This window comes from Plantibacter sp. H53, assembly GCF_001650455.1.
GTDB classification, from domain to species: domain Bacteria; phylum Actinomycetota; class Actinomycetes; order Actinomycetales; family Microbacteriaceae; genus Plantibacter; species Plantibacter flavus_A.
Genome location: NZ_LWCT01000048.1, coordinates 1 through 112,833 on the forward strand (window position 1 = coordinate 1; position 112,833 = coordinate 112,833).

106 protein-coding genes, 1 tRNA gene and 1 riboswitch (1 of these 108 only partly in view) are annotated in these 112,833 nt (G+C 69.2%); of the genes, 38 read left to right on the plus strand and 69 right to left on the minus strand.

The genetic code is table 11. From position 1 onward, the window contains the following. The 3 genes from A4X17_RS15625 to A4X17_RS15635 form a co-directional block, all read right to left on the minus strand. Positions 1-1,196: chaplin family protein (locus A4X17_RS15625; RefSeq protein ID WP_064296596.1), on the minus strand; the 1,196-nt coding region annotated here is incomplete at its 3' end. Positions 1,197-1,306: 110 nt separating this feature from the next. Further along, positions 1,307-2,173, minus strand: coding sequence for a hypothetical protein (locus tag A4X17_RS15630; RefSeq protein WP_064296597.1), 867 nt, complete (start codon positions 2,171-2,173; stop codon positions 1,307-1,309). A 162-nt stretch (positions 2,174-2,335) separates the two neighbouring features. Further along, positions 2,336-3,085 carry a phosphoglyceromutase gene (locus A4X17_RS15635; protein ID WP_064296735.1) on the minus strand — a complete coding sequence of 250 codons (750 nt, stop codon included), beginning with the start codon at positions 3,083-3,085 and terminating at the stop codon, positions 2,336-2,338. A gap of 72 nt (positions 3,086-3,157) precedes the next feature. Here A4X17_RS15635 and A4X17_RS15640 point away from each other — a divergent pair, with 72 nt between their 5' ends. Then, positions 3,158-3,982, plus strand: a complete 825-nt coding sequence (locus A4X17_RS15640) for a class I SAM-dependent methyltransferase (protein WP_064296598.1) — start codon at positions 3,158-3,160, stop codon at positions 3,980-3,982. A gap of 19 nt (positions 3,983-4,001) precedes the next feature. Here A4X17_RS15640 and A4X17_RS15645 read toward each other — a convergent pair whose 3' ends face one another. The 4 genes from A4X17_RS15645 to A4X17_RS15660 all read right to left on the minus strand — a co-directional run bounded on the left by A4X17_RS15645 (position 4,002) and on the right by A4X17_RS15660 (position 7,428). Continuing rightward, the gene (locus A4X17_RS15645) at positions 4,002-5,126 is read right to left on the minus strand and encodes an FUSC family protein (protein ID WP_064296599.1); all 1,125 of its coding nucleotides are present in this window, start codon (positions 5,124-5,126) and stop codon (positions 4,002-4,004) included. A gap of 5 nt (positions 5,127-5,131) precedes the next feature. Continuing rightward, on the minus strand, positions 5,132-6,298 hold the full coding sequence (locus A4X17_RS15650) for a folate-binding protein YgfZ (RefSeq protein WP_064296600.1): 1,167 nt from the start codon (positions 6,296-6,298) through the stop codon (positions 5,132-5,134). Position 6,299: 1 nt separating this feature from the next. Beyond that, a complete protein-coding gene (locus A4X17_RS15655; RefSeq protein ID WP_064296601.1) occupies positions 6,300-7,004 on the minus strand; it encodes an FABP family protein in 705 nt (234 codons plus the stop codon). 133 nt (positions 7,005-7,137) lie between these two features. Next, the gene (locus A4X17_RS15660; protein WP_064296602.1) at positions 7,138-7,428 is read right to left on the minus strand and encodes a hypothetical protein; all 291 of its coding nucleotides are present in this window, start codon (positions 7,426-7,428) and stop codon (positions 7,138-7,140) included. A 110-nt stretch (positions 7,429-7,538) separates the two neighbouring features. Between A4X17_RS15660 and A4X17_RS15665 the strand changes: the two genes are divergently transcribed. The 8 genes from A4X17_RS15665 (at position 7,539) to pstB (ending at position 16,651) form a co-directional block, all read left to right on the plus strand. Further along, positions 7,539-8,228, plus strand: a complete 690-nt coding sequence (locus A4X17_RS15665) for a response regulator transcription factor (protein WP_175116223.1) — start codon at positions 7,539-7,541, stop codon at positions 8,226-8,228. Beyond that, positions 8,200-9,105 (plus strand): mycothiol synthase, encoded by a 906-nt coding sequence (mshD, locus tag A4X17_RS15670; protein ID WP_064296604.1) that lies wholly within the window; start codon positions 8,200-8,202, stop codon positions 9,103-9,105. The genes A4X17_RS15665 and mshD overlap by 29 nt, the downstream gene beginning before the upstream one ends. A 90-nt stretch (positions 9,106-9,195) precedes the next feature. Next, the gene (locus A4X17_RS15675; protein ID WP_064296605.1) at positions 9,196-11,391 is read left to right on the plus strand and encodes an RNA degradosome polyphosphate kinase; all 2,196 of its coding nucleotides are present in this window, start codon (positions 9,196-9,198) and stop codon (positions 11,389-11,391) included. Positions 11,392-11,443: 52 nt separating this feature from the next. Continuing rightward, entirely contained in the window at positions 11,444-12,382 is a 939-nt protein-coding gene (locus A4X17_RS15680) for an NUDIX domain-containing protein (RefSeq protein WP_064296606.1), read from the plus strand. A 193-nt stretch (positions 12,383-12,575) separates the two neighbouring features. Beyond that, positions 12,576-13,667 carry a phosphate ABC transporter substrate-binding protein PstS gene (pstS, locus tag A4X17_RS15685; protein WP_082916232.1) on the plus strand — a complete coding sequence of 364 codons (1,092 nt, stop codon included), beginning with the start codon at positions 12,576-12,578 and terminating at the stop codon, positions 13,665-13,667. 139 nt (positions 13,668-13,806) lie between these two features. Then, entirely contained in the window at positions 13,807-14,751 is a 945-nt protein-coding gene (gene pstC, locus A4X17_RS15690) for a phosphate ABC transporter permease subunit PstC (RefSeq protein WP_064296608.1), read from the plus strand. Continuing rightward, positions 14,751-15,851: a phosphate ABC transporter permease PstA gene (pstA, locus tag A4X17_RS15695; protein ID WP_064296609.1), complete on the plus strand. Its 1,101-nt coding sequence runs from the start codon at positions 14,751-14,753 to the stop codon at positions 15,849-15,851. Before pstC ends, pstA begins: the two co-directional genes overlap by 1 nt. Before the next feature lie 20 nt (positions 15,852-15,871). After that, positions 15,872-16,651: a phosphate ABC transporter ATP-binding protein PstB gene (pstB, locus tag A4X17_RS15700; protein WP_056007815.1), complete on the plus strand. Its 780-nt coding sequence runs from the start codon at positions 15,872-15,874 to the stop codon at positions 16,649-16,651. A gap of 126 nt (positions 16,652-16,777) precedes the next feature. Here the strand turns inward: pstB and A4X17_RS15705 are convergent, their stop codons facing one another. From A4X17_RS15705 to A4X17_RS15715, 3 genes are all read right to left on the minus strand, one after another. Then, entirely contained in the window at positions 16,778-17,626 is an 849-nt protein-coding gene (locus A4X17_RS15705; RefSeq protein ID WP_064296610.1) for an anti-sigma factor domain-containing protein, read from the minus strand. Continuing rightward, positions 17,623-18,243 (minus strand): ECF RNA polymerase sigma factor SigK, encoded by a 621-nt coding sequence (gene sigK / locus A4X17_RS15710; RefSeq protein ID WP_082916233.1) that lies wholly within the window; start codon positions 18,241-18,243, stop codon positions 17,623-17,625. The genes A4X17_RS15705 and sigK overlap by 4 nt, the downstream gene beginning before the upstream one ends. 318 nt (positions 18,244-18,561) lie before the next feature. Beyond that, the gene (locus tag A4X17_RS15715) at positions 18,562-19,191 is read right to left on the minus strand and encodes a hypothetical protein (protein ID WP_064296611.1); all 630 of its coding nucleotides are present in this window, start codon (positions 19,189-19,191) and stop codon (positions 18,562-18,564) included. 129 nt (positions 19,192-19,320) lie between these two features. Between A4X17_RS15715 and A4X17_RS15720 the strand changes: the two genes are divergently transcribed. Continuing rightward, a tRNA-Lys gene (locus A4X17_RS15720) sits at positions 19,321-19,396 on the plus strand. A 68-nt stretch (positions 19,397-19,464) separates the two neighbouring features. Here A4X17_RS15720 and A4X17_RS15725 read toward each other — a convergent pair. The 3 genes from A4X17_RS15725 to A4X17_RS15735 form a co-directional block, all read right to left on the minus strand. After that, complete coding sequence (locus A4X17_RS15725; RefSeq protein WP_064296612.1) at positions 19,465-20,157, minus strand: ScbR family autoregulator-binding transcription factor; 693 nt, start codon at positions 20,155-20,157, stop codon at positions 19,465-19,467. Positions 20,158-20,457: 300 nt separating this feature from the next. Beyond that, complete coding sequence (locus A4X17_RS15730) at positions 20,458-21,261, minus strand: hypothetical protein (RefSeq protein WP_082916224.1); 804 nt, start codon at positions 21,259-21,261, stop codon at positions 20,458-20,460. A 4-nt stretch (positions 21,262-21,265) separates the two neighbouring features. Continuing rightward, on the minus strand, positions 21,266-21,877 hold the full coding sequence (locus A4X17_RS15735) for a TetR/AcrR family transcriptional regulator (RefSeq protein WP_064296613.1): 612 nt from the start codon (positions 21,875-21,877) through the stop codon (positions 21,266-21,268). 106 nt (positions 21,878-21,983) lie between these two features. On the opposite strand from A4X17_RS15735, the gene A4X17_RS15740 reads away from it, so the two are divergent. Next, positions 21,984-23,480: an MFS transporter gene (locus A4X17_RS15740; protein ID WP_064296614.1), complete on the plus strand. Its 1,497-nt coding sequence runs from the start codon at positions 21,984-21,986 to the stop codon at positions 23,478-23,480. A gap of 81 nt (positions 23,481-23,561) precedes the next feature. Here A4X17_RS15740 and A4X17_RS15745 read toward each other — a convergent pair whose 3' ends face one another. Beyond that, positions 23,562-23,918 carry a DUF2200 domain-containing protein gene (locus A4X17_RS15745; protein WP_064296615.1) on the minus strand — a complete coding sequence of 119 codons (357 nt, stop codon included), beginning with the start codon at positions 23,916-23,918 and terminating at the stop codon, positions 23,562-23,564. Between the two features lie 117 nt (positions 23,919-24,035). On the opposite strand from A4X17_RS15745, the gene A4X17_RS15750 reads away from it, so the two are divergent. After that, positions 24,036-25,139 (plus strand): CPBP family intramembrane glutamic endopeptidase, encoded by a 1,104-nt coding sequence (locus tag A4X17_RS15750; RefSeq protein ID WP_197479109.1) that lies wholly within the window; start codon positions 24,036-24,038, stop codon positions 25,137-25,139. On the opposite strand, the gene A4X17_RS15755 is transcribed toward A4X17_RS15750, so the two are convergent. Further along, positions 25,081-25,596: a YbaK/EbsC family protein gene (locus A4X17_RS15755; protein ID WP_064296617.1), complete on the minus strand. Its 516-nt coding sequence runs from the start codon at positions 25,594-25,596 to the stop codon at positions 25,081-25,083. The genes A4X17_RS15750 and A4X17_RS15755 overlap by 59 nt on opposite strands. Before the next feature lie 76 nt (positions 25,597-25,672). After that, the gene (locus A4X17_RS15760) at positions 25,673-26,485 is read right to left on the minus strand and encodes a DeoR/GlpR family DNA-binding transcription regulator (RefSeq protein WP_064296618.1); all 813 of its coding nucleotides are present in this window, start codon (positions 26,483-26,485) and stop codon (positions 25,673-25,675) included. An 83-nt stretch (positions 26,486-26,568) separates the two neighbouring features. Between A4X17_RS15760 and galT the strand changes: the two genes are divergently transcribed. The 3 genes from galT to A4X17_RS15775 all read left to right on the plus strand — a co-directional run bounded on the left by galT (position 26,569) and on the right by A4X17_RS15775 (position 29,933). Further along, positions 26,569-27,720, plus strand: a complete 1,152-nt coding sequence (gene galT / locus A4X17_RS15765) for a galactose-1-phosphate uridylyltransferase (RefSeq protein ID WP_064296619.1) — start codon at positions 26,569-26,571, stop codon at positions 27,718-27,720. Continuing rightward, positions 27,717-28,877, plus strand: coding sequence for a galactokinase (gene galK / locus A4X17_RS15770; RefSeq protein WP_064296620.1), 1,161 nt, complete (start codon positions 27,717-27,719; stop codon positions 28,875-28,877). The genes galT and galK overlap by 4 nt, the downstream gene beginning before the upstream one ends. A 138-nt stretch (positions 28,878-29,015) precedes the next feature. Next, positions 29,016-29,933: a hypothetical protein gene (locus A4X17_RS15775; RefSeq protein ID WP_064296621.1), complete on the plus strand. Its 918-nt coding sequence runs from the start codon at positions 29,016-29,018 to the stop codon at positions 29,931-29,933. Positions 29,934-29,959: 26 nt separating this feature from the next. Here the strand turns inward: A4X17_RS15775 and A4X17_RS15780 are convergent, their stop codons facing one another. Next, positions 29,960-30,832 (minus strand): bifunctional methylenetetrahydrofolate dehydrogenase/methenyltetrahydrofolate cyclohydrolase, encoded by an 873-nt coding sequence (locus A4X17_RS15780; RefSeq protein ID WP_064296622.1) that lies wholly within the window; start codon positions 30,830-30,832, stop codon positions 29,960-29,962. 10 nt (positions 30,833-30,842) lie between these two features. Beyond that, complete coding sequence (gene glyA / locus A4X17_RS15785; RefSeq protein ID WP_064296623.1) at positions 30,843-32,114, minus strand: serine hydroxymethyltransferase; 1,272 nt, start codon at positions 32,112-32,114, stop codon at positions 30,843-30,845. Positions 32,115-32,156: 42 nt separating this feature from the next. Beyond that, positions 32,157-32,275: riboswitch (ZMP/ZTP riboswitch) on the minus strand. A gap of 158 nt (positions 32,276-32,433) precedes the next feature. On the opposite strand from glyA, the gene A4X17_RS15790 reads away from it, so the two are divergent. Together A4X17_RS15790 and A4X17_RS15795 are read left to right on the plus strand one after the other, a co-directional pair. Continuing rightward, positions 32,434-33,936, plus strand: a complete 1,503-nt coding sequence (locus A4X17_RS15790; protein ID WP_064296624.1) for a beta-N-acetylhexosaminidase — start codon at positions 32,434-32,436, stop codon at positions 33,934-33,936. Positions 33,937-34,340: 404 nt separating this feature from the next. Next, positions 34,341-36,584, plus strand: coding sequence for a sigma-70 family RNA polymerase sigma factor (locus tag A4X17_RS15795; RefSeq protein WP_064296625.1), 2,244 nt, complete (start codon positions 34,341-34,343; stop codon positions 36,582-36,584). A gap of 39 nt (positions 36,585-36,623) precedes the next feature. Here A4X17_RS15795 and A4X17_RS15800 read toward each other — a convergent pair whose 3' ends face one another. After that, entirely contained in the window at positions 36,624-37,850 is a 1,227-nt protein-coding gene (locus tag A4X17_RS15800; RefSeq protein ID WP_064296626.1) for an MFS transporter, read from the minus strand. A 184-nt stretch (positions 37,851-38,034) separates the two neighbouring features. Here A4X17_RS15800 and A4X17_RS19555 point away from each other — a divergent pair, with 184 nt between their 5' ends. From A4X17_RS19555 to A4X17_RS15825, 5 genes are read left to right on the plus strand one after another with little or no spacing between them, the layout of a single operon-like run. Further along, positions 38,035-38,427 (plus strand): MerR family transcriptional regulator, encoded by a 393-nt coding sequence (locus A4X17_RS19555; protein WP_064296627.1) that lies wholly within the window; start codon positions 38,035-38,037, stop codon positions 38,425-38,427. Between the two features lie 27 nt (positions 38,428-38,454). After that, positions 38,455-39,351: a formyltetrahydrofolate deformylase gene (gene purU / locus A4X17_RS15810; protein ID WP_369808468.1), complete on the plus strand. Its 897-nt coding sequence runs from the start codon at positions 38,455-38,457 to the stop codon at positions 39,349-39,351. A 40-nt stretch (positions 39,352-39,391) separates the two neighbouring features. Next, entirely contained in the window at positions 39,392-39,748 is a 357-nt protein-coding gene (locus tag A4X17_RS15815; RefSeq protein ID WP_231884415.1) for a YrdB family protein, read from the plus strand. Continuing rightward, positions 39,745-40,899 (plus strand): N-acetylglucosamine-6-phosphate deacetylase, encoded by a 1,155-nt coding sequence (nagA, locus tag A4X17_RS15820; protein WP_064296629.1) that lies wholly within the window; start codon positions 39,745-39,747, stop codon positions 40,897-40,899. The genes A4X17_RS15815 and nagA overlap by 4 nt, the downstream gene beginning before the upstream one ends. Further along, positions 40,896-42,257: an FAD-binding oxidoreductase gene (locus tag A4X17_RS15825; RefSeq protein WP_064296630.1), complete on the plus strand. Its 1,362-nt coding sequence runs from the start codon at positions 40,896-40,898 to the stop codon at positions 42,255-42,257. Before nagA ends, A4X17_RS15825 begins: the two co-directional genes overlap by 4 nt. A 130-nt stretch (positions 42,258-42,387) precedes the next feature. Here A4X17_RS15825 and A4X17_RS15830 read toward each other — a convergent pair whose 3' ends face one another. From A4X17_RS15830 to A4X17_RS15855, 6 genes are all read right to left on the minus strand, one after another. Further along, positions 42,388-43,542: a mannitol-1-phosphate 5-dehydrogenase gene (locus A4X17_RS15830; RefSeq protein ID WP_064296631.1), complete on the minus strand. Its 1,155-nt coding sequence runs from the start codon at positions 43,540-43,542 to the stop codon at positions 42,388-42,390. Beyond that, complete coding sequence (locus tag A4X17_RS15835) at positions 43,542-43,976, minus strand: PTS sugar transporter subunit IIA (RefSeq protein ID WP_064296632.1); 435 nt, start codon at positions 43,974-43,976, stop codon at positions 43,542-43,544. Before A4X17_RS15835 ends, A4X17_RS15830 begins: the two co-directional genes overlap by 1 nt. Before the next feature lie 118 nt (positions 43,977-44,094). Next, entirely contained in the window at positions 44,095-45,681 is a 1,587-nt protein-coding gene (locus A4X17_RS15840; protein WP_064296633.1) for a PTS mannitol transporter subunit IICB, read from the minus strand. Next, positions 45,678-47,357 carry a phosphoenolpyruvate--protein phosphotransferase gene (gene ptsP, locus A4X17_RS15845; protein WP_082916226.1) on the minus strand — a complete coding sequence of 560 codons (1,680 nt, stop codon included), beginning with the start codon at positions 47,355-47,357 and terminating at the stop codon, positions 45,678-45,680. The genes A4X17_RS15840 and ptsP overlap by 4 nt, the downstream gene beginning before the upstream one ends. 4 nt (positions 47,358-47,361) lie before the next feature. Continuing rightward, positions 47,362-47,637 (minus strand): HPr family phosphocarrier protein, encoded by a 276-nt coding sequence (locus tag A4X17_RS15850; protein WP_064296634.1) that lies wholly within the window; start codon positions 47,635-47,637, stop codon positions 47,362-47,364. 5 nt (positions 47,638-47,642) lie between these two features. After that, on the minus strand, positions 47,643-47,966 hold the full coding sequence (locus A4X17_RS15855; RefSeq protein ID WP_064296635.1) for a PTS sugar transporter subunit IIB: 324 nt from the start codon (positions 47,964-47,966) through the stop codon (positions 47,643-47,645). A 124-nt stretch (positions 47,967-48,090) separates the two neighbouring features. Here A4X17_RS15855 and A4X17_RS15860 point away from each other — a divergent pair, with 124 nt between their 5' ends. Then, positions 48,091-50,076, plus strand: a complete 1,986-nt coding sequence (locus A4X17_RS15860; protein WP_369808469.1) for a transcription antiterminator — start codon at positions 48,091-48,093, stop codon at positions 50,074-50,076. A 76-nt stretch (positions 50,077-50,152) separates the two neighbouring features. On the opposite strand, the gene A4X17_RS15865 is transcribed toward A4X17_RS15860, so the two are convergent. Continuing rightward, on the minus strand, positions 50,153-50,725 hold the full coding sequence (locus A4X17_RS15865) for a helix-turn-helix domain-containing protein (RefSeq protein ID WP_064296636.1): 573 nt from the start codon (positions 50,723-50,725) through the stop codon (positions 50,153-50,155). A 30-nt stretch (positions 50,726-50,755) separates the two neighbouring features. Here A4X17_RS15865 and A4X17_RS15870 point away from each other — a divergent pair, with 30 nt between their 5' ends. Then, positions 50,756-51,481, plus strand: a complete 726-nt coding sequence (locus A4X17_RS15870; protein ID WP_175484345.1) for an AzlC family ABC transporter permease — start codon at positions 50,756-50,758, stop codon at positions 51,479-51,481. Further along, a complete protein-coding gene (locus tag A4X17_RS15875) occupies positions 51,478-51,801 on the plus strand; it encodes an AzlD domain-containing protein (RefSeq protein WP_231884416.1) in 324 nt (107 codons plus the stop codon). Before A4X17_RS15870 ends, A4X17_RS15875 begins: the two co-directional genes overlap by 4 nt. A gap of 4 nt (positions 51,802-51,805) precedes the next feature. Here A4X17_RS15875 and A4X17_RS15880 read toward each other — a convergent pair whose 3' ends face one another. Together A4X17_RS15880 and A4X17_RS15885 are read right to left on the minus strand one after the other, a co-directional pair. After that, positions 51,806-52,585 (minus strand): glucosamine-6-phosphate deaminase, encoded by a 780-nt coding sequence (locus A4X17_RS15880; RefSeq protein WP_064296637.1) that lies wholly within the window; start codon positions 52,583-52,585, stop codon positions 51,806-51,808. Continuing rightward, a complete protein-coding gene (locus tag A4X17_RS15885; protein WP_064296638.1) occupies positions 52,578-53,489 on the minus strand; it encodes an ROK family protein in 912 nt (303 codons plus the stop codon). The genes A4X17_RS15880 and A4X17_RS15885 overlap by 8 nt, the downstream gene beginning before the upstream one ends. 259 nt (positions 53,490-53,748) lie before the next feature. Between A4X17_RS15885 and A4X17_RS15890 the strand changes: the two genes are divergently transcribed. After that, positions 53,749-54,162, plus strand: coding sequence for a hypothetical protein (locus tag A4X17_RS15890; protein ID WP_064296639.1), 414 nt, complete (start codon positions 53,749-53,751; stop codon positions 54,160-54,162). A gap of 68 nt (positions 54,163-54,230) precedes the next feature. On the opposite strand, the gene A4X17_RS15895 is transcribed toward A4X17_RS15890, so the two are convergent. The 4 genes from A4X17_RS15895 to A4X17_RS15910 all read right to left on the minus strand — a co-directional run bounded on the left by A4X17_RS15895 (position 54,231) and on the right by A4X17_RS15910 (position 58,796). Beyond that, positions 54,231-55,148: a carbohydrate ABC transporter permease gene (locus A4X17_RS15895; protein WP_082916227.1), complete on the minus strand. Its 918-nt coding sequence runs from the start codon at positions 55,146-55,148 to the stop codon at positions 54,231-54,233. Next, the gene (locus tag A4X17_RS15900) at positions 55,145-55,999 is read right to left on the minus strand and encodes a carbohydrate ABC transporter permease (protein WP_082916236.1); all 855 of its coding nucleotides are present in this window, start codon (positions 55,997-55,999) and stop codon (positions 55,145-55,147) included. Before A4X17_RS15900 ends, A4X17_RS15895 begins: the two co-directional genes overlap by 4 nt. Positions 56,000-56,094: 95 nt before the next feature. Then, positions 56,095-57,432 (minus strand): ABC transporter substrate-binding protein, encoded by a 1,338-nt coding sequence (locus A4X17_RS15905; protein ID WP_064296641.1) that lies wholly within the window; start codon positions 57,430-57,432, stop codon positions 56,095-56,097. 149 nt (positions 57,433-57,581) lie between these two features. Further along, on the minus strand, positions 57,582-58,796 hold the full coding sequence (locus tag A4X17_RS15910) for an NADP-dependent isocitrate dehydrogenase (protein WP_064296642.1): 1,215 nt from the start codon (positions 58,794-58,796) through the stop codon (positions 57,582-57,584). A gap of 284 nt (positions 58,797-59,080) precedes the next feature. Between A4X17_RS15910 and A4X17_RS15915 the strand changes: the two genes are divergently transcribed. Continuing rightward, positions 59,081-59,533, plus strand: a complete 453-nt coding sequence (locus A4X17_RS15915; protein WP_064296643.1) for a GNAT family N-acetyltransferase — start codon at positions 59,081-59,083, stop codon at positions 59,531-59,533. A gap of 4 nt (positions 59,534-59,537) precedes the next feature. Continuing rightward, positions 59,538-59,858, plus strand: coding sequence for an MGMT family protein (locus A4X17_RS15920; RefSeq protein WP_064296644.1), 321 nt, complete (start codon positions 59,538-59,540; stop codon positions 59,856-59,858). Positions 59,859-59,874: 16 nt separating this feature from the next. Here the strand turns inward: A4X17_RS15920 and A4X17_RS15925 are convergent, their stop codons facing one another. The 12 genes from A4X17_RS15925 to sucC all read right to left on the minus strand — a co-directional run bounded on the left by A4X17_RS15925 (position 59,875) and on the right by sucC (position 73,968). Beyond that, positions 59,875-61,653 (minus strand): sensor histidine kinase, encoded by a 1,779-nt coding sequence (locus tag A4X17_RS15925; RefSeq protein ID WP_064296645.1) that lies wholly within the window; start codon positions 61,651-61,653, stop codon positions 59,875-59,877. Next, the gene (locus tag A4X17_RS15930) at positions 61,646-62,323 is read right to left on the minus strand and encodes a response regulator transcription factor (protein ID WP_064296646.1); all 678 of its coding nucleotides are present in this window, start codon (positions 62,321-62,323) and stop codon (positions 61,646-61,648) included. The genes A4X17_RS15925 and A4X17_RS15930 overlap by 8 nt, the downstream gene beginning before the upstream one ends. A 94-nt stretch (positions 62,324-62,417) precedes the next feature. Next, on the minus strand, positions 62,418-64,238 hold the full coding sequence (locus A4X17_RS15935; protein WP_064296647.1) for an ABC transporter ATP-binding protein: 1,821 nt from the start codon (positions 64,236-64,238) through the stop codon (positions 62,418-62,420). Next, entirely contained in the window at positions 64,235-66,004 is a 1,770-nt protein-coding gene (locus A4X17_RS15940) for an ABC transporter ATP-binding protein (protein WP_231884417.1), read from the minus strand. The genes A4X17_RS15935 and A4X17_RS15940 overlap by 4 nt, the downstream gene beginning before the upstream one ends. Positions 66,005-66,226: 222 nt before the next feature. Further along, positions 66,227-66,352: a hypothetical protein gene (locus A4X17_RS19785; RefSeq protein ID WP_255376697.1), complete on the minus strand. Its 126-nt coding sequence runs from the start codon at positions 66,350-66,352 to the stop codon at positions 66,227-66,229. A gap of 180 nt (positions 66,353-66,532) precedes the next feature. Next, complete coding sequence (locus A4X17_RS15945; RefSeq protein ID WP_064296744.1) at positions 66,533-66,847, minus strand: hypothetical protein; 315 nt, start codon at positions 66,845-66,847, stop codon at positions 66,533-66,535. Between the two features lie 88 nt (positions 66,848-66,935). After that, complete coding sequence (gene ddaH / locus A4X17_RS15950) at positions 66,936-68,147, minus strand: dimethylargininase (RefSeq protein WP_064296649.1); 1,212 nt, start codon at positions 68,145-68,147, stop codon at positions 66,936-66,938. A gap of 109 nt (positions 68,148-68,256) precedes the next feature. Continuing rightward, positions 68,257-69,864: a bifunctional phosphoribosylaminoimidazolecarboxamide formyltransferase/IMP cyclohydrolase gene (gene purH, locus A4X17_RS15955; protein ID WP_064296650.1), complete on the minus strand. Its 1,608-nt coding sequence runs from the start codon at positions 69,862-69,864 to the stop codon at positions 68,257-68,259. Continuing rightward, positions 69,861-70,487: a phosphoribosylglycinamide formyltransferase gene (gene purN, locus A4X17_RS15960; protein ID WP_064296651.1), complete on the minus strand. Its 627-nt coding sequence runs from the start codon at positions 70,485-70,487 to the stop codon at positions 69,861-69,863. Before purN ends, purH begins: the two co-directional genes overlap by 4 nt. Before the next feature lie 9 nt (positions 70,488-70,496). Next, positions 70,497-71,774: a DUF6350 family protein gene (locus A4X17_RS15965; protein WP_064296652.1), complete on the minus strand. Its 1,278-nt coding sequence runs from the start codon at positions 71,772-71,774 to the stop codon at positions 70,497-70,499. Positions 71,775-71,899: 125 nt separating this feature from the next. Then, positions 71,900-72,790 carry a succinate--CoA ligase subunit alpha gene (gene sucD / locus A4X17_RS15970; RefSeq protein ID WP_064296653.1) on the minus strand — a complete coding sequence of 297 codons (891 nt, stop codon included), beginning with the start codon at positions 72,788-72,790 and terminating at the stop codon, positions 71,900-71,902. Positions 72,791-72,804: 14 nt separating this feature from the next. Then, positions 72,805-73,968, minus strand: coding sequence for an ADP-forming succinate--CoA ligase subunit beta (gene sucC, locus A4X17_RS15975; protein WP_064296654.1), 1,164 nt, complete (start codon positions 73,966-73,968; stop codon positions 72,805-72,807). 160 nt (positions 73,969-74,128) lie between these two features. On the opposite strand from sucC, the gene A4X17_RS15980 reads away from it, so the two are divergent. Together A4X17_RS15980 and A4X17_RS15985 are read left to right on the plus strand one after the other, a co-directional pair. After that, positions 74,129-74,929: an oxygenase MpaB family protein gene (locus A4X17_RS15980; protein WP_064296655.1), complete on the plus strand. Its 801-nt coding sequence runs from the start codon at positions 74,129-74,131 to the stop codon at positions 74,927-74,929. 104 nt (positions 74,930-75,033) lie between these two features. Then, entirely contained in the window at positions 75,034-76,608 is a 1,575-nt protein-coding gene (locus tag A4X17_RS15985; RefSeq protein WP_064296656.1) for a thioester domain-containing protein, read from the plus strand. Here the strand turns inward: A4X17_RS15985 and A4X17_RS15990 are convergent. The 3 genes from A4X17_RS15990 to A4X17_RS16000 all read right to left on the minus strand — a co-directional run bounded on the left by A4X17_RS15990 (position 76,535) and on the right by A4X17_RS16000 (position 81,165). Next, positions 76,535-77,533, minus strand: a complete 999-nt coding sequence (locus A4X17_RS15990) for an SseB family protein (protein WP_064296657.1) — start codon at positions 77,531-77,533, stop codon at positions 76,535-76,537. The two genes, A4X17_RS15985 and A4X17_RS15990, sit on opposite strands and share 74 nt — an antisense overlap. 73 nt (positions 77,534-77,606) lie before the next feature. Beyond that, on the minus strand, positions 77,607-80,075 hold the full coding sequence (locus A4X17_RS15995) for an ATP-dependent helicase (protein ID WP_064296658.1): 2,469 nt from the start codon (positions 80,073-80,075) through the stop codon (positions 77,607-77,609). Positions 80,076-80,088: 13 nt separating this feature from the next. Further along, positions 80,089-81,165: a glycerophosphodiester phosphodiesterase family protein gene (locus A4X17_RS16000; protein ID WP_157583578.1), complete on the minus strand. Its 1,077-nt coding sequence runs from the start codon at positions 81,163-81,165 to the stop codon at positions 80,089-80,091. Between the two features lie 194 nt (positions 81,166-81,359). On the opposite strand from A4X17_RS16000, the gene A4X17_RS16005 reads away from it, so the two are divergent. Beyond that, complete coding sequence (locus tag A4X17_RS16005) at positions 81,360-82,217, plus strand: Bax inhibitor-1/YccA family protein (protein WP_064296659.1); 858 nt, start codon at positions 81,360-81,362, stop codon at positions 82,215-82,217. 228 nt (positions 82,218-82,445) lie between these two features. On the opposite strand, the gene guaA is transcribed toward A4X17_RS16005, so the two are convergent. The 7 genes from guaA to A4X17_RS16040 form a co-directional block, all read right to left on the minus strand. Continuing rightward, positions 82,446-84,050, minus strand: coding sequence for a glutamine-hydrolyzing GMP synthase (guaA, locus tag A4X17_RS16010; protein WP_064296660.1), 1,605 nt, complete (start codon positions 84,048-84,050; stop codon positions 82,446-82,448). Beyond that, positions 84,047-84,490: a DUF3817 domain-containing protein gene (locus A4X17_RS16015; RefSeq protein ID WP_056778703.1), complete on the minus strand. Its 444-nt coding sequence runs from the start codon at positions 84,488-84,490 to the stop codon at positions 84,047-84,049. Before A4X17_RS16015 ends, guaA begins: the two co-directional genes overlap by 4 nt. A gap of 37 nt (positions 84,491-84,527) precedes the next feature. After that, the gene (locus A4X17_RS16020) at positions 84,528-85,304 is read right to left on the minus strand and encodes an SURF1 family protein (protein WP_079001734.1); all 777 of its coding nucleotides are present in this window, start codon (positions 85,302-85,304) and stop codon (positions 84,528-84,530) included. Between the two features lie 64 nt (positions 85,305-85,368). Continuing rightward, positions 85,369-86,745 (minus strand): cation:proton antiporter, encoded by a 1,377-nt coding sequence (locus tag A4X17_RS16025; RefSeq protein WP_064296662.1) that lies wholly within the window; start codon positions 86,743-86,745, stop codon positions 85,369-85,371. A 2-nt stretch (positions 86,746-86,747) separates the two neighbouring features. Continuing rightward, a complete protein-coding gene (locus tag A4X17_RS16030; protein WP_056008027.1) occupies positions 86,748-87,275 on the minus strand; it encodes a cation:proton antiporter regulatory subunit in 528 nt (175 codons plus the stop codon). 109 nt (positions 87,276-87,384) lie between these two features. Beyond that, positions 87,385-89,118 (minus strand): glycerol-3-phosphate dehydrogenase/oxidase, encoded by a 1,734-nt coding sequence (locus tag A4X17_RS16035; protein ID WP_064296663.1) that lies wholly within the window; start codon positions 89,116-89,118, stop codon positions 87,385-87,387. A gap of 140 nt (positions 89,119-89,258) precedes the next feature. Then, positions 89,259-90,377 (minus strand): GuaB3 family IMP dehydrogenase-related protein, encoded by a 1,119-nt coding sequence (locus tag A4X17_RS16040; protein WP_064296664.1) that lies wholly within the window; start codon positions 90,375-90,377, stop codon positions 89,259-89,261. 139 nt (positions 90,378-90,516) lie between these two features. Here A4X17_RS16040 and A4X17_RS16045 point away from each other — a divergent pair, with 139 nt between their 5' ends. Continuing rightward, positions 90,517-91,062 carry a hypothetical protein gene (locus tag A4X17_RS16045; protein ID WP_157583570.1) on the plus strand — a complete coding sequence of 182 codons (546 nt, stop codon included), beginning with the start codon at positions 90,517-90,519 and terminating at the stop codon, positions 91,060-91,062. A 279-nt stretch (positions 91,063-91,341) separates the two neighbouring features. Here A4X17_RS16045 and guaB read toward each other — a convergent pair whose 3' ends face one another. Then, on the minus strand, positions 91,342-92,844 hold the full coding sequence (gene guaB / locus A4X17_RS16050; protein ID WP_064296666.1) for an IMP dehydrogenase: 1,503 nt from the start codon (positions 92,842-92,844) through the stop codon (positions 91,342-91,344). 315 nt (positions 92,845-93,159) lie between these two features. Here guaB and A4X17_RS16055 point away from each other — a divergent pair, with 315 nt between their 5' ends. The 5 genes from A4X17_RS16055 (at position 93,160) to A4X17_RS16075 (ending at position 98,524) form a co-directional block, all read left to right on the plus strand. Then, a complete protein-coding gene (locus A4X17_RS16055) occupies positions 93,160-94,377 on the plus strand; it encodes a branched-chain amino acid ABC transporter permease (RefSeq protein WP_064296746.1) in 1,218 nt (405 codons plus the stop codon). A 10-nt stretch (positions 94,378-94,387) separates the two neighbouring features. Then, positions 94,388-95,368, plus strand: a complete 981-nt coding sequence (locus A4X17_RS16060; protein WP_064296667.1) for a branched-chain amino acid ABC transporter permease — start codon at positions 94,388-94,390, stop codon at positions 95,366-95,368. After that, on the plus strand, positions 95,358-96,329 hold the full coding sequence (locus A4X17_RS16065) for an ABC transporter ATP-binding protein (RefSeq protein WP_064296668.1): 972 nt from the start codon (positions 95,358-95,360) through the stop codon (positions 96,327-96,329). Before A4X17_RS16060 ends, A4X17_RS16065 begins: the two co-directional genes overlap by 11 nt. Beyond that, the gene (locus A4X17_RS16070; RefSeq protein ID WP_064296669.1) at positions 96,326-97,102 is read left to right on the plus strand and encodes an ABC transporter ATP-binding protein; all 777 of its coding nucleotides are present in this window, start codon (positions 96,326-96,328) and stop codon (positions 97,100-97,102) included. The genes A4X17_RS16065 and A4X17_RS16070 overlap by 4 nt, the downstream gene beginning before the upstream one ends. Before the next feature lie 477 nt (positions 97,103-97,579). Further along, positions 97,580-98,524 (plus strand): hypothetical protein, encoded by a 945-nt coding sequence (locus A4X17_RS16075; RefSeq protein WP_064296670.1) that lies wholly within the window; start codon positions 97,580-97,582, stop codon positions 98,522-98,524. A gap of 270 nt (positions 98,525-98,794) precedes the next feature. On the opposite strand, the gene A4X17_RS16080 is transcribed toward A4X17_RS16075, so the two are convergent. The 3 genes from A4X17_RS16080 to groES form a co-directional block, all read right to left on the minus strand. Beyond that, positions 98,795-100,072: an ABC transporter substrate-binding protein gene (locus tag A4X17_RS16080; protein ID WP_064296671.1), complete on the minus strand. Its 1,278-nt coding sequence runs from the start codon at positions 100,070-100,072 to the stop codon at positions 98,795-98,797. A gap of 187 nt (positions 100,073-100,259) precedes the next feature. Then, positions 100,260-101,198: an EamA family transporter RarD gene (gene rarD / locus A4X17_RS16085; RefSeq protein ID WP_082916238.1), complete on the minus strand. Its 939-nt coding sequence runs from the start codon at positions 101,196-101,198 to the stop codon at positions 100,260-100,262. Positions 101,199-101,393: 195 nt separating this feature from the next. Next, positions 101,394-101,690, minus strand: a complete 297-nt coding sequence (groES, locus tag A4X17_RS16090; RefSeq protein WP_056008047.1) for a co-chaperone GroES — start codon at positions 101,688-101,690, stop codon at positions 101,394-101,396. 158 nt (positions 101,691-101,848) lie between these two features. On the opposite strand from groES, the gene A4X17_RS16095 reads away from it, so the two are divergent. Then, positions 101,849-103,054 (plus strand): class I SAM-dependent methyltransferase, encoded by a 1,206-nt coding sequence (locus A4X17_RS16095; RefSeq protein ID WP_064296672.1) that lies wholly within the window; start codon positions 101,849-101,851, stop codon positions 103,052-103,054. A 39-nt stretch (positions 103,055-103,093) separates the two neighbouring features. On the opposite strand, the gene A4X17_RS19350 is transcribed toward A4X17_RS16095, so the two are convergent. The 11 genes from A4X17_RS19350 to rpsI form a co-directional block, all read right to left on the minus strand. After that, a complete protein-coding gene (locus A4X17_RS19350) occupies positions 103,094-103,780 on the minus strand; it encodes a DUF4190 domain-containing protein (RefSeq protein ID WP_157583572.1) in 687 nt (228 codons plus the stop codon). A 94-nt stretch (positions 103,781-103,874) separates the two neighbouring features. Continuing rightward, on the minus strand, positions 103,875-104,933 hold the full coding sequence (gene tsaD, locus A4X17_RS16110; RefSeq protein ID WP_064296675.1) for a tRNA (adenosine(37)-N6)-threonylcarbamoyltransferase complex transferase subunit TsaD: 1,059 nt from the start codon (positions 104,931-104,933) through the stop codon (positions 103,875-103,877). Then, positions 104,930-105,466, minus strand: coding sequence for a ribosomal protein S18-alanine N-acetyltransferase (gene rimI / locus A4X17_RS16115; RefSeq protein ID WP_064296676.1), 537 nt, complete (start codon positions 105,464-105,466; stop codon positions 104,930-104,932). Before rimI ends, tsaD begins: the two co-directional genes overlap by 4 nt. After that, positions 105,463-106,092: a tRNA (adenosine(37)-N6)-threonylcarbamoyltransferase complex dimerization subunit type 1 TsaB gene (gene tsaB, locus A4X17_RS16120; protein WP_064296677.1), complete on the minus strand. Its 630-nt coding sequence runs from the start codon at positions 106,090-106,092 to the stop codon at positions 105,463-105,465. The genes rimI and tsaB overlap by 4 nt, the downstream gene beginning before the upstream one ends. 10 nt (positions 106,093-106,102) lie before the next feature. Next, positions 106,103-106,603 (minus strand): tRNA (adenosine(37)-N6)-threonylcarbamoyltransferase complex ATPase subunit type 1 TsaE, encoded by a 501-nt coding sequence (tsaE, locus tag A4X17_RS16125; protein ID WP_064296678.1) that lies wholly within the window; start codon positions 106,601-106,603, stop codon positions 106,103-106,105. Further along, positions 106,600-107,760 (minus strand): alanine racemase, encoded by a 1,161-nt coding sequence (alr, locus tag A4X17_RS16130; protein ID WP_064296679.1) that lies wholly within the window; start codon positions 107,758-107,760, stop codon positions 106,600-106,602. Before alr ends, tsaE begins: the two co-directional genes overlap by 4 nt. After that, entirely contained in the window at positions 107,757-108,113 is a 357-nt protein-coding gene (locus A4X17_RS16135; protein WP_064296680.1) for a holo-ACP synthase, read from the minus strand. Before A4X17_RS16135 ends, alr begins: the two co-directional genes overlap by 4 nt. 74 nt (positions 108,114-108,187) lie before the next feature. Continuing rightward, positions 108,188-110,035: a glutamine--fructose-6-phosphate transaminase (isomerizing) gene (glmS, locus tag A4X17_RS16140; RefSeq protein WP_064296748.1), complete on the minus strand. Its 1,848-nt coding sequence runs from the start codon at positions 110,033-110,035 to the stop codon at positions 108,188-108,190. Positions 110,036-110,161: 126 nt separating this feature from the next. After that, positions 110,162-111,115 (minus strand): type I pantothenate kinase, encoded by a 954-nt coding sequence (gene coaA / locus A4X17_RS16145; RefSeq protein WP_064296681.1) that lies wholly within the window; start codon positions 111,113-111,115, stop codon positions 110,162-110,164. Between the two features lie 46 nt (positions 111,116-111,161). Beyond that, the gene (gene glmM, locus A4X17_RS16150) at positions 111,162-112,523 is read right to left on the minus strand and encodes a phosphoglucosamine mutase (RefSeq protein WP_064296682.1); all 1,362 of its coding nucleotides are present in this window, start codon (positions 112,521-112,523) and stop codon (positions 111,162-111,164) included. 25 nt (positions 112,524-112,548) lie between these two features. Beyond that, positions 112,549-112,833 carry the 3' portion of a 30S ribosomal protein S9 gene (gene rpsI / locus A4X17_RS16155; protein WP_064296683.1) on the minus strand. It continues 201 nt past the right edge of the window, so 285 of the gene's 486 nt are visible here — the last part of the coding sequence; the start codon falls outside the window, past its right edge; it ends in the stop codon at positions 112,549-112,551.

Here is a 112,833-nt window from a genome sequence, read left to right on the forward strand (position 1 = left end):
GTGGTGGGGTCCGTCGGGTCGGTCGGGTCCGTGGGGTCCGTGGGGTCGGTCGGGTCCACCGGAGTGGTGGGATCGGTCGTCCCGGGACCTGCGGTCTCGCTGTCCCCGATCACGGAGATCGCGTTGCCGCCGATCGTGATCGGCAGCTCCAGGCCGAGGTCGATCTGGTTCCCACCGCCGAGGCTGTCGTCACCATCCGTGGTCGACGAGCCTCCGCCGGACGATGCCGGAGCGGAAGCCGAGGTGCCGGTCGACTCGGAGTCGCCGATCACGCTGACGGCGTTGCCGACCACGGAGATCGGGAGACCGACGTCGCCGAGGACCTGGTTGCCACCGGCGACACTGTCGTCACCGGTGGTGGTCGACGGCGATGCCGGAACAGCCGCGCCACCCGACGTGGCAGGCTCACCCGCCTGCTCACTGCTCGAATCACCGAACAACGAGATGGCGTTCCCACCGACCGTGACCGGAACGGTCACCACCGGAGACACCTGGTTCCCACCGGCGACACTGTCGTCACCGGTGGTGGTCGACGGCGATGCCGGAACAGCCGCACCACCCGACGTGGCAGGCTCACCCGCCTGCTCACTGCTCGAATCACCGAACAGCGAGATGGCGTTCCCACCGACCGTGACCGGAACAGTCACCACCGGAGACACCTGGTTCCCACCGGCGACACTGTCGTCACCGGTCGTGGTGGCCTCGTCGGTGACCGGCGAGGCGGACTCCCCCGCCGCCGGTCCGGACGTCGAACCCGACTGCTCGGCATCGCCGATGATCGAGATCGCGTTGTCCTCGACCGTCACCGGGATGGAGACGGGCAGCTGGACCTGGTTCCCGCCCGCGACACTGTCGTCACCACTGGTGGTGGCGGCCGGGGCCGGCTCGGGTGCGGGCTCCGGTGCTGGTGCGGGCTCCGGTGCTGGTGCGGGCTCCGGTGCTGGTGCGGGCTCCGGTGCTGGTGCCGGCTCCGGCGCGGGTGCCGCCTCCGGTGCGGACGTCGCCGACGAATCGCCGACGACGCTCACCGCGGTGTCGACGATCTCGACGGGGGCTTCGAGGACCACGTCGACGAGGGTTCCGCCGAGGATGCTGTCGTCCCCGGACGTGTCGGCGTTGGCCGCCGTAGCGCCGAGGAACGTGAGTCCCGCGACGAACAGGCCACAGTAGAGGCCTTTCTTGACATACGAATTCATGATTCCTGCTCCTTGCAGAGTGACTGATGTGCTCCCGTGGTCGGGAGGCTTCGGACCGTTGAACCGCCCAGTGGGCGGGCCTCCGCCGCGAACGGCAGAGTGATCCGGGGTCAGTCAGGAGAGGTATCGGAGGGGAACGTGGGTGAAGCCGGGAGGTCTTCGTCTCGCGCGGGTCCGCGACGGTCGTCGCCGGGCGCAGGGAGGATGACGGAGATCGACTGTTCGGCCGCTGCGGGACCGCCGACGGCACCACCGGAGCCGGAGGATCCGGAGCCACTCGGCGTGACGGCCCAGCGGCCGTCGGCGTCCGGCAGCAGCGGAAGGTTCGCAGGAGTGGCGGGGAGACTGGACGATCCGACGGCGGCGGCGGGCACGGCCGTGGTGAACGACGTGTCTTCGTGATCCTGGCCGCCCGACACGAGCGTCGAGTCGCGCTCCTGGACGGACGGCGGTCCGAGGACCGTCGTCGGGAGGACCGCGCCGACGGCGGTCGAGTCCGTGGCCGACACGTCCTCTGCCGGGCCCTGCGGAAGCGCTGGGACGACCGGATCGACGATCGGCGTACTGGGGACCGGGACCGCGGCGACGACGTCGGCGACGCCGGTCAACGTCTGGTCGACTGTTTGCACGACCGGATCGACGATCGCGGCGACGGGTGCTGTGCCGACGGTCTCCTCGACGACGTCGTTCACGACCGGTACCGCTGCGACGGTCTCGTCGACGACGTCGACCACCGGTTCGAGCACGGTGGTGTCGACGACGTCGACGACCTCGACGACAGCACTGACGGGGTGTTCGAGCGAGCCGACGACCTCGGTCACCGCGCCCAGGAGCGACGGATCGGTGGCACCGTCGTCGGCATGCGCGGAGGACGGCGACCCGAAGAGGGCTATCGCCGTGAACGCCGCGGCGGCGAAGCCACCGAGCGCCAGGGCGCGCCACAGGGGGAAACGGGTGCCGTCGGTCGACTGCTCCATGCGTATCCCCCCAATCGGGTTACAGTGCAGTCACTGTACGCCCAACCCCGAGGCGGTTCAACCCCTTTTTTACGACATGGAAAACCCCGGTCAGGAGGACGTTCGGCGACGATGTCGCCAAGCCGTGCTCCCGACCGGGGTGGTGGTTTGGTGGGGTTTCCGCTACTTCTTCCCCTGCGCCGCGACGGCGGCGGCGCCTGCTGCCGCGGCCTCGGGATCGAGGTAGCGAGCCGGGGCGACCGGACGGAAGTCCGCGTCGAGCTCGTAGACGAGCGGGATACCGGTGGGGATGTTCAGCTCGGCGATCTCGTCGTCCGAGATGTCGTCGAGGTGCTTCACGAGGGCGCGGAGCGAGTTGCCGTGCGCCGTCACGAGGACGGTCTTGCCGGCAGCCAGGTCGACCGTGATGTCGGACTCCCAGTAGGGCAGCATCCGGTCGATGACGTCCTTCAGGCACTCGGTGCGGGGCAGTTCGCCGTCGATCCCGACATACCGGGGGTCGTCGGCCTGCGACCACTCGTCGTCATCGGCGATCGGCGGCGGCGGCACGTCGAAGGAACGACGCCAGGTCTGGAACTGCTCCGGACCGTACTCGGCGAGCGTCTGCGCCTTGTCCTTGCCCTGCAGCGCTCCGTAGTGACGCTCGTTGAGGCGCCAGCTGCGCTTGACCGGGATCCACATGCGGTCGGCGGTCTCGAGGGCGAGGTTCGCCGTCTGGATCGCGCGGGAGAGGACCGAGGTGTACAGCACGTCCGGGGTGATGCCGGAGTCGGCGAGCAGCTCGCCCGCACGCTTGGCCTCGGTGACGCCGAGTTCGCTGAGTCGGACGTCGACCCAACCGGTGAACAGGTTCTTCTGATTCCAGTCGCTGTTGCCGTGGCGCAGCAGGACGAGGGTGTAAGTCTCAGGCATGTCCCCCAGCATACCGACGGCGCATGACCGCGAGGTGGACGATGACCCCGCTCCGTGAGGGAGAATGGGTCCATGCCCGTCGGATCGATCACCCGCGGGACGACGGGTACGAACCGGCTCCGGCGGGTGGACCGCTGGATCGCGATCCACCCCTCGCTCAGACGGACGACGAACCCGCTGGTGGTGGACCTCGGCTACGGCGCGAGCGGCGTCACGGCGTTCGAACTGCACGACCGACTGCTCGCCGTCCGACCCGACCTACGGGTCATCGGATTCGAGATCGAGCCGGGGCGCGTCCGCACCGCTGATGCGCAGCTGCGGCAGGTGCGAGCGGGCACGACCCGGTTCATGCCGACGGCTGCGGTCTCCTTCGCGCGCGGCGGGTTCGAGGTGCCGACCGGCGACGACCGCCCCACGGTGATCCGGGCGTTCAACGTGCTCCGGCAGTACGACGAAGTCGAGGTCGCGGGGGCCTGGCGCCTCATGGCGTCGCGGCTGCAGCCCGGCGGTGTGCTCGTCGAAGGGACGTGCGACGAGATCGGACGGGTGTCCAGCTGGATCGCGGTCGACGACCAGGGGCGTGGTGAGTCGTTCTCCATCAGTCTGCGACTCGCCGAGCTCGAGCTGCCGTCCATCGTGGCCGAACGACTGCCGAAGGCGCTGATCCACCACAACGTACCGGGCGAACGGGTCCATGCGCTCATGACGGACCTCGACCGCGCCTGGCGGATGCACGCACCCCTGGCGGTCTACAGCCCGGTCCAGCGCTGGTTGGCGACCGTCGGGACGCTCCGGGACAGCGGGTGGCCGGTGCTGGCCGGCCGCAGCCGCTGGCGCCTCGGCGAGCTGACACTGCCGTGGTCGGCTGTCGCCCCGAATCCCTCCCCGACGGACTGAGCGTCGGGGAACGCAGCCGTCAGAGCGAGGGCAGCGCCGCCTGCGCCTCCGGCGTCGGCAGCCCCGTCGCCGTGAGCAGATCGACGAGGTACGGCCGGAGTACGAGCACGAGCGCCTGCTCGGAGACCGAGGCGTCGGGGAGCACGGCGACCGGCTCGAGGTGCTTCGCGATCTCCAGTAGGGACTGCCTCGCGACCGGCTGCTGGGCGATGTCACCGATCGACTGCGACAGGATGCCGAGCGCGACGGAGGTGCGCGCGAGCAGGTCCGCGAGCTCGGGACGGCTCGTCGCGTCGCGCGACACGTAGTCGATGCGCCGGGCGATCACCCGGAGGTTGCGGGTCGCGAGGTCCATGCCGTCGAGCATGGTCCGCTGCCGTTCCAGGTCGAACACCGCCTTGCGGAGGAACGGCGAGATGCGCGCGATGGCGAGTCCTGAGTCGAGGGTTCCGCGCCACGCGTCCAGGGCCGGCTGGGTGGCCCTCGCCCGTGCGAGCGCGCGGTCCGCCTCCTCGAGGTCGCCGAGACGGAGGGCGGCGACGAGCGAGGCGAGGGTCCGGACGTGTTCGTCGATGAGCCGCTGGCCGTCACGGCGAGCACTCCGGCGCGGGTCGCGCGGGATGAGCGCGGTCGCGAGCAGGGCGAAGACCCCGCCGATCAGACCGTCGAGGGTGCGCACGAACGGGCCCCCGTCGGGCACGGGCAGGAGCATGACGAGGACGGACTGCACCGCCGCCGCGATCGCGAACGACGCCGCCGGCGACAGGAACCGGGCGACGAGCAGCGTGAGCACGAGCGCGACCGCGAGTTGCCACGTCCCCTGACCGAAGCCGAGGAGCAGGATCTCGGCAAGCGCGATCCCGACGCTCATCCCCACAGCCGTCTCGAGCACCCGGATCGGGCGGGCGTCGCGAACGAAGCCGAGACTCGAGATCGTCACGGTCAAGGCGAGGAGTGGCACGGCGTGCCCGAGTACGTAGTGGGAGAACGCGTACGCGCCGATCGCCGTGGCGCTGACCTGCAGCACGGCCGGCACGGATCCGACCAGACGATGCCAGGCGTCGCCGAGCGCGATGCGGCGACGAACCGCAGCGGTCCATCGGTCGACCCGTACGCCCGGGTCCGAGGCGCCGTCGCTCCCCACCGGGGTCAGCGCCGGACGGCGCCGAGTCGCGGCAGCCGCGGCACGTTCGCCGTGGCCCCGGCATCCGCCGGCACGACGATCTCCTGCGACGCCGCGACGTCGATGCCGTCGGCCTCCACCGTCAGCACGGCCGCCGGATCCGCGGAGCGCTTGACGATCGCCAACGCCACCGGGCCCAACTCGTGGTGGATCGCGCTCGAGGTGATGCGTCCGACGGGTTTCCGGATCGCGTCGTCGCCGTCGCCGACGAGCACCACGTTCGAACCGGCCGGCGGCAGGACCGCGTCGGAGCCGTCGAGGAGGAGCATGACGAGACGCCGCGGCGGATGCCCGAGGTTGTGCACCTTGGCGACCGTCTCCTGACCGCGATAGCAGCCCTTGTTCAAGTGGACGGCAGAGCGCAGCCAGTCGAGCTCGTGCGGGATGCTCCGTTCGTCGACCTCGGACTGCAACCGCGGGCGCCACGCGGCGATGCGCAGGGCTTCTGCGGCCAACGAACCCGCGGCGGAGAACGCCCCCACGCGGATCTGCTGCACGAGCGACTCGAGCTGCTCGCGCGCGACGATCGTCTCGGTCCACGTCCACGCTGCACCCGGGTGCTCACCCGTCGCGTACTGATGCCCGCCGACCGCGACCTCGGACCACGGATCGTGCCAGACGAGCGGCATGCCGTTCGGCTCCGCGGCCTCGACCGTGAGACCCGCCGCCGCACCGATCACGGCGTACCGCTCGGTCACGATGGCCACCTCGACGCGCAGCATGAACCGCATCCGATCGAGCCAGGCGTGGAGGGGCGCAGCATCGTCGGCCTCGGTGACGAGCCACGTGGTCGTCCCGTCGTCGAGCAGCTTGACCGCGTGCTCGATCCGGCCGCTCTGGTCGAGGAAGAGGGTCTCCGTGGAGATGCCGGCGGACAGCGACCGCAGCTCCTGGCTCGTGATGGAGTTGAGCCAGCTCAGCCGATCAGGGCCGGTGACCGTCACGATGCCACGGTTCGAGAGGTCGACGATCGCCTTCCCGCTGGCGATGAGGCGCTGCTCGATGTTCGGGCTGCCGTAATGGGAGGGGACGCCGTGGTCGACGGCGTCCGCCTGTTCGACGGCACCCGGCAGCGTGAGGAAGGGCGAGCCCGGAATCGCTTCCGGCGTGACCGCTCCGGTGGGATCGGTCACGTCAGTCGGCTTTGGCCAGGCGCGCCGAGGCGTGCGTCCGGAGATCCTGCCCCAGGGCGGCGATGTCCCAGGCCCAGAGCAGGTGGTTCTCCACGAGGCCGTACAGGCGGGTCGCGGCGGCGTACTCCTTGGCTCCAGCGGTCCGGACGACGGCGTCGGTCGCGAGGTCGATCCGCGGGCCGTCGATCTGACCGAGGTAGAGCTCGCTCACACCGTTCGGGTGGACGATCGAGACCTGTAGGGGGAAGGCGCCGGTCGACGTACGCAGCGTCTCGACCGATTGCGCCGTGCCGAACGGGCGGGGGCCCTGCCCTGGGAGCATCCCCGGCCCGGGATCGCCTTCGATCAACGGGCGCTCGAGGCGCCAGTAACCCGTCTCGGTGACGAGCGGCTCGAGCACACCGGACTCGTCGACCGGGTGCGCCTCGGGCGCGACGTCCGCAGCGGTGTCGTCCGACAGGGCGTCCTCGTCCGTGGACGAGGCCCCCTCGGCGTCACGAGGGGGCTGCTCGGGCAGGAGCCAGGTGTAGGAGTTGTAGTTCAGGTACGGCAGGCCGTCGTGGCTGAAGCTCACGCGCTGACCGAACTCGCGGGTCACGGTCTCGTCGCCGACCCGGTAGTCGATGACGCCGGTGCCCTCCCAGACGCCGATGAGCCATGACAGCGGGACCAGTTCGCTCGGCAGGCCGCTCGGGATCTCGATCATCGAGGGACCCGGACTAGCGCTGACCGCGGTACAGGTTCTTCAGCACGACCACCGCGGTGAACGCGATGGCGAGACTGGCGAGGACGAGCAAGCCGATGAAGAAGATTTCGAGAGCGAGCAGCATGGGGAAAGTCTACCCCGAGGCCAGGGCGATGAGGCCATACACGGCACCGCCGATGGCGAGGATGAGGACGGCGCCGGTGACGCTCGTCGACATCCGATCGACGAATCCCACCTTCTGCCGCGTCAACAGCTGTGCCGAGAACGCGGCCAGCGTGCAGAGGCCGAGCGTGGCCGACAGCCCGAAGAAGGTCTCCCCCGGACTCCAGAGCAGGCCGGACACGACGACACCGACGAGCGCGAGCGCCCAGATGGAGACGACGCTGATCCAGCGCAGCCGGGGGGAGAGAGTGGTTTCGCTCACGGACCCATTGTCACAGAGCGGACGCCATCCGACCACCAGCGGGCGCCCGGTGCGACGTGGGGTGCGGTCGTTCGCCTAATATGGTTCCAAACTCAGTCGGGAGGATGCGCGTGGCGCAAATTTTGGTCTTGACCTCCATGGTCGGCACCGAGGTCCTCCCATCCCTCGGGCTCCTGAGCCACCGCACCCGGCAGATCCCCGCCGACCCCGCACAACTCGTGAACGCTCCGAGTTCGGATCTCGTCCTCGTCGACGCCCGCCAGGATCTCGCGAGTGCCAAGTCACTCTGCAAGATCCTCGGTGCGTCCGGGCTGTCGGTCCCACTCCTCCTCATCCTGACCGAGGGCGGCCTCACGGCCGTCAGCGCCGACTGGGGTGTGAACGACGTCATCCTCGAATCCGCCGGGCCGGCCGAGGTCGACGCGCGGATCCGGCTCGCGATCGGCCGCGCCTCGCAGGAGCACTCGGCGAGCAAGATCCAGGCGTCCGGCGTCGTCATCGACGAGGCCAGCTACTCCGCGAAGGTCCACGGCAAGCCGCTCGACCTCACCTTCAAGGAGTTCGAACTGCTCCGCTTCTTCGCGACCCACCCCTCCCGGGTGTTCACGCGCGAGCAGTTGCTGAGCGAGGTCTGGGGCTACGACTACTTCGGCGGTACGCGAACCGTCGACGTCCACGTCCGCCGGTTGCGCGCCAAGCTCGGCGACCTCGAGCAGCTCATCGGCACCGTGCGCAACGTCGGCTACCGCTTCAACGTCTACGAGGACGATCATGCCCCGGCTGACGCTGTCGGTTCGTAACGTCGACGACGCCCGCACCCGGGATGCGCTCGAGCGCGTCGTGCGCACGGCGTCGCTCGTCGACGGCCAGCCGCCGTTCAGCGATCAGTCGCTCATCGACGCCGCGTCCGGCGCCCGGACGCTGATCCTCGCCGTCGAACCACAGGACCCGCCGGTCGACTCCGACGACTTCGCCGTCGTGGGAGCGGCCATCCTCGGACATGGCGAGCTGGAGTTCGTCGTCGAGCCCGAGTGGCGGGGCCACGGCTACGGTCGCGCCGCACTGCGCGGCGTCCTCGCCAACTGTCCCCCGCAGGTGCGCATCTGGGCACATGGCGACCACCCCGCCTCCCGGGTGCTCGCGCAGGAGTTCGGCTTCTCGCCGATCAGGACGCTGCTGCAGCTCCGCCTGACCAAGACGCCCACGAGCCGCGCGCGACCGGCCACCGCCGGGCACGCTGATGTCACGGTCGGCACGTTCCGACCGGGAATCGACGAGGAGGAGTGGCTCGAAGTCAACGCGCTCGCCTTCGCCGACCACCCAGAGCAGGGACGCATGACCCTCGACGATCTCCGCGCCCGGGAGGCCGAGTCCTGGTTCGACGCCGACGACTTCCTGCTCGCACGAGGCTCCGACGGCGACCTCCTCGGGTTCATCTGGTTGAAGGTCGAGGACACGGTCGGCGAGGTCTACGCGGTCGGCGTGCACCCGGCGGCCAGTGGCCGAGGGCTCGGGCGGCTCCTGATGGAGGCCGGCCTGGCCCGCCTGCGGGATCGACGGGTGGAGGCGGTCACGCTCTACGTCGAAGCCGACAACCTCCCCGCCGTGTCGCTGTACCGATCGCTCGGATTCACCGACCACACCATCGACGTGCAGTACGCGAGAACCGACGCCTGATCCCCTCCACAGCGGTGTGGCACTGCGGCATTTACACAGTGTTCACCGCAGTCGTCGCGACCACCCCCGCCACGGTGTCATGATGAAGGCATGCCAGCAGACCCAACCGTGCTCGATGTCGGCCTCGATGGAGACGAAGAGGACTTCGACCCCGCCTTCGAGCGGAACGATCCCGCGCTGCCCGAACACCGCTACCTCGACCGCGAACTCAGCTGGCTCGCCTTCAACCAGCGTGTGCTCGAGCTCGCCGAAGACCCCGCGCTACCCGTCCTCGAACGCGCCAACTTCCTCGCGATCTTCGCCTCGAACCTCGACGAGTTCTTCATGGTGCGGGTCGCCGGCCTGAAGCGCCGCATCCTCACGGGCCTGGCGGTACCGACCAACGTCGGCAACGCTCCGGCCGACGTCCTGTCCGAGATCTCGCAGCAGGCGCACGTCCTGCAGGAACGGCATGCCCGCGCCTGGCACGACCTCGTCCGCCCCGACCTCGCCGAACGCGGGGTCACGGTCGTCACCTGGGACTCACTCGACGCAGCCGACCGCGAGTACCTCAGCGAGTACTTCAGCAACCAGGTCTTCCCGGTGCTCATGCCGCTCGCGGTGGACCCGGCCCACCCGTTCCCCTACATCTCCGGCCTCTCGTTGAACCTCGCGGTCCGAGTGCGGAACACCCGGACCGGGCGCGAGGAGTTCGCCCGGCTCAAGGTCCCGCAGATGATGCCGCGCTTCGTCCGCGTCGGTCCGGCGGAGCGCCGTTCCGCGTCTCTGGACACCGCCCCCAGCGTGCGCTACATCGCCCTCGAGGAGGTCATCGCCAACCACCTCGGCCACCTCTTCCCCGGCATGGAGATCGTCGACCACCACGTCTTCCGCGTCACACGCAACGAGGACATGGTGATCGAGGAGGACGAGACCGAGAACCTCATCCAGGCCCTCGAGAAGGAGCTGCTGCGCCGCCGGTTCGGGCCGCCCATCCGGCTCGAGATCACCGACGACATGGACGACGTCACCCTCGGACTCCTCGTCCGCGAACTCGACATCACCGAGCAGGAGGTCTACCGCCTGCCATCGCCGCTCGACCTCGGCGGCCTCTTCAGCCTCGCCGGCATCGACCGTCCGGACCTCCAGTACCCGAAGCGGGTACCGACCACGGCGCTGCAGTTCCAGCCCGACGAACCGAACGGCAAGCCCGACCTCTTCCGGTCGATCGCCCGTGAGGACGTCCTGGTCCACCACCCGTACGAGTCCTTCGCCACGAGCGTGCAGGCGTTCATCGAGCAGGCCGCCGCCGACCCGCACGTGCTCGCGATCAAGCAGACCCTGTACCGGACCTCGGGCGACAGCCCCATCGTCGAAGCACTCATCGACGCGGCGGAGGCCGGCAAGCAGGTCCTCGCGCTGGTCGAGATCAAGGCCCGGTTCGACGAGCAGAACAACATCTCCTGGGCCAGGAAGCTCGAGAAGGCCGGCGTCCACGTGGTCTACGGCCTCGTCGGGCTGAAGACGCACTGCAAGCTCGCGCTCGTCGTCCGACAGGAGCGCGGGGTCCTGCGCCACTACAGCCACATCGGCACGGGCAACTACAACCCGAAGACGAGCCGCATCTACGAGGACCTCGGTCTCTTCACGGCCGACGACCAGGTCGGTAAGGACCTCACCCGCCTCTTCAACGAGCTGTCCGGCTACGCGATCGAGAAGAAGTTCAAGCGCCTCCTGGTCGCGCCGCGCCACCTGCGCAAGGGCCTCCTCAAGCACATCGAGCAGGAGCGCACGAACGCCGAGGAGGGCAAGCCGTCCGGGATCCGCATCAAGGTCAACTCGATGGTGGACGAGGCGATCATCGACGCGCTCTACCGGGCCAGCCAGGCGGGGGTCCCGGTCGACCTGTGGGTCCGCGGGATCTGCGCGCTGAAGCCCGGCCAGCCGGGGATGAGCGAGACGATCCGCGTGCGCTCCATCCTCGGGCGCTACCTCGAACACTCGCGCATCTTCTCGTTCCACAACGACGGGGACCCGCACGTGTTCATCGGCAGTGCCGACATGATGCACCGCAACCTCGACCGCCGCGTCGAGGCGCTCGTCAGGCTCACCGACCCGAAGCACCTCGAGGCGACCGCCGCGATGTTCGAGCAGGCACTCGACGAGCAGACGTCGTCGTGGTGGCTCGACGCCGACGGCGTCTGGACGCGCCACGCGGTCGACGCTGACGGACGACCGCTCACGGATCTGCAAGACTCCCTCATGCTCGAGACCGCGGCCCGCCGCCGGCCGAGGAACCGTCGCTGACGACTTCGCACCGCGACCCACCCGAGCACCACGACACGACGAGGCAGTGACTATGACGACGACGGCAATCTACGCAGCCGGTGCCGTGTGCTGGCGCCTCATCGACGGCAAGGTCCACCTCCTCGTCATCCACCGGACGGTGTACGGCGACGTCACGATCCCCAAGGGCAAGGTCGATCCCGGGGAGACGCTCGCGCAGACGGCCGTGCGGGAGATCAAAGAGGAGACCGGCCTGAGCGTCCACCTCGGTGTGCCGCTCGGCGTCTCCACGTACCCCCTGTCGAGCGGTCGCGAGAAGATCGTCCACTACTGGTCCGCGGAGGTCACCGACCAGGCCGTCCGCGAGAGCACGTTCATCCCGAACGGCGAGGTCGCAGCTCTGGAGTGGGTCACCGTCAAACGGGCACGGAGCTACCTCAGCTACGAGCGCGACGTGGAGATCCTCGACGCCTTCGCCGCGCTGGTCGACGAAGGTGTCACCGCGACCTTCGCCCTCATCGCGATGCGCCACGGGAAGGCCACGTCGCCCTCGGAATGGTCCGGTGAGGACGCGACCAGGCCGCTGGCGCCGCGCGGGGTCAAGCAGGCCGCGGGGAACGTCCCGACCCTGCTGGCCTTCGGCCCCCGCAAGATCGTGACGAGCACGGCCGTGCGCTGCGTCAGCACCGTCAGCCCGATCGCCGCGGCCGCGGGTATCGAGCCCAAACGCTCCGACCTCATCAGCCAGGACGCCTACGAGCGGGGCGAATCCGACGTCCGCCGGGTCGTCGGTCGCCGTGTCCGGGCGCTCAAGACGGCCATCCTCTGCAGCCACGGGCCGGTCCTCCCCGAGATCCTGCACGAGATCGCGCTCGCCACCGGGTCCACCCGAGGCTCCTACCTCGGGAGCGCCGCCGCACTCGAGACCGGGGCGTTCTCCATCGTGCACCTCTCTCGGACGAATCCGAGCTCCGGCATCATCGCGATCGAGACGCACGAACCCCGCGTCTGACCCATCCGATCGCAGCCCCTGAACAGGGGCCGTTCGTGGTGCATTCGCGGCGTCGCCACGTCGGACGCCATGAACCCGTCGATATCCGTTCACCCGTTGTTTACCATCACGGGGGATGCTCGTCATGCCGCATGGTTAGCGTCACTGACGAGCCAGCACCGGCTCGCACCCACACCAATGAATGGACATCCCTGTGAAGTTCTCACGTTTCGGCCGCGTCGCGGTCGTAGCAGCAGTCGCAGCCGTCGCACTGACCTCCTGTGCGGCCAACGAAGGCGGCGCCACAGCCACGAGCGCAGCCGCCAGCGACCTCAAGGGCAGCCTGGCCGGTAGCGGCGCATCGTCGCAGGGCAGCGCCCAGGAAGCCTGGGTCGCCGCCTTCCAGACGGCCAACCCGGACGTCACCATCAACTACTCCCCCGACGGCTCCGGCGCCGGCCGCAAGGCGTTCATCGCCGGCGGTGTGCAGTTCGCCGGTTCCGACTCGGCGCTGTCCGACGAGGAGCTCACGAGCACCTTCGCCGCATGCGCCGCGGACACCAAGGCGATCGACCTCCCGGTCTACATCTCCCCGATCGCGGTCATCTTCAACATCGAGGGTGTCGACGAGCTCAACCTCGACGCCTCGACCATCGCGAAGATCTTCGCGGGTCAGATCACCAGCTGGGACGACCCGGCGATCGTCGCTCTGAACCCCGACGCGAAGCTCCCCTCCACGGCCATCACCGCCGTCCACCGTTCGGACGACTCGGGTACGACGAAGAACTTCGCCGACTACCTGGGCAAGAACGCGCCCGACGTCTGGACCGCTGAGCCGGCCGACACCTTCCCGTTCCAGTCGGGTGAGGGCGCCAAGGGCACCTCCGGTGTCGTCGACACCGTCAAGGGTGGCACCGGCACCATCGGCTACGCCGACGCGTCGAAGGCCGGCGACCTCGGTGTCGCGAAGATCAAGGTCGGCGACGAGTTCGTCGAGTACAGCGCCGAGGGTGCTGCAGCCGTCGTCGAGGGCTCGCCGCTCGTCGAAGGCCGCGAGGCGAACGACATCGCCATCAAGCTCGACCGCGAGACCACGGACGCGACCCACTACCCGATCGTGCTCGTGAGCTACCTCATCGCCTGCCAGGAGTACGCCGACCCGAAGGTCGCCGACCTCGTCAAGGCGTACGCCGGCTACATCGCCAGCGACGCCGGCCAGGAAGAGGCTGCGAAGTCGGCCGGTGCTGCGCCGCTCTCCGCCGACCTCGCCAAGAAGGTCCAGGACGCGATCGCGACCATCAAGTAGTCGAACGGTCGAGCGTGCCGGGCCTTGCCCGGCACGCTCGACCTGCGTCACCAGTACTCGCAACACTCGCAACACCCGCAGTAGCCGCTCCCCGAGTCCGTCGAGGGGCACCACCATCGCATCGAGAGAACGGGAACCCATGGCTGTCGAGGCCCTAGCTGCGAGACCCAAAGCCAAGCAACGAGTCGGCGACCGCGTCTTCTCGACGCTCTCCCTCGTCTCCGGATCGCTCATCCTCGTCATCCTGGCGGCGGTCGCGATCTTCCTCATCGTCCAGGCGTTCCCGGCCCTCACGGCCGACTCCTCGTCGTTCACCGGTGCTCCGACGAGCTTCTGGGCCTACGTCGGCCCCTTCGTCTTCGGAACCATCTGGGCGGCCATCCTCGCCCTCGCGATCGCCGTGCCGCTCTCGCTCGGGATCGCGCTCTTCATCACCCACTACGCGCCGCGACGACTCGCGGTCGCCCTCGGCTACGTCATCGACCTCCTGGCCGCCGTGCCGTCGGTCGTCTACGGCCTCTGGGGCGCGCTCGTGCTCGCGCCGTTCGTCCAGCCCTTCTTCGCCTGGCTGTCCGAGAACCTCGGATGGATCCCGCTCTTCGGTGGCACGGTGTCCGGCACCGGTCGCACGATCCTCACCGTCGCCCTCGTGCTCGCGGTCATGATCATCCCGATCATCACGGCCATCTCCCGGGAGATCTTCCTCCAGACCCCGAAGCTCCACGAGGAGGCCGCACTCGCGCTCGGCGCGACGCGCTGGGAGATGATCCAGATGGCGGTCCTGCCGTTCGGCCGTCCCGGCATCGTGTCCGCCTCGATGCTGGGCCTCGGACGAGCGCTCGGCGAGACGATGGCTGTGGCCCTCGTGCTCTCCCCCGCCGCCGTCTACTCATTCTTCCTGCTCACCTCGAGCAACCCGAACACCATCGCGGCGAACATCGCCCTGAACTTCCCCGAGTCCTTCGGCATCGACGTGAACAAGCTCATCGCCACCGGCCTGATCCTGTTCATCATCACCTTCGTGGTGAACTTCATCGCCAGACTCATCGTCAACCGTCGTAAAGAATTCTCGGGAGCGAACTGATGACCGCCACGACCGACCGCCGTCAGGCGTCCATCGCCACGCCGTTCTCCAACTCGCTCACCGCGGGCAAGCTGCCGAGGTTCGCTCCGCTCACCATCCTCGCGGGCAGCCTCATCGTCAGCGGAGTCATCTTCCTGCTGCTGCAGCAGTCGACCGCCGACAAGAGCTACAACGTCCCCGGGGCCGTCGTGCTCGGCGCCGCGCTCTACGCGGTCACCGTCTACGTCGCGTCACTCATGGTCGAAGGTCGCCGGAAAGCCAAGGACCGCCTGCTCACCACCCTGGTGACCGCGGCCTTCGTCGTCGCCCTCCTGCCGCTCGTCTCGGTCGCCATCACGGTGATCTCGGCCGGCGCCGCCCGGTTCGACCTCAACTACTTCTCGCTGTCGATGCGGAACGTCGTCGGTGAGGGCGGTGGCGCGCTGCACGCCATCACCGGCACGCTGCTCATCACGCTGGCCACGTCGATCATCTCCATCCCGATCGGCATCCTGACCGCCATCTACCTCGTCGAGTACGGCCGTGGACGGCTGGCGCAGGGCATCACCTTCCTGGTCGACGTCATGACCGGCATCCCGTCGATCGTCGCCGGCCTGTTCGCGTTCGCCCTCCTCGCGATCTTCTTCGGCCCGGGCGTCCGGCTCGGCATCGGAGGCGCCATCGCGCTGTCGCTGCTCATGATCCCCGTCGTCGTGCGGTCGAGCGAGGAGATGCTGAAGCTCGTTCCGAACGAACTGCGCGAGGCCTCCTACGCGCTCGGTGTGCCGAAGTGGCTGACCATCCTCAAGATCGTCCTCCCGACCTCGATCGCCGGCATCATCACCGGTGTGACGCTCGCCGTCGCCCGCGTCATCGGTGAGACCGCGCCCCTCCTGATCATCGCCGGCTTCACCCAGAGCATGAACTACAACCTCTTCGACGGCCCGATGATGACCCTCCCGGTCTTCGTGTACACCCAGTACGCGAACCAGGGCACCGACGGGGCCTCCTACGTGGACCGCGCCTGGACCGGCGCGCTCGTCCTCATCCTCATCGTCATGGCGCTGAACCTCATCGCCCGACTCATCGCCAAGATCTTCGCCCCCAAGTTCGGCCGCTAGGCCGCGAGCAAAGGAACCCCGTGTCCAAGAGCATCGAAGTCAACGACCTCAACGTCTTCTACGGCAGCTTCATGGCCGTCGAGGGCGTCTCCCTCCAGATCCAGCCCCGCACGGTCACCGCGTTCATCGGCCCCTCCGGCTGTGGGAAGTCGACCTTCCTCCGCACCCTGAACCGCATGCACGAGGTCATCCCCGGCGCACGCGTCGAGGGCGAGGTCCTCATCGACGGCAACAACCTCTACGGCCCGGGCGTCGACCCGGTCCTCGTCCGTCGCCAGGTCGGCATGGTCTTCCAGCGCCCGAACCCGTTCCCGACGATGAGCATCAAGGAGAACGTCCTCGCGGGCGTCAAGCTCAACAACCGGAAGATGTCGAAGTCCGACCAGGACGCGCTCGTCGAGCGTTCGCTCCAGGGCGCCAACCTCTGGAACGAGGTGAAGGACCGCCTCGACAAGCCGGGCTCCGGCCTCTCCGGTGGTCAGCAGCAGCGTCTCTGCATCGCCCGCGCCATCGCAGTCTCCCCCGACGTCGTCCTGATGGACGAGCCCTGCTCGGCCCTCGACCCGATCTCCACGCTCGCCATCGAAGACCTCATCGAGGAGCTCAAGCAGGAGTACACGATCGTGATCGTGACGCACAACATGCAGCAGGCGAGCCGCGTCAGCGACAAGACCGCGTTCTTCAACATCGCGGGCACCGGCAAGCCGGGCAAGCTCATCGAGTACGACGACACCACGACGATGTTCTCGAAGCCGTCCGTCCAGGCGACCGAGGACTACGTCTCGGGTCGCTTCGGTTGATCTGACGCCGGCACCACGACAGCCCCGCCCGGGATTCCCGGGCGGGGCTGTCGTCGTCTGCAGCACGTCCGCGAGTCTGTCGAGGTGAAGCCTGCCGACAGGCTCTCGCGGACCGGAGGGAACGGACTACGCCGTCTCGATGACCATGATCGGATCGGTGGTGGGCTGCTTGGAGCCACCCTGCGGCTCGACCGTCACGCCGACCTTGTCGCCCGCACTCATGGCGCCGTCGAGGACACGCCAGGTGGTGCCGTTCGCTGCCGAGAAGGTGCCGGCCGAGACCGGGCCTCCCTCGCCGATGTACCAGAGTTCGTAGACCTTGTCCGACGGCAGGGACCCGAGTCCGTCGACGAGCAGGGCGGACTTGCCGAGCTCACCCGACCAGACGAGGGTCGCCGTCGCATCGTCCATCGACACCTTCGCGCGCTGGACGTCGGACGCCGCGTTGATCTCCGCGAGCGCGACCGTCTGCGTGAGGGATCCACCACCGAAGGTGTTCGCGAGTCCGACACCGCCGAAGATGAGGCCGACCGCTGCTGCGGCGCCGACCACCATGCCGACGACGCTGCGACGCCACCGTGAGGCGGCCTTGCGTTCCGCAGCACCGACCACCGGGATGGTCGCTGCTGCCGCGGGCGGTGTGGCCATCGGTGTCGAGACCGGCGTCTCGTCCACCTCTGGGACTGCGGTCGGAAGCGCCTGCACCTCGGCGACAGGAGCATCGACGGGGGCCTCAGCGGGCAGCTGCGGCAGGTTCTGGATCGCGGCCATGAGCGAGTTCTTGAGCGCTGCCGACGGCTGCACGGGAGGTGCTGCGAGGTCGAGCATGGCGACGGTCTCCTCGAATTCCGCCGCTTCCTCGCGGACGGACTCGTGTTCGGCTCGCAGGCGGTCGAACCGCTCCTGCTCGCGCGGGGTCAGGGTGTGCAGCGCGTTTCCGGCTGCCAGGTCTGTTGCATCGTCTCGCTCGGTCATGTACGCACCCCCAACTCGTCTCGAAGTCTGATCATTCCGTCTCGCAACCTGGTCTTCACCGTGCCGATCGGCACGCCGAGCAGGTTCGAGATCTCGCTGTGACTGTAGCCGCCGTAGTAAGCGAGCGAAACAGCCTCACGTTGCAGCTCGCTCAACCGGACGAAGGCCCGCTTGACGCGTTCGTGCTCGATCCGGATCTCGACCGTCTCCTGCACGTTGTCGACACGCTCGTCGAAATCGCGGATGCCGATCTTGAGATCGCGGTCGCGTCCGGCCTGTGAGGCGCGCACGCGGTCGATCGCACGACGGTGGGCCATGGTGAGCACCCATGTCGTCGCCGTGCCCTTGCCCGCCTCGAACTTCTGGGCGTTCTGCCAGACCTCCAGGAACACCTCCTGGGTGACCTCTTCGGACTGCGCGTGGTCGACGAGCACCCGCTTGACGAGTCCGAGGACCCGCGGGGCGATGTGGTCGTACAGCTCGCTGAACGCGACCTGGTCGCCGCCGGCCACTCGGACGAGGAGCGCGTCGAGCACGTTCGCCAATGACACCTGCGGTGCAGCGTCGGCTTCCGGTCCCGTGGTCACAAGTCTTAGCTTCTCACGGACACCGGCCATTTGCGCGACGCCCACCCGAGGTCGGGTCTGCGTGTACAGTGCGGCGGTCATACACGGAGTTCGGTGCCGACCCGGGATCCGATTGGAGGAATCGACGCGATTCGACACCCCAGTTCCGGTGTCATCACGGAATGGGCGGCAGGAGGGCGGAGACCTCCGGAGAAAGCAAGTGCCAGGCCGCAGAAACGCCTCTCGGCGCAAGGCCGCTCGAAGCGGCGATTTTTGGAGCCCGGGGTTACTGCGGCCCGGCTGAATCAGTGTAGCAAGTGATCGGCGATGGATATTCCCAGGTACCGGGCCTTGACCGGACGGGTCGCGTCAGTCCAGGGAGTCGGTGCGCCACAGCCGCGCGCAGCCGGCGAGTTCCTCGGCGATGGTGCCGAACCGCGCGGCTTTCGTGGTGAGTCTCGCGGCGTCTGCGGGGTCGACGGCGTCCCGGTCGTCCGCGAGGGAGGTACAGCCGACCGCGTTGATCCGACAGAAGGAGGCCGCCCGCTCGAGGGCGATCGCGAAGTCACCGGTGTACAGGCCACGGAGGATCTGGTCGGCGAGGACGATGATCTCCTCAGGCCCGGTCGGTTCGGCCGCGCCGGCGATCACGGGGTCGACGGTGGTGATGAGCTCGGTGCCCCGCTGGAAGCTGAAGCTCGTCCCCACCGGGTCCTGCCGGATGAGCAGGCGCAGCAGGTAGATCCGCCAGAGGGCTCCTGGGAGACTCCGCGGGCTGGCGTGCGACCAGAGCTCCGCGATGGCGTCGATCCCGTGCTCGTCCGTGTACGTCACGAGGCGATCGACCACGGCAGGGTCCGGGTCCGCCCGCACCCGGGTGAGGAGTGCGACGGCCGTCTCGTGCGTGATCCTCGACACGGCCTCCGGGTCGAGACCACCCTGGATCGCTTCGAGCATCGACGGCGGCAGCTTCGTCGGACGATGGAATCCCTCGGTCATGCCTGCTCCTCCCTGCGACGCGCTTCGCGCACCCGACAACGGTACTCGTCCCGGCGGGCGATCCTCCCCCGTCGCCCGGACCCGCGCGTCAACGGGTGCCGTCGAAATCTCGTAGAGTAGAGCGCGTATGGGCCTGTAGCTCAGTTGGCAGAGCATCGGACTTTTAATCCGCGGGTCGTGGGTTCGAGCCCCACCGGGCCCACCACGGACGCGGCACTCGTGCGCGTCACCTCGGGATGCACGGTCGTCGCACGCCCATCGCCAGGTGGATCGCTAGATCGACGCGGCTGGTGGCGCCGGGCGCACATCGCCCCCAGCGCCGAAGGCGTCCTCCCGGACCTGCGTCGCCGCTGCCCGCCTCGTGTCGGGGACGATGGCGTCGATCGCGAGCCGCCACATGCGGTCGACCGACGCTGCGATGTCCGAGCGGCCGACCGTGGCTTGGGCGGTGAGCTGGACGCCGGTGAAGAATCCGATCAGCGTGCGGGCCAGGTCCGGTGCCGACATCGAACTCTCCAGGTCGCCGGCCTGCAGCGCCAGGTCGAGCTGAGCGGCCGTCCCCGAGATCCAGTCCTCGTAGAACGCGCCGGCCGGTTGGCTCAGCGAACCCTCATCGAGCGTGAGTCTGATCCCGGCGCGGACGACCGGGTCGTTCTCGAGCTGGTCGACCATGGCGCGAGAAATGCGGATGAGCCGCTCGAGGACTCCGTCGTACTGTTCCGACACCCGTGCCATGAGCGGCATCGACCGGTCGTGCTGCTCGTGGATGACCGCGAGGGCGATCTGCTCCTTCGACTTGAAGTGGAAGTACATGGACCCCTGCGAGATCCCGGACGCCTCCGCGATCATCGACAGACTCGCGTTCCCGTAACCGATGCGGTCGAAGACGGTCGCGGCTCCCTCGACGATCGCGTCCTGCGTCACCTGTCCGCGTTCCTGCGTGGGCGTTCGTCGCGTCCCCGGCATCCTGACCTCCTCGGGCAGCCTGTGCTCCGGCTCCGATCCATCGGCGCCGTATCCGTCGACCGTGGCCGGTCGGGGCCTCAGCCTAGAGGCTCGGAGCTCGCACAGCCGACGTCTTTCTCTAACTGGTACGAACGACTTATTCGTGTCACACTGATAGAGGTGATGCCGACGCAGTCCACGCGTCAGTGGGCTGCGTGCTCGCGACAGGGGTGCGCGACGCTCATCGCCTCGACCGGTGGGTCGCGCAGGGATCGGGGGATCCAGCGCTGCGTGATCCACCCGGTCTCACACTCGACGTGATCAGCGCGCGAGCAGCTCCGGGAGGCCGAACGCCGTCGCCCCGTCCGCAAGGCTCGCGTCGATCGAGACGAACGACAAGACCGTGATCGCGACCCCGACACGTGCAGCCGCTTCCAGCTTGTGGTGGCCGTCGAGCACGAAGTGCACAAGACCGGTGTGGGCGTCGAAGCTGTCGAACGGCTGCGTCCGGTCCAGCACGGAGACCACGAGCACGGTCGCCGCTCCCCCGGCTCGAAGCCGCTCCTTGTACGAGGCCACGCGCTCGCGGTCGTTCCGACCGGGCTGCACCATCGGCACCAGGAACTCGAAGAGGGTCTCGTGCTCGCCGGTCGTCCGGGTCGAGCCGCGGTAATACGCGGTCGCCGGGTCCTCCGGCGCACCGAGCGTGGGGTCGATACCGCGATGCACGACCTGTTCCCGCGAGAAATAGTCGTGATCGTCACCCGGAGCGACCAGGACGGGCTCGATGGACAGCAGGAGCGGCAGGTAGGTCCCCTCGGGCAGGATCGTCGACACGAGGTCGCGTAACGAAGGATTGTCGATCGCGGGCACGCCCTCGTCCAGGTGATCGTGCAGTGCGTCTGCGGCGAGCGCCCGAGCAGCCTCGTCCAGACGACGGAACAGCAGCGCGCAGCTTCCGCACGGGAAGCTCAACTCGAACGCCTGCGCGCCATCGACGATGAGGTGGCGTCCACCGGGCTCGCGGAAACCAGTGAAGCGCAGTGGGGCGTCCGGTGTCCCGAGGTGGACCGGTGCCGCTCGATCGAGCAGCCCGGTTCGAGATCGGGCGGGTCCGTCGGTCATCGAGCTACTTCCGGACGGCCGGGATGATGACGCCGTCGATCACCGAGATGAGGAAGTCACGTGTCACCGGCTCCCGCAGCATGAGGACGCGATAGCTCACCATCGCCTGGCTGATCAGCGCAAGGGTCTCCACATCGGCGTCCGCGCGGATCTCACCGCGGTCGATCGCGCGCTGCAACAGGAAGCGGTTGACCGCCATGCGCGGCTCCACGATCGCCGCATGGATGGACTCGGTGAGCTCCGGGGCATCCGAGATCATCGACATCACGCCGGCGAACACACGCATCTTGCGCTCGCCCTCGGCGATGGACGGCGCCTTGATCATCGCGACGAGGTCGCCGCGGAGTGAGCCGGTGTCGGGCAGCTTCGAGAAGTCGGGATCGATCTGCTTCATGCAGGCGACCGCGTCGATCACGAGTTCGGACTTCGACGCCCATCGGCGGTAGAGCGTCGCCTTGCCGGCCTTCGCCCGCGCGGCGACCATATCGACCGTCATCCCGGCGTAGCCCGTGTCGGCGAGGACGTCGAGCGCGGCGTCGAGGATCTCGGCGTCCCGCGTGTGATCGCGCTTCCGGCCGAGCTTCGGCGCTGCGGGTGGGGTCTCGAGCTGCGTCATCGCGGCTCACCTCCCTTTCGTCTCCGAGAACAGCATAGTTCAGGAACTCGAACGTTCAGGAACTATTCGGTTCCGAAACTGTCCAGTTCCGTATAGAGTCCTCAGCATGACTTCGAACCTCGCCGCCGGAACCCCGGCAGTCTCCTCACGCCGCTGGTGGACGCTCGTCACCGTCGGCCTCGCCCAGCTCATGGTCGTGCTCGACGCCACCGTGGTGAACATCGCGATGCCCGCGGCTCAGGCCGATCTCGGATTCTCCGACGGCGACCGCCAGTGGATCGTCACCGCCTACTCCCTCGCCTTCGGCAGCCTGCTGCTGCTCGGCGGACGCCTGTCCGACCTCATGGGTCGCAAGCGGGCGTTCATCATCGGGCTGGTCGGGTTCGCGATCGCCTCGGCCCTCGGAGGCGCCGCGGACTCGTTCGGCACCCTCGTCGCCGCGCGGGCACTCCAGGGCGTCTTCGCAGCCCTCCTCGCGCCGACCGCGCTCGCGATGCTCACGACCACCTTCACGATCCCGAAGGAGCGCGCCCGCGCGTTCGGCGTCTTCGGGGCGATCGCCGGCGCAGGTGGCGCGGTCGGTCTCCTCCTCGGCGGATTCCTCACCGAGCAGTTCGACTGGCGCTGGAACCTGTACATCAACGTCGTGATCGCCGTGGTCGCCATCGTCGGGGCGGTCCTCTTCATCACCACACCGAAGACGACCGGCCCCCGCCCCAGGCTCGACGTTCCGGGCACCGTCCTCGTCTCGGGTGCGTTGTTCAGCCTCGTCTACGGATTCGCCAACGCCGAGACCGACGGCTGGGACTCACCGCTCAGTTGGGCCTTCCTGGCCGCCGCAGCCGTGCTCCTCGTCGTGTTCGTCCTCTGGCAGCGCCGGGCCGCGCACCCGCTCCTCCCGTTGTCGATCATCCTCGACCGCAACCGCGGCGCCGCGTTCATCTCGGTCATGATCGCCGGGGCCGGGATGTTCGGCATCTTCCTCTTCGTCACCTACTACCTACAGGCCTCGCTCGGGTACTCACCGCAGCAGACGGGCTTCGCCTTCCTCCCGATGATCGCGATGCTCGTGCTCGCCGCACAGCTGGGGACCAACCTCCTCGTCCCGCGGTTCGGGCCGAAGGTCATGGTGCCGTTCGGCATGACGCTCGGGGCGATCGGCATGCTCCTCCTCACCCGACTCGACCTCGACAGCTCCTATGTCGGCAACGTCATGCCCGCGCTCATGGTGCTCGGCTTCGCGATGGGATCGATCATGCCCGCCTCGATGCAGACCGCGACGCTCGGTGTCGACCGGGCGTTCGCCGGGGTCGCCTCGGCGACGGTCAACACGAGCCAGCAGGTCGGAGGGTCGATCGGTGTGGCGCTGCTCAACACCCTCGCGGCGAGCGCCGCCACGGCGTACGTGACCGACAACGCGCCGCCCACCCCCGAGGTGCTGGCGCAGGCCGCGATCCAGAGCTACCAGACCGCGTACTTCTGGGGTGCCGGGTTCTTCGCGGTCGGTGCGGTGACGGCGGCGCTGCTGTTCCGCCGACGCAACCAGGGACTCGCCCTGCACCACGCCCCGGAGGCGTCCGCGGAGCCGGTGCTCGCGCACTGATCCGACCGGGTTCCGAGCACCGGGCCGTCGCGCACTCGCGCGGCGGCCCGGTGCGTCATCGGAGGGTCTCGCGTTCGGCCGTCAGGCGGAGGTGCGGAGGATCGAGGTCATCTTCTTCCCCTTCGCGACCTCGTCCACGAGCTTGTCCAGCTGACGGACGCGCTGCATGAGGGGGTCCTCGATCTCCTCGACGCGGATGCCGCAGATGAGGCCCGTGATGAGCGACGCATCGGGGTGCATCGCCGGCGCGTCGGCGAAGAAGGTCTCGAAGTCCGTACCGTCGGCGAGCACCCGTTCGATCGCGGCGTCGTCATAGCCGGTGAGCCAGGTGATGACCTGATCCACCTCGGCCTTCGTACGGCCCTTCCGCTCCACCTTCGCGACGTAGAGCGGGTACACGCTGGCGAAGCTCGTCGTGAAGATGCGATGTCCGGCCATACCGGTCAGTCTCCCACCGTCGAGCGTTCGAGACCAGGTCGATCACTGGGTATCCGTCGCTCGTCGTCCATCGCTCGGGGGACGCGTGCTGCCGCGACGGCTGCCTACCCTGGCAGCATGACGAACCCTGGACAGGACCCGCAGACGCCTTCGCCATCACCCTCGACGACACCGGCCTCGACGCCGGCCTCGACGCCCGTCGATCCAGCAGTGCCTCAGCGGCAGCTCGCGACGTACGACCACGCCCTCCGCGCCGCACCAGCCTGGTGGCGTGGCGCACTCGCGCTCCTCCTGCTCGTCGTCGGGTTCCTGATCCTCTCGATCGCGCTCGGCGGCATCGCGCTCATCGTGGACGTGGCCACCGGGGCGTACACGCTCGACGACGTCGCGAATGGCCTCATGACGCTGACGCCGGTGACGATGCTCGCGAACAACCTGTCGCTCGCCGCGCTCATCCCGGTGTCGATGCTCATCCAGTGGGCGATCTTCGGTGTCCGTCCACGGTGGCTCTCCTCGGTGGAGGGGCGCTTCCGCTGGCACTGGCTCGGGCGTCTCGCGCTCATCATCGTCCCGGTGTGGATCGTGTACGTCGGCGCGTCCGTCCTGCTCTCCCCGCTCGAGCCCATCGTGGTCGACGGCACCATGATCGCGATGCTCGCCGTCGTGATCCTCACGACGCCGCTGCAGTCTGCCGGCGAGGAGTATGGGGCCCGCGGCCTCATCCAGCGCTCCGTCGGATCCTGGTTCAGTCGACCGATCACCGCGTTCCTCGTCGGCACCGTCGTCTCCGGCGCGGTCTTCGCCTCGGTGCACTTCGCGGGCGACCCCTGGCTCATCGCCTACTACTTCGTGTTCGGCGCCTCGATGTCCTTCGCCGCCCGCGGGACCGGCGGCCTCGAGGCTCCGGTGCTCATCCACGCGACGAACAACGTCCTCCTCCTCGTCCCCACAGCCCTCATGTCGCAGACCGACCAGGTCTTCGAACGGGGCGAGGGCGCCGGCGGACCGTTCATGCTCATCCCGATGGCGCTCTGTGTCGCGGCAGCCGTCGTGAGCACCTGGTTGGGGCGCAGGAACGGCGTGACCGCGACGGCTCCGCTGCCGCCGAGCCGGGTGACGAAGCAGCACGGGACACCGCCGGACGCCCTGGCCGCTCCAGTGGCTACGCCGACGCAGCTGCCGACGACCCCGCAGGATCCGTCGGCGGCTCCACCGCGATGACCTGCCCACCGGTCACCCGCACGAGCTCCTCGAAGGTCGTCGGGAACACCGTGTGCGCATGGCCGGCTGCGGCCCAGACCTCCGGGTAGGCGGCGAGCGCCTCGTCCACGTAGGTGCGGATCGGTTCCGGGTGACCGACGGGCGCGACACCGCCGATGACCTGTCCCGTCGCCGCCTTGACGACCTCGGCGTCAGCGCGCTTCAGCCGTCCACCGAGCCGCTCGCCCACCCAGGCGGTGTCGACACGATGGGCACCGCTCGTGAGGATCAGGGTCGGCGCGCCGTCGAGCGTGAACACGAGGGAGTTCGCGATCGCCCCGACCTCGATCCCCAGGGCCTCCGCTGCGAGCGCCGCGGTTCGAGCAGCATCGTCGAGCCAGGTGATCTCGCCCTGGGCTCCGCGATCACGCAGCGTCTGCTCGACGATGGACACGGCCGGATGCGCTCGATCAGTCATGCGACCATGCTGCCGCACCGGGCCGTCGGCGCGCGAGTGCCGGGGCGCGACGCGATACGGACTGCTGGACGCGAGGTCAGTCGCCGAGCGGGACGAGCGTCACCGCGAGGCCCGCTTCCCGGAGGAGTGCGATGGTCTCGGGCGCGGCCCCGTCGTCGGTCAGGAGGGCGTCGAAAGCCTCGAGCCCGGCGATCCGGCCGAGCTGCCGCACACCGAGCTTCGAGGCGTCGGCGACCACGACCACCCGCTCGGCGGCGCGCACCATCCTGGCCTTCACCTCGGCCTCGGGCAGGTTGACGTTGGTCACGCCATGGCCTGCGTCGACACCGTTGCACCCGATGAAGGCGAGATCGGCGTGGACCTGGCCGAGCAGCGAACCGGCGAGCGGATCGACGAGCGAATGCTGGAGCGGCCGAAGCGATCCACCAGTGACGATCACCGAGAACCTCGGGATCTCCGACTCGAGTTCGAGCGCGATGGTCAGGCCGTTCGTGATGACCACGACGTCGGCGAGGTCGCGGCGAGCCTTGAGCGCGCGGGCGAGGGCGAGGCCGGTGCTGCCGACGTCGACGATCACGCTCTGACCGGAGCGCACCATCGCGGCCGCCGCCTCTCCGATCCGCTGCTTCGCGTGGGCCGAGGTCGCGGTCGCGAGTTCGATCGGCGACTCGACGGCGCCGCGTCCCTGCACGGGCATCGCCCCTCCGTGCACGCGGACGGCCTCGCCCTGGTCGACGAGGGTGTCGAGGTCCGTCCGGGCGGTCACCCGTGAGACGCCGAAGTCGTCGGAGATGTCGGCGACGCGCACGAAGCCGCGCTCATCGAGGAGCTCGCGGATGCGGTCGCGTCGCAGTGGGGCGGGCAACTGCATCGGCTCGTCGTCGGACATGCTTGAATCTTCGCTGACTTGCCTATACTTTTCAAGGCGAAACGTTGTACGTTTCCTTTCGACAACCCGTTCTGAGGATCCCCATGCCCCCACTCGACGACACCTTCGTCATCGACCCGGCGATCGCGAGCTCGACCCAGCGCCTCGCCGACGGTCGCGAACTCATCTACTTCGACGACGTCGACACGACGCTGCCCGCGGAGCGCCTGCCCGACGCACGCGAACTCGCGCCACGACCACCGACCGCGTCCATGCGCCAGGACCCGCTGACGGGTGAGTGGATCTCTATCGCCGCCGCCCGCCAGAACCGCGTGATGCTGCCACCCGCGAACCTCGACCCACTCGCGCCCGCGAGCCCCTCGAACCCCTCCGAGATCCCCGACCAGTACGACGTCGCGGTCTTCGAGAACAAGTCGCCGTCCTTCGGACCGCTGCTCGAAGACGAGAACGCACCGGTCGATTTCGCCGACCTCGAGGCCATCGGAATCGGCCGGACCCGCACCTCGGTCGGCCGCTGCGAGGTCGTGAGCTTCAGCCCGTCGAGCACCGGTTCCTTCGGCTCGCTGTCCCGAACCCGGGCGCGCACGGTGATCGAAGCGTGGGCCCGCCGGACGCACGCACTGTCGCAGATCGACTCGATCCAGCAGGTGTTCCCCTTCGAGAACCGTGGCGAGCAGATCGGTGTCACCCTCCACCACCCGCACGGGCAGATCTACTCCTACCCCTACGTGACCCCGCGCACGCAGCGACTCATCGCCGCTAGCGAGGCCTACGGTCCCGGACTCTTCGCCGACATCCTCGCCGCGGAGCAGGCCGACGAGCGCGTCGTCCTCGCCGGCGAGCACTGGACGGCGTTCGTCCCGTTCGCCGCGCGCTGGCCCATCGAGGTGCACCTGCTCCCCCACCGGCACGTGCCCGACTTCGCCGCGACCTCGCTCGAAGAACGCGACGAACTCGCCGTCCTCTACCTGCGGCTGCTGCGCGGCGTCGACGCCCTGTACGACACCCCGACCCCGTACATCGCCGCCTGGCACCAGGCCCCGACCCGTGTCCACCGCGACGAGCTCCGACTCCACCTGCAGCTCACCTCCCCACGTCGTGGAGCCGACCGCCTGAAGTACCTGGCCGGCTCCGAGGCCGCCATGGGCGCCTGGATCGGCGACGTCCCGCCTGAGACCACCGCCACCGCCCTGCGCGCCGCGATCGCCGCAGCCGACGAGGAGAACCCCGTATGACCGACCTGCAGCGCACCGCCACGAGCGGATTCGAGAACGCCTTCGGCAGCGAGCCGCACGGACTCTGGACCGCGCCCGGCCGCGTGAACATCATCGGCGAGCACACCGACTACAACGACGGCTTCGTGTTCCCGATGGCGATCGACCGCCGCACCGTCGCAGCCGTCCGGCGTCGCGACGACGACCGCATCCGGGTCTCGAGCAGCTTCTCACCCGAGATCGTCGAGGTCTCGGTGCGGGCGCTCGATCCCGACGCACTGCACGGCTGGTCCGCCTACCCGCTTGGCGTCGCATGGGCGCTCGGCCAGTTCGGGGCTCCCTTGCAGGAGCTGCCCGGTGTCGACGTCTACATCGACTCCGACGTCCCGGTCGGGGCCGGCCTCTCCTCCTCCGCGGCCATCGAGGCCTCGGTCGGCGTCGCACTGAACGAGATCTGGCACCTCGACCACGACCGCCGGACGCTCGCGAAGATCTGCCAGCTCGCCGAGAACCGAGCGGTCGGCGCACCGACCGGCATCATGGACCAGTCGGCGTCACTCCTCGGCCGGCGTGACTGCGGCGTCTTCCTCGACTGCCGTTCGCTCGAGACCGACGTCATCCCCCTCGGCTTCGAGGAGCACGACCTCGAGCTGCTCGTCATCGACACGCGCGTCGAGCACGCCCATGTGTCGGGCGGGTACGCCGCACGTCGGGCGTCCTGCGAGGCGGGCGCCGCAGCGCTTGGAGCCGACTCGCTCCGCGACGTCACGGTCGGCGACCTCGACCGCGCTCGCGAGCTGCTCGACGACGAGACCTTCCGCCGCGTCCGTCACGTCGTGACGGAGAACCAGCGTGTCCTCGACACCGTCAGGACCCTGCGCGAGCACGGGCCGACGTCGATCGGCGAGCTGCTCGTGGCCTCTCACGCGTCGATGCGCGACGATTTCGAGATCTCGGTTCCGGAACTCGACCTGGCCGTCGAGACGTCGATGGCGGCGGGTGCGATCGGGTCGCGCATGACCGGTGGTGGCTTCGGGGGTGCGGCGATCGCCCTGGTCCCCGTCGCCCTGGCGTCGGCCGTGGCCGAGGCGGTCACGGCGGCGTTCGCCGAGGCGTCCTTCACCGCCCCGACCATCTTCCCCGTCCGCCCCGCCGCCGGAGCCACCCGAGAATCCTGACCTTCCCCTTCCCACCCCTGCCCGCGAACTGTCAATTCCGGCTAGTCCCGGCCGCTCGGACTAGCGTCGAGTGACAGTTCGCGGGCTGGGTGTGGAGAACTTCCGACGCTGAAACACCGCAGTCGGCACCGTGGTGGGATGGTCCGCCGACGTCCCCTCCCCCTCGAACTCAGCAAGCAGCCGTTCTCCATGGCCGAAGCCGACGAACTCGGCGTGCCTCGATCGCGGCTACGAGCGCGCGACCTCGCCACGCCGCACCGAGGCGTCCGGGCACCGCTCGACCAGCCCACGGACATCCCCGGACGCTGTCACGCCTATGCCCCACTCCTCCACGATGGGCAGTTCTTCAGCCACGTGAGCGCGGCGGCCTTGCACGGCCTCCCCGTGCCCACCTGGGAACACGAGGCACCACTGGACGTCGCGTCCATCGCGCCGGCACGCGCGCCTCGAGGATCGGGCGTGCGTGGGCATCAACTCGACGGGGACCACTGGGAGGTCGTCGCCGTCGAAGGGCTACCGGTACTGACCGCCGTCGACGCCTGGTGTCAGCTCGGAACCCGACTCCCCTTGGACGACCTGGTGATCGCCGGCGACGTGTTGCTCCGCCGCAAGCGACCACTGGCATCGGAGCAGCAGATCGTCCGCGGGCTGGCACGGATGAACGGCCGTCGCGGCGCGAAGCGGCTGCGGCTCGCGTTCTCGATGATGCGGCCTCGGACGGATTCGCCGATGGAGACCGCATTGCGCCTGCTGATCGTCCGCGCGGGCCTTCCGGAACCACTCGTCAACGAGGTCATCTCAGACGCCCCCGGACGTTTTCTGGCCTTGGGCGACCTGGTGTATCCCGAACAGCGGGTCCTCGTCGAATACGACGGCGGCACCCACTTCTCGGATGAACGGCAGATCTTCCACGACATCGATCGCCTCGACCGAGTCATGGCAGCGGGCTGGCGGGTCATCCGGGTGAATCGCTCGCACCTGACGGACCCGTCGCCCATCCTCACCGCCCTGGCTCGCGAACTGTCACTTCCGGCTAATCGCGGGGCGCCGGACTAGCGTCGAGTGACAGTTCGCGGGCTGGGTTAGGGGGTGGCCATGCGGACGACGTTGGCGAGGAGTCCGACTCTCGTCATGGGACCGACACCACCGGGGTTCGGGCTGATCCACGAGGCGACCTCGGCCACGTCGGGGGCGACGTCGCCGACGACCCGGGACTTGCCGGTCCCGGGGTCGGTCTCGCGACTCACACCGACGTCGAGGACGATGACGCCGGGCTTCACGGCATCGCGCGTGACGATCCCGGGGACGCCCGCCGCGGCGACGATCACGTCGGCGGTGCGGAGGATGTCGTCGAGTCCGACCGTTCCGGTGTGCGTCAGCGTGACCGTCGCGTTGTATTCGCGACGGGTGAGCAGCGGGCCGATCGCGCGACCGACGGTGACCCCGCGGCCCACGACGACGACGTGCTTGCCCGCCCAGCTGATCCCGTGACGTTCCACCAGCTCGATGACGCCCTTCGGCGTGCACGGCAACGGCGTGTGGATCGGGCGGTTCACGTTGAGCACGAGACGACCGAGGTTGGTCGGGTGGAGCCCATCGGCGTCCTTCTCGGGATCGATGCGCTCGAGGATCGCGTCGGTGTCGATGTGCTTCGGCAACGGCAGCTGCACGATGTAGCCGGTGCAGCTCTCGTCGGCGTTGAGCTCGTCGAGGACGGCCTCGAGCTCCTCCTGCGAGACCGTCTCGGGCAGGTCGCGTCGGATCGACTCCATGCCGACCTCGGCACAGTCGCGGTGCTTGCCGGCGACGTACCACTGCGAACCGGGGTCGGAACCGACGAGGACGGTGCCCAGCCCGACCGAGATGCCGCGCTCCTTGAGCGCGGCCACCTCGATCGCGAGTTCGGACTTGATGGCGGCGGCAGTGGCCTTACCGTCGAGGATCTGTGCGGTCATGTGCCCGCCCCTACTGCTGGAGGCCGGGGTAGAGCGGGAAGCGCTCGGCGAGCGCCGTGACGCGCTCCCGGAGGGCTCCGGCCTCGGCACCGTTGCGCAGCGCGAGAGCGATGATGTCGGCGACCTCGGCGAACTCGGTGTCGCCGAAGCCACGCGTCGCGAGTGCCGGGGTCCCGATCCGCAGACCGGAGGTGACCATCGGCGGGCGCGGGTCGAACGGCACCGAGTTGCGGTTGACCGTGATGCCGACCTCGTGGAGGAGGTCTTCGGCCTGCTGGCCGTCGAGCTCGGAGGTGCGGAGGTCGGCGAGCACGAGGTGCACGTCGGTGCCGCCGGTGAGGACGTCGATACCGGCGGCCTTCGACGCCTCGGAGGTGAGCGCCTCGGCGAGGAGCTTGGCACCGCGGAGCGTCCGCTCCTGGCGGTCCTTGAACTCCGCCGTGGCGGCGAGCTTGAACGCGGTCGCCTTGGCGGCGATGACGTGCATGAGCGGCCCGCCCTGCTGGCCGGGGAACACGTTCGAGTTGAGCTTCTTGGCGAGCTCCATGTCGCGGCTCACGATGAAGCCGGAGCGCGGGCCGCCGATGGTCTTGTGCACGGTGGAGGAGACGACGTCGGCGAACGGCACGGGCGACGGGTGGACGCCTGCGGCGACGAGGCCGGCGAAGTGCGCCATGTCGACCCAGAGCTTCGCACCGACCTCGTCGGCGATCGCGCGGAACGCGGCGAAGTCGAGCTGGCGCGGGTAGGCGGACCAGCCGGCGATGATGACCTGGGGCTTGTGCTCGAGTGCTTTGTCGCGGACGACGTCCATGTCGACGAGGAAGGTCTCGGGGTCGACGCCGTAGGAGACGGCGTTGTAGAGCTTGCCGGAGAAGTTGAGCTTCATGCCGTGCGTGAGGTGGCCACCGTGGGCGAGCTCGAGACCGAGGATGGTGTCGCCGGGGGTGGCGATCGCCGAGAGGACCGCGGCGTTGGCCGTGGCGCCCGAGTGCGGCTGGACGTTCGCGTACGCGGCTCCGAAGAGGCTCTTCGCCCGCTCGATCGCGAGGGACTCGGCGATGTCGACGAACTCGCAGCCGCCGTAGTAGCGACGACCCGGGTAGCCCTCGGCGTACTTGTTGGTGAGGACGCTGCCCTGCGACTGCAGGACGGAGACGGGCACGAAGTTCTCACTCGCGATCATCTCGAGGGTGTTGCGCTGGCGACCGAGCTCCTGCTCGAGGACCGCAGCGATCTCGGGATCGACCTCGGAGAGTGGCGCGTTGAAGGTGTCGGACAAGACTGGCTCCCTTTTGTGACAGAACGGATGTCGGTGATGTGCCGTTTCGGCCCAGGCGTGCGGCCGAATCCGCCCTTGTCTTCAAGGTGCAGGGTCGCTCCCCGATGGTGAACCATCTGAGGCGGAGCGGAACTCCGTCTATACGCCAGTTGCGACTGCTAGCAGCATAGCAACGGGACGCCCGACGCGCACCGTCCTGTGGAGGGGGCGGGCAGCGGTGGGGGCCGGTGTGTCAAGATGGCCCGACGCTTGTTCACCCTCCGAACAAACCCCGTTCCGGCCCCACGATCCCGCGTCGCCGACGCTGAAGGAACCACGCATGAGCCTGCTGCCCCGACCCATGTCGCAGACCACGGACGTCTCCGCTCCCCCGTTCCGGTTGTCGGCGGATTCGGTGATCCGTACCGACCCGTCGGCGGCGACCACGGCTCGGATCCTCGCCGAGGCCCTGCGCGCCTCGACGGGCTTCGACCTCCCGGTCGAGACCACCGGCACGGAGGAGGTCGCGGACTCGGCGGGTGCGGACATCTCGCTGTCGGTCGACCCCCGCCTGTCGACGACGAGCGGGGCCTACCGATTGACCGCCGAGGCCTCCGGTGTCGAGATCGTCGGCGCGGACGCCGACGGGGTCCACCATGGCACGCAGACACTCAGGCAGCTCCTCCCGCCGAGCAACTGGGCGTCGACGGCCGACGCACAGGACTGGATCATCGCAGCGACCGTCATCGACGACGCGCCGCGCTTCGCGTACCGCGGCGCGATGCTCGACGTCGCGAGGCACTTCTTCACGGTCGCGCAGGTGCAGCGGTTCATCGACCAGATCGCCGCACTCAAGCTCAACCACCTGCACCTGCACCTCACCGACGACCAGGGGTGGCGCCTCGAGATCGCCGGGTGGCCGGAGCTCACCGGGATCGGTGCGGCGACCGCGGTCGGTGGTGGTGCGGGCGGCTCGTACAGTGCCGACGACTACCGGGCGATCATCGAGTACGCCGCCGACCGCCGCGTCACGATCGTCCCCGAGATCGACGTCCCCGGACACACGAACGCGGTCCTCGCGGCGTATCCCGAACTCAACCCGGACGGCGTCGCCCGCGAGCCCTACACCGGCACGGAGGTCGGCTTCTCGAGCCTCGACATCCATGCCGAGTCCACCTACATGTTCCTCGACGACGTCTTCACCCAGCTCGCCGCGATGACTCCGGGTCCGTACCTCCACCTGGGTGGCGATGAAGCGCTCGCCACCACTGACGCGGACTTCCTCCACTTCGCCCGTCGGGTGTCCGAAGTGGTCGCCACGACCGGGAAGACCGCGATCGCCTGGCACGAGTTCGGCGCGTCTCGGGACCTCGCCCCCGGCACCATCGGCCAGTACTGGAACTACGTCTCCCCCGAGGACGGCCACGCCGACAAGCTGCGCTCGTTCGTGGATCAGGGCGGGCAGGTCCTCATGTCTCCGGCCGACGTCGCCTACCTCGACATGCAGTATCCCGGCGTCGCGACGGCCGGCCTCACCTGGGCGGACGGCCCCACGAGTGTCGAACGCTCCGCCGTCTGGGAGCCGACCGAGATCGTCGAAGGTGTCGGAGAGCAGGACATCCTCGGCGTCGAGGCCCCGCTCTGGACGGAGACCGTGGCCGACGTGCAGACGCTCGAGTTCCTCGTCTTCCCTCGGATCGCGTCCATCGCGGAGATCGGCTGGTCGGAGCGACGCACGCCGGACTGGAGCGACTTCCGAGACCGGCTGGCCGGCCTCGCTCAGGGCTGGTCGGCCGCGGGCATCGCCTTCCACCGCTCCCCCGAGGTCGGCTGGCTCGACTGATCCGGGCGACGGACGGGAAGGCGGCCGGGAGTGGCGCTCGCCCCCGAGCACCACTCCCGGCCTGTCGACGGGTACGCACGAAGGCGCCCCCTCCCGTCGAGATCTGCAACGTTTCGGGTCCGTTGCCCGATGCACGCCGGCCGTGGCGCGCATCGTGGCCGTCCGAGGACGACCCAGCCGGGTCCCCGTCGCCGGGAATCCTGCTGTTCATCCTGAGAGAGTGCATCCCGAACAGGTCATGACGCGGTTTCCCAGAACAATCGGAACGGATCTTCCTCGGCGCCAGCGGCTGTCCGCGAGACACCTCGTGCCAAGATGAGGGATCGGCGTCATGATCCCGCTCCACCCGACTCTCTTGGGCGGGCACGGTGCCCGGTAGTGCGCAGCTCGCAGACGGAGGCATCATGAGCCTGGACACATCCCCGGCTTCATCGCTCACCGAGCGATCGGATGCCGAGCTCATCGAGCACACCCGCACGGGCTCGCAGGACGCCTACGCGGAGCTGTGGCGACGACACTCGAACGCCGGACGGACCGTCGCCCGGTCCGTCACCTCGAGCCTCGATCCCGACGACCTCGTCTCGGAGTCCTTCGCCCGCATCTATCAGGCGGTCCGTCGCGGGAAGGGACCCACCGGCGCCTTCCGCCCCTACCTGTTCACCACCATCCGGAACACGGCGGCCGCGTGGGGCCGATCGCGTCGGGAGACCTCGCTCGACACCCTGGACTCCTTCGAGGACCCGGGCACGAACGAGGCCTCCTCGATCGAGGCCCTCGATCGCAGCCTGAGTGCCCGAGCGTTCCGGAGCCTGCCGACCCGATGGCAGGAGGTGCTGTGGTACACGGAGATCGAGGCGATGACGCCTGCGGAGGTCGCGCCGCTCCTCGGGATGAAGGCCAACTCGGTGTCCGCGCTCGCCTACCGAGCACGCGAGGGGCTGCGCGAAGCGTGGATCCAGGCGCACCTGCAGGCCGTCGACGACGACTCGGAGCACGCCTTCACGATCAGCAGGCTCGGATCGTACGCGCGCGGGAACCTCTCCGCCCGGGACACGGCCAAGGTCGAGTCGCACCTGGACGCCTGCCAGCGGTGCACCATCGTGGCCGCTGAGGCGAAGGAGGTCGGCTCGCGCATGGCGCTCGTCCTCCTCCCCCTCGTCGCAGGCGCCGCCGGTGCGGCCGGCTACACCGCGTGGTTGCAGGCGAACGGCCCGTCGGCGACCGCGGTCGCCGCGATGCCTGCCGGTGTCACCGGTGGGGTCGCAGTGACGGCGCATCTGGGCACCTCGGTGGCGGCCTCCGGTGGGGTGGCGGCCTCCGGTGCAGCCGGTTCCGGTGGCGCCGCGTCGGGTGCCGGCGCCGCGTCGGGTGCCGGCGCCGCGGGTGCTGCGGCGGCGGGTCTCTCCGGCGGGATCATCGCCGCGATCGGTGTCGGCGTCGTCGCAGCGGTGACCGCCGCCGCGCTCGTCCTGGGTCCGGTGGTGTTCCCGCCGACCGCCGACACGCCGACCTCCGGCACGGCTGCTGGGCCCACCGATGCGCCCGCCGCCCCGTCCCCGGATGCGGCCCCGATCGCCGGCCCGACGCCGACACCCTCCTCCCCGGCGCCGGCACCGAGTCCGAGTCCGACTCCGACTCCGAGTCCGAGTCCGAGTCCGAACGAGGACGGGACGCCGGATCCCGTCGTGGTCTCCCCGCAGGTTCCGACGCCCGCTGCCCCACCGGTCGCTCCGCCCGTCACCCCGGTCGATCCCGTCGACCCGACCGAACCCACAGCGCTCCCGGTGCCGACCATGGTCGCCGACTCCGGCGGTGGCTACCTGTGGCCGACGTTCAGCGGCACGGGAGCGGCCGGAGCCACCATCGACGTCCTCGACGGCGACCTCGTCGTGGCTTCGACGGTCGTGCCGGGGTCCGCGCAGCGGTCATCGGTCGCAGCCGCCCCGGTGACCGGGACCTGGTCGACAGGACCGGTCGTCCTCAACCGGTCTGGGACGTTCACCCTCACGGTGCGCCAGACCCTCGGTGACCAGGTCACCGTGTCCGCGGAACCTGCCGGCATGACGATCTCCGGGCCCTCGATCTCCGGATTCGAGACGATCCTGTCATTCCGGATCCTCGAGCCGGACGCACCGATCGTCATCAGCGGCGCTCAGAACGGTGCGATCGGGTACACCCTCGACGGTGGTGACGAGCAGCGCGTCGCGCTCGATGCCGACGGTCGGGCGACGCTCACCGGCGCCGCCGTGGCCGGCGGGTTCCACGAGCTCAGCGTCTGGAGCGTCGACCCCGCGGACCCATCGCGCGTGGGACCTGCGACCTCCGTCGAGTACCTCTCGCTGACCGGACTCCTGAGTACCGAGTCCGCCGTCGATCCAGCGACGGCCCCGCTCCCGGAAGCGGTTCTGGACACCGCACCGGAGGCGGTTCCCGCTCCGCTCCCTGTTCAGGCCGTCGTCGAACCGATCGCGGACCAGATCCCGGTGGAACCGGCTCCCGCGACGGAGCCGGACATGCCGAGTACGACCGAGCCTGATCCGGCGACGGAGACGGAGACGCCGGTGGAGACCGCACCCGACGTCACCGCGCCGACCGATGGCGCAGACGCCTCACCGGCGCCGACGACGGACGAACCGGCGGTACCGTAAACGGTCACGCTGAGCGCGTCCGCAACGGCTCGTGCTCGATCAGACGGATTCGCGCCTGCGGGTGCGCAGCACGTCCGCGGCGAGGAGCGAGGTCGCGACCACGGCGAGGCACACGTACACCCACGGCAGCACGCCGAGACCGATCTCGGCGAGGAGCAACGCGCCGAGCGCCGAACCGCCACCGATACCCGTGTTGAACGCGGTCGTGTAGAACGCGTTCGCGGTGTCGCGGATGCGCGGGCTCGCCGCGTGCAGGAGGCGCGTCTGCATGAGCGGCGGCAGCATGCCGAAGGCCGTCCCCCAGAGGAAGAACGCGACGAGTGCGCCCGGAAGCCACTCTGCTGAGAGGGCGAGGACGCTCACCATGGCGGCAGACACGGTCAGGGCGACGAACAGGCCGGTGGTCGCACGCCTCGCGAAGACGCTGCCGGTGAGGATGAGGCCGATCGCGCCCGCGACGCCGTAGACGAGGAGGAGGATGCTGAGCTGGCCGGCCGGGACACCGACCTCGCCGATGAGGAACGGTGCGATGTAGGTGTAGAACGCGTAATGGCCCGCCATGATGACGCCGACCGCGATGCAGACGATCGCGACCGGGATGATGCTCGGATCACGGCCCGTCGCACCCGAGGCTGCCGCGTGCGACTCCTCCCGACCGACGGGCGGCAGCTTCCACCACACGACGACGGCGCCGAGGAGCATGGCTGCGGCGAGCACGCCGAACGCGAGGCGCCAGCCGAGCGCGTGCCCGAGCGCGGTGCTGAGCGGGACGCCGAGGACGAAGGCGAGCGTGCCTCCGGCGATCGTCACGGACACGGCACGGGCGAGCTGTTCCTTCGGGACCAGGTGACCGGCGTACGCGCCGACGACCGCCCAGAAGACACCATGGGCGAGCCCGCCGAGCACCCGGGTGGCGACGAGGAGTTCGTAGTTCGGGGCGAGCGCGCCGAGACCGGTGCTCACGCCGAGGACGACGATGACGGCCACGAGCAACGCGTGTCGCGGCACACGCCTGGTGAGGTGGATGAGCGCGGTGCTCGACAGCACCACCGTGAACGCGAACACGCTGACGAGGAGCCCGATCTGCGACTCGGTCACGCCGAGCGAGGCGCTCATCTCCGGGAGGAGGCCGGTCGGGATCATCTCGCCGGTGACGGAGAGGAAGGTGCCCGCCGCGAGCGCGATGAGGCCGACCCAGGGGAACGGCGGTGACGACGGCTTGGTGGGTTCGGCGGCGCGCGCCGAGGAGGGCGAAGAGGAGGTCATCGGATTGCTCCAACGATGGCGTTCACTCGTCGACGGACGTGGCGGACGAGTTCGTCTACGCGCTGATGTGCGCGCCCAGGGTCAACCGACATCCGGCGACCGCGGACGAGTCTACCCGAGGCCGGGAATGCGGAGGGCTCGATCCGACGTTGCAGCTGACGTGAAGGTGACAGAGAGGCCGCTCATGCGCATTGCAGAACTCGCTGAACGAACGGGTGTCCCGGCCACCCGGCTCCGCTCCTACGAGGAGGAGGGACTCCTGGCGCCCGTGCGCGCGTCGCACGCGCCCGACGAGTACGAACCGTCCGCGATCGACCACGTCGTCACGGTCGACAACCTGTTCGACGCGGGGCTCACGACCCGTCTCGTGCGCGTGGTCCTCGATCTCGACGACGCGCGCACCTCGCGTGCCGTGCCCGACTGCTCCCGCGCGACGGCCGAGTCGCTCCATGCGCAGATCGCCTCGATCGACGCCCGCATCGACTGCCTGCGGCAGAGCCGTGAGACGGTTCGGTCGTACCTGCGGCAGTCCTCCCACGCCGACCTCGTCGACGAGCGGTCCGTCCCTGCGGCGTGAGCGGTCGGGTCCCGGTAACCTGAGTCGGTGACGAACTCGACCGATCCCTCCGCTGTGCCATCGACCACGCACGAGCGCTCCGTCCACTGGGTGCTCTCGATCATCTGCGAGGACCGGCCCGGTATCGTGCATGCGATCAGCGGTGCGATCGTCGAGGCCGACGGCAACATCACCGAGAGCCAGCAGTTCTCGAGCGATGACACCGGGCGGTTCTTCATGCGGCTCCAGGTCGAGGCTGCGGTCTCGCGCGAGCGCTTCGAGGCGGCCATCGCACCGGTCGTCGAGCGGTACGGCCTCCAGTGGCGGCTCGACGTCGTCGGTCGCCCGCTCCGGACGCTCGTCCTGGCCTCGACGGCGGCACACTGCGTCAACGACCTGCTCTTCCGCCAGCGGGCCGGCCAGCTCCCGGTCGAGATCCCCCTCGTGCTCAGCAACCACGGTTCGCTCCGCGATCTCGCCTCCTTCTACGGCGTGCCCTTCGAGGCGCTGCCCGTGACGGACGCAGCCTCGAAGGCGGCGTTCGAGGCCAGGGTCGTCGAGGCCGTCGAGGAGCACGACATCGAGCTCGTCGTCCTCGCGAGGTACATGCAGATCCTGTCCCCCGAGCTCTGCGAGCGCCTCGCCGGTCGCGCCATCAACATCCACCACTCCTTCCTGCCCGGTTTCAAGGGCGCGAACCCGTACAAGCAGGCGCACGCGCGCGGCGTCAAGCTCATCGGTGCGACCGCGCACTTCGTGACGAGCGACCTCGACGAGGGACCGATCATCGAGCAGAACGTCGTCCGCGTGGACCACTCCCGCTCCCCCGCGGAGCTCGTCGCCATCGGTCAGGACGAGGAGAGCCGCACCCTCACCCAGGCGGTGAAGTGGTTCGCCGAGGACCGCGTCCTCCTCGACGGGGCGCGCACGATCATCTTCCGCTGACCCGGAGCGGGCTCTCGGCCACGCGCCGTAGAATCGTGTGGTGTCTGAACGAACTCCCGCCGACGTGAAGATCGGCCCCAACGAGATCCTGCGGTTCTTCCTCGAACTCTTCGCCTTCTTCTCGCTCGGCTTCTGGGGCGTCGCGGTGTGGCCGTTCCCCCTGAACGTGGTCGTCGGGATCGCCGCGCCGGTCGTGGCGATCATCCTTTGGGCGCTGTTCCTCTCGCCGCGCGCCGTGATCCGCATCGACCTCTACGGCCAGGCGGTCGTCGAGCTCCTCATCTTCGCGGCGGCGGCGCTCGCCTGGTTGCACCTCGGGCAGCCGATCATCGCGACCGTCTTCGCCGTGGTCGCCGTCGCCAGTGGTGTCATCCGCGGCCGGAAGCAGCTCGCATGACCGAGCTCCTGATCCACTCCGCCACCAAGGTCGACGTCGACGGCCACCAGGACGCCTTCTGGCTGCACGCGGTCGACGGTGTCATCCGCTCCACCGGTACCGGCGACGACTGGCGGTCCCTCACCGTCGGCGACGACGCATCCGTCCTCGACGCACACGGCGGCCACCTCACGCCGGGGTTCATCGACCTCCACGTCCACGGCGGCGGCGGTTCGTCCTTCGACGACGGACGCGACGCCATCGGACGCGCGCTCGCGGTGCACCGGGCGCACGGGACCACGAGGACGCTCATCAGTCTCGTCTCGAACCCGGTCGACGCCCTCGTCGCGAGTCTCGAGGGGATCGCCGACCTCGTCGCCGAAGATCCGCTGGTCCTCGGAGCCCACCTCGAAGGTCCGTTCCTCTCATCGGCCAAGAAGGGCGCACACGACCCCGGGGCGCTCATCGACCCGAGCCCGGCCGTCGTCGAACGCCTCATCGACGCGAGCCGAGGCACGCTCCGGCAGATCACGATCGCCCCTGAGCTGCCGAACGCCCTCGAGGCGATCCAGGTCCTCGTCGAGGCCGGCGTCATCGTCGCCGTGGGTCACACCGACGCCGACGAGGCACTGACGAAGACGGCGTTCGATCTCGGTGCCCGACTCGTCACCCACGTGTTCAACGCGATGAACGGGATCCACCACCGTGCGCCCGGACCGATCATCGCCTCCTTCGCCGACGAGCGGGTCACGGTCGAGCTCATCCTCGACGGCGAACACGTGCACCCCGACGTCGCGAAGCTCGCCTTCGAGCAGGCCCCGGGCCGCGTCGCACTCATCACCGACGCGATGGCCGCAGCCGGTTCCTCCGACGGCCGTTACCTGCTGGGAGCGCTCGAGGTCCAGGTGACCGACGGTCTGGCGCGGCTCGTGGAAGGCGACTCGATCGCCGGCTCGACGCTGACGCTCGACCGGGCGCTCCGACTCGCCATCACCAGCGGTGTCGCGGCGGACGCGGCGGTCGGTGCGCTCACGAGCACCCCGGCCCGTGTCCTCGGCCTCGCCGACCGCTTCGGACGACTGGCCCCGGGATACGCCGCGGACGCCGTCCTCCTCGACCACCAGTGGAACGTCCAGGCGGTCTGGGCCGACGGATCAGCCCTGCCGCGATGACGACGCCGACCGTCCTCGACGCGCTCCGTGACGCCCTCGGCGACGCGGTCTCGACGACGGACGCCGTCCTCGCGGACGCACGGTCCGACAAGTCGGGTCACGTGTCCGACGCCCCACCCATCGCCGTGGTCTCCGCACGCTCCATCGAGGACGTCCAGACGGTCATGCGGATCGCCACCGCGACGGGGACGCCGGTCGTGACGCGCGGCGCCGGTACCGGACTGGCCGGCGGCGCACTCGGCGGCGCGGGCGAGATCGTCCTGTCGACGCTCGAGATGCAGCGCGTCCTGGAGATCAACGAACCCGACCTCCTCGCGGTGGTCGAACCGGGCATCATCAACGGCGCCTTCAACGACCTCCTGCTCGCCAGGGGGCTCTGGTTCGCGCCCGACCCGGCGAGCCGCGCGATCTCGACCGTCGGTGGGAACATCGCGACCGGTGCCGGTGGCCTGCTCTGTGCCAAGTACGGCGTGACGCGCGACGCTGTGCTCGCCCTCAAGGTCGTCCTGGCCGACGGACGGCTCATCAGCGTCGGGCACCGGAGCGTGAAGGGGGTCACCGGCCTCGACCTCACGAGTCTCATGGTCGGATCCGAGGGCGTCCTCGGCGTCATCGTCGAGGCGACCGTCCGCATCCGTCGCGTGACGCCGGGCACCGTCGCGACCATCGCCGGGTACTTCCCCAGTGTCGTCTCGGCCGCGGAGGCCACCGCCGCCGTCACCGCGTCCGGTATCCAACCGTCGATCATGGAACTCCTCGACCCCGTCGCGCTCGTCGCCGTGCACCGCTACCTGCAGTTGCCGATCCCGAACAGCGGAGAGGCGCACGTCGTGATCCAGACCGACGGCCCGAACGCCGAGGCGGAGGCCGCCGCGATCCTCGAGGTGCTCCACGCCGGCGGCGGGCGTGCTGAGATGTCCACCGACCACGCGACGGGTGAGCACCTGTTGGCCGTCCGCCGTGCCCTGCACCCCTCGCTCGAGCAGTTCGGCACCCCGCTCATCGAGGACGTGTCGGTCCCCCGCAGCCAGTTGGCGGCGATGTTCACGGCGATCGGCGAGATCGAGCGCCGCTACGGCATCTCCATCCCGACGGTCGCGCACGCGGGCGACGGCAACCTCCACCCGAACTTCGTCTTCGAGGGTGTCGAGGTACCCGACCTCATCTGGCAGGCCGCCGACGACCTCTTCACCACGGCGCTGCGGCTCGGCGGCACCCTCACCGGCGAGCACGGCATCGGCCTGCTCAAGAAGCGCTGGCTCGGCGACGAGCTCGGCGAGGATCAGCTCGCGCTCCAGCACGGGATCAAGCGGCTTTTCGACCCCGAGAACCTCCTCAACCCGGGCAAGATGTTCTGAGGCCCTTCGACAGGCTCAGGGACCGGAGGAGGTCGCGCTCAGGGACCAGGGCGAGGCGTGCTCAGGGGCAGGGAGACGGCGACAGGCCCAGGGCCCGGACGGATCCGGCCCCTGAGCCTGTCGAAGGGCACTACGCGAGCGAGGCCTGTCGGGCGACGACCTGCGCGAGCACCGCGGGAGCCAGCGGGTGCTCGGGAGCGAGGCCGGTGACCTCCTCGACGAAGGTGCCCGGCGCGAGCTCGTGGAGCTTCGCCTGCAGGTGGACACTCTGCTCGTCGTCGGCGACGTCGAACTCGAGCGCGGCACCGATGGCCGAGACGAGTGCGTCGTGGGCCATGCCGCGCTCCGCCAGTTCTGCGGCGGGCCCGATGAACCGCTCGGTCCGGCTCAGCTTGCGCAACGGCTGCCGACCGACGCGCTCCACGGTGTCGGGCAGGTGCACGTTCGCGAAGCGACGGAGGATCGTCTCGCGGTACTCGCGTTGCGCGTCGACGTCGAGCCCGTGCTTGGCGACGAGCAGCGCGGAGGTCTCCTCCAGCACCGCGCCGACGGCCGCGGCGATCGACGGCTCGGCGAGCGCTTCGGCGATGGTCCCGATACCGGCGCGCGCACCGAAGTAGGCGACGGAGGCGTGGCCGGTGTTCACGGTGAAGAGCTTCCGCTCGATGTACGGCGCGAGCTCCTCGACGAAGTGGGCACCGGGGATCGACGGCAGGGAGCCGTTGAACGCCGGGGTCTCGATGGCCCACTCGTAGAAGGTCTCGACGGTCACGTCGATGCCCTGCCCGGCGGGCTGGCCCGGGACGATGCGGTCCACGGCCGTGTTCGCGAACACGGCTCGGGCCGACAGCGACGCCCAGGCCTCGTCGCCGACCGCCTGGCGCACCTCGGTGGCGAGGAGGTCGGTGGCGTTGATCGCGTTCTCGCAGGCCATGACGGCGAGCGGAGCGGCGTCGGCCGGACGCGCGGCGATCCCACGCGCGATGACCGGAGCGACGAAGCGCAGGATGGTCGGCCCGACGGCGGTGGTCACCACCTCGGCGGCGGCGATCTCCTGGACGAGGGCCTCCTCGTCGGCGGCGCTGTTGATCGCGCGGAACCCGGTGACGACCGTGTCCTTCGCGCCGTCGCCCACCTCGTGCACCGTGTAGCTGTCGGCCGCGGCGATCGCATCGATGAGCTCGGCGTTGACGTCCGCGAAGACGACCTCGTAGCCGCCCTCGTGGAGGAGCAGACCGACGAAGCCGCGCCCGATGTTGCCGGCGCCGAAGTGGACGGCTCGCATCACTCGTTGACCTCGCTCAGGAGCGCGTAGAGCTCCTCGGGCGTCTCGGCTGCGAGCAGCTTGGCGACCTCGTCGTCCTCGGAGAAGATGATGGCGATCTTGGAGAGGATCTCCATGTGCCCGCCGTCCTTGCCGGCGATGCCCACGACGAAGCGGACCTCGTCGCCGTCCCAGTCGATGGGCGTCTCGTAGCGGGTGAACGACAGGGCGGAATCACGGACCGCCTCCTTCGCGTCGTTCGTCCCGTGCGGGATCGCGAGGAGGTTGCCCATGTAGGTCGACACGGACTGCTCGCGGGCGAGCATGGCCTCGAAGTACTCGTCGGTCACGGCTCCGGCCGCTTCGAGGGCGTCGGCAGCGCGGCGGATGGCCTCCTCCTGCGTCACCGTCCCGGTGACGATGGTGATCCGGTCCTGGGTCAGTACCTGCGACATGTCTTCCTCTGCATTCGTCGTGCGGGGCTCCGCCGGTGCGGTCCGGAGCCGGGTGAAGGGCGGTGGATGGAGCCCCGGGGCGCACGCCCTTCGCGTGCGCCCCGGGATCGTTCCGTTGCTAGTGTGCTCCCTCTCCGCGGAGCAACTCCACCACTTCGTCGTACTTCGGAGAGTTCATGAAGTTGTCGACCGACATGTGCACGGCACTCGGGGTCTTCTCCTTCGCGCGCTCCGTCAGCTCGCGCTGGGTGATGACGAGGTCGACGTCGTCGGCGAGGTTCGCGATCGCCTTGTTGGTGACGGTGATCTCGTCGATGCCGGCCTTCTTGATCTTGTTGCGGAGCACCGAGGCACCCATCGCACTCGAACCCATACCGGCGTCGCAGGCGAAGACGATGTTGCGGATCGGGCCGCGCTCGAGCGTCGTGACGACGCCCTCGTCGACGACGTCCGCACCGGCTGCGGCGCTTCCGGCGGAGAGGTTGCCGAGCACGCTCGACTTCTTGCCCTTGGCGGCTTCGGTCGCGGCGACGGCGGCCGAGAGGTCGCCGGCGTTCTCGTTCTCGAGGTCGCGCTTCCGGCTGGCCCGCAGGATGATCGCGGAGATCGCGAACGAGACGGCGGCTGCGACGATGACCGACAGGATCACGCCGACGTAGCTGTCGGGAGCCGTCTGGATGAGCACGGCGATGATGCTACCGGGCGAGGCCGGGGCGCGGAGACCCGTATTGAACGCGACGTTCGTCGCCACACCGGCCATACCGCCACCGATCGCGGCCAGGACCAGCATCGGCTTCATGAGCACGTACGGGAAGTAGATCTCGTGGATGCCACCGAAGAACTGGATGATGACCGCGCCGGGGGCCGACGCCTTCGCGAGACCGATGCCGAAGAAGCAGAACGCGAGCAGGATGCCGAGGCCCGGGCCGGGGTTCGCCTCGAGGAGGAACAGGATCGACTTGCCGGTCTCCTCGGACTGCTGGACACCGAGCGGGGTCAGCACACCGTGGTTGATGGCGTTGTTGAGGAAGAGGATCTTGCCGGGCTCGATGAAGATGCTCGCGATCGGCAGGAGCGAGTTGGCGACGAGCCAGTCGACGATGCCCTCGAGGAAGCTGCTGAGCGCGGTGACGATCGGTGCGATACCGAAGAAGCCGCCGATGGCAAGGAGGGCCCCGAGGATACCCGCGGAGAAGTTGTTGACCAGCATCTCGAAGCCGGCCTTGATCTTGCCGTCCCAGATCCGGTCCACCTGCTTCATGAGCCACGCGGCGAGCGGGCCCATGATCATCGCACCGATGAACATCGGGATCGCGCTGCCGACGATGACACCCATGGTCGCGATGGACGCGACGACGCCGCCGCGCTCACCGTAGATCATGCGGCCACCGGTGTTCGCGATGAGCAGCGGGAGCAGGTACGTGATCATCGGGCCGACGAGGCCGACGTACTGCGGGAAGGTCGTCCCGTCGTCGGCCTGCGCGAGCGCCGTCGCGGCACCCTGCCAGCCGATGAGGTCGGCGTTGCCGAAGCCGCCGAGGATCCCGTTCGGGAACCAGCCGGTCGCGATGAAGAACGCGGTGATGAGGCCCCAGGCGATGAAGGCCGCGATGTTCGGCATGACCATGCCGGAGAGGAAGGTGCCGAATCGCTGTACGCCGACTCGTGCACCTCCCGGCTTCTTGGGAGTAGACGTCGTTGTCATGATGATGTTGCCTCTTTCATTTCGGGAGTCGTTGCAGCGGTGGCCGCTGCCCTGGCTTCGGCCGCACCGTCGGCGGCCAGTGCTGCTGCCGCGATGCGCCGGGCATCGTCGAGCGTGTACTGCTGGAGGGAGTGACGGACGTCGGCGAGCGCCGACGGTGACATGGACAGGGTGGTGGCGCCGAGTCCGACGAGGACGACGGCGAGGAGCGGGTCGGCGGCTGCTTCGCCGCAGATGCCGACCGGCTTGCCGTGGTGCTGGCCGGCTTCGCCGACGAGCTGCACGAGGCGGAGGACCGCCGGGTGCCACGGGTCCTGGAACGCGCCGACGGAACCGAGCAGGCGGTCCGCGGCGAGCGTGTACTGCGTGAGGTCGTTGGTCCCGATCGACGCGAATCCGGCGTGGGCGAGGACGCGGTCGGCGAGGAGGGCGCTCGACGGCACCTCCACCATGACGCCGGGCGTCTTCAGACCGTACTCGGCGGCGATCGCCATGAAGTACTTCGTCTCCTCGACGGTCGACACCATCGGGGCCATGACCCAGAGGTCGGCGTCCGTCGCGGCGTCGGCCTGGGCGAGCGCCGTGAGCTGCTCGCGCAGGATGTCCTCGCTCGCCCGCAGCGCACGGAGGCCACGGAGTCCGAGCGCCGGGTTGTCCTCGTGCGCGTCGTTGAGGAATGCCAACGGCTTGTCGGCTCCGGCATCGAGGACGCGCACGACGACCTTCTGGCCGGGGAAGGCGTTCAGGAGCTTCTCGTAGTGTGCGCGCTGCTGCTCGACCGTGGGCGCGAGCGCCTGGTCGAGGAAGAGGAACTCGGTGCGGAAGAGGCCGACGCCCTCGGCGCCGAGCTCTGCGGCGGCGTCGGCGTGCTCGGCCGAGCCCAGGTTGGCGAGCAGCGGCACCGGTGTGCCGTCCGCCAGTGCACCGGGGACGACCGGTGCGTTGACGAGCGCGAGGCGGTCGGCGATGCGCTGCTCCGTGGCGGCGACGAGCTCGGGCGTCGGATCGACCGTGACCTCACCGGCTGCCGCGTCGACGACGAGCGTCGTGCCGTCGGTCAGCTCGGCTGCTCCGACGACGCCGACGATCGCGACGATCGACTTCTCGCGGGCGAGGATCGCCGTGTGCGAGGTCGGGCCGCCGTCGCTCGTGACGAGGCCGAGGACCAGGTCGAGGTCGAGTAGGGCGGTGTCGGCCGGCGCGAGGTCGCGGGCGACGAGGATGAACGGGTGGCCGGGTGAGGGGACGCCGGGTGCCGGCACGCCCATGAGGTCGGCGATGACCCGCTGTGACACGTCGTCGAGGTCCGCGGCGCGCTCCCCGAGGTAGCCGCCCATCGCGGCGAGCTGGTCGCGGAACGAGGCGAAGGCCGCGTGGACGGCCCACTCGGCGGTCTTGCCGTCCGCGAGCCGTGTGGCGATCTCCTCGGCGAGGGTCGGGTCCTCCGCCATCATCGCCTGGGCCTCGAGGACGTCACGGGCAGCACCACCGGCGGCGGCGCCCCGGGCTTCGAGCTCGCGGGCGACCGCGGCGAGGGAGGTGTTCGCGCGCTCGGTCTCGGTCGCGAGGTCGAGGGTGCTGGCGACGTCGGCGGGCGCGGGGAGCGGGTCGGCCATGCGGGCCACCGGGCCGACGGCGACGCCCTGACCGATACCGATGCCCTGGAACGCGGTCATCGGACTACTGCTCGTCATGGTCGGTCACCAGGAGCTCGGAGAGCGTGTCGAGGGTGCCCTCGGCTGCGGCGCCCTCGCCGTCGACGGACAGGGTCACGTAGTCGCCGTGCTCGACGGCGAGCGCGATCACGCCGAGGATGCTCGCCGCGTTGACGGGCTTGCCGCTGCCCTTCGCGATCGTCACCGGGACCCCGGCGTCCTTCGCAGCCTGCGTGAACAGCTTCGCGGGCCTGGCATGCAGGCCGTGCGACGAGCCGATGCGGACGGTTCGAGTTGCCATGGGGGTTACCTCCTGGTTGGTGATTGGATCGAGAGGACGAGTTCGAGGGCTCGCGCGCCACCCTCGACGCCGAAGACGTCGCCGAGCAGGACCGCGACCGCGGTGCCGGTGGGCTCGGCTGCAGCGCGCAGCGCGGCCTCGTGGTCGGCGAGGTGGGCGCCGACGAGCAGGACGTCGACACCGTCGAGGGCGATCGTGCCGCCGAGGACCTGCGATTCGGCACCGGCCGCGACGGAGACGTCGATCGATCGGTCGGCTGCCGCGCGACGCAGGCGTTGGGCCATGAACGTGCTCGACGCACCCGCGCCGCAAATCACCAGGATCTTCATCGAACCTTCTCCAGAACCGCCGATTGCCTACCAACCCATCATTCCGTCGCGCCCCTCGCGGCTCCACCAGAAGCTCTTCCGCCGGGGCGGAAAGGTCGTCGAACGCGCGGAAGCAGTCGGGAAGGTGGTTGACTCGGTGGAGCGGTTCGCCCGGACCGCGCGACGGCCGACCGACGGAGAGGGCATCGTGGCACGCGAGAAACACGACCGCATGCTCGGCTACCTCGCGGGACGGGACGGCTGGACGACGGCCACGGAGGTCGCGGAGGTGCTCGGCGTCACACCGCGGAGCGTGCGCAGCTACGTCACGGCGGTCAACACCCGCACGGCACCGCACGACGTCGTCGAGTCCGGGCCGAACGGGTATCGACTGAACGCCGACGGCTACGCGGTCTACCGGCGACGAGCCGCATCGGCGTTCGAATCGGAGACGCCCCGGGATCGGCTCTACGGGCTCGTCCGGTTGCTCATCAGCGCGCCCTCGGGAATCGACGTGCACGAGACCGCACAGCGGCTCCACGTCAGCGAGTCGACCGTCGAGGGCGACCTGGGCCGGGTCCGCGCCATGCTCGCCGACACCGCCCTCACGCTCGACCGTTCCGGATCGACGGTGACGATGGCGGGCGGTGAGACCGAGCGACGGCGCCTCCTCAGCCGGATGTTCCGCGACGAGACCGATCGCGGCATCGTCGAACTCGAGGCGCTCCAGCGGGCGTTCGCGCCGAACGAGTTCAGCCCGTTCAAGGGCGAGCTGCTCGAGGCCTTGACCGCGCGCGGGTACTACGTGAACGAGTACGGCATCGCGAACGTGCTGCTCCACATCGCGATCGCCATCGACCGGGTCACGAAGGACCGTCCGGCGGAGCCCACAGACCATGCTCCGCGCACCCCGGAGGTCGAGGCGGTCGCGGAGGATCTGGCGCGGCTCGTCGACGCCCACTTCCACGTCGCGCTCGGCGAGGGCGACCTCGTGTACCTCAGCTACCTGCTCGTGACACGGGTGGTGACGCCGGGCAGTGGGGCTCCCGCCGAAGTCCTCGTCGACGACTACGTCAACCAGGACGACCTCGCCGCCGTCCGTCAGGCCGTGGACCGCGCCGGCCGCGAGTACCTCGTCGACCTCTCCGACGAGGACTTCATCATCCGGCTCACCCTCCACGTCCAGAACCTCATCCGTCGTGCACAGGACCAGTCCTACTCACGCAATCCGCTGACCCGCTCGATCAAGACCTCGTACCCGATGATCTACGAGCTCGCGGTCTTCATCGCCAGCCAACTGCAGCGGCACGGCTCGATCATCATCAACGACGACGAGATCGCCTACATCGCGATGCACGTCGGCGCCCAGCTCGAGCAGAAGGCCCGCAAGGAGGCCCTCCTCGGCTCCACGATCGTCTCCGCCGGCTACTACGACATGCACGAGGTGCTGCGTCGACGCGTCGAATCGCAGCTGGGCGACGTCCTCGACGTCCGATCCGTCATCACCCGCACCGATGTCGACTGGGCCGCCATCGACACCGACCTCGTGCTCACGACGATCGAGCCACCGGCCCCTGCCGACGGCATCGTCGTCATCCAACCCTTCCTCACCGCGGCCGACGTGGAGCGCGTCCGGAGCGCGGTCAGCCGCGTGCGGAGGTCGTCCCGCTTGTCGGAGATCACCGACGAACTGCTGCAGTACTTCCACCCGGACCTCTTCCTCCGGAACGCGCACGCCGAGGACGAGGAGGGCATGATCCGCCTGCTCGGCGAGCGCATGATCGCCCAGGGGATCATCGACGAGAGCTACCTCACCGCCGCGATCGAGCGGGAGCGCATGTCGTCGACGGCGTTCACCGACACCTTGGCCGTGCCGCACGCCATGGCGATGACCGCGCACTCGACCGCCATCGCGATCGCGGTGAACGAGACGCCGATGGAGTGGGGCGGAGCGCGCGTGAGCGTCGTCGCACTCGTGGCGTTCAGCGAATCGGGTCGCGCCGCGTTCCAGACGGTCTTCGACCAGTTCGTCGAGGTGTTCTCGGAGCGCTCGAGCGTCGCCCGGATCATCCGCCGTTCCGAGGACTTCGCCGGCTTCATCGACGAGCTCGTGCACGTCATCGACGGCTGATCAGCCGTCGAGCCGCCCCGGTCGCCGAGTCGCCCTGGTCACCGAGCTGCCCTGGTCACCGAGCCGGTCGAGGTGCTCAGACGTGTTCGGTGACCACGACGGCGGTCGTGCCCGGCTCGAGTGCCTCGAAGACGTGCGGCACGTCCCCGGCGTGGGCGAGGTAGTCCCCCGGACCGAGTTCGACCTCCTCGCCGACGGGTCCGATGGACGCGCGACCGGTGCTGAGGATCCAGTGCTCGACGACGCCCGGCATGTGCGGCTCCGAGCGCCTCGGCTCCCCGGGTTCGACGACGATACGGTAGATGTCGCGTCGGGCGTTCGGCGGGCAGGCGGACAACACCGTCGCGACGTAGTCCGCCCCGGACGCGGCGAGGGTCGGCCCCTCACCGGCACGGATGACCTGGACCGGCCGTCGCGCCGGCTCGACCAGGCGGGCGAAGGGGACGTCGAGGGTGACGCTGAGCGCCCAGAGGGTCTCGAGACTCGGGTTCCCGAGCCCCGCCTCCAGCTGCGAGAGGGTCGACTTCGCGATCCCGGCTCGACGGGCCACCTCCGCGAGTGAGAGGCCGGTTCGCTGCCGCTCGCGGGTCAGCGCCGCCGCGACCGCGGCGTGCGGTGCTCCGTCGTCGGATGGTTCGACCTGCGTCATGCGTTCGCTCCAAGGTATTACGCGTTCGATTTGACGAACGCTTCGTACGCGTTCAATATAGTGTACGTGCGTTCGATATGGAGTCACCTCGGTCGGCCGACCACGCGGGCCATCGCGCTGGTCTGCGTCGCCGACGGACTGGTCGGCATCTCCTACGGAGCCGTCGCCGTGCACTCGGGCATCCAGCCCTGGGTCGTCCTGGCGCTCGCCCTGCTCGTCCTCGCCGGCGCATCGGAGATCCTGTTCGTCGGGATCGTCGCGGCCGGCGGGAGTCCGCTCACCGCAGCGCTGGCAGGGCTGCTGGTGAACGCCCGTCACCTGCCGTTCGGCCTCGCGATCCACGAGGTCGTCGGCACGGGCTGGCGCCGCGTGCTCGGTACACACCTCCTCAACGACGAGTCCGTCGTCTTCGCGCTCGATCAGGACACCCTGGAGCGGAAGCGCGCCGCGTTCTGGGCGTGCGGCCTCGGCATCCTCCTCTGCTGGCCGGCGGGCGCGGCACTCGGAGCCTTCGCCGGCACCGTGATCGAGGACACGGACGCCTTCGGACTCGACGTGATGTTCCCCGCCGTGCTGCTCGCCCTCATCTTCCCCGCCCTCCGCGAGCGCCGCACACGCCGAGCCGCACTCGTCGGCGCGGTCGTCGCCGTCGCCGCGACGCCGTTCCTCCCCTCGGGGATCCCCGTCCTGTTGTCGCTCGTCGGCCTCCTGTTCGGCTTCGGCCGGAAGCAGCCGAAGCCGGAGGTCACCGCGTGAACCAGTCGATGCTCGTGCTGGTCGGGGTCCTCATCCTCGCCGTGGGCACCTACACGTTCCGCCTGGCCGGGCCACTCCTGCGCACCCGCGCCGAGGTCTCGGAACGGGTCGAGACCCTGCTCGCGGACGCCGCCATCGTCCTGCTCATGGCGGTGCTCACGACCACGGCCCTGACCCAGGACCAGCACTTCGCGGGATTCGCACGACTCTCGGGCGTCCTGGTGGCCGGCGTCCTCGCCTGGAGGAAGTCGCCGTTCGTCGTCATCGTCCTCGCGGCGGCCCTCACCACGGCACTCCTCCGACTGGCGGGCGTCGCCTGAGCCGTCAGATACCTTGCCAGGCGGGCTTGTTGGCGTACGCGTAGCGGTAGTAGTCGGCGTGCTGCAGCTCGGACGCCGCCGCTTCATCGAGGACCACCGTGGCGCGCGGGTGCAGCTGCACCGCCGAACCGGGGAGGTTCGCGGAGAGCGGTCCCTCGAGCGCGGCGGCGATCGCAGCGGCCTTGCCCGCACCGAAGGCGAGGAGGACGAGGTGCCTCGCACGGAGGATGGTGCCGAGCCCCTGGGTGATGCAGTGCATGGGGACGTCGTCGATCGAGTCGAAGAACCGTGCGTTGTCCCGGCGAGTCTGCTCCGTCAGGGTCTTCACGCGGGTGAGCGAGGCGAACGACGAGCCCGGCTCGTTGAACCCGATGTGGCCGTCTGTCCCGATGCCGAGGATCTGCAGGTCGACGCCACCGGCGGCCTGGATCGCCGCTTCGTAGTCGGCGCCCGCGTGCTGGATGGTCTCGGCCGCACCGTTCGGCACCTGGATGCGCTCGGGCACGAGGCCGAGCGGCTCGACGACCTCACGCGTGATGACGGAACGGTACGACTCGGGGTGCCCGGCCGGCAGGCCGACGTACTCGTCGAGGGCGAACCCTCGCACCTGCGAGAGGTCGAGGCCGCGGGACCGGGTCGCAAGGGCCTCGTAGACGGGGAGCGGGGTCGAACCCGTCGCCAGCCCGAGGACGGCGTCCGGACGCTCCTCGATCAGGGAGACGATCGCCTCCGCGACGAGGGCGCCTGCGGCACCACTGTCCCCCACGATCACGACTTCAGCCATGCGACGGTTCTCCTCTTCCCACGAGTGCTGCGCCGATCGCCGCGACGGGGGATCCCGTCGGCACGAGGCGCACGCGCTGTTCCAACTGCAATGATGCGACGAATCGAGACCCGGCCGCGGATTCGGCCAGAGCCTCGCGGATGACGGCGAGCAGGCGCTCGCCGAGAGCGGTGAGTCCTCCTCCGAGGACGATGTCGTCGGCGTCGACGGTGAGGGTCAGGATGCGGACGGCCGCGGCCGCACCGTGACCGAGGCGTGCGCGGAGGGCGACGGCCCGCGGGTCCCCGGCGTCGGCGTGGTCGAAGAGGTCGAGCACCGGCAGGGCCACGTCGGCTCCCCAGGCGGCGGAGACCGCACCGCCGGCGGCCATGGTCTCGACGCACCCCCGCTGTCCGCACCCGCAGCGGTCACCGAGCGGATCGACGGACAGATGCCCGACCTCGCCGGCGACCCCGCTCGAGCCCTGCCAGAGCCGGCCGTCCGTGACGATGCCGGCGGCGACGCCCGTGCCCAGATTGAGGTAGGCCATCGTGCCGGAACCGTCGAGCAGCTGCCAGGCGCCGAGGGCGGCCGCCTTCACATCGTTCTCCACGGCGACCGGGACCCTGAGTCGCTGGGTGAGGATCGCACCGAGCTCGAGTTCCTCCACGTCGAGGTTGACGGCGTGGGTCACCCGGCCGGTGCCCGGGACGGTCAACCCGGGGATACCCACGCCGACCGAGGTGAACGCGTCGATCGGGCGCGCGACGGCGTCGGAGAGCCGACTGACGGCCTCGACGGCGGTCTCGACGACGGCTTCGGGCCCGCGTCCCGTGACCAGCCTGAGCCGATGCAGGAGCGCGCCGTCGTCCGTCACGACGACGGCATCGGTCTTCGTGCCGCCGATGTCGAGTCCCACCCTCACGCGGTTCGTCTCCGGAGGGCGTCGTGGCGCGTCTGCATGCTGTGGTTCCTTCGATCCGTGGAGCGACCCGCTCGCACCACCGGTTTGTTCGCCAAGCTTACAAATAAACGGGGCTCGCGTCCATGTCGGCGACGACCACGCACCAGCGTCGGACGGCGTCCGCCTGCGGACTGCTGGCTCCACCGGGTAGCCTGGAGGCCGACCCGCAGCGCGCGGGCGGGCCCGCCACGGGCACCGAACACGGGGGAATCACACCACCATGAAGAAGAACGCAGCAGCATTCCTCGGCGCGATCGCCGTCTCGGGCCTGCTCCTCACCGGCTGTGCCGGCGGCGCCCAGAGCAAGGAGGATGCGTGCAAGCTCATCCAGTCCGAGGTGACGGAGTCGGCTTCGCAGCTGCAGTCGGGCCTGAGCTCGCTGTCCTCCGACCCCGAGGCGGCCGTCACCCAGCTCGACGACTTCTCCGGAACGTTCAAGGCGGCGGCCGACAAGGTCACGAACGATGAGGTGAAGACCGCGGCGAACGACTCGGTGAAGGCACTCAACGACTTCATCGACGTCGCGAAGACGGCTGTCGACGACCCGCAGAACGTCGACCAGACCGGGCTCACCGATTCGCTCACGAAGCTCCAGGACGAGTTCACGACGCTCGGCAACACCTGCAGCCTCTAGCTCGACACGACTGACGACGGGCCCCGGATCGGCTGATCCGGGGCCCGTCGCCGTCTCCGGGCCGACGGCTACTTCACGGATCCCTCGGTGAGCCCGCCACGCCAGAAGCGTTGCAGCACGATCATCGCGATCGCCAACGGGATGATCGACAACAGCGCGCCGCCGGTCGTCAGCTCGTAGAACTCCGGCAGGCGGTCGACCTGGCTCCGCCAGTTGTTCAGACCCAGGGTGATCGGGTACAGCGTGCTGTCGGACAGCATGACGAGTGGCAGGAAGTAGTTGTTCCAGATCCCGACGAGCTGGAAGAGGAAGACGGTCACGAGCGCGGGCGTGAGGATCTTCAGCCCCACGGTGTGGAAGATCCGCAGCTCGCTCGCGCCGTCGATCCGTGCGGCCTCGATGAGCGAGTCGTCGATCGTCGCGTCGGCGTAGATCCGGCAGAGGAACAACCCGAACGGTGAGACGAGCGACGGCAGGAGCACCGACCAGTACGTGTTCGCGAGTCCCAGCTGACTGAAGAGCAGGAACAGCGGGAGTGCTGTGGCCGTCCCCGGCACGAGGACCCCGCCGAGGATGGTGCCGAAGACGAGGTTACGCCCGCGGAACCGGTACTTCGCGAGCGCGTACCCGCCTGCCGCGGCGAGGTACGTCGCGATGAGGGCTCCCACGCCCGCATAGAGCACCGAGTTGCCGAACCAGCGGACGAAGATGCCGCCGTCGTAGGTGAGCACCTCGTGGAGGTTCGACCACAACGAGAACTCCGAGCCGAGGAGGAAGCCGTTGCTGCCGAACAGATCCTCGGTGCTCTTGGTCGCAGCGATCACCACCCAGTACACGGGCACCAGGAAGTAGACCGCGACGACGACGAGGATGCCCGTCACGAGCACCCGCATCCCCCTGGACCCACCCGGGCGCCCCTGCTGGTCGCTCAGCCGCTGGGCTCGCTTCGACGAGGTCGCGGTCGTGATGCTCCGGGTCTCGCTCATGATGCCCTCCTCGACGTCAGGCGCAGGAAGATGAACGACAGCGCGAACGCGACCAGGGCGATGAGCACCGCCTGCGCTGCGGCGACGTTGTAGTCGTTGTAGGCGAACGCGGTCGTGTAGGCGCTGAGGTTCGGCGTGTACTCGTTGTCGATCGCGGGCGACACGGTCTGCAGCACCTGGGGCTCGGCGAAGAGCTGAAGCGTGCCGATGATGGAGAACACGGTCGTGAGGATGAGCGCCGGCCGGATGAGCGGGAGCTGGATGCTCACCGCGACGCGGAACGGCCCGGCGCCGTCGACCTTCGCGGCCTCGTACACCTCGCCGGGGATGGCCTTCAACTGGGCGACCACGATCATCATGTTGTACCCGGTGTAGGTCCAGGTCACGATGTTGGCGATGGACCAGAGCACGGTGCCTGCGCCGAGGAAGTCGAGCTCGATCCCCATCGCCCCGGCGATGTCGATGATCGGGCTGAGTCCCGGGACGTAGAGGAACGACCAGAGGATCGTCGCGATCACGCCGGGGATGCCGTAGGGCAGGAAGTACACGGCCCGGAAGAACCCCGGCCACTTCGCGGAGGCGGACTCGAGGAGGAGCGCCAGCAGGGTGCACAGCGCGATCATGACCGTGACCTGCACGACGCCGAAGAGGAGCATCCGGCCGATCGAGGCGATGAAGTTGCCGTTCTCCAGGGCCTGGGCGTAGTTGGAGAACCACGCGAACTCGGTCGTGACGCCCTCCTCCCCGAAGACACTCTTCCGTGAGACACGGACGAAGCTGCTGCCGACCGCGACGATGATCGGCAGGATGAAGGTGAGGACGAAGAGCGCCAGGAACGGTCCGAGGAGCATCCACGGAGCCGCGACCGAGGTCCGGCGTCGGCGCTGCGATCCCGACCGGGACGGGTCGTCCGCCACACCCCGCGCCGGGCGTTCCGTGACGGCGCTCACGACGCCGCCTCGATCCGGAGGCCCTTGTTGCGGAACGCGGTGATGACGTCGCGCTGCCCCTGGACCACGGCGTCCACGAGGGTGCCGCCCGAGGCTTTGGCCCGGAACCCGTCGGCGAGGATGTTGAAGGTCTGCTGGGTGAGTGGCCACCACTGCCACTCGTTGTTCTGTTCCTTGGCCGCCGGCACGAAGACCTCCTCGTTGTAGTTCTGGCCACCGAAGAACTCGCTCGGCTGTTGTCGGCGGGCACCGATGTAGGCGTCGTTCGGCGACCACCCGATGCCGGAGTGCTCGATCATGGCGTCGATGCCGGCGTCGCTCGTGGTCATCCACACGGCGAACTCGAGCGCCTCCCTCGGGTGGGCGCTGTTCGCCAGGACGGCAGCCGTGGACCCGCCCTGGAAGGTCGAGCCGTACCCCTCGCTCCCCCAACGGGGCAACGGCGCGACCCGCCACTTGCCCTCGGCCCCCGAGACGCCCTGCAGGAGGGCGTCTCCCCAGCTGGCTCCGGCGAGCGACGCGATCGAGTCCTTCGCCGCAGCGGCGAACCAGGCCGGTGAGAACTGGCTGTAGGAGGTGGTCATGACGCCCTCATCGATGGCCCGGTCGAAGAACCTGGCCGTCTCCAGGGTCGCGTCGTCCGTCATGTCCACGATCCACCGGTCGCCGTCGACACGGAACCAGGACGCGCCGGCCTGGGTCGCCATGGCCGCGAACCACGACGCGTCGTCGAGGGCGAAGCAATCCAGATACATGTCGGCGTCGCGCACCGCCCCCGCCACTTGGAACCACTCGTCCCAGGTGGCCGGGGCCTTCGCGCCCACCCGGTCGAGCAGGTCCGGGCGGTAGTAGAGCGCCATCGGACCGGAGTCCTGTGGGATCCCGTAGACCCCGTCGACGTAGGAGACCTGGTTCCAGAGGGTCTCGTTGTACCGCGACGCGACCTCGTCCGCGCCGTAGCGCCGGAGGTCGACCAACCCGTTCACGAGCAGGAACTCGGGGAGCGTCCGCATCTCGACCTGCGCGAGGTCCGGACCACCACCCGCGGCGAGCGCCGAGTAGAGCTTCTGATACCCGCCGTCGTTGCCTCCGGGGATCCACACGGCCTCGATCTGCACGTTCGGGTGGTCGGCGTTCCAGACGTCGGCGACCTTCTGGAGGTCCTTCAACCAGGCCCAGTACGTGAGCGTGATCCGTTCACCGGCGGCGGCCGGGGCGATCGTCGGACCGGTGTTCGGCGACACCGTCCCCGGGGTGGAACAGCCCGCCAGGAGTGCGGTCGCACCACCGGCTGCAGCCCAGGCCAGCAACTGTCTTCTCGTCATCGGTGACATCGATGGTCCTCACGTCGTCGTCGAGGTGGTCCATCGACGCTAACACGACCGTCCGGGCCGGCGTCGTGACCCGGACGACGGACGGGGCCCGGGAGCGTGTGCTCCCGGGCCCCGTCCGTGTGGTGCCGGTGCCGGTCAGGCCGACGTCATCAGGCCAGGCGCGCCTTGAGGTTCGCCGAGATGGTCTCGAGGAACTCCTCGGTGGTCTGGTAGGCCTGGTCGGGGCCGACGAGGAGCGCGAGGTCCTTCGTCATGGCGCCGGACTCGACCGTCTTGATGACGACGTCCTCGAGGGTCGCCGCGAACTCGATGAGCTCCTGGTTGCCGTCGAGCACGCCTCGGTGCTGCAGACCACGGGTCCACGCGAAGATCGAGGCGATCGGGTTCGTCGACGTGGGCTTGCCCTGCTGGTGCTGGCGGTAGTGGCGCGTGACGGTGCCGTGTGCGGCCTCGGCCTCCACGATCTTGCCGTCGGGCGTGGCCAGCACGCTCGTCATGAGGCCGAGCGAGCCGAAGCCCTGAGCCACGGTGTCGGACTGGACGTCGCCGTCGTAGTTCTTGCAGGCCCAGACGTAACCACCCTCCCACTTCATGGCCGAAGCGACCATGTCGTCGATGAGTCGGTGCTCGTAGGTGATGCCGGCAGCCTCGAACCGCTCCTTGAACTCCGCGTCGAAGATCTCCTGGAAGATGTCCTTGAACCGGCCGTCGTAGGCCTTGAGGATGGTGTTCTTCGTGGAGAGGTACACCGGGTAGTTGCGGTTCAGGCCGTAGTTGAGGCTGGCACGCGCGAAGTCGCGGATCGAGGCGTCGAGGTTGTACTGCACCTGTGCGATGCCGTCGCCGGGCGACTGGAAGACCTCGAACTTCTGCGGCTCCGAGCCGTCGTCGGGCGTGAACTCGACCGTGAGCTTGCCCTCGCCCTTGAACAGGAAGTCGGTCGCGCGGTACTGGTCGCCGAACGCGTGGCGGCCGATGATGATCGGCTTGTTCCAACCGGGCACGAGACGCGGGATGTTCGAGATGATGATGGGCTCGCGGAAGATGACGCCGCCGAGGATGTTGCGGATGGTGCCGTTCGGGCTCCGCCACATCTTCTTGAGACCGAACTCCTCGACACGTGCCTCGTCGGGGGTGATGGTCGCGCACTTGACGCCGACGCCGTGCTTCTGGATGGCGTGCGCGGCGTCGATCGTGATCTGGTCGTCCGTCTCGTCACGCTTCTCGATGCCGAGGTCGTAGTACTCGAGGTTCACATCGAGGTAGGGGTGGATGAGCGAGTCCTTGATGAACTGCCAGATGATGCGAGTCATCTCATCGCCGTCGAGTTCGACGACGGTGCCTTCGACCTTGATCTTCGACACTGGTTGTCCTTTCTGATGCCGCCCTGAGCCGAGCGGCCTACGGAGGTGCGCACGCGGTGGAGTGCTCCGCATGGCATGGAGGAGACCGCATCCGAAAGGTGGACGGCACGGCCACGCCCTAGCTTACAAGACCTGCCAGGTCTCTTGACATCGAGACAGTTGGATCCGACGGCACCCGGACGCCCCGCTCCCCGGCTGTGGGTCGGCCGTGGATGTCGCCACGAGCAGCGTGTCGGCGGTCCGACGGACTATCCGCGGTCCGCCGGACAGGTTAGCCTGGGCTCATGGCTGAGCTGCGTCTGGAAGAACTGTCCGCATCGACGATCGTGGCGGTCAACGCGCTCACCATGAAACCCGGGCAGGAGCAGTTCATCGCCCCGGTGTCCTACGCGGTCGCGGCCGCGGTCGTGAACCCCGCCACCTCCTGGCAGCGCGTCATCCTCGACGGCGACGAGGTCGTCGGCTTCATCTCCGCCAACTTCGACCACGAGTCGACGCAGGAGGAGTTCCGCTCCGCCCTGTGGCGCATCAACGTCGACGCCGACGACCAGGGCCGCGGCGTCGGCCGGTTCGCGGTGGCCTCGCTCATCGAGGAGGCCAAGCAGCGCGGCTTCGACCACGTCAACGTCATCTACGAGCCCGGCGACCTCGGTCCCGAGGCGTTCTTCCTCCGCGTCGGGTTCTCCCCCGTCGGCGAGACCCAGTACGGCGAGACCATCGGCAGCATCAGCCTCTGAGACGGTGAGCGGGTCGTCACCGACGGACTCGGCTGAGGCGTTCGCCGAGGCCGTGCTGGCCGTCGTCGCCGACATCCCCGAGGGCTGCGCCCTGAGTTACGGCCAGGTCGCGTCCATCATCGGGTCGAAGTCGGCGCGCGGCGTCGGTCGCGTGATGGCGCAGTACGGGCACGCCGTGCCCTGGTGGCGGGTCGTCCGGTCGGGCGGTCTCCCTCCGACGGGGCACGAGGATCGCGCCCTCGAACACTACGAGGCCGAGGGCACACCGATCGTCCCGATGAGCGGCGGGCGGTACCGCCTGGGTCGCGAGGCACTGCTGTACTGACCGGCTTCGAACCCGATCAGCCGGGCAGGTGGATCGAGACGACCGTCCCGGCACCGATCGGGCTCTCGACGCGCATCGTCCCGCCGACGGCGTCGACCCGGTCCGCCAGACCGCGCAACCCGCTCCCCCGCGCGGGGTCGGCACCGCCCACCCCGTCGTCCGCGACCACGACCCGGAGCCCGCCGTCCGGATCGTCGGAGACGACCACCTCGCAGCTCGACGCCCCGGAGTACTTCGTGACGTTGGCCAGGCACTCCGAGACGACGTAGTAGACCGTCGACTCGATGAGCTGCCCGGGTCGCTCGCGGAGCTCCACGGCGACCTTGGTGACGACGGTGCACCGGCGCCCGAGTTCGGCGATCGCCGGCGCCAATCCGCCCTCGGCCAGGAGCGCCGGGTGCAGACCTCGAGCGAGTTCGCGGAGCTCCTTGATGGCGCTCGCAAGCTGATCGATGGTGGTCTCGAGGCCGTCGGCCAGGGCGAGTTGGCCGTCGGCGCGTGCAGCGTCGCTCGCCATCCGGAGTCGCAGCGCGACGGAGAACAGCTGCTGCTGGGAGCCGTCGTGCAGGTCGCGCTCCGCCCGCCGTCGCGCTTCGTCGGCCGCCTGCACGATGCGCAACCGCGACCGGCTCACCTCGCGCAACGAGTGGCGGAGTTCAGCGGTGAGTCGTTCGTTGTCGATCATGATGCGCAGCGACGCCGACACCGACCGGAGCAACTGCGGATTGTCGAGCAGAGCCGCGTCGTGCTCGATGTACACGAGCGGCGCGTCCGCGTCGCCGACGCTCGACATCGCCCGACCGCGTGGGTCCCGGTCGGTGGTCCGCTGCGATCCCGGCCAGACGAGCCGGGCGGTGCGGTCCCCGAGGACGGTCTTCACCGCACCGTCCCAGCGGTCGTGACCGGTCTCGCTCAGCTGTCCGGTCTGCACGAGGTCGACGGCCCTGGCGCGGATCGTCCGCATCCGGATGAGACCCGTCGCGTACGCGGCAGGGACGAGCACCACCGAGAACGCGTTGAGGTCCTCGACGACGAGCCGGAGGTGCTCCGGCCATCCCCCGAGGCGGACGAGGGACCACGCGACCCCGATGACGAGCCACAACACGAACGCGACCGGCATGATGAAGGCGACCTGTCTGGCCGCTCCGCTGCTCCGCGCCCACCGCAGGAGCACGACACCCGCGACCACGACCGCGAAGGCCCCCATGACACCCGCGTGGACCCGACCGAGCGCGTCGGCCACGTCTCCGGTCGCGAGGACGGCGTACCGACTCCGCTCGTGGCTCGCGTCGAGCACGTGGTTCGGGGTCACCAGGAGCGTCACGATCGCATAGGTGACAAGGTAGACCGAGGCGGTGATGACGAGCCGCCGATCGAAGCCGCGCCGCAGCCGGCCCGCCGGGAAGGCCAGGGCCAGCCACACCAGCGCGACCCCCGGGAGCACGGAGATCGACATGAGGAGCGGCCAGAGCCAGCCCGCGTCGATGCCGTACGCCCACATGTAGGCCGTCTCGGCCAGCGCGTACCCGACGATCACCCAGCCCGGAGCGGCCGTCGGAGCCAGCCACCAGATCAGCCCTGCCGCCACCAGCGCCGCGAGGTGGCCGACCAACCAGGGCAGACCGTTGCCGTCGGCGATGCCCGGCTGGACGACGCCGAACACGACGGACAGGACGCACACGAGTGCGGCGGCGAGCAGGATACCGAGTCGCAGCGGCCACGGCAGGCGCCCGCGGCCGGCCGGTGCCGGGATGGGCAGCGAGGTCGCCCGTCCGTTTGGGCGACCGTCAGCCATCCGTGTGTTCCAGCCATCGCACGACCGCGAGGACGCGGCGGTGGTCCGCCGGGGAGTCCTCGAGTCCGAGCTTGGCCAGGATGCGGCTGATGTGTGCTTCGACGGTCTTCAGACTGACGACCAGCGCCTTCGCGATGCCGGAGTTCGATCGCCCCTCGGCCATGAGGGTGAGGACTTCGCGTTCCCGCTCCGTGAGGTGGTCCAGGCCGTCGGACCGGGTCCGCTCCGCGACGAGGAGGGAGACGACCTCGGGATCCACGACGGACTCACCCGCCGCCACGCGCTCCACGGCGTCGACGAGTGTCCCGGAGTCGGCGACGCGGTCCTTCAGCAGGTAACCGGTGCCACCTCCGGAGCCGAGCGCGCGGACCGCGTAGGAGGGCACCGCGTACGTGCTCAGCAGGAGCACCCCGGCTGCGAAGCCCGACGCCCGCAACTGCTCGAGGGCGACGATGCCCTCGTCGGTGTGGGTGGGCGGCATCCGGATGTCGAGCACCACGGCGTCGAGCTGCAGCCCCGCGTCGATGCGGTCGACCAGGTCGACCGCCGACCCGAACGATCCGACCACGTCGTGACCACCCGCCTTGAGGATCTGCGCGACACCCTCACGGAGGAGCACCGCGTCGTCCGCGACGGCGACACGCAGCGAACGCGGTTCCTGACTGGTCATCCGCTCATTGTGGCAGGTCGACGAGACGAGGTGTAGTGCCCACGGGGTCACTCCGTCACCTGAGGACCCCGTGGACACGCCTGCGCGGCCCGGGTCAGCCGACCGAGGACCGCCAGGCGGCGTGCATCGCGGCGAACCGACCCGTGCCGCCGATGAGCTCCGCTGGCGCGCCGTCCTCGACCACCCGGCCGTGCTCCATCACGAGCACCCGGTCGGCGATCGCGACGGTCGACAACCGGTGCGCGATGATGATCGCGGTGCGGTCCGCGAGCAGGGTCTGCAGCGCGTCCTGGACGAGTCGCTCGCTCGGGATGTCGAGCGATGCGGTCGCCTCGTCGAGGATCAGCACGGCCGGATCCGCGAGGAACGCCCGCGCGAACGACAGGAGCTGCCGCTGTCCGGCCGAGACCCGACCACCGCGCTTGTTCACGTCGGTGTCGTAGCCGTTCGGCAACGCCTCGATGAAGGTGTGCGCGCCGACGGCCTTCGCGGCGGCGGTGATCTCCTCGATCGTCGCGTCGGGCTTGCCCAACGCGATGTTGTCGGCGACCGAGCCGGAGAACAGGTAGGCCTCCTGCGTCACCATGACGATCGCCCGACGGAGGTCCTTCGGGTGGAGATCGCGCAGGTCGATGCCGTCGAGGCGCACCGCACCGTCGGTCGGGTCGTAGAACCGACTGATGAGCTTCGCGAGCGTCGACTTGCCCGCACCGGTCGTGCCGACGAGTGCGATGGTCTGCCCTGCCGGGATCTCGAGGTCGAATTCCGGGAGCACCACCCGGTCGGCGGCGTACGCGAACGTCACGTCGTCGAAGGTGATGCGTCCCTGCGACGTCCACAGGTCGACCGGCGCGACCGGGTCGGGCACCCCGGGACGCTCCTCGAGCACGCCGGAGATCTTCTCGAGCGCCGCAGCGGCCGACTGGTAGGAGTTGTAGAACATCGCCATCTCCTCCATCGGGTCGAAGAACCGCCGCGTGTAGAGGAGCGCCGCGAGCAGCGCTCCGATCGCGAGCTGTCCGTCCGCGACCCGGAACCCGCCGACGAGGAGCACCACGGCGACGGAGACGTTGCCGATGAACACCAGTCCGGGATCGAACACCCCGAACAGCTGGATGACCCGGGCGTTGGTGTCGCGGTACTGCTCCACGAGCTCGCCGAACGCGCGCTCGTTCCGCCGCTCCTTCCGGAACGCCTTCACGGCACGGATGCCGGTCATCGCCTCCACGAAGAACACGATGAGCTTCGCCGACCGGACGCGCGACTCGCGGAACATCCGCTGCGAGCGGAGCTGGAACCAGCGGGTGAGCACGAACAGCGGGATGAGCGACCCGAGCAGCACCAGACCGCTGACCCAGTCGACGAGGACGAGGGCCGCCGCGGTGAAACCCATGTACAGCACGCCGGACACGAGCTGGTTGATCCCGGAGTCGAGCAACTCGCGGATGGAGTCGAGATCGCTCGTCTGCCGGGAGATGATGCGACCCGAGGTGTAGCTCTCATGGAAGTCGAGGCTGAGCCGCTGCGTCTGCAGGAACACGCGCTTCCGCAGGTCGATCAGGATCGCCTGGCTGATCCGAGCGGCGAGCACGGTGTACCAGGAGATCAGCGTCGCACCGGCGGCGCCGGTCAGCAGGTACGCGCCGACCACGAGGAAGGCCGGCATCCAGTCGGCGCGTTCCAGGACGGCAGGGAGGGCGCGGTCGATGCCGAGGGCGATCAACGCGGGCCCGGCGACCTGGGCGGCCGTCGACACCACGACGATGGTCATGGCGGCGATCACGCGCAGGCGCAGGGGCGCGAGCAGCGATCCGAGCAGGCGCAGCGAACGGCGCCGGATGTGCGCGGACTCGTCACGGGTGAGGTCGTCGCGCTCCTCACCCTCCACTCCGTGGACGGTCGTCGGCGGGGTCACAGGTTCACCTCCTGGCGGTTTGACTCTCGTTCGTCGTCTTCCAGACTCGAGATCACGTAGCGGTAATGGGCGTTGTGCTGCAACAGCTCACTGTGGCGACCCACGGCGGTGATGCGACCGTCCTCCAGGAGGGCGACGCGGTCCGCCAGGGTGACGGTGCTCGGCCGGTGGGCGACGATCAGGGCCGTGGTGGAGGCGAGCACTCGGCGGAGTGCCGCTTCGACGAGCGCCTCGGTGTCGACGTCGAGCGCCGACAACGGATCGTCCAGCACGAGCACCTCCGGCCGCGCGGCCACCGCACGCGCGAGTGCGAGCCGCTGACGCTGCCCACCGGACAGGCTGAGCCCCTCTTCACCGACCAGCGTCTCGACGCCGTTCGGCAATTCGTCGACGAACCCGGCCTGGGCGATGTCGAGCGCCTCGCGCAGGATCCGATCGGCCTCCGCGGAGTCGAGGTCGATGTCGTCCCGCCCGAGGAGGACGTTCTCCTTGACGCTCGCCGAGAAAAGGGTCGCATCCTCGAACGCCATCGCGATGTGCCTGCGCAGGTCTTCCCGAGTGAGCGCCCGGATGTCGACGCCGTCGAGCAGGATCCGCCCACCCGTGACGTCGTACAGGCGGGTGGTCAGTGCCGTGATGGTCGACTTCCCGGAACCCGTCAGACCGACGAGTGCCATGGTCTCCCCCGGCTCGAGCCGGAGGTCGACGCCGTCCACCACGTCCGCGTAGCGGTCGGGTGCGTCCTGGTAGCGGAAGTGCACGTCCTCGAACACGAGCTCGCCGCGCGGTTCACGGATGCGTTCGGGGTGCTCGGGGTCGGTGATCGTGTTGACAGAGTCGATGACCTCGAAGTACCGGTCGGTCGCCGTCCGGGTGTCGAAGGTCATCGCGAGCAGGAAGCCGATCGACTCGATCGGGAACCGCAGGATCGTGGCCGTCGCGAAGAAGGCGAACAGCTGACCGACGGTGAGTTCTCCGATCGACGCGAGCCAGACCCCTGCCAACAGGCAGAGCGCGAAGGCGACGTCCGGCAACAGGACGAGCCAGAACCAGATCCCCGCGATGGCCTTGGCCTTCTCGATCTCGGTCCCCCGCAGGTCCTCGGCGCGCGACGCGAAGCTCCGCAGGGCGTGCTTGCCGCGACCGAACGCCTTGAGCACCCGGATGCCGTGGACGGACTCCTCGACGGCGGTCGCCAGGTCACCCGCCTGGTCCTGGCTGCGCCGGGCGATGACCGAGTACCGCCCCTCGAAGGTGAACCCGAACACCCACACGGGGATGGCGAGCGCGATGAAGATGAGTCCGAGCAGCCAGTTCCAGGTGAACAGGATGACGGCACCGATGACGATCGTGACGCCGTTGACGATCAGGAGCACGAAGCCGAACGAGATCCACCGGCGGATGAGTCCGAGGTCGCTGACGGCGCGGGAGAGCAGCTGTCCGCTCTGCCACCGGTCGTGGAAGGTCACGGGGAGGTCCTGCAGCTTGGCGAACAGCGCATTGCGCATCCGCGCCTCGACGTGGGTCCCGGGCGTCAGGACGAACCAGCGGCGCAGCGCGATCATGACCGCCTCGAGCACTCCGAGGGCGAGGACCACGAGCACAGCCGGCCAGATCTGCGCGGAGTCGCCGGTCGAGAGCGGACCGTCGACGAGCGCCTGCAGCACGAGCGGGATCGCGAGGGCCACCAGGCCGGCGACGAGCGCGGCGACCATGCCGAGCACGATCCGCGGCATGGCGGTCTTCGCGAAGGGGTAGATCCGCATCAGGGCACGGAACGTGCTCTGGCGCGGTTGGACAGGACGGCGTTCATCGCCGAGCGGAGTCATGACGGGGATTCCTTGCGAGAGCGTCGGTGACGTCGATCACCGACGGGATGATGGTCGTGGAACGGCCGGACGGCGAGGTCGCTGTGCGAGGTCGCAGCATCCGGTGACGGGCCCGGACGAGGCCGGACGGATGGTGAGGTGGACTGCCTGGCGCTCGTGCTAAGCGTCGGCGTCCGCTGCGGCCGCGCGTCCGGCTGGCGCCGGGACGGCCACGGGGCGGCGGCTCGAGGCGGAGCGGGCACGATCGACCGTCGGCGCGAGCGCGGTGTGGTTCGAGAGCGTCATGGCATCCTCCTCATCCTGTTTGGCGAGAGCCGCGGGCCGGGTGTACAGGTCGCACTCGAACGCGGGCGGCGACCGATCACGGTGAACGAGGTTCGGCGCAGCAGACCAGACTATGGGAATCGGCCATCAGCCTGCAAGGGATCCATGCGGTTGCACGCACCGGTCCGGGTGGTCTCGTCGTCAGGAGATCGGTTCGTCGACGATGCCGACGAAGGCTCCGATGCCGTCGACCTCGCGCCGACGGGCACCCTCAGGCACCGGCGGCAGCTCGTCGGCGCCGTGCCACGAGCAGCTCACCATCGAGAACTCCGGCCACCACTTCTTCGGGCGGAGCGTCTCACTGGTGCCGCAGATCGCGCACCGCAACTCCACCCAGACCGGCCGTTTCCCGGTCCGGTTCGCGCGGGACTGCACGTACCACGCCGGCGGGTCGGCCTGGAACGCCGCCAACTGGTCCGCCGACCAGAACGGCGGGATCCCGTGGTGTCTGGCCATCTCGAGCGGGATGTCCAATCGCTGCGCGACGGTCCTCCGGCTCAGATCCCGACCGCCGCGCGCTCCAGCCTGCTGCTCCACGATCGGCTCAGCTGACCCGCACGGACAGGCAGGTCACGCAGCCCTCGAGCTTCTCGAACTCGCTGATGTCCACCTGGACCACGGTGTAGCCGCGGTCCTCGAGCAGCGCAGCCGTCTTGGGAGCGGCTGCGGAGATGAGCACGGTGTCCTCCGCGAGTTCGACCACAGCGACGCCCTCGCGCTCGGGCACGACGAGGTGGCGACCGAAGAAGGACGGGTCCTCGACGAGGTCGGGGTGGACGAGCACGGTCCCGTCGGGGAGGGCGGTGACCGTCGACTTCAGGTGGAGGGCGGTCGTGACGGGGACCGCCACGACGTCGAACCCGAGCGGTGCGAGGATGGCTCGGAGCTGCCGGACGCCTTCGGCGTTGGTGCGGCCGCTGCGACCGACGTAGACGGTCGTACCGACCCGGAGGACGTCGCCGCCCTCGAGGGTGCCTTCGCCCTCGATCCGGTGGACCCGCAGGCCGAGCTCACGGGCGGTGGTCTCGGCTGCGACGACCTCGGGGCGACGGCTCTCTGCGCCAGGTCGGGTCACGACGGCGACGTCGCCGATCACGATGACGGCGTCCTCGATGAAGACGGAGTCCGCGAGCTGCTCGGCCCAGGAGACCTCGGTGGTGTCCCAGCCGGCGGCGTCGAACGCGGCGACGTAGGCGTCCCACTGCTTGTCGGCGAGCTCGGCATCGATCGGCGTCCGCTCCAGGTGCGTCACGAGGCCTTCGGCGAGGTTGGAGGCGGGCATGCGCACGAGCGCGATCCGGCGTCCGTCGTCGAGCACGGCGTCCTGCGTGCGGACGACCATCCAGTACACGGGGTATCCGATGAATGCCGCGGAGAGCGCGACGACGACCACGAAGACGAGGTTGAGGCTGATGAGCGTCGCGACGATGCTGCTGAGCACGGTGCTGTCGATGGGCTGCCCAGTCGTCGCCACCTGGACGATGAGGCCGAGGAGCGCTCCGATGACGGCGAGGGCGGCGCCGCCCAGCAGGGCGAGGAGTCGGTACCGGTAGAGGCCGACGACGCCCACGATCAGCAGCAGCACGAAGGTGATGATCGTGCTCTCGAAGAAGTACGGGCTCGCCTGGGCGAAGATCGTCCCGGCGAACTGGTAGCCGACGAACGTGACGAACATGACCCCCAGGAAGCCCACGACGATGGTCGCGACGGCGGCGGCGGCGGATGCGATGAGCTTGCGGCTCCAGGTGGCAGTCATCCGACAACCGTAGCCCAACGACACAGCGGCGTCGGGCCACGTGGGCCCGACGCCGCTGGGAGATCACCAAGAGCCAGCCCAGAACCCCCACAGGGGCGGGCGGCACGGCCTAGTGGAAGAAGTGACGCTCCCCCGTGAAGTACATGGTCACGCCGGCGGCTTCGGCCGCAGCGATGACCTCTTCGTCGCGGACGGAACCACCGGGCTGCACGACCGCGCGCACGCCGGCGTCGAGCAGGACCTGCAGGCCGTCCGCGAACGGGAAGAAGGCGTCCGAGGCCGCGACGGAGCCCGCCGCGCGGTCACCGGCTCGGCTCACGGCGAGGTGGCAGGAGTCGACGCGGTTGACCTGGCCCATCCCGACGCCCACGCTCGCGCTGCCCTTGGCGAGCAGGATGCCGTTGGACTTGACCGAGCGGCACGCCTTCCACGCGAAGATGAGGTCGAGCAGGGTGTCGTCGTCGGCCGGTTCGCCAGTGACGAGCGTCCAGCCCTTGGCGGTGTCCTGCGGGTCGTCGGCGAAGCGGTCCGCATCCTGGTAGAGCAGGCCACCGGAGATCTGCCGGACCTCGCGCTCCTCACGCACGAAGTCCTCCGGCAGCTGCAGGAGCCGCAGGTTCTTCTTCGTCTTGAGCACCTCGAGCGCGGCGTCCTCGAAGCCCGGGGCGACGAGCACCTCGGTGAAGATCTCCTTGACCGTCTCGGCCATGCCGAGGGTCACGACGCGGTTGGCTGCGATGACGCCGCCGAAGGCGGAGACCGGGTCGCACTCGTGCGCCCGACGGTGGGCCGAGGCGATCGGGTCTGGTGCCTTCGGGTTCGCGAAGGCGATACCGCACGGGTTCGCGTGCTTGATGATCGCGACGGCGGGGTTGGCGAAGTCGTAGGCCGCGCGGACCGCCGCGTCGGCGTCGACGTAGTTGTTGTACGACATCTCCTTGCCGTGCAATTGCGTCGCCTGGGCGATCCCGGCACCACCCGGACGGACGTACAGCGCCGCGGCCTGGTGCGAGTTCTCGCCGTAGCGCAGCACCGCCTCGCGACGACCGGTGACGGTCAGCGTGCTGGGGAAGGCGTCCACCTCGGTCGTCTCCGTGCTCGCGAACCACGCGGACACCGCCGCGTCGTACGAGGCGGTGTGGTCGAAGGCCTGCGCGGCGAGCGAGCGACGCTGAGCGAGCGTGGTGCCGCCGGCCGCGACGGCCTCGGTGATCAGCCCGTAGCGTTCGGGAGAGACGACGATCGCGACGTTGGCGTGGTTCTTCGCCGAAGCGCGCACCATCGCCGGCCCACCGATGTCGATCTGTTCGACGACGTCGTCACCGGCGGCGCCGCTCGCGACCGTCTCGACGAAGGGGTACAGGTTCACGACGACGAGCTGGAACGGCTCGATACCGAGCTCGGCGAGCTGGGCCTCGTGGGATTCGAGGCGCAGATCGGCGAGGAGTCCGGCGTGCACCGAGGGGTGCAGGGTCTTGACGCGACCGTCGAGCGACTCGGGGAATCCGGTGACCTCGGACACGTCGGTGACCGTGTGGCCCGCACCTCGGATGGTCGCCGCAGTGGAGCCGGTGGAGACGATCTCGACGCCCGCTGCGGCGAGTGCGCCGGCGAGCTCGAGCAGCCCGGTCTTGTCGCTGACCGAGATCAACGCCCTGCGGACGGGGACGAGGTCGCGTTCGCGGTAGAGGCTGTGGTCGTGGCTGGGACCGCTCATGACTGGGGTGCTCCTTCTGCTGGCGGGCGGGACGCCGTGGAGAGCGCCTCGAGGTCGATGGTTCCGGTGGCGAGGTCGCGGACGGCCTGGACGAGCAGTCGACGCTCCACCGGCTTGATCCGCTCGTGGAGGCTGTGCTCCGTGTCGTCAGGCAGGACCGGGACACGCTCCTGCGAGATGATCGGACCCGCGTCGACACCGTTGTCGACGACGATGATCGATGCCCCGGTCTGCGAGGCGCCTGCCGCCAGTGCGTCCCGGACGCCGTGCGCGCCCGGGAACTCGGGGAGGTACGCGGGGTGCGTGTTGATGATGCGCGGCGAGAGGGCGTCGACGACCACGGGTGGCAGGAGGCGCATGAGGCCGCTGAGGACGAGGACGTCCGGGTTCCAGACCCGGATCTGCTCGAGGAGGGCTGCGCCCCACTCCGCCCGCGAGTCGAAGGACGAGTACGGGACGGTGAACGACGGGATGCCGAACTCCTCGGCGTGAGCAAGGCCGTCAGCCTCCCGATCGGCACCGACGGCGATGACGCGAGCGGGGAAATCCGCGTCGCGTGAGGCTTCGAGGAGGGCGCGGAGATTGGATCCGCCACCGGAGATCAGCACGACGAGTGACAGCACCAGAGCATCCTATCGGTCGCGGGCACCCCGGCCGCTCGGCTGGGCGTACAGCTCCGGGAGGCGGTCCTCATCGGCCAGATGCGTCGGACCGGCCGCCATGCCGACCACGGCCGCGATCCCGACCGTCAGCGTGGTCCACAGGCCCGTCGCCCAACCGTTCGGGCCGACCTCGATGAGTCGACCTGGGCCTGCCGCGCCCGCCGAGAGGGCCGCGAGAACTCCGACGATGATGCCGGCGGTGACCCCGACGCCGAGACCGACGACCGCCAGTCGTGCGAGCCCGCCACGCCCGTCGAGGTCGACGAGCAGACGACGACGCAGCACCACGGCGGCGGCGAATCCGATGACGACCGGGACCACGAGGACCACGAAACCGAGTGGGCTCTCTCCCGTCGGGATGGCGCCGAGGACCGGCACGGCCGGCATGGGCCCGGCGAGCGTGCCGATCGGTGAGATCGCCGTGCCGCTCCCGATGGCGAAGCCCGCGCCGGTGATCCAGCTCATGGCCCAGATCACGAGGTTCGGGAGGTACAGGAGTTCGGCGCCGGTGACGATCGCACCACCCAGGACGCCGAACTGCGCGCTCTCATGCAGGGAGATGATGGCACCGTAGCCGACGGCGATGAGGATGGCGGTCAGGACCGCGGAGACCGCCACCAGTCCGGTGGCTGCGAGCGCTCCACCACGCAGCGCCGCGACGATCATCGACCAGGTCCCGTCCGGCATCCGGTCTCGCATCGCGCGGAGTCCGTCGAGGATCGGATCGGCCGCGTCCTGCTCACGGAACCGGACCCACAGTGCAGCGACCACGACCCCGCCTGCGAAGCGCACGGTCGGCGCGAGGGTCCCCTGGACGATCGAGGGGCGCACCGCCGGGTGGAGGGCGGTGAGGGCCACGAGGAACGAGAGCAGAGCGAACACGAGCACCGACAGCACGACGGCACCCTGCCACCAGGCGCTGCGCGCCGCGCGGGCCCCGGTGCGCAGACCGAACAGGACCGTGCCGATCGTGAAGGCGAGGGGCGCCAGGGAGACGAGGAACGGCTCCATCCCGGCGGGCAGTCCGAGCTGGGTGATGAGGGCCGTGTCGAGGGTGATGCGCATGCTCGAGCCGTTGCCGAGCGCCCAGATGTCGACGGCCCCCCGCCAGAGCGCGGCCGGGTCGACGTCCAACTGGAAGTGCAGGGCCCACAGGGCGAGGAGTGGGACGAGTGCGACACCGATGCCGATGGCCACGGCGAGGGTGGCATCGAGGGCGGCGAGGAGGGCGACGGTCAGACGGTTCATGCGCCTTCGACCCTACCTGGAGCCGCGCCCGCGGATGGTCAGGCACACGGCGTGCGTGAGCCGAAACGCCACGACGCGACGCCCGAACCGGGCGCCGCGTCGTGGTCGCAGTCGAGCTGCGGGTGTTACAGCGAGGCGATGATCTCGCGCATGAGGTCGGCGGTCTCGCTCGGCGTCTTGCCGACCTTGACGCCGGCGGCCTCGAGGGCCTCCTTCTTCGCCTGCGCGGTGCCTGCGGAGCCCGAGACGATCGCGCCGGCGTGGCCCATCGTCTTGCCCTCGGGCGCGGTGAAGCCCGCGACGTAGCCGACGACCGGCTTCGTGACGTTCGCCTTGATGAAATCGGCCGCGCGCTCCTCGGCGTCGCCGCCGATCTCACCGATCATGACGATGGCCTTGGTCTCGGGGTCGGCCTCGAACGCGGCGAGCGCGTCGATGTGCGTCGTGCCGATGATCGGGTCGCCGCCGATGCCGATCGCCGTCGAGAAACCGATCTCGCGCAGCTCGTACATCATCTGGTACGTGAGGGTGCCCGACTTCGACACGAGGCCGATCGGTCCCTTGCCGGCGATGTTCGCGGGCGTGATGCCGACGAGGGACTCACCAGGCGTGATGATGCCGGGGCAGTTGGGGCCGATGATGCGGGTCTTGGAGCCCTTCGACTGGGCGTAGGCCCAGAACTCGGCGGAGTCGCCGACCGGCACACCCTCGGTGATGATGACGAGCAGCGGGATCTCGGCGTCGATGGCCTCGATGACCGCGTCCTTGGTGAAGGCCGGGGGCACGAAGGCGATCGACACGTCTGCGCCGGTCTCCTTGATGGCCTCGGCGACCGTGCCGAACACGGGCAGCTCGACGCCACCGTCGTGGGTGACGGTCGTGCCGGCCTTGCGGGCGTTGACGCCGCCGACGACCTGGGTGCCGGCCTTCAGCATGAGCGCCGTGTGCTTGGTGCCCTCGCCTCCGGTGATGCCCTGGACGATGACCTTGGAGTCCTTGTTGAGGAAGATTGACATGCTTGTGCGATCCCTTACTTCGAAGCCAGCTCGGCGGCCTTGTCGGCGCCTTCGTCCATGGTTGCGGCGAGCGTGATGAGCGGGTGCGCGGCGGCGGCGAGGATCTCGCGGCCTTCCGCGACCTTGTTGCCGTCGAGACGGACCACGAGCGGCTTGGTCGCTGCGTCACCGAGGATCTCGAGCGCCTTCACGATGCCGTTCGCGACCGCGTCGCAGGCGGTGATGCCACCGAAGACGTTGACGAACACGCTCTTCACCTGGGCGTCGCCGAGGATGACGTCGAGGCCGGCTGCCATGACCTCGGCCGAGGCGCCGCCGCCGATGTCGAGGAAGTTGGCCGGCTTCACGCCGCCGTGCTGCTCGCCCGCGTAGGCGACGACGTCGAGCGTGGACATGACGAGCCCGGCGCCGTTGCCGATGATGCCGACCTCGCCGTCGAGCTTGACGTAGTTGAGGTCGTTCTCCTTGGCCTTGAGCTCCAGGGGGTCCTCGGCTGCGGTGTCTTCGAGTTCGGCGTGGTTCGGGTGACGGAAGGCGGCGTTCTCGTCGAGCGAGACCTTGCCGTCGAGGGCGACGATGCGCCCCTCCTCCGTGAGGACGAGCGGGTTGACCTCGACGAGCGTCGCGTCCTCGCCCTTGTAGACGTCGTAGAGCTTCACGAAGACGTCGGAGACCTGGTCGACGAGCTCCTCGGGGAAGTTCGCAGCCTTCGCGATCTCGACCGCGGCCGCCTTGTCGACACCGGTGAGCGGGTTCACCTCGATGCGCGCGAGCGCCTCGGGCTTCTCGACCGCGAGCTGCTCGATCTCCATGCCGCCCTCGACGCTCGTGAGCGACAGGTAGGACCGGTTGGCGCGGTCGAGCAGCACCGAGAAGTAGAACTCCTGGGCGATGCGTGCGCCGGCCGCGACCATCACGCGCTTGACGACGTGACCCTTGATGTCGAGTCCGAGGATGGACTTCGCCGCCTCGTAGGCCTCGTCGGGGGTCTTGGCGACCTTAACGCCGCCGGCCTTGCCGCGGCCTCCGACCTTCACCTGGGCCTTGACGACGACCACGCCGCCGAGACGCTCGGCCGCGGCCCGCACCTCGTCCGGGGTGTCGGCGATGATGCCGGCGAGGACCGGCACCTCGTACTGCTCGAACAGGTCTCGTGCCTGATACTCGTAAAGATCCACGTGTCATTCCCATCCGCGCTGCGCGCGTTCTGCTGTGATTGTCGTGGCGATTTTCGGCCGCGCGTTATCTCGGCGGCGAGAGAAAAAGGGCCAGTGACGACTCTACCCCCAGCGCTGCGCCGCAACCGGACGTTCGCAGTGAACGACTAAGGTCGGGTCCATGACCGGCATGGCGGACCTCGCTCGCGAGGGCATCCTCGTCGCCGGCGCCGGACGGGCCATCCTGCTCCAGATCGCGGACCCCTCGGTCGCAGCCGGGGTGGCGCGGCACAGCGACTTCGGCTCCCGTCCGCTCGACCGGCTGCACGCCACCCTCACCTTCGTCTACGCGCTCGCCCTCGGTACGCCGGACGAGCAGCGGAGCGCGGCCCGGCGGGTGAACCACGCCCACGCGCCCGTCCGCGCTCAGCCGGGCGAGGCCGCCCCGGGGTACTCGGCCTTCGACCACGACGCGCAACTCTGGGTCGCGGCCACGCTGTACGACACCGCCGTCCAGGTCTACGAGCTCGTGTTCGGCCCGCTCGACGAGGAGTCGCGGGAGCGCCTGCACCGTGAGTACGCGATCGTGGGGACGAGCCTGCAGCTCCCGCCCGACCGCTGGCCTCCGACCCGGGCCGCGTTCGACGAGTACTTCGCAGCCCGGGTCGCGGGACTCCACGTCACCGCGGAGGCACGCCGCGTCTCGGTCGAGCTCATGACCGCGCGTGCGGCGCCCCTCCCCGTCCGGTGTCTGCTCCCCCTCGTCCGACTCGTGACGGCGGGACTGCTGCCCGACGGATTGCGGAGCGCCTACGGGTTCCGTTGGACACCCCGGCAGCAGCGTCGCTTCGCGCGGCGGGTCGCCGCAGCGCGAGCCGTCTGGCCGCGTCTTCCGCAGCGATTGCGCGCGGCACCCTCCGCCTGGTACCTCCGGGCGATGCGAGAGCGGGATCGCACGGACGCGGCCCGCCACCTCGGCTGACGACGTTCCAGGACCGCCCTCCACAGCCCACTGGCGGAGCAGTCCCGTCCACATTCGGATCCTCGCCCGGCTGACCGAGATACCGCGGTTCGCACGATGGGGGCATGACAACACACCACCTCCCCCAGACCGGCCGCCTCCTCGGCGGCAGACCGCGGATCCTCCGGCTCCTGGCGGCCGTCCCGATCCTGTTGACGCTCGTCCTCGGCATCGTCCTCGGCGGCGCCACCGCGTCCTCCGCCCTGACCGCGACCGGCGCCGCCTACGGCCACCGCGACGCCTCGAACGGCCGCTGGCTCGGCTCGTGGGCCTTCGACGACGGGACGGTCGGGTTCTGCATCAACCTCGACCTCCCGATCCCGCCGGGTCACGCCTATGAGCACGTCGACGGATCATCGCTCGGCTGGTTCACCCCTGAGGACGCCGCCCGCCTGGCCTACCTCTCGCGACACTGGGGTGCAAGCCAGGACGCCGACGAGGCGGCCGCTGGACAGCTCGCCACCTGGATCATCACCGGCCTGAACGGGTGGACACCGGCGCAGATCGCCGCTCGGGCAGGAGCGAGCGCCGACCGCGTGCTGGCACTGGCCCATCAGATGCTCGCCGAAGCCGACGGGCCCGGCGGCGCGAGTCGGGGAGCGAGCGCCACCATGTCCATCGAACGCGGCGAGGACGGATTCGACCTCGTCCGAACGGAACTCGCCGTCGACTTCGTCTCCTCCGGCGTCACCACCCTGCCACCGGGTACCCACACCGGGACGGTCACCCTCGACGGCGCGACCTTCGAGGACGGCACGTCCGAGCGGATCGTCGGGAACGGTGAGAGCCTGCGGATCCTGCCGAGCACCGATGCCGCCGTCGTGGCGTTCTCAGCGAACGCCACCTTCGGTGAGCTGCCCTACGGTGCCGGGCTCACGATCGCTCGAAGCGCCGCCAACGTGCAGAGCGTCCTCATCGCCCGCCCGATCACGGTCGCCGCGGGGGCGAGCGCAGACCGCGAGCGCCCCACACCACTCCCCTTCCAGCCGGTCGTCGTCACCACCACCTCGCATGCGACGGCGACACCGGGAACCGAGATCACCGACCGGCTGTCGGTCGGGATCGCGACCGACTCGGGCCTCGCCGCGGAGTGGGGCCTCATCGGACCGGAGGGTGGACCGTACACGCCGATCCCGGTGACCGTCCGCAGCCAGCTGCTCGGTCCGTTCGCGGAGCGCCCGGTCGAGGCACCGGAGGTCCCGCTCGGAGCACCGGTGGTCTGCGAGGTCGAGACGCTCGTGGATGCAGGCCCCGGCGAGTACACGACACCGTCCTGCGTCCTTCCCGAGGACGGCTACTACGTGTGGGTCGAACGCATCGAGCCGAGCGACACCCTGCCGGAGAACGGCGGCGCGATGATCCGCCCCTGGCGATCCGCCTTCGGGGTCGCGTCGGAGATCACACTCGCCTCGACACCGACCGTGCCCGAAGCGCGCCTCGCCGAGACCGGCGCCGACGACCACTCCCTGCTCACGGCCGGCTCTGCGGCGATCGGGGCGCTTGCGCTCGGCGGTATCCTGCTCGCTCTCCGTCGGCGGATCCCTCCGAGTGGAGCGGGCGCGGCGCTCAGCGCACGTCGAGGAGGGGTGCGAGCTGGGCGCGGTCGACGTCCAGCCACGGCGCCGCAGGGTTCACGATGATCCCGGTGATGCCCTCGTCGCTCCGGAGCGCAGCCGCCAGTTCCGCGGCGGTCACGGGATACGCGTCGTCGCCGCGGCCGAGCGCCGCGATCTCGATGGGCGAGGTGAAGACCTCGAGCAGGCGGCGGTCCCCGAGCCGGGTCTCCGCGATGCCCACGGTCTTGCGATTACCCTCGTCGTCCATCTCTGCTCGTCCCGCCACGAATCCGCCATGCGCGGCGAGTGCCGCCACCAGCTGCTGGAGGGCGTCGGCGTCGCGAGGCTGGGCGAGCGCCTGCTTGGCGAGGTCGTTGTTCCGGCCGTCGCCGAAGAGGCGGACGATGAGTGTCTTCGGGACGACGGCACTCGCCTTCCCGTCGGCGGGGTTCAGCACGATGCCGGCGTAGCCTTCGCCGGCCGCCTGACGCAGCGCCCACACCGCGTCCACCGCGACCCCGGAGACGGGGCCTTCGGCAGTCCGCGTCTTCTCGAGCTCGCGAGGCGAGGTGAAGGCGAGGAGGTAGACGGCGCCCTCCGGGTCGCGGTGGACGCCGAGCGGGACGCGTCCCGCGGCCTTGTCCTCCTCCGAGACACCGTCGAGGCTCGTGGACAGCAGGAGCTTGCCCTGGATGCTCTGGCGCAGGACGTGCATCATCGCGCGCTCGTCACCGCCTTCGGCCAGAGCGGTGAGCGCCTGGGCGAGGTCGACGTTCGTGTCGGGCTCCCCGGCCGCGGGCGCCGGAGCGGTCGCAGGAGCAGCCGGCACCGACACGGGTGCCTCCGGTGTCCGTGCGGCGGAACTGACCGTCGTGACCGAGATGGGAACGTGCGGAACCGGTTCGGCGACCGCGGGGGTCGTGTCCTCCTCGGTTTCCCGGGCGGAGGTCGCTGCCTCCGCCGCTGCGGATCGGGCATCGGACGCGTTGCGCTTGGAGAACAGAGCCATGATGCCTCAGCCTAGAGGCTTCGCCAGGACTGGGGAACCTGATGCCGCCGGGGACTGCCGACGGAACAGGGGGTCACTCCACCTTCTCGATCGGGGCGATCTTGATCAGCAGCTTCTTGGCTCCCGCCGACTCGAACTGCACGTGGGCGATGCGTTTCGCGCCCTCGCCGGTGACGGCGTTCACCCGCCCCACACCGAAGTCCGCGTGGGAGATGCGGTCGCCGGGGACGAGCTCGAGATCGCCGTTGTCGCGGACCTTCGCCGTGATGCGGTTGGCCCAGGCCGTCTCCGGCTTGCTCGAACCGCCGGAGAACCGGGTGTCGCCCGCGGAGGCTCCTTCCGGGAGCGAGCGGACCGACCAGCGGTCGCTCGAAGGGGCGCGGCGGGCGTTCAGGGCGCGAGACTGGGTTCCACCACGACCGTTGACGTTGCCGGGCGACTGACGCCACTCGATCAGTTCGGCCGGGATCTCCTGCAGGTAGCGGCTGGGCATGGCGACGGCCGTCTCGCCGTACTGGGCACGAGTCATCGCCAGCGAGAGGTACAGGCGCTTGCGGGCGCGGGTGATGCCGACGTAGAACAGGCGCCGCTCCTCCGCCGGGCCGCCAGGCTCGTTCGCCGACATCCGGTGCGGGAGGAGGTCCTCCTCGATGCCCGTCAGGAAGACCGCATCGTACTCGAGGCCCTTCGCCGTGTGCAGGGTCATGAGCGACACGCTGCCCGTCGCGTCGTCGAGGTCGTCGGCCGCGGCGACGAGCGAGACCTCCGTCAGGAAGTCGACGATGCCGCCGTCGGGGTTGTTCTTGGCGAACTCCTTGGTGACGGCGATGAGCTCGTCGACGTTCTCGGCGCGTGCCTCATCCTGCGGGTCGCGACTGTTGCGCAGCGAGTCGAGGTAGCCGCTCTTCGTCATGAGGAGCGACAGGACGTCGCCGACCGCGGTCGCGGACGCCGTCGGGCGGTCGGCCGCAGCGGCGTCGTCGAGCGCGGCCTGCGCTTCGTCGAGGAGCGCCGACAGCTGCAGGATCGCGCTCGTGACCTTCGGCCCGAGCCCGAGGGCGTCGGCACGCCGCATGGCCTCGCGGAAGGTGACGCCGTTGTTCTCGGCGAAGCTCGCGAGTGCCGTCTCCGTCGCCGGTCCGATGCCACGCTTGGGCGTGTTCAGGATGCGCCGCAGCGCCATGATGTCGGCCGGGTTCGCGACCGACACGAGGTAGGCGAGGGCGTCCTTGATCTCGGCGCGTTCGTAGAACTTGGTGCCGCCCATGATCCGGTACGGGAGGGCCGCGCGGATGAAGATCTCCTCGAGCGCACGGGTCTGGGCGTTCGTGCGGTAGAACACCGCGATGTCGCTGTAGGCCGTGCCGGCGTTCCGGAGCTTCTCGATCTCGTCGGCGATGAACTGCGCCTCGTCGTGGCCGGAGTACCCCGTGAAGCCGACGATCTTCTCTCCGTCGCCGACGGCCGTCCAGAGCTTCTTGTCCTTGCGGTCGAAGTTGTTGGAGATGACCGCGTTCGCGGCCGAGAGGATGTTCTGCGTGGAGCGGTAGTTCTGCTCGAGCAGCACCACCTTGGCACCCGGGAAGTCGCGCTCGAACTCGGTGATGTTCCGGATGTCGGCCCCGCGGAACGCGTAGATCGACTGGTCCGAGTCGCCGACGACGGTGAGCGAGGCACCCTCGGTGCGGGTGATGGCGAGCTGATCCGTGCCGGCCTCGGGCGCACGCGTGAGCTCCCGGATGAGCGAGTACTGGGCGTGGTTGGTGTCCTGGTACTCGTCGACGAGGATGTGGCGGAACCGCTGCTGGTACTGCGCGGCGACGTGCGGGAACGCCCGGAAGAGGAACACCGTCTGGCTGATGAGGTCGTCGAAGTCGAAGGCGTTCGCGTCGGCCAGCGCGCGCGTGTACTTCCGGAAGACCTGCAGGAAGACGAGTTCCTGCGGGTCGTTCGTGTTGATCGTGCGGGAGTACGACTCGACGTCCGACAGCTCGTTCTTGAGCTTCGAGATCTTCGCGGAGGTGTTGGACGGCGTGAAGCCGTACGCATCGGCCTCGAGCTCCTTGATGATCCGCTTCAACAGGGCGCGTTGGTCGCCGCTGTCGTAGATCGTGAAGTTCTTGGTGAAGCCGAAGTGCTCGGCCTCGCGCCGGAGGATGCGGACGCAGGCGGAGTGGAAGGTGGAGATCCACATGCCCTGCGCGGCCTGGCCGACGAGCGCCTGCACCCGCTCACGCATCTCGGCGGCGGCCTTGTTGGTGAACGTGATCGCCAGGATCTGGCTCGGCCAGGCCTCCCGCTGCTCGAGCAGCAGCGCCACGCGGCGGGTGAGCACACTCGTCTTGCCCGATCCGGCACCGGCGACGATGAGCAGGGCCTGGCCCCGGTACTCCACCGCGATCCGTTGCTGTGGGTTGAGCCCCTCCAGCAGCCGACTCCCGCCGGCACGCTCGTCGGAGGACGACTCGGGGACGGTTGTCGTGGGCCAGCCGACGATCACCGGTTGCACGGCGTCGGCGTTCGAAGAAGGAGAGCTCGCCATATCGCCTGCAAGTCTAGGCGCTGCCTCCGACATCGCTCGGCCGAGCACCGCCGTCGCGGTGTTCCGCCCGGTCGCCGGCCGCGGACCGGGCGGCGACACCGAGGTCGGCCTGGTCGACGAAGCAGCCGTCGACCCCCGAGGAGAGCACCAGGACGAACTCCTCGAGCCAGCGGCCGACCGCCGCCGGATCGGCCCCGTCCCGGAAGGGTGGCGCGAGGAACCGGTTCTCGGGGCGGAGGGTCCAGGTGTAGACACGCAGGCCCACCGCGTGGGCGCGTTCCACGAGGTCCGTCGGGTGGGCGCCGTCGTCGTCGAGGTCGATGAGCATCGCCTTGTCCACGCTGATGGCGTCGACCTCGAGGGCGAGCGCCGCGAGTCCGGCGTCGGTCATCGCGTCGGCGTAGGACGGGGCCGAATCCCCCAGCCGGGCGACGAGGTCGCTCGGCCTGCCGGACCGCTCGATGAGGTACACGAACTCCGCCTGCACGCGACGGGCCTGCAACGCCGTGAGGACCGACTGCTCGAACGACTCGATGATGAGCGGTTCGCCATCGGGATCCGTGCCGAACCCCAGAGCGGCGAGCTCCTCGGCCAGGAGTCGATCGAGTGGGAGTCCGATCGAAGCGAAGTAGTCGGCGTGCTTCACCTCGGCCACGATGCCGACGGGTCGTCGGTGCGCTTCGGCCGCGCTGCGAACGACCTCGACGAGGTCGGCGAACCGCAGGATGCCCTCGGTGCCGTCGAATCCCGCACTCACCGTCCGCACCTCGGGGATCCGCTCACGTGCGGTCAGGGTCGACAGCTCGGCCCAGGTGAAGTCCTCGGTGAACCATCCGGTCAGCTCGTGGCCGTCGACGCGCTTCGTCGTCCGCCGGTCGGCGAACTCCGCCCGGGCGGCGACGTCGGTCGTCCCGGAGATCTCGTTCTCGTGTCGGACCACGAGGACTCCGTCCTTCGACGCGACGAGATCGGGCTCGACGGCGTCCGCACCCAGCGCGACGGCCAAGCGGTAGGAGGACTCGGTGTGCTCGGGGCGGTAACCGGGAGCCCCGCGGTGTCCGATGACGAGCGGGTTGGGCAGGGAGTCGATGCGCACGCCATCAGCCTAGGACGACGCTCCGGCATGCGCGCAGGGTGCCGGCTGTCAGCCCGCCGCGAACATCGGCGCCCGTTCGGGGTTTTCCACGCGCGACCCGGCTGATTCAAAGGGAACTCGGATACTCTGGGTGTCAGCAGCGCCGCTTGGCGCGACACAGCCTCCACGACTGAGAGTAGGAATCAGCCATGGCCCTCGACAATCCCGCGTTCTCGAAGAACCCGGCATTCGCGAAGCAGGGAGGCGGGACGCTGCAGGCAGCTCAAGCAGCGAACCCCTCGCTGACCGCCGAACAGCTCCGCAAGATGTACGAGCAGCCCACCGCACCGGCGGGTGTCGGCACCGCCGACCGCATGACGATCGAGAACACGCTCGTCAAGACGCTCGGCTCGTTCGCCGTCCTCGTCGTGTTCGCCGTCATCTCCTGGATGTGGACGACCTCCCTCCTGCAGGCAGGCAGCGGCTACGCCCTCCCCATGATCATCGGCATGATCGGTGGTCTCGGTCTCGGGCTCGTCAACTCCTTCAAGAAGGAGCCGGTCCCGGCGCTCATCCTCGGGTACGCCGTCTTCCAGGGACTCTTCGTCGGCGGCATCTCGCGCGTCTTCGAGGCGAACCCGGCCTGGTCGGGCGTCGTCGTCCAGGCGGTCCTCGCGACCCTCGCCGTCGTCGGCGTGACCCTCGCGCTCTTCGCGAGCGGCAAGGTCCGCGCCTCCAAGAAGCTGACGAAGGTCTTCCTCGTCGCCATCATCGGCTACGGCGTCTTCCAGCTCCTCAACCTCGTGCTCATGTTCACGGGCGTCCTGAACAACCCGTTCGGCCTCTACGGCGCGACGATCTTCGGCATCCCGCTCGGGATCGTCATCGGCATCTTCGCGGTGCTGATGGGTGCGTACTCGCTGGTGCTCGACTTCGACTTCATCCAGCGCGGCGTGCAGAACCGCGCACCCGCCAAGTACGGCTGGACCGGCGCCTTCGGCATCATGGTCACGGTCATCTGGATCTACGTCGAGATCCTGCGTCTGCTGGCCATCTCCCGCAACTAGCAGCGCACGCACTGCAAGGCCCGTCCCGTTCGCGGGGCGGGCCTTCGTCGTCCGAGGAACCGGTCGGTCGAGGTGCTGCCCTTCGACAGGGTCAGGGACCGGGCCCCTCGCACCGGGCATCATCCCCGGTCCCTGAGCCACCCACCCGGTCCCTGAGCCTGTCGAAGGGCGCGGACGACGGAAGGCCGCCCCGCGAACGGGACGGCCTTCCGATGCTTCAGGGAGCGATCACTCCCACTCGATGGTCCCCGGCGGCTTCGACGTGACGTCGAGCACGACGCGGTTGACGTCCTTCACCTCGTTGGTGATGCGGTTGCTGATGCGCGCGAGGACGTCGTACGGCAGGCGGGTCCAGTCGGCGGTCATGGCGTCTTCAGACGACACCGGTCGCAGCACGATCGGGTGACCGTAGGTGCGGCCGTCGCCCTGCACGCCCACGGAACGGACGTCCGCCAGCAGGACCACGGGGCACTGCCAGATCTCCTGGTCGAGCCCGGCCGCGGTCAACTCCTCGCGGACGATCGCGTCGGCGTCGCGAAGGAGGTCGAGACGCTCGGCCGTGACCTCACCCACGATGCGGATACCGAGTCCGGGACCGGGGAACGGCTGACGACCGACGATCTCCTCCGGGAGGCCCAGCTCGCGGCCGATCGCCCGGACCTCGTCCTTGAACAGGGTGCGCAGGGGCTCGACGAGTTCGAACTGGAGGTCTTCCGGCAGCCCGCCGACGTTGTGGTGGCTCTTGATGTTGGCCGTGCCGGATCCGCCTCCGGACTCGACGACGTCGGGGTACAGCGTGCCCTGGACGAGGAAGCGGATGGGCTCGCCTTCGCTCTGGGCCTCCTTGACGAGGTCGATCTCGGCCTGTTCGAAGGACCGGATGAATTCGCGGCCGATGATCTTGCGCTTCTGCTCCGGGTCGCTGACGCCGGCGAGCGCCGTCAGGAACTGCTCGCGCGCGTCGACCGTGACCAGCCGGACGCCGGTCGAGGCGACGAAGTCCTCCTCGACCTGGCGCCGCTCGTCCTTCCGGAGCAGGCCGTGGTCGACGAAGATGCAGACGAGCTGGTCGCCGACGGCCTTGTGCACGAGCGCCGCGGCGACGGCCGAGTCGACACCGCCGGAGAGCCCGCAGATGACCTTGGCGTCGCCCACCTGGGAGCGGATGCGGTCGACCTGTTCGGCGATGACGTTGCCGCTGTTCCAGTCGGCCGGGATGCCCGCCGCCCGGTGGAGGAAGTTCTCGAGCACCTGCTGGCCGTAAGCGGAGTGCTTGACCTCGGGGTGCCACTGGACGCCGTAGAGGCCGCGTTCCGCGTTCGCGAAGGCGGCGACCGGAGTCGAGGCGGTCGAGGCGAGGACCTCGAAGCCCTCGGGGGCCTTGGAAACGGAGTCGCCGTGGCTCATCCAGACGTTCTGCTCGGTCGGGACGCCGTGCAGGAGGGTGCCCGGGACGTCGACGACGCTGGTCGCGTCGGTGGCGCCGTACTCCCGGAGACCGGTGTGCGCGACCTCTCCGCCGAGCTGCTTGGCCATGACCTGGAAGCCGTAGCAGATGCCGAAGGTCGGGACGCCGAGCTCGAGGATGCCCTCGTCGAGCGACGGAGCGCCCGGCTCGTACACGCTGGACGGGCCGCCGGACAGGACGATCCCGACGGGGTTCTTGGCGGCTACCTCGGCGGCGGACACGGTGTGCGGCACGATCTCGGAGTACACGCCGGCTTCGCGGACGCGACGCGCGATCAGCTGCGCGTACTGCGCACCGAAGTCGACGACGAGGACCGGTCGGGCGGCGGTCTGCTCCGCTGCGGCGGCGGGGGCGGTTTCACTCACTGCATGGACTCCACGGGTTCGGCGGCCGCTGCTGCTTCGCGGCCGGAGAGGTAGCCCTTCACTTCCCGCGGGATGCGGCTCTCGAAGAAGAAGGACAGGAACGGGATGATGCCGCCGAGCGCGAGCCAGAGCAGACGCAGGACGTTCCACCGCATGAGGCTCCAGAGCCGGAACGCGGCGAACAGGTACACGACGTAGAACCAGCCGTGGATGATGAGGATGCCCGTGCTCAGGTTGACCGCGGTGGCGGTGCCGGAGGGCACGAAGGCGAGGAAGCCGTAAGCACCGCCGAGTTCGAGCTCGAGGCCGAACGCGTACTTCATGAGCATCTCGGCGCAGAGCGACAGGAGCAGCACACCGGTGATGGGGGCGGCCACCTGGTAGAACTTCAGCGCGCCTCGGATCGCGGGAAACGTCGACGGTTTCGGCTGGAGGGGCATGCCCCCATCCTACCCGCGGCCGCCAAGCGACCGGACATCACGGACGGAGCGCTGCGGCCTCCTCCTCGGCGTCCTCGAGCTCCTCGATCTCGCGCTCCCAGGCGTCCTTGGCGAGCCGGAACCACAGGAACACGGCGAAGCACGCGAAGACGACCCACTCGGCCGCGTAGAAGATGTTCAACCAGTTGAGCTGGATCTCCTGGCTGGGCGCGGGTGACGAGATGGGCTCGAGTCCGTCGACGGCCACGTCGTCCACGACGAACGCACTGAACACCCGCAGGCCGTCGGCGTCGTTCCAGCGGTTCAGCAGCGCGGCGACCGACATGTTGTCGAGGTCGGTCGGTGCGGCGTCCGCTGCCGGTTCCTCCGGGCCCTCCGGCGGGTTCAGACGCCCTTCGAGCTCCACGGCACCGGTGGGGGCGTCCGCGTTCAATGCCTCCGCGACACGGTCGGCGGTCTCGCGATCCTTCGTCCACCCGAGCGCGACGGCGAGACCGGCCTGATCCGGGCGGTCGGTCGCGAGGTGGCCCGTCACCCAGTACCCGAGCGTGCCGTCGTTCACCCGGTTGCCCACCACGAGGTAGTCCTCCGGCACCCAGGTGCCCGAGACGCTCACCCGTTGTCCGGCGTCCGCCTCTCGGATGCCGACGCCCGGTTCGAGGACGTCCGCGAGTGGCCGGACCGATTCGGTCTCGGTCGGCACCACCTGCCCGGATTCGATGGCGCGTGCGAGCTGCCACTGCCCGAGCGCGGCGAACGCGCCCGCGACGGCGAGGCAGAGGACGAGGACGCCGATCCACCGGGGACGCAGCATGACGGAGCGGAGCGTCGGACGGACCTGTCCGTGGTTGTCGGGGCCTGGTGCCGACGGGGCGGTGCTAGTAATCGGGCTCTCGCTTTCGTGCTGGTGGTTCCTGGTCGTTCATCGCCTGTTCGACGAGTCGGTCGATGGCCGCCTGATCGGTGTCGACGTCCGTCGTGCCCTGGTCGTCGCCCACACCCTCGACGAGCGCGATGGCCTCCTCCGCCGACGTGTCCACCTGCTCCACTCGGCGCGCCTTCCGGCGACGCGGACGCAGGATGACGGCGCCGATCTGCTCGGACCGGCCGGCGACGATCGGGCCCATCACAGCCATGATGAGCACGTAGAGCCCGGCGAACGGTTGGATGAGCGGGTTGAGCCCTGCGCTCAGCGAGAGCGTCGCGAGGATGAGGGCGAATTCGCCGCGATTCTGCAGGATGACCGCGGCGTTGATCCCCGCTTGCGGCCCGAGTCCGTTGAGCCAGGCGACGAACTGACCGGCCAGGACGTTGAGGACCACCGTCATGAGGACAGCGAGGAGGACCGGGACGAGGACGCTGCCGAACTTCGTCGCGTCGAGCGCGAGGCCGAAGTTCAAGAAGAAGAACGCACCGAACACGTCGCGGAGCGGGATCGCGATCTGCTCGATCTTGTTGCGGAACCGGGTGGCCCCGAGGACCAGCCCGATGAGGAAGGCGCCGATCGCGTCGGTGACCCCGAGGAGCTCGCCGATACCGCCGAACGCGACCGCGAGGCCGAAGAACAGGATCGTGAAGAGCTCGTCGTCCTTCGTGCGGAACAAGCGCGACACGAATCGGCCGCCGAAGCGCGCGATCGCGAACATCACGAGGATGAACGTGAAGGCGATCGCGAGCTTGCCGATGACCGGCCACACCTCGGTCTCGCCGCTCAGGACGACACCGACGATGGCCAGGTAGATGGCGATGAAGATGTCCTCCACCACGGTGACGCCCAGGATCATCGGCGTCTCGTCGTTCGTCAGCCGTTTGAGCTCGATGAGGAGCTTCGTGACGATCGCGCTCGAGCTCGTCGCCGTGATGCCGGCGATGATGAGCGCCTCTCGCGTGCCCCACCCGACCAGGAACCCGAACACCAGCCCAGCGGCCATGTTGACGAGGATGTAGGAGCCACCGGACACGATGAGCTTCCCGGCGTTGCCGAAGAACTCGTCCTGATCGAACTCCAGACCGAGGTTGAACAGCAGGAGCACGAGGCCGAAGACGGCGATGAGTTCGATCTGCGCGCTGGCGAAGTCGAGCGGGAACCACCCCGTGTACGGACTCGCGAGCAGGCCGACGAGCATGTAGACGGGGATCGACGGGAGGCCGATCAGCTTGCCGAGACGGCCGAGGATGTAGGCGATGACGAACAGGACGCCGAGGATGAGCAGATCCTGGCCGAGGTGGGGGTTTTCGGTCGCGGCGTGCAGCATGCCTACCCTCCGGGCGGAGCGTCGACGGCGACCTTCTTGACGGCGCCCGAACGGAAGTAGGCGAAGGCCTTGGCGACCTTCTCGGGACTGCCCGCGACGACGAGGGTGTCTCCCGGGAAGACCCGGAAGTCCGCCGCAGGAGCCGGGTTGGCGGAGTCGCCGCGCACGACCGCGACGACGGTCAGCCCGACCATGCCTTTCTCGGCGGGGTTGCCGAGCGGCTGCCCGGCGATGTGGTCTTCGTAGTCGACGGTGAACCAGTCGATGCTGAGGCCGGGGATCTGGTCGAGCGCGCTGAGCGACTCGGTGATCTGTGTGCCACCGAGGAGTTCGGCCAGCGTGTGCGCCTCGTCCTCATTGAGCCGGAGCGACACCTTGCCTGCATCGGCACCGTCTTCGTGGTCGGCGAAGGTGATGAGGTCGCTGTGGCCGGACCGGTGGGCGATGACGCCGACCTTGCCGCCGTCGTCCGTGACGAAGGTGTGGAGCACACCGACCCCGGGAAGTTTGACCCGCCGAACATCCACCATGGCTGTACTCCTCAGGCTTGTTGTGGCAGTCCTCCTAGTCTATCCGCCACACCTGGCCCGCCCGCCCGAGGCGCCCGCAGCCGTTCCGCTGCGGGCGATCACCGCCGGTTCAGGCCCCCGGGACGATGTCCGGTGCCTCCAGGCGCACGCGGTCCGCCGCTTCGTCGTTCGGCTGCTCCTGCGACGCCCGCTCCGCGGCGACGCGCTTCAGGTAGTAGGAGACCTCCTTCTCGATGCGCTCCTCGTCCCACCCGAGGACCCGACCCATGAGCTTCGCCGCGACCGGGGCCGCCGAGACACCGCGGTCCCAGGCCTCGATGGAGATCCGCGTCCGACGGGCGAGGACGTCGTCGAGATGGAGGGCGCCCTCATGGGAGGCCGCGTAGACGATCTCCGCCCCGATGTAGTCGTCCGCTCCCGGCAGTGCTTCGGCGAGCGTCGGGTCGTCCTTGATGAGGTCGAGCAGCTCGTCCGTCAGGACGCCGTAGCGGTTCAGCAGGTGCTCGATACGCGCCGTGTGCACCCCGAAGGCCCGCGCGATCTTGCCCCGCTTGTTCCAGGCCGCCTGGTACCCCTCGGCTCCGAGGAGGGCGATGTTCTCCGTCGCGCTCGCCGGGATCTTGCCGTCGAGCGCGTCCACCGCGGCGTTGATCGCGTCCTTCGCCATGACCCGGTACGTGGTCCACTTGCCACCGGCGATGACCACCAGTCCGGGGACGGAGTGCGCGACCAGGTGCTCGCGTGACAACTTCGACGTCTGCTCCGACTCGCCGGCCAGCAGCGGACGGAGGCCGGCGTAGACGCCCTCGACGTCCTCACGGGTGAGCGGGACGGCGAGGATCTTGTTGACGTGCTCGAGCAGGTAGTCGATGTCCGCCGCCGTCGCCGCCGGATGCGCCTTGTCGAGGTGCCAGTCCGTGTCGGTCGTGCCGATGAGCCAGTGTCGGCCCCACGGGATGACGAAGAGGACGCTCTTCTCCGTGCGCAGCAGGAGCCCCATGTTCGATTGGAAGCGGTCGCGCGGCACGACGAGGTGGATTCCCTTCGACGCGCGGACCTTGAACTGGCCCCGCTCCCCCACCATCGACTGCGTGTCGTCGGTCCACACACCGGTCGCGTTGACGACCTGCTTGGCGCGGATCTCGAAGCGCTCGTCGGTCTGCAGGTCGTGCGCCTTGACGCCCACGACGCGCTGACCGACCTTGATGAAGCCCTCGACCCGCACGCGGCTCGCGACGTGCGCGCCGTAGGCCGACGCCGTCCGCGCGAGGGATGAGACGTACCGGGCGTCGTCGACCTGCGCGTCGTAGTAGGTGAGTCCGCCGACGAACGCGTCCGACTTGAGACTCGGGATCGAGGTCAGGACCTGACGCTTGGACAGGTGCCGGTGGTGCGGGACGCCGGGCGGACGGCCGCCGCTCCAGCTGAAGAGGTCGTAGAGCAGCATGCCGGCGCCGATGTAGAGGCGCTCGAAGACCGGCTTGTTGAGCGGGTACAGGAACCGGACAGGCTTCACCAGGTGCGGCGCGATGCGCTGCAGCAGCAACCCGCGCTCGATGAGCGCCTCTCGGACGAGTCGGAAGTCGAGCTGTTCGAGGTAGCGGATACCGCCGTGCACGAGCTTCGAGGACCGGCTCGAGGTGCCGCTCGCCCAGTCACGCGCCTCGAGCAGACCGGTGCTCAGACCGCGCGTGACGGCGTCGAGCGCAGCACCGGTACCCACGATGCCACCACCGACGACGAGGATGTCGAGCTCTTTCGACTTCAACGCTTCGATCGCGGCGTCGCGCTCCTCCATCCCCAGCTTGGTGGAACGTGACACGTTGTTGTGGGTGGTGGCCATCGTCGAACTCCGCTCGCTGCAACCGCCCTCGCGATGATCCTGCCGGAGGCAGGTGCTCGTCCACGAGGCTCTGCCTCAGAGGCTAGTCGGCGCGATGCGACCCGACAACCGCTTGCGGAAGCGACTCGTTTCCGGCAGGGCTAGGCGCCCTGGTACGGCGCGACGACGACCTCGACCCGCTGGAACTCCTTGAGGTCGGAGTAGCCGGTGGTGGCCATCGAGCGACGGAGCGCGCCGATGAGGTTGGCCGTGCCGTCCGACTTAGGCGACGGGCCGTAGAGGATCTCCTCGAGGGTGGCGACGGTGCCGACCTCGACACGGCGTCCGCGCGGCAGGTGCAGGTGGTGCGCCTCGGCACCCCAGTGCCAGCCCCCGCCTGGTGCGTCCGTGGCGCGGGCCAACGCGGTCCCGAGCATGACGGCGTCGGCACCCATCGCGACGGCCTTGACGATGTCGCCCGAGGTCCCGAGACCGCCGTCGGCGATGACGTGCACGTAGCGGCCTCCGGACTCGTCGAGGTAGTCCCGACGCGCGCCGGCGACGTCGGCCACGGCGGTCGCCATCGGGGCGTGGATGCCGAGCGAGGCCCGCGTGGTGGAGGCGGCACCGCCACCGAAGCCGACGAGGACGCCGGCCGCGCCGGTCCGCATGAGGTGCAGGGCCGCGGTGTAGGTGGCCGCGCCTCCGACGATCACGGGGACGTCGAGTTCGTAGATGAACTTCTTGAGGTTGAGCGGCTCCTGGTTCTTGGAGACGTGCTCGGCGGACACGGTGGTGCCGCGGATGACGAAGAGGTCGACCCCTGCGGCGACGACGGTCTCGTAGAGCTCCTGCGTGCGCTGCGGCGAGAGGGCTGCGGCGACGGTGACTCCGGCCGCGCGGATCTCGGCGAGCCGAGCTGTGACGAGTTCGGGCTTGATGGGCTCCGAGTAGATCTCCTGCATGCGCGCGGTCGCGCGGCCGACCGGCAACGACCGGATTTCGGCGAGCAGCGGCTCGGGGTCTTCGTACCGCGTCCAGAGGCCCTCGAGGTCGAGGACGCCGACGCCGCCGAGCTGGCCCATCATGATCGCGGTCGTCGGCGAGACGACGGAGTCCATCGGTGCTGCGAGCACCGGGATCTCGAACTGGTAGGCGTCGATCGACCAGGACACCGAGACGTCCTGTGGGTCGCGGGTCCGCCGCGACGGGACGACGGCGATGTCGTCGAACGCGTAGGCGCGCCGTGCGCGCTTTGACCGGCCGATCTCAATATCCATGCTCACCGCACCAGCCTACCGGTCGCCTGGTGGACGAACACCGGATCCCGTCAAAACTCTGTACGTTTGATTCAGAAATATCTATATTAACGACCAGGTTCGCACCACGGCGCACCAATCAGAGAAGGGATACCAAGTCATGCTCACCACTTCACGGGCCTTCAGTCTCGGAACAATCCTGGCTGTCGTCATCGCTCTCGCTGCGCCGGTAACAGCCAACGCTGCTCCTCCACCTGTTACCGCGACGCCCCTGAGCACAGCAGCTCAGCCCGAGATCACTCCCGAACAGCTTCGACTGGCCGTCGAGGAGTTGAAGGCAGCACAAGTCCCGTTCACCACACAGCAGGTAGGTGAGGACACGATCGAGACATTCGTATTCGAGAACGGGTTCAGCTTCTCGGTGGGACAAGGCCCTTCCGACACGCGTCTCGGCGGAGGGCAGGACTCCGGCGGAATCTATGTCCTGTTCAATGCCTTCGACCAAGGCCTCATCATCGGTGGAGGCGCGATGGCCCTTCAAGGAGCGTTGTGCCTCCTCCCAGGGGTCGGTGCCGCGCTGTGCGTCGTCCTCGGAGCCATCCTCTTAGTCGCATCCACCGCTCTCGCGACGAACGGCATCTGCCAAGGAGGACGAGAGATGAAGATCTACATCGGCGGCAACCAAGGCCGCTGCGTCTACGTATGAGCCCTGAGACCCACAACGTTCCTCCTAAGCGACCTCTACGCGTCCGCCAATCAGTCCTCGCCAGCACCATTGTCGGGATCGTCATCTGTGGCACGACGGCGGTCCGTTTGGGATTCGGCCTCGATGGCTACCTGCTATACGCCCTGTGGATCGGAGGCTTCGCCCTGGTCATGTGGGCGACGCTAACCGCTCTGAACAAACGTCGGATGCGCTGACCACACCTACGCCGACGGTCCGGCAGGCGGAAGCCTGCCGGACCGTCGGCGTTCGTGCGGGTGCCTACTTGCGGTAGTTCGGCGCCTCGACGACGATCTGCACGTCGTGGGGGTGCGACTCCTTGAGGCCCGCGGAGGTGATGCGGACGAACTTGCCCTTGGCCTTCAGCTCGCCGATGTTGCGCGCGCCCACGTAGAACATGGACTGACGCAGCCCGCCGATGAGCTGGTACGCGACGGCCGATACCGGGCCACGGTAGGGCACCTGGCCCTCGATGCCCTCGGGGATCAGCTTGTCGTCGCTCGGGACGTCGGCCTGGAAGTAGCGGTCCTTCGAGTACGAGGTCTTCTCGCCACGCGTCTGCATGGCTCCGAGCGATCCCATGCCGCGGTAGTTCTTGAACTGCTTGCCACCCACGAACACGAGGTCGCCGGGGCTCTCGTCGGTGCCGGCGAGGAGCGAGCCGAGCATGACGGTGTCGGCACCCGCGACGAGTGCCTTCGCGATGTCGCCCGAGTACTGCAGACCGCCATCGGCGATGACCGGGACGTTCGCCTCGCGCGCCGCGAGCGACGCCTCGTAGACCGCGGTGACCTGCGGGACACCGACACCCGCGACGACGCGCGTGGTGCAGATGGAACCCGGACCGACGCCGACCTTGATCGCATCCGCGCCGGCCTCGATGAGCGCCTGCGCGCCGGAGCGGGTCGCGACGTTGCCGCCGATGACGTCGACACCGGCGAACGCCGGGTCGGCCTTGAGCTTGCGGATGATGTCGAGCACACCGGCGCTCTCACCGTTGGCCGTGTCGACCACGATGACGTCGACACCGGCGTCGAGCAGCTGGCCCGCACGGGACCAGGCGTCGCCGAAGAAGCCGATGGCCGCACCGACCCGCAGACGACCGGTGTCGTCCTTCGTGGCCAGCGGGTACTTCTCGCTCTTGTCGAAGTCCTTGACGGTGATGAGGCCCTTGAGCTTGCCCGCCTCGTCGATGAGGGGCAGCTTCTCGATGCGGTGCTGTGCGAGGAGCGCCATCACCGCGTTGCGGTCGGTGCCGACGGGAGCGGTCACGAGACCGGTGCTCGTCATGACCTCGCTGACGCGGGTCGTGGCCTTCTCGAACGGAGACACGAAGCGCATGTCGCGGTTCGTGATGATGCCGACGAGCACACCCTTGTCGTCGACGACCGGGAGGCCCGAGATGCGGAACTGGCCGCACAGCTCGTCGACCTCGGCGACGGTGGCGTCGGCCGTGGTGGTGATCGGGTTCGTGATCATGCCCGACTCGCTCCGCTTCACGCGATCGACCTGTTCGGCCTGGTCGGAGATCGACAGGTTGCGGTGCAGGATGCCGATGCCGCCCTCGCGAGCCATCGCGATCGCCATGCGGGCCTCGGTCACGGTGTCCATCGCGCTCGACAGCAGCGGCGTGTTCACGGTGATCCGCTTCGTCAGGCGGGACGAGGTCTCCGCCTCGCTCGGGATGACGTCGGTGTGCCCGGGCAGCAGCAGCACGTCGTCATACGTGAGTCCTACGAATCCGAACGGATCAGGCTGGTCCATTTATCCCTCTCATAGCCACGAACACACCGGAGAAACGCAGACCTGCCGGTATCACCATCGTAACCGAGCGGGGCCTACCCCTATTCCACGATCCCGACAAATCGATGCGGAGAAATACGCACGGGCGAAACATGTAGGCAATAATCAGGTTCTATCGTCGAACAGCGTTGTCCGACGCAGGAGAACGGTCCACGGAAGTGGCCCGGCACTGGAGGTGCAGTGAAGTTCGCTGGAACGACCCGAAACCCGAGACTGGCACGGAGATTCGTGCTCCTCATCGCCCTGTTGTTCGGGGCCATCACCCTCACGTCCGTCATGAGCGCCGTCCCGGCTCATGCTGACGAGGTGGGCGAGGAGTACGACTTCTACTTCGCTGGGAACGTCAAGTACGACGACAAACCACTCGAAGGCGTGAACATCACGGTCGACGGCAACGGCTACAAGGCCGATGTCGACACCGACGCCGACGGCAAGTGGAAGATCGGCGTCCCCGAGAAAGGTACGTACAAGGTAACGCTCGACGAGGAGACCCTCCCGAAGGGCGTCATCGTCGCCGAGGGCGGCTCGACCATCGAGGCCGAGTTCGGTCTCACCCAATCGAAGTCCGTGAACTTCTTCCTCGGCGAGGGCGTCCGCGTCACCGTCAGCTTCTGGGACCAACTCGCCGAACGACTCGTCAACGGCCTGAACTTCGGCCTCATGCTGGCCCTCGCCGCCATCGGAGCCTCCCTCGTGTTCGGCACCACCGGACTCAGCAACTTCGCCCACGCGGAGATGGTGACCTTCGGCGCGATCATGGCGCTCGTGTTCGGGGTGTTCCTGCAATGGCCGATCTGGCTGGCCATCATCATCGCCCTCGCCCTGAGCGCCGCGTTCGGCTTCGCGCTCGACGCGGGCATCTGGAGACCCTTGAGACGCAAGGGCGTCGGCATCGTGCAGGTCATGATCGTCTCGATCGGCCTGTCGCTGGCGCTCCGCTACGTGTTCCTCTACTTCATCGGCGGCGGGACGTTCCAGCTGCCCGGTTCCGGAGAGGAGAACATCAAGCTGTTCGGCACGGTCTCACTCAGCGTCACCGACATGATCAGCATGGCGGTCAGCGTCGTGGTGCTCCTCGGCGTGGCCTGGTGGCTCATCAAGACGAAGACCGGCAAGGCGACACGAGCCATCTCGGACAACCCGAGCCTCGCCGCGGCCAGCGGCATCGACGTCGACCGAGTGGTCCGCATCGTCTGGATCCTCGCAGCGACCCTCGCCGGTCTCTCCGGCATCCTGTGGGCGTACTTCCGACCGGGCATCAAGTGGGACATGGGAGCGCAGCTGCTCCTGCTCATCTTCGCGGCCATCACCCTCGGCGGGCTCGGAACCGCCTTCGGCGCCATGGTCGGCGCCCTCATTATCGGCATCCTCGTCGAGGTCTCGACGCTCTGGATCCCGTCTGACATCAAGTACGTCGGCGCCCTCGTGGTGCTCATCGCGGTGCTCCTCGTGAGACCGCAGGGCATCCTCGGACGTCGCGAGAGAATCGGTTAGGGGCACGCGCATGGACTGGGGAAGCATTCTCTCGAACACGCTCGCTTGGGTCATCAGCCCGGAGACGATCGCGTACGCGCTCGCAGCACTCGGCTTGGCCGTGCACTTCGGCTACGGCGGTCTGTTGAACTTCGGTATGGCGGGGTTCATGGCGCTCGGCGCCTACGGCTACGCCATCTCGATCCTGAGCTTCAACCTCCCGTGGTGGGCGGGCATCATCGTCGGCTGTCTGGCCTCGGTGGTCTTCGCCTTCATCCTCGGCATCCCGACCCTGCGACTGCGGGCCGACTATCTGGCCATCGTCACCATCGCGGCGGCCGAGATCGTCCGACTCCTCTTCACCACGCAGGTCTTCGACGAGTTCACCAACTCGGCCGACGGACTCGGCAACTACCACGAGGGCTTCCGGGCCGCGAACCCGATCCCGCCGGGCACGTACGGCTTCGGGCCCTGGGAACTCAACGCGAACCAGTGGTGGGTCCGGATCTTCGGTATCCTCCTGCTCGCCGTCGCCGCCCTCCTCGTGTTCCTCCTCATGCGCAGCCCCTGGGGCCGCGTGCTGAAGGGCATCCGCGAGGACGAGGACGCCGTGCGCGCCCTCGGCAAGAACGTGTTCGCCTACAAGATGCAGGCGCTCGTCGTCGGTGGCGTCTTCGGAGCGCTCGGCGGGGTGGTGCTGGCGCTCCCCTCCGCGGTCGTGCCCAGCGTGTACGTCACGAGTCTCACCTTCTTCATCTGGACGATCCTCCTGCTCGGTGGAGCCGCGACGGTCTTCGGGCCGTTGCTCGGCTCGGTGATCTTCTGGGTGATCATGGCGTTCCTCTCGAACGTCCTCCCGGCGCTCGTGAAGGCGGACGTCCTGCCGTTCATGAGCTCGACGCAGGCGTCGACGCTCCGCTACGTGCTGGTCGGTGTCGCGCTCATGCTGATCGTCATCTTCAGGCCGCAAGGCATCCTCGGAAACAAGAAGGAGCTGACCTTTGTCAAGTAACAGCTCACCCACCTCGCGACCGGTCAAGACCACCGGCCTCCACGTCGGCGAGATCGTCCCGGGCGTCAAGAAGGTCGACCCGATCCTCATCGCGGACCAGGTCACCCGGACCTTCGGCGGCCTGCAGGCGGTGAACGTGGAGCACCTGGAGGTGCCCCGCAACGCGATCACCGCCCTCATCGGCCCGAACGGCGCCGGTAAGACGACGCTGTTCAACCTGCTGACCGGCTTCGACAAGCCGAACACCGGGACGTGGAATTTCGACGGCAAGAGCCTCGGGGGCGTCCCGGCGTTCAAGGTCGCCCGCATGGGTCAGGTCCGGACCTTCCAGCTGACGAAGGCGCTCGGCCTGCTCACGGTGCTCGAGAACATGAAGCTCGGCGCGACCGGCCAGACCGGCGAGGGCATCTTCTCGAGCCTCGTGAAGCCGCTCTGGCGGAAGCAGGAGGAGGACCTCGAGGTCAAGGCGATGGACCTCCTGCGTCGCTTCAAGCTCGACACGAAGCGCGACGACTACGCGGCCAGCCTGTCCGGTGGGCAGCGGAAGCTCCTCGAGATGGCGCGGGCGCTCATGAGCGATCCGAAGCTCGTCATGCTCGACGAGCCGATGGCCGGCGTCAACCCGGCGCTCACGCAGTCCCTGCTCGACCACATCCTGGCGTTGAAGGACGAGGGGATGACCGTACTGTTCGTCGAGCACGACATGCAGATGGTCCGGCACATCGCCGACTGGGTGGTCGTCATGGCCGAAGGCCGTGTCGTCGCCGAGGGTCCGCCCGACACCGTCATGGAGGACCCCGCCGTCATCGACGCCTACCTCGGGAGCCACCAGGACGTCGACCTCGGGGTCGTGACCGGCAGGATCGCCGGAGAGGACAGCGCTGCGGCCGAGGAGCTGCTCGCCGAGATCGAGGACGAACGGCTCGCGGCTGGTGCCGAGCCCGAGGAGGAGCGGAAATGAGCGACGTGAAGGGTGCGCCGGTCGGCGGCACCGCGGTCAAGACCGCCGAGATGGTCGTGGAGGTCACCGATCTGACCGCCGGGTACCTCCCCGGCGTGAACATCCTGAACAGTGCCAACCTGACCGCCCGGAAGGGCGAGCTCATCGGCATCATCGGACCGAACGGTGCGGGGAAGTCGACGCTGTTGAAGGCGATCTTCGGACAGGTGAAGGTGCGCAGCGGACAGGTGCTGCTGAACGGCGAGGACATCACGGGGCTGCGGGCGAACAAGCTCGTGGCGCGCGGCGTCGGGTTCGTCCCGCAGACGAACAACGTGTTCCCGAGCCTCACCATCGAGGACAACCTCAAGATGGGGCTGTTCCAGAAGCCGAAGCAGTACAACGAGCGCCTCGAGTTCGTCACCGGGATCTTCAGTGAACTCGGGAAGCGGCTCAAGCAGCGCGCCGGTTCGCTGTCGGGTGGTGAGCGCCAGATGGTCGCGATGTCGCGGGCCCTCATGATGGATCCGCACGTGCTGCTCCTCGACGAGCCGTCCGCTGGGTTGTCGCCGGTCCGACAGGACGACGCGTTCATCCGGGTCTCGGACATCAACAAGGCCGGCGTCACCACGATCATGGTGGAGCAGAACGCACGTCGCTGTCTGCAGATCTGCGACCGCGGGTACGTGCTCGACCAGGGTCGTGACGCCTACACCGGGACGGGCCGCGAGCTCCTCTCGGATGACAAGGTGATCGGCCTCTACCTGGGCACGCTCGGCCAGGACGAGGACTGATCAGGGCGATCCCCACTCGCGGGTCGGCGGGTACTTCGGTACCCTCGAACATGCTTGTCCCGGCCGCGTGCCGAGCGACGAGCCAGAAGCCACCGGATCCCGACCGGTGAACGAACCACAACTCCTCCCTCCCCCGAGGGGCACCGTCGTACCAAGACGGCCTCCTGAGACGGGGACGGAGGAGTTGTGCATTCTCCCTCCCCCTTTCGCCAGCGCGGTGCGCTGACGCGAGCGCGGTCCTGGCGCGTGAGCGCGGGTCTCCGGAGGCACGCGCTCACGCGCTGGACCCGCGCTCACGCCGAGTCCCAGCCCCCGCAGCACAGCGACCCGCGCTGAGGCCGACCACCCGCGCTGGCGTCAGCGCACCGCGCTGGGTGCCACTCCACCCTCGCTCCACCGGAGGCTGGATGGGAGCAGTTCTCCACATCGCTTCCACGACACGAGCTACCGGCGGCGTCGAACGGGCACGGTGAGGCGATGGAATCCTTCGATCTCAACCTGCTCCTCCGCCCGAACGGACTCCTGCTCGTTCGCGACGCGCGCCGGGTCGGTGCCGAGCGCCTGGTGAGCGCCGCCCACCGCGACGGCGACCTGGTGCGTCTGCGGAAGGGCATCTACGTCCCTGAACCGATATGGAGTTCCCTGTCCCCCGATGACCGCTACCGGGTCCGGATCGATGCGGCGGCCGTTGCGCTCCGCAAGGACGCATTGTTCAGCCACTACTCGGCGGCGCGGTTGTGGGGACTCCCGATCGTGGGTCCGTGGCCTCCCGAGGTGCACACGCTGACGAGCGGTGATCGCGGAGGGCGTTCGGCCCCCGGCATCATCCGTCACACCACGCAGGGCTCCGTCACCCGACGGATGCGGTACGGGCTCGCGGTCACGGACCCGGCTCGGACCGTCGTCGATCTCGCCCGGATCGCCCGCCTCGAGGACGCCGTCGCCGTCGCCGACGCTGCCCTCCGGCTCAAGCTCACCGACGAGACGGCGCTCCGCTCGCTCGCACGAGACCTGCCGGGCCGACGGGGAGGACGCCAGGTGCGCTTTGCGATCGAGTTCGCGGACCCGCTCGCCGCGAACGGTGGTGAATCGAAGATGCGGGTCGTGATCGCGCGGCTTGGTTTCGCCCTGCCGGTGCTGCAGCAGGCCTTCTCCGACGCAGACGGACCGGTCGGCGTGGTCGATGCGGTCTGGCCGGACGAGCGCATCATCCTCGAACTCGACGGCCGACAGAAGTATGTGCGGGAGGAGTTCACGCAGGGACGGGACGTGGCCGACATCGTCCTGGCGGAGAAGCATCGGGAGGACCGTCTGCGCGCGCTCGGCTACACCGTCGTCCGCGCCACCTGGGAGGACCTGGTCCATCCGAGTCGGCTCGCCGCGAAGCTCGAGCGCGCGGGGCTGCAACGCCCGTTCCGTTGACCCGGGCGTCCGACTGGTCGCTGTCAGCGCGGTGCGCCGGCGTGAGCGCGCCCCGCTGTGCCGCATGGGCTCGGAATCGGCGTGAGCGCGTCGCAGACGCGTGAGCGCGGGTCTCCGGAGACCCGCGCTCACGCGCTGGACACGCGCTCGCGTCAGCGCACCGCGCTGGCGCCACCACACACGGCACAGCACACGCGGGGGGGCATCTACAGCTGCCGGACACGACGGAGGCCCCGGATCGCTCCGGGGCCTCGTCAGTCGCGTGGGCGACTAGTTGGTGCGGGTGTACTTGTTGTCGTCACCGTACTGGTAGATACCGATGGTCGCCTCGGTCGGGTCGCCGTTCTCGTCGAACGTGATCGGACCGGAGTTGCCGTCGTAGTCGATCTTCTTGCCGTCGGCGATGGCCTTCGCACCCTCTTCGAAGGTGGTCACCTTCTCGCCCTTGTCCTTGCCACCGGACACGGACTGGAGCTCGGCCGCCATGTCGGCGCCCTCGGTCGAGCCGGCCTGCAGCGCCGCGAGGGCGAGCAGGATGACGGCGTCGTAGGATTCAGCCGCGTAGCTGTAGTCCTTCAGCGGCTCGCCACCCTCGTCCTTCACGAACGACTGGAGGCGGTCGGTGAAGTCACCGAGCTTCGCGGTGTCGAGACCGGGCAGCGTGCCCTTGGCGCCCGTCAGCGTGCCCGGAGCGAAGTCCGCGCTGTAGTCGGCGAGGTTGCCGTCGACGAAGTAGAGCTTGTCCGACGGGAAGCCGGCGAGACCGGGGACGATCGTCTTGGTCTCCTCGAACGCGATGATCGCGATCGCGTCGGGGTTCTCCGCCTTGACCGCGCTGATCTGCGCGTCGAACGAGGTGTCACCCGTGTTGTAGGACTGCTCGGCGACCACTTCACCGCCGGCGCTCTCGAACGCCTCCTTGGTGAACTTCGCGAGGCCGGTGCCGTACGAGTCGTTCAGGTAGATGATGCCGAGGGTGGCGTTGCCGTCCTCCGCGATCAGGTTCCCGAGGACCTCGCCCTGCAGCACGTCGGACGGCGCCGTCCGCCAGTAGAGACCGTTGTCGTCCCACGTGGTGAAGTCCGCGGAGGTGTTCGCCGGGGAGAACTGGATGACGCCTGCGCCGGTGACTTCGTCGATGAAGAGCTTCGACACACCCGAGGACGCTGCACCGATGATGGCGGTGACGCCCTCTGAGAGCAGACGGGGGACCTCGGTCGCGTACGCCTTGTTGTCGGAGTCACCCGAGTCGCCGAGCGTCAGGTCGATCTTGATGCCGAGGTCGGCGTCGTTGACCTCCTTGACCGCGAGACCGACACCGGCCTCCTCGGGCGGGCCGAGGAACGCGAGGTTACCGGTCTGCGGCAACGCCGTGCCGAGCTTCAGGGTCAGGTCGCCAGCAGGCTTGCTGCTGCTGCCGCTGTCGCCGCTACCACTCGAGGCGCAACCGCTCAGGACCAGCGCGCTGGCTCCGATCAGTGCGATACCACCGAGAACGATGGAACGTGGGCGGGAGCGAGCGGCCGTGGCCTTCGAAAAGACGCTCATGGTACTCCTTGCTTGTCAGAAGAGTGGCAGCTCCAGGGGCTGCCGTTGAGTCAAGTTATCCGCTGCACGTGCGCTGGACAATGTCGTTGACGTTACAAGCGTGTAACACGACCAAATCGTTACCTCAGGAGGGGCTGTTTCGCGCTTTTCCTGCAGTGGTCGCGCGATCAGCGCTGGAATCCGCTGTTCAGACCCTCGTCGAGCGGCGTCGTTCGGCCCCGACGACCCGACGACCCCGGGTGGAGGCGACGAGCATGTCGACGGTGAGGATCGCGAGCGCCAGCCACACGAGACCGAAGCCCAACCAGCGCTCCGGCGGCATCGCCTCGTGCAGGACCGCGACACCGACGACGAATTGGATGATCGGTGCGAAGTACTGGATGAAACCCATCCAGGTGAGCGGGAGGCGGCGGGCCGCCGCCGCGAACAGCAGGAGCGGGACGGCGGTGATGACGCCGGCGCCGACGAGGAGCAGGGCGTGCCCGACGCCCGCGGTGCCGATGGTCAGCCCACCGGTCACGCCGACCGCGATGAGCTGGGCGATCGCGACCGGCATCAGCCACACGGTCTCGAGCGTCAACCCGGACACCGCGTCGACCGAGCCGCCCACGAGCTTCTTGATGTAGCCGTAGAGGCCGAATGAGAAGGCCAGGATCAGGGCGATCCAGGGGACGCTGCCGTGTCCGATCGCGAGGACCAGGACCGCGATCACACTCACGACCACCGCGACCCACTGGGCTGGACGCAACCGCTCGCGGAGGAAGAAGACGCCGAGGAAGACGGTCACGATCGGGTTGATGAAGTAGCCGAGCGACGCCTCGACCACTTGGCCGTTGAGCGCGCCGTAGACGTAGGTCTGCCAGTTGACGTAGATGAGCGCTCCGGCGAGGCCCATCGTCAGGACGATGCGGCGCTGGCGGAGGATGCCGAACAGCCGGCGCCAGGAACGGGTCGCCAGGATGAGGACGGCGCAGAAGACGAGGGAGAAGAGGATCCGCCACGCCACGACCTCGAAGGCGCCGGCCGGTGCGAGGGCGATGAAGTAGAGCGGGAGCGCTCCCCAGAGGCAGTAGGCGGCGACCGCCGAGAGCAGTCCGGACCGGCTCCCCTGCTGGGGCACGGCCACACTCGCACGTCGATCCCCTCCCCCGTCGACGGTGACGGAGTGGATGTCGACGTCGGCTGGATCGCTGGGGTTCTGCACTGGTCCAGGCTAGACCCGCGACTCCCCGCGACACCCTCCGGAAACGGACACAGCCCGAATGGCGAATGCCATTCGGGCTGTTGAGCGGCCTGAGCCGCCGGATCCGTGCGCTGGTGACTAGCGGACGACGACTGCGAGGACGTCGCGCGCGGACAGGACCAGGTAGTCCTCACCGGCGTACTTGACCTCGGTGCCACCGTACTTGGAGTAGATCACCTTGTCGCCGACGGCGACGTCGAGCGGGACGCGGTTGCCGTTGTCGTCGATGCGACCGGGTCCGACCGCCACGACCTCGCCCTCCTGGGGCTTCTCCTTGGCGGTGTCGGGGATGACCAGACCGGAAGCGGTGGTCTGCTCTGCCTCGACCTGCTTGATGACGATGCGATCCTCGAGCGGCTTGATGGAGACCGACACGGTTGACCTCTTTCTTGAAACGAAGACGTGGTTAGCACTCACACTGCGAGAGTGCTGATTCCAGTGTAGGCATCTTCTGGCACTCATGCAATGCGAGTGCCAATCAGCGGCTGCTACCGTTGCCGGATGCATCCAGCTCCGCCCGAGGCCCACTGACCATGGACCGTTCGGAACTCGTCGAACTCCTCACGGCCGACGGCCTCAGGCTCCTCGACTCCCTGCCGCCCTACCCGACGAAGGACGAGGCCGTCCGCCTGGTCGGGCGCCTGCGCAAGGAGGGCCACTCCCCCGAGCTGGTCGCGGCGGTCCTCACGCAGTCGCGGCTGAGGCAGAAGGCCGTCGGCAAGTTCGGTCCGTTCGCCGGCCGCATGCTGTTCACCGAGGCAGGCCTCGAACAGGCCACGCGCCTTCCCGTCGCCGCATTGCACGCCGGGCGTTTCGCCCGGGCCGGCCTCACGCGCGTCGCCGACCTCGGCAGCGGCATCGGCGCCGACTCGATGGCCATGGCCTCGCTCGACCTGGAGGTCACGGCGGTCGACATCGACGAGGTCACCGCCGCCATCGCCAGCTACAACCTCGCTCCGTTCCCCACGGCGACCGTGCGGAACGCCGCCGCCGACGACGTCTCCCTCGACGACTTCGACGCGGTTTGGTTCGATCCCGCGCGGCGCACCGCAGGACACGCCGACACCGCGCGGCTGTCCAGTGCCGCCGACTACACCCCGTCCCTCGACCTGGTCTTCGGTGCGGCGACCAGCCTCCCCACAGGCGTCAAGCTCGGGCCCGGATTCGACCGCTCACTCATCCCCGACGACGCCGAGGCGCAGTGGGTGTCGGTCGACGGACAGCTCGTCGAGATGGCGCTCTGGTTCGGCCCGCTGGCCCGTCCCGACATCCGACGGTCCGCGCTCCTCCTCGCGGACGGCGTCCACCACGAGTTGCACGCCGAGGCCGACGCCGACGACGCCCCCGCGCGGGAACTCGGCGACTACGTGCACGAACCCGACGGGTCGGTGATCCGGGCCCGACTCATCGGCGACCTCGCCGTCCGCTTGGAGGCCGGCATGCTCGGCCAGGGCATCGCCTACCTGACCTCCGACACGGCGACGACCTCGCCGTTCGCCACGACCTTCCGGGTGCTCGAGCGGCTACCGATGGACGAGAAGGTCCTCAAGCGCACGATGCGGGATCGCGGGATCGGTGTCCTCGAGATCAAGAAGCGCGGCGTCGACGTCGACCCCGCGGCGTTCCGGAAGCGCCTGGCGCTCAAGGGAGACGGCTCGGCCACGATCATCCTCACGAGGATCGCGGGCAAACACAGTGCGCTGCTCGTCGAACGGGTGACACCGGCCGCTGACGCCTGACCCGACGGTGTCCGCCGAGCCGCAGCGCCCCGAGGCGGATCAGGTCGAGACGTACCCGATGATCACGACGACGCTGTAGGCGAGCCAGCCGACGGAGCAGGCGAGGCCGACGAACCCGGTCACGAGGCCCGTGAGGGCGCGGCCTCGGCCCTGCGGCTCGCGACGCCTGGCTCCGAATCCGAGGACGATGGCCGCGATCGACAGGGGGAAGCCCCAACCGACGAAGACCGACACGACGAGACCGACGAGACCGGTGATGAGCGACCAGGTGCTCCGTGAGGTCCCGGTCGACGCGGCAGGGCTCTGCGTCTGCGACTGCTGGTACGCGGCGTAGCCGCCCTGGCTCGGTGCCTGGTAGACCGCCGTCGGCACCGTCTGGAGATAGGTCGCGTGATCGCCCTGCCAACCCGCCGGTGGAGGGGAGGCCTGGCCCTGGGGCTGGTACGGCTGCTGAGGTTGGTAGGGCTGCTGCTGGCCCTGGGGCTGGTACGGCTGCTGGGGCGCGTACGGCTGCTGCTGGCCCTGCGGCGCGACTGCCTGCTGGGAGGGCTGCGGCGGCTGGTACGGCGACCAGGGCTGCTGGGCCTGCGGCTGGTGAGGAGGCTGCTGCCCCCACTGCTGCTGCGGCTGCCCGGTGGGCTGCTCGGCCTGCGGCGGGCGCGACTGCCCGTCCACTGCACCGTCCTGGTGCTGAGGTCGTCCGTCGGGGTGCTCGTGCTGATCCATCGCCGCTCCTTCGATCCGTGACCGGGTACCGGCCCATCCTATGCGCCGACGTCCGCGCACCCGGTCGACGGCCGGGAGACGGCTGGTCGAGCGGTCAGTACACCTGGATCTCGGTGACCGGCAGGGTCGAGTCGGCGCCGAAGTCGAGCGAGGACGGCTCGTGCCCGGCGGAGATGAGCTGCGCGGCGAGTGCGGCGATCATCGCACCGTTGTCGGTGCAGAGCTGCAACGGCGGGATGCGGAGTTCGATCCCGGCCGAGGTGGTGCGTTCGGCGGCCACCTCGCGGAGCCGCGCGTTCGCGATGACGCCGCCCCCCAGCAGCAGGCGGGGCACGCCGAGCTCGGTGCACGCTCTGACCGCCTTCGAGACGAGCACGTCGACGACGGCCTCGCGGAAACTGGCGGCGACGTCCGCGACGGGGACCGGCTCCCCCGCGTCCTGCTTCGCCTCGACCCAGCGTGCCACGGCCGTCTTCAGGCCGGAGAAGGAGAAGTCGTAGCGATGCCGCTCCATGTCCTTCGGCAGGCTGAGTCCGCGGGGGAAGCGGATCGCCTTCGGGTCGCCGCCGACGGCCGCACGGTCGATCTGCGGCCCGCCCGGGTAGGGCAGGCCCAGAATGCGCGCGACCTTGTCGAAGGCCTCGCCCGCCGCATCGTCGATGGTCTCGCCGAGCAGTTCGACGTCCGACACGAGGTCCCGCACGAGGAGCAGCGAGGTGTGCCCGCCGGACACGAGCAGGGCGATCGTCGGGTACTCGATCGTCCCGTCTTCGGAGTCGAGGACGTCCGCGCCGACATGACCGACGAGGTGGTTCACGGCGTACAGCGGTTTGCCGAGGGACACGGCGAGCGCCTTCGCTGCGCCGACGCCGACCATGAGTGCGCCGGACAGGCCGGGGCCACTCGTCACCGCGACGGCGTCGAGGTCGGCCAGGGCGACGCCGGCCTCGGCGAGCGCCGCCGTGAGCGTCGGCTCGAGCGCCTCGAGGTGGGCACGTGCGGCGACCTCCGGGACGACCCCGCCGTACCGCGCGTGCTCGTCCATGCTCGAGGCGATGGTGTTCGCCAGCAGGTGGTGCCCGCGGACGATGCCGATCCCGGTCTCGTCGCAGCTCGTCTCGATGCCGAGGACGAGCGGTTCTGCTCGGTTCACGCGATGCTCCCGGGGTGCTGGTCGGTCTGGTCGAGCGGGGACTGGCCGTGGGCGGGCATGGGCGGCCTCGGCTGGACCGTGAGTCGCATGACGATGGCGTCGACGTCGTCCGGCTGGTAGTAGCCGGGGCGGATGCCGAGTTCCTCGAAGCCGAGACTCCGGTACAGCGTGATCGCAACGGGGTTGTCGGCCCTGACCTCGAGGAAGACCTGGGTGACGTCCTGCTGCCTGGCCTGCTCGATGAGCGCCTGCATGAGGAGTCGTCCGAGTCCTCGTCCTCTGGCGTGCCCGGCGACGGCGATGGTCTGGATGTCGGCGTCGTCGGACCGGGACGGTGCGAAGAGTCCGCCGTAGCCGGCGAGTGTCGCGCCGTCGGCGTCGACCTCCGTCGCGACGAGGTAGTACCCGTGCGGCGACGACAGTTCGGCGCGCATCATGTCCGCCGACCAGGCGTCGTTCACGAAGACGGTGTGCTCGAGCTCCATGATCGCGTCGAGGTCGGCGACACCCGCGCGGCGCAGCGACCAGCTCACGCCGTCACCCGCTTGGCGCCCGCGGACATCGTGACGTCGGGCGAGCGGAGGTACAACGGCTCCTCCCCCGCGAATCCGCCATCGGTGGCGAGGAGTGCGGAGGCGACCTGCCCCAACGCCCCGGCGGGGACGACGAGCGCGTCGAGGCGCACGGATGCGGTGGTCGGGAGGTCGTCGGGTTTCGCGAGGGCCGGCCCCTGGACGCGGACCGGGAGGCCGGCTGCGTCGAGTCCGGCGTAGCTCGTCCAGTAGCGTTCGCGACGGCGGGCGTCGGTGACCACGAGGAGTGTGGCATCGGGCGCGGCGGACCCGGAACGGTAGGCGTCGAGCGCGATCGCATCGTGGCTCACCACGGGGTGCACCGGGAGGCTTGCGCCGATCCCGAAGCTGCGGGCCGCGGCGATCCCGATCCGGAGTCCGGTGAACGGCCCAGGGCCCATGCCCGCGACCAGCCCGGTCAGCGCGGCGACCTCGATCCCGGCGTCGTCGAGGCATCCGGCGATGAGCGTCCCGATGACTTCGGCATGCCGCATCGGGTCGTCGGAGGACCGTTCGGCCAACACCTCGCCACCCAGGGTGACGACGGCGACGCTCGAACCCGCGGATGTATCGATCGCCAACAGCACGTCGTCCAGCCTACCCGGCGTCGATGGCGGGGTGCCGCGAGAGCGTGAGGGTCCGGCGCTCGATCGGCTCCTCGCCGGCATCGTCCGTCGCGGGTTCGTCGCCGGCTCCGGTCGGACGCTCGATGACGAGCTCGAACCACGTGGGGACCACGCCGTCGAGCAATCCGGCCCCCCACTCGACGACGACGACGGATCGGGCGAAGTCGATGTCGAGGTCGTCGAGTTCGAGAGCCGAGCCGAGCCGGTAGGCGTCCACGTGGACGAGCGGCGGACCACCGACGAGGCTCGGGTGCGTCCTGGCGAGCACGAAGGTGGGGCTGGTGACGGGGCCGCGGACCCCGAGGCCCTCGCCGATGCCTCGCGTGAGCGTCGTCTTGCCCGCTCCGAGCGGCCCGGTCAGGACGAGAAGCTGCCCGGCGCGCAATGCGGCGCCGAGCCGGACGCCGTAGGCATGCATCTCCTCGGGCGTCGCCACGTCGACGGTGCCCGGGGTGAGGACGTGATCGGTCATGGCCGCTCCCTGGTCGTCCGGACTACGCGCGGTCCGATCCGGGTGACGAGTTCGTAGTTGATGGTGCCGGCAGCCTCCGCCCACTCCTCGACGCGCGGCGCGCCGGACGCCGGATCGCCGAAGAGCACGGCGTCGTCGCCCACGGCGACCGCGTCGTCACCGACGTCGACGACGAACTGGTCCATCGCGATCCGCCCGCACACCCGGTAGCGGCGTCCGTTGATGACGACCGGACCGGCGTTCGAGGCGCTCCGCGGCACACCGTCGGCGTATCCGAGCGGGATGAGGGCGAGCGTCGTCGCCGTGCTGGTCCGGTAGCTGTAGTCGTAGGACACCCCGGCACCCGGTTCGACCCGACGCACGGCGGCGACCGTCGCCCGGAGGGTCATGACGGGCCTGAGGCCGAAGGCGTCGGCCGAGCGGTCGACGTCGTCGGTGGGTTCGAAGGGCGAGAGGCCGTACACCGCGAGTCCGAGGCGGACGGCGTCGAAGCGGAGGGAGGGCTCGCCGAGCGCTGCCGCCGATGCGGCGAGGTGCAGACTCCGCGGCGTGAGACCGGCCTCCGCGGCGAGGGCGACACCGCGTTCGAAGCGGACAGCGGCGGCCCGGTCGTCGGCGGTGGAGGTGTTGGAGACGTGCGAGAACAGCCCGTCGACCCGGACGAGCCCCGCAGCCTCAGCGGCTGCGGCGGCTCGGAAGAGCTCCGGCCAGTCGGCCTCGGCCGCACCGTTCCGGCTGAGTCCGGTCTCCAGTTTGAACTGGACGACCGGCACGACGGACGGCCGATCCCGAGCGGCCTCGATCACGCGCTCGAGCTGCGCCACCGACGACAGACCGAGGTCGATCCCGGCATCGAGTGCGGCGCCGAACGCAACCTGCGGGCCGTGCAGCCAGGCGAGGATCGGTGCCGTGATCCCGGCGGCACGCAGCGCGACGCCCTCCATGATGTCGGCGACTCCCAGGCGATCGGCCCCGGCCTCGATCGCCGCGCGGGCGATCGCCTCGGCACCGTGCCCGTAGGCGTCGGCCTTGACGACGACGATGAGTTCACCGACGCCCGTCAGCTCGCGCAGGCGACGGACGTTGTGGCGCAGGGCGTCGAGGTCGATGATCGCCTCGCGGGTCGGGCGCTCGTCGACCTCGGACACGGGCGTCATCCTTCCCGCTCCGCGACGACGAACGCGACGGCGACCCCGGCGTCGTGCGTCATGGTCAGGTGCATGCTCGTGATCCCCCGCTCGGCCACCACACCCGCCGTGACGCCGGACAGCGCGAAATCGGGCTTCCCCTCCGGGCCGTTCACGATCGCCATCTCCTGCCACCGGATACCGTCCGAGGAACCCAGTGCCTTGATGAGCGCCTCCTTGGCGGCGAACCGTCCGGCGAGGGACCGCAGCGGGAGGTCGCGTTCCGACGGGACGAAGAGCCTGGCCAGCAGGTTCGGGGTGCGCGTGATCGCCCGTTCGAACCGTGCGAGGTCGACCAGGTCCACCCCGATGCCGATGATCATCCCTCTACTCTACGGCCGTCGTGTGCGGCCTGGAGGCTCGCTCGACGGGCCACCTCGGACCCCGCGGACCGTCCCTACTCGACCGTGACGGACTTCGCGAGGTTGCGCGGCTGGTCGACGTCGAGGCCCTTCGCCGTCGCGAGCTCCATCGCGAAGATGTGCAGCGGGATGACGGCGAGCAGGGGCTCGAACAGCGGACCGGCGAGCGGGATCGGGATGACCTCGTCGGCCGAGGGCAGGACGGCGGCGTCGCCCTGCTCCGCGATCGCGATGACCCGGGCACCGCGTGCACGGATCTCCTCGATGGTCGAGATGACCTTCGGGTGCAGGATCGCCGAGCCACGTGGGCTCGGGACGACGACGAAGACGGGCTGGCCCGGCTCGATGAGGGCGATCGGGCCGTGCTTGAGCTCGCCACCGGCGAAGCCTTCAGCGTGGATGTACGCGAGCTCCTTGAGCTTCAGCGCGCCCTCGAGCGCGATCGGGTACCCCACATGGCGTCCGAGGAAGAGCACGGCCCGGGAGTCGGCCATCCAGTGCGCGAGCTGCGCGATCTTCTCGGAGGCCCCGAGGATGCTGGCGATCTTGTCGGGCACGCCCTGCAGCTCCTCGACCTGCGACGCCAGGAACGCCGGCGTCTGCGTGCCGCGCACCCGCGCGAGGTGCAGCCCGAACAGGTACAGCGCCGTGATCTGGGCGGTGAACGCCTTCGTGGACGCGACCGCGACCTCGGGCCCCGCGTGGGTGTACACCACGGCGTCCGACTCACGCGCGATCGTGGCGCCCTGCGTGTTGCAGATCGACAGCGTCTTCGCGCCGGACTCGCTCGCGAAACGCACCGCCATGAGCGTGTCCATGGTCTCGCCCGACTGGCTCACCGAGATGACGAGCGTGCGCGCGTCGATGACCGGGTCGCGGTAGCGGAACTCGTGGCTGAGCTCCACGGTGACCGGGATCCCGGCCCAGCGCTCGATCGCGTAGGTGCCGACCGTGCCGGCGTAGGCGGCGGTGCCACACGCGATGATCACGATGCGGTCGATGTCGAGGAAGAGCTCGTCGAGTCCGGCGAGTTCGGGGATGACGACCTGGCCGCCCTCGACCCGCCCGCGGATCGTGTTCGCGACCGCGTCGGGCTCCTCGCTGATCTCCTTCGCCATGAAGCTCGACCAGCCGCCCTTGTCGGCCGCCGAAGCGTCCCACTGGATCTCGAACGGCTCGGTCACCACGTGGTTGCCGGAGAAGTCGGTGACCGTCACGTCGTCGGGCGTGATGACGACCATCTGGTCTTGGCCGATCGCGACCGCGCGCTGGGTGTACTGCACGAACGCGGCGACGTCCGACCCGAGGAAGTTCTCGCCGTCGCCGAGCCCGATGACGAGCGGCGAGTTCCGACGCGCGCCGATGACGACGCCGGGCAGGTCCTGGTGCATGGCGAGCAGCGTGAAGGCGCCGTCCAGGCGAGCGACGACGCGGCGGAAGGCCTCGGTGAGGTCGCCGGTGGAACGGTACTCGCGGCCGATGAGCACGGCGGCGATCTCGGTGTCGGTGTCGCTCTCGAAGGTGAAGCCGTCCGCGAGGAGTTCCGCTCGCAGCTCGGCGAAGTTCTCGATGATGCCGTTGTGGATGAGCGCGAGGCGCCCTTCGTCGCCGAGGTGCGGGTGCGCGTTGCGGTCCGTCGGTCCACCGTGGGTCGCCCAACGGGTGTGACCGATACCGGTCGAGCCCGGCGCGATGGGGTTCGCGGCGAGGTCCTCGGTGAGGACGGCCAGCTTCCCGGCGCGCTTCCGGGTGTTCAGTGAGCCCGTCGCGTCGAGCACGGCGATCCCGGCGGAGTCGTACCCCCGGTACTCGAGCCGCTTGAGTCCGCCCATGAGGACGTCCACCGTCTTGTCGTTCCCGACGTACCCTACGATTCCACACATGTAGAGCAGCATAATCGCGCGATTTTGCGAGGATCCTGCACCAACCTCGAGGCGCCGACGCTCAGCGTGGGAGCAGGACGATGCTGCCGGGATCCAGCGGTTGCCGGGCCTTTCCCCTGCCGCTGCTCAGAGCTTGCGGAGCAGCACCGAGGACACCGTGTGATCGGAGTCCTTCCGCAGCACGAGCTTCGCGCGTGACCGGGTCGGGCGGATGTTGTCGATGAGGTTCGGTTCGTTGATGGAGCGCCAGAACCCGCGTGCCTGATCGGCCGCCTCCTCGTCGGAGAGCTCGGCGAACACGTTGAAGAAGGAGTTCGGGTTCGAGAACGCGCCCCGCTTGAGCGCCATGAAGCGGTCGACGTACCAGGACTCGATGTCGCGCGTCCGTGCGTCGACGTAGATGCTGAAGTCGAACAAGTCGCTGATCGCGAGTCCGCTGGCCGTCGCGGCCGGTTGCAGCACGTTCAAGCCCTCGACGATCAGGACGTCGGGGCGCCGGACGACGACCTGCGCCGTCGGGATGATGTCGTAGCGCAGATGCGAGTAGAACGGTGCCCGCACCTCGGCGGCGCCGCTCTTCACGGCGGTGATGAACCGCAGGAGCGCCCGGCGGTCGTACGACTCGGGGAAGCCCTTGCGATCCATGATGCCGCGCCGCTGGAGTTCCTCGTTCGGATAGAGGAAGCCGTCGGTCGTCACGAGCTCGACGTGCGGGGTGTCCGGCCAGCGCGACAGCAGTTCGCGCAGCAGCCGCGCGATCGTCGACTTGCCGACGGCGACGGAACCCGCCACGCCGATCACGAACGGCGTCCGGAGCGCCTGGTCGCCGAGGAACCGGCTCGTCGCGCGGCCGAGGTCCTGGGTGCCCTTCGCGTAGAGGCTCAACAGTCGGCTGAGCGGCACATAGACCTCTTCGACCTCACGCATGTCGAGACGGTCGCCGAGGCCACGGATCTGCACGACCTCGGTCTCGCTGAGCGGTGTGGCCGTCTCCGGAGCGAGTCGCGCCCATTCGGCACGGTCGATCTCCACGTAGGGCGTCGGCTGCCCGGAGGCACCACCCGTCGTCGTCGAAGTCATGCGATCACTCTTCCACAGCTGAGGTGCCGACCCGCCGCCGGACGACTCAGATGGCGAGTCGTTCGCGGACGACGTCGGCGAGGCGGTGCGCCAGGCGGTCAGCGGTCGGCTGGTCGGCCGCCTCGACCATGACGCGGACGAGCTGCTCGGTGCCGGACGGCCGCAACAGCACGCGTCCGTCGTCTCCGAGCTCTGCTTCGGCAGCCTGTACGGCAGCATCGACGACCTCGTCGCCGACGAGGCGCGTGCGGTCGACACCCGTGACGTTGACGAGGATCTGCGGATACACCTGCATCACCGCGGCGAGCTCCGCGAGCGTCTTCCCGGTGCGCGCCATCTCGGCCACGATGTGCAGGCCGGTGAGGATGCCGTCGCCGGTGGTCGCGTAGTCGGCCATGATGACGTGACCCGACTGCTCGCCGCCGAGCGAATAGGCGTTCGCGTTCATCGCCTCGAGGACGTAGCGGTCGCCGACCCCGGTCTGGACGACGTTGATGCCGTGCTCGCGCATCGCGACGTGCAGGCCGAGGTTGCTCATCACCGTGGCGACGAGCGTGTCGTCCTTGAGCCTGCCTCGCTCCTGCATCGAGACCGCGAGGATGGCCATGATCTGGTCGCCGTCGACGACCTTGCCCGCAGCGTCGACCGCGAGGCAGCGGTCGGCGTCGCCGTCGTGTGCGATGCCGAGGTCGGCACCGTGCTCGAGGACCGCCTTGGACAGGAGGTCGAGGTGCGTGGAGCCGACGCCGTCGTTGATGTTCATGCCGTCGGGGTCGTTGCCGATGATCGTGACCTTGGCCCCGGCGTCGCGGAAGGTCTCCGGCGACACTCCCGCCGCCGCGCCGTGCGCGCAGTCGAGGACGACATGGATGCCGTCCAGGCGGTTCGGGAGACTGCCGAGCAGGTGGAGGACGTAGCGGTCCTCGGCGTCGGCGAAGCGGATGATCCGGCCGACATCGGCGCCGGTCGGGCTGAGCTTGGGGCGGTCGAGGTACTCCTCGATCCGGCGTTCCACCGCGTCGGGCAGCTTCGTGCCGCCGCGGGCGAAGATCTTGATCCCGTTGTCGGGCGCAGGGTTGTGCGAGGCGGAGATCATCACGCCGAAGTCGGCGTCGATGTCGGCGATGAGGAACGCCGTCGCGGGCGTGGGCAGCACGCCGGCCTCGAGCACGTCGACGCCCGAGGACGCCAGGCCCGCCGCGACGGCGGCGGACAGGAACTCGCCGGAGATGCGCGGGTCGCGTGCGAGCACGGCGACCGGGCGCTTCCCGGCGGCACGGCGGGCCTCAGCACTACGGCCTTGCCCAAGCACCACTGCGGTGGCTTGGGCAAGGCCGAGAGCGAGGTCTGCCGTCAGGTCGGCGTTCGCGAGTCCGCGTACGCCGTCGGTACCAAACAGCTGAGGCATCGAGCTTCGCTTGTCCTGAGAGCGCTTAGCGCTTCGAGAACTGCGGAGCCTTACGGGCCTTCTTGAGTCCGGCCTTCTTGCGCTCCTTGACGCGAGCGTCACGGGAGAGGAAGCCGGCCTTCTTCAGGGTGGCGCGGTTGTTCTCCTCGTCGATCTGGTTCAGCGAGCGAGCGATGCCGAGGCGCAGCGCGCCGGCCTGGCCCGAGGGGCCACCACCGGAGATGCGTGCGATGACGTCGTAGCCGCCGGCCAGGTCGAGGACGGTGAACGGGTCGTTGATGAGCTGCTGGTGCAGCTTGTTCGGGAAGTA

Excerpts from the sequence above, each read along its gene's own strand:
- A4X17_RS16060 (WP_064296667.1), top strand. The coding sequence starts at position 94,388 with ATGGACTGGGGAAGCATTCTCTCGAACACGCTCGCTTGGGTCATCAGC.
- ddaH (WP_064296649.1), bottom strand. The coding sequence starts at position 68,147 with ATGACTGCCACCTGGAGCCGCAAGCTCATCGCATCCGCCGCCGCCGCC.
- A4X17_RS15760 (WP_064296618.1), bottom strand. The coding sequence starts at position 26,485 with ATGTCCGACGACGAGCCGATGCAGTTGCCCGCCCCACTGCGACGCGAC.
- A4X17_RS16070 (WP_064296669.1), top strand. The coding sequence starts at position 96,326 with ATGAGCGACGTGAAGGGTGCGCCGGTCGGCGGCACCGCGGTCAAGACC.
- A4X17_RS15840 (WP_064296633.1), bottom strand. The coding sequence starts at position 45,681 with ATGACAACGACGTCTACTCCCAAGAAGCCGGGAGGTGCACGAGTCGGC.
- A4X17_RS15740 (WP_064296614.1), top strand. The coding sequence starts at position 21,984 with ATGACTTCGAACCTCGCCGCCGGAACCCCGGCAGTCTCCTCACGCCGC.
- A4X17_RS15945 (WP_064296744.1), bottom strand. The coding sequence starts at position 66,847 with ATGGCCAGACACCACGGGATCCCGCCGTTCTGGTCGGCGGACCAGTTG.
- A4X17_RS15755 (WP_064296617.1), bottom strand. The coding sequence starts at position 25,596 with ATGACTGATCGAGCGCATCCGGCCGTGTCCATCGTCGAGCAGACGCTG.
- A4X17_RS15640 (WP_064296598.1), top strand. The coding sequence starts at position 3,158 with ATGCCCGTCGGATCGATCACCCGCGGGACGACGGGTACGAACCGGCTC.
- A4X17_RS15965 (WP_064296652.1), bottom strand. The coding sequence starts at position 71,774 with ATGAACCGTCTGACCGTCGCCCTCCTCGCCGCCCTCGATGCCACCCTC.
- A4X17_RS16055 (WP_064296746.1), top strand. The coding sequence starts at position 93,160 with ATGAGCGCCGTCCCGGCTCATGCTGACGAGGTGGGCGAGGAGTACGAC.
- A4X17_RS15890 (WP_064296639.1), top strand. The coding sequence starts at position 53,749 with ATGAAGAAGAACGCAGCAGCATTCCTCGGCGCGATCGCCGTCTCGGGC.
- galT (WP_064296619.1), top strand. The coding sequence starts at position 26,569 with ATGCCCCCACTCGACGACACCTTCGTCATCGACCCGGCGATCGCGAGC.
- A4X17_RS15940 (WP_231884417.1), bottom strand. The coding sequence starts at position 66,004 with ATGCGGATCTACCCCTTCGCGAAGACCGCCATGCCGCGGATCGTGCTC.
- pstA (WP_064296609.1), top strand. The coding sequence starts at position 14,751 with ATGACCGCCACGACCGACCGCCGTCAGGCGTCCATCGCCACGCCGTTC.
- tsaE (WP_064296678.1), bottom strand. The coding sequence starts at position 106,603 with ATGACCGATCACGTCCTCACCCCGGGCACCGTCGACGTGGCGACGCCC.
- ptsP (WP_082916226.1), bottom strand. The coding sequence starts at position 47,357 with ATGACCGCGTTCCAGGGCATCGGTATCGGTCAGGGCGTCGCCGTCGGC.
- coaA (WP_064296681.1), bottom strand. The coding sequence starts at position 111,115 with ATGACTTCGACGACGACGGGTGGTGCCTCCGGGCAGCCGACGCCCTAC.
- A4X17_RS15635 (WP_064296735.1), bottom strand. The coding sequence starts at position 3,085 with ATGCCTGAGACTTACACCCTCGTCCTGCTGCGCCACGGCAACAGCGAC.
- A4X17_RS15880 (WP_064296637.1), bottom strand. The coding sequence starts at position 52,585 with ATGGCTGAAGTCGTGATCGTGGGGGACAGTGGTGCCGCAGGCGCCCTC.
- galK (WP_064296620.1), top strand. The coding sequence starts at position 27,717 with ATGACCGACCTGCAGCGCACCGCCACGAGCGGATTCGAGAACGCCTTC.
- A4X17_RS15630 (WP_064296597.1), bottom strand. The coding sequence starts at position 2,173 with ATGGAGCAGTCGACCGACGGCACCCGTTTCCCCCTGTGGCGCGCCCTG.
- A4X17_RS15675 (WP_064296605.1), top strand. The coding sequence starts at position 9,196 with ATGCCAGCAGACCCAACCGTGCTCGATGTCGGCCTCGATGGAGACGAA.
- A4X17_RS16035 (WP_064296663.1), bottom strand. The coding sequence starts at position 89,118 with ATGGCCACCACCCACAACAACGTGTCACGTTCCACCAAGCTGGGGATG.
- A4X17_RS16080 (WP_064296671.1), bottom strand. The coding sequence starts at position 100,072 with ATGAGCGTCTTTTCGAAGGCCACGGCCGCTCGCTCCCGCCCACGTTCC.
- A4X17_RS15780 (WP_064296622.1), bottom strand. The coding sequence starts at position 30,832 with ATGACCGCACAGATCCTCGACGGTAAGGCCACTGCCGCCGCCATCAAG.
- A4X17_RS16025 (WP_064296662.1), bottom strand. The coding sequence starts at position 86,745 with ATGCTGCACGCCGCGACCGAAAACCCCCACCTCGGCCAGGATCTGCTC.
- A4X17_RS15915 (WP_064296643.1), top strand. The coding sequence starts at position 59,081 with ATGGCTGAGCTGCGTCTGGAAGAACTGTCCGCATCGACGATCGTGGCG.
- A4X17_RS15830 (WP_064296631.1), bottom strand. The coding sequence starts at position 43,542 with ATGCGAGCCGTCCACTTCGGCGCCGGCAACATCGGGCGCGGCTTCGTC.
- A4X17_RS16020 (WP_079001734.1), bottom strand. The coding sequence starts at position 85,304 with ATGCTGCGTCCCCGGTGGATCGGCGTCCTCGTCCTCTGCCTCGCCGTC.
- A4X17_RS15925 (WP_064296645.1), bottom strand. The coding sequence starts at position 61,653 with ATGGCTGACGGTCGCCCAAACGGACGGGCGACCTCGCTGCCCATCCCG.
- A4X17_RS15930 (WP_064296646.1), bottom strand. The coding sequence starts at position 62,323 with ATGACCAGTCAGGAACCGCGTTCGCTGCGTGTCGCCGTCGCGGACGAC.
- A4X17_RS16030 (WP_056008027.1), bottom strand. The coding sequence starts at position 87,275 with ATGGTGGATGTTCGGCGGGTCAAACTTCCCGGGGTCGGTGTGCTCCAC.
- purH (WP_064296650.1), bottom strand. The coding sequence starts at position 69,864 with ATGAGCGGTCCCAGCCACGACCACAGCCTCTACCGCGAACGCGACCTC.
- glmS (WP_064296748.1), bottom strand. The coding sequence starts at position 110,035 with ATGTGTGGAATCGTAGGGTACGTCGGGAACGACAAGACGGTGGACGTC.
- A4X17_RS15655 (WP_064296601.1), bottom strand. The coding sequence starts at position 7,004 with ATGATCGAGATCCCGAGCGGCCTGCCGAGCGAACTGGTCCCGCTGTCA.
- mshD (WP_064296604.1), top strand. The coding sequence starts at position 8,200 with ATGCCCCGGCTGACGCTGTCGGTTCGTAACGTCGACGACGCCCGCACC.
- A4X17_RS15730 (WP_082916224.1), bottom strand. The coding sequence starts at position 21,261 with ATGACCGACGGACCCGCCCGATCTCGAACCGGGCTGCTCGATCGAGCG.
- A4X17_RS15990 (WP_064296657.1), bottom strand. The coding sequence starts at position 77,533 with ATGGCTCTGTTCTCCAAGCGCAACGCGTCCGATGCCCGATCCGCAGCG.
- A4X17_RS16045 (WP_157583570.1), top strand. The coding sequence starts at position 90,517 with ATGCTCACCACTTCACGGGCCTTCAGTCTCGGAACAATCCTGGCTGTC.
- A4X17_RS15795 (WP_064296625.1), top strand. The coding sequence starts at position 34,341 with ATGAGCCTGGACACATCCCCGGCTTCATCGCTCACCGAGCGATCGGAT.
- A4X17_RS15895 (WP_082916227.1), bottom strand. The coding sequence starts at position 55,148 with ATGAGCGAGACCCGGAGCATCACGACCGCGACCTCGTCGAAGCGAGCC.
- A4X17_RS15775 (WP_064296621.1), top strand. The coding sequence starts at position 29,016 with ATGGTCCGCCGACGTCCCCTCCCCCTCGAACTCAGCAAGCAGCCGTTC.
- sigK (WP_082916233.1), bottom strand. The coding sequence starts at position 18,243 with ATGGCCGGTGTCCGTGAGAAGCTAAGACTTGTGACCACGGGACCGGAA.
- alr (WP_064296679.1), bottom strand. The coding sequence starts at position 107,760 with ATGACGCCCGTGTCCGAGGTCGACGAGCGCCCGACCCGCGAGGCGATC.
- A4X17_RS19555 (WP_064296627.1), top strand. The coding sequence starts at position 38,035 with ATGCGCATTGCAGAACTCGCTGAACGAACGGGTGTCCCGGCCACCCGG.
- nagA (WP_064296629.1), top strand. The coding sequence starts at position 39,745 with ATGACCGAGCTCCTGATCCACTCCGCCACCAAGGTCGACGTCGACGGC.
- guaB (WP_064296666.1), bottom strand. The coding sequence starts at position 92,844 with ATGGACCAGCCTGATCCGTTCGGATTCGTAGGACTCACGTATGACGAC.
- A4X17_RS15705 (WP_064296610.1), bottom strand. The coding sequence starts at position 17,626 with ATGACCGAGCGAGACGATGCAACAGACCTGGCAGCCGGAAACGCGCTG.
- A4X17_RS15835 (WP_064296632.1), bottom strand. The coding sequence starts at position 43,976 with ATGTCGCAGGTACTGACCCAGGACCGGATCACCATCGTCACCGGGACG.
- A4X17_RS15905 (WP_064296641.1), bottom strand. The coding sequence starts at position 57,432 with ATGTCACCGATGACGAGAAGACAGTTGCTGGCCTGGGCTGCAGCCGGT.
- A4X17_RS15680 (WP_064296606.1), top strand. The coding sequence starts at position 11,444 with ATGACGACGACGGCAATCTACGCAGCCGGTGCCGTGTGCTGGCGCCTC.
- A4X17_RS16075 (WP_064296670.1), top strand. The coding sequence starts at position 97,580 with ATGGAATCCTTCGATCTCAACCTGCTCCTCCGCCCGAACGGACTCCTG.
- A4X17_RS15985 (WP_064296656.1), top strand. The coding sequence starts at position 75,034 with ATGACAACACACCACCTCCCCCAGACCGGCCGCCTCCTCGGCGGCAGA.
- A4X17_RS15750 (WP_197479109.1), top strand. The coding sequence starts at position 24,036 with ATGACGAACCCTGGACAGGACCCGCAGACGCCTTCGCCATCACCCTCG.
- A4X17_RS15735 (WP_064296613.1), bottom strand. The coding sequence starts at position 21,877 with ATGACGCAGCTCGAGACCCCACCCGCAGCGCCGAAGCTCGGCCGGAAG.
- sucD (WP_064296653.1), bottom strand. The coding sequence starts at position 72,790 with ATGTCAATCTTCCTCAACAAGGACTCCAAGGTCATCGTCCAGGGCATC.
- pstC (WP_064296608.1), top strand. The coding sequence starts at position 13,807 with ATGGCTGTCGAGGCCCTAGCTGCGAGACCCAAAGCCAAGCAACGAGTC.
- A4X17_RS19785 (WP_255376697.1), bottom strand. The coding sequence starts at position 66,352 with ATGACGCTCTCGAACCACACCGCGCTCGCGCCGACGGTCGATCGTGCC.
- A4X17_RS19350 (WP_157583572.1), bottom strand. The coding sequence starts at position 103,780 with ATGGATCAGCACGAGCACCCCGACGGACGACCTCAGCACCAGGACGGT.
- A4X17_RS16015 (WP_056778703.1), bottom strand. The coding sequence starts at position 84,490 with ATGCCCCTCCAGCCGAAACCGTCGACGTTTCCCGCGATCCGAGGCGCG.
- A4X17_RS15900 (WP_082916236.1), bottom strand. The coding sequence starts at position 55,999 with ATGCTCCTCGGACCGTTCCTGGCGCTCTTCGTCCTCACCTTCATCCTG.
- A4X17_RS16040 (WP_064296664.1), bottom strand. The coding sequence starts at position 90,377 with ATGGATATTGAGATCGGCCGGTCAAAGCGCGCACGGCGCGCCTACGCG.
- A4X17_RS15865 (WP_064296636.1), bottom strand. The coding sequence starts at position 50,725 with ATGACGCAGGTCGAACCATCCGACGACGGAGCACCGCACGCCGCGGTC.
- A4X17_RS15850 (WP_064296634.1), bottom strand. The coding sequence starts at position 47,637 with ATGGCAACTCGAACCGTCCGCATCGGCTCGTCGCACGGCCTGCATGCC.
- A4X17_RS15825 (WP_064296630.1), top strand. The coding sequence starts at position 40,896 with ATGACGACGCCGACCGTCCTCGACGCGCTCCGTGACGCCCTCGGCGAC.
- A4X17_RS15800 (WP_064296626.1), bottom strand. The coding sequence starts at position 37,850 with ATGACCTCCTCTTCGCCCTCCTCGGCGCGCGCCGCCGAACCCACCAAG.
- A4X17_RS16095 (WP_064296672.1), top strand. The coding sequence starts at position 101,849 with ATGGACCGTTCGGAACTCGTCGAACTCCTCACGGCCGACGGCCTCAGG.
- A4X17_RS15745 (WP_064296615.1), bottom strand. The coding sequence starts at position 23,918 with ATGGCCGGACATCGCATCTTCACGACGAGCTTCGCCAGCGTGTACCCG.
- A4X17_RS16135 (WP_064296680.1), bottom strand. The coding sequence starts at position 108,113 with ATGATCATCGGCATCGGGGTGGACCTGGTCGACCTCGCACGGTTCGAA.
- A4X17_RS15715 (WP_064296611.1), bottom strand. The coding sequence starts at position 19,191 with ATGACCGAGGGATTCCATCGTCCGACGAAGCTGCCGCCGTCGATGCTC.
- A4X17_RS15980 (WP_064296655.1), top strand. The coding sequence starts at position 74,129 with ATGACCGGCATGGCGGACCTCGCTCGCGAGGGCATCCTCGTCGCCGGC.
- A4X17_RS15725 (WP_064296612.1), bottom strand. The coding sequence starts at position 20,157 with ATGCCGGGGACGCGACGAACGCCCACGCAGGAACGCGGACAGGTGACG.
- glmM (WP_064296682.1), bottom strand. The coding sequence starts at position 112,523 with ATGCCTCAGCTGTTTGGTACCGACGGCGTACGCGGACTCGCGAACGCC.
- A4X17_RS15855 (WP_064296635.1), bottom strand. The coding sequence starts at position 47,966 with ATGAAGATCCTGGTGATTTGCGGCGCGGGTGCGTCGAGCACGTTCATG.
- A4X17_RS15790 (WP_064296624.1), top strand. The coding sequence starts at position 32,434 with ATGAGCCTGCTGCCCCGACCCATGTCGCAGACCACGGACGTCTCCGCT.
- A4X17_RS15995 (WP_064296658.1), bottom strand. The coding sequence starts at position 80,075 with ATGGCGAGCTCTCCTTCTTCGAACGCCGACGCCGTGCAACCGGTGATC.
- A4X17_RS16005 (WP_064296659.1), top strand. The coding sequence starts at position 81,360 with ATGGCCCTCGACAATCCCGCGTTCTCGAAGAACCCGGCATTCGCGAAG.